Below are 115,343 nucleotides of genomic sequence, written 5' to 3'. Positions count from 1 at the left end.
ATGTCGCGTTATGACCAAACAACTCGTTTAGCGTGTAATTTGCATCAACCACATCTTGAGCTATAGCCGTGAGTTTATAAGCCGCTTTATTTAAATAGCGACATCCCCCGTCTAAATTCACAATAATAATTGGTTGGCCTATGCTATCGAGCAATAACTTGGTTTGTATCTCGTGTAGTTTTAAACTTTCTAGTGCGGTGTATTCACGCTTTACCGATAACCCTAACTTATTGTTAAACCAATATACTAAAAACAACATAGCGCCACTTAAGCCAATGGCTATGTATACATAAATAATCCACTCGGCTAAGTAATCTTTTACTGCTAAGCCGGTGACTAGATAAAGGGCGGTGTCGCCTATGCGCTTATAGTTATATAAACGGTTCTTTTTATCGTAGTAATCAGCACTTTTTAAGGTGCCTGAGTTTGACGTACTCACCATGCTATCTAAAAGCTTAGGGTAGTTTTGCTCAGAGCTAGGTAAAAGGCGTGGGTAATGGATTAAATCACTATATGTATTATCTAAACGTATAGCTAATATGCCATGCTTACCCACATCTATAGAGGCAAAAAGTGCAGTAATTGCATCCAGTGGCATTTGTGTAGAGACCCAGCCCGACAACTCGCCACTTCTTTGTGTAGGAATAATAAGATGCAGAGAGTTATTGCCTTGATCGGCGTATAACGTTTCACGCAAAGGCGGTTTTGCTTTAATAAAGCTTTCAAGCTCTACGTGCTCTGCCCCAAGGACAATATCGCCTAAAGAGTTGTATACGTTTATATTTGCCAGTGAGTATTGCAGCGACTGGTTATAAGCGAACACTTCTTGCTTTTGTAAAATCTCCTGCTGATTTATAAACTGATCTATTTTTCTTAGCGAGCTTAAACGCGGAAAAATAAGACCATCATAAATACGTGACTCTAATGCTAAATTAAGATTGTACTGTTGCGCTATGGTGTGCTTTTGAATTTGCGTATAACTCATGTACAAAAAGCAGCAAAGTAACAGTAATGTCCCGCCCCAAAAGCTTGCCCACTTAAAGGTTTTATTAACTAAAAACGACTTTATATTTAGCTTAGGTTTAGTTTTATCTAGCTCAACACCAATAATGCTATTCATGTATTTATAACCTTAACAGTTAAATTTTAAAGCTCATCACAGCATCATTAAGATCTGCCGCTAAATTATTAAGTTCCTGCGTAGCAACAAATGTCTGATTTGCGCCACTGGCCGTAGAGGTAGATAACTCTTTTACATTGTCTATATTTCGGTTGAGCTCTTTCGTTGCCATAGCTTGTTGTTCTGTGGCTGTAGCAATCACAATATTTTTACCGTTTATCTCACTAATTGCCCGCGTTACTTTATCAAGTGAGGTGCTTACTTGCTCAGATTGAGTGAGGGTATAGCCTGCTTTTTGCGAGCTCTCTTTTAAAGACTCCACGGTGTTTTTGGTATGGTGTTGAATGTTACTAATTAACGACTCAATCTCTTTAGTAGACTCTTGCGTACGATGAGCAAGCGATCTTACTTCTTCTGCAACAACAGAAAAACCGCGGCCATAGTCTCCTGCACGAGCAGCTTCAATAGCGGCATTAAGTGCAAGTAGGTTGGTTTGATCGGCAATACTTTGAATAACGACCAAAACACTGGCTATTTCATCTGTGCTTTTTTCGAGTGAGCTGGTGCTGCTAGATACGGCTAATACTTCATTTACTAACTCAGAAATTGCGCGCATTGACTCATCTAAATTAGCCTTTGCTTGCTGCGCATCTTGGTCGGATGATTGCGATAACGCCGAGGTGACACTGGCATTATGCGAAACTTCGTCAATCGCAATATTCATTTGCGAAATTGATTCTGAAGACTGATCTATTTGCTCACTTTGCGAGCGTAAATCATTATTACTTTGCGCCATCACTTCATTAATTTGAAATGCAGCTGAGGACAGGTTTTGTGAGCTTAAAGTAATTTTTTCAACCATGCTTGATAAGTTATGCTGCATTGTGCGCATACTATGAAAAAGCAAACTGGTTTCGTCATTATGTGCTTCGTTAATTTCAATTTGGTTGTTTAAATTGCCCTGTGAAATGCTATTTAACAGTATTACAGCCTGATTCAGTGGAGTAACAATACTGCGAATAAACAACATTCCCAGCAATATATTAATTATCACAGCGGCTAAAATAACAGCAACAAGAATTATGATTGCGTTATTGAATGTTTGATCCGCAGAGCGAGTTGCTTTGCTCACGCCCACTTCATTATATTTAATAAGTGCGCCTAAGTGGCGGTATAGCTCACTGCCTTTAACAGCCAGCTCTTTATTGAGCTCAATTGAGCGCTGCTGGCTTAGCGAGTTGTTTTCTATTTTGCCAATAAGCTCATTTAGGCTTTGAAAATAAGTATTAACCGCAGTACTGAGCTGATTAGCTATTGCGGTTTTTTCTGGATCATTATGTGCATTTTTTAAAGTAAATAAGGTGGTTGTAATATTTGCTTCGTTTTGCACAATAATTTGTTTACTCGTGGCAATCACTGAGGAGAGCTCTGTGGCACGAATGCGCTGACCTTCTAAGCGAATACTCGCAATATCATTACTTAGCTCTTGCGCTTGTATAAGGCCTGGCACCCAATACTCATTAATGGTGTTCGTTATAGAGTTAACTTTAGATAAAACAAAAAAAGCACCGCTACCAATTAGGCATGATACTAATGTTAAAAATGCGCAAAATAATACAGCTCGTTTTGCGATGCTTACTTTTCTAATATCCATTATATTTCACAGTAGTTTAAATTGTGCGCAATGCTACGCTGTAAACTTTATAATGAAAATTGTACTCAAATGTTACTGTATCTGTACGTGCGTATGTACTGCCTATACCTTGGTATAGGGTGATTGATCCTAAAGTTAATGAGGTGTTTTATTGGGTATTTACTCATTAACCATTCATCGAAGAAAGTAACATTTCGTTCATTCTTACTAATTCGGCAAATGAACTGGCTTGCATTTTTTTAGACGCATTCGCACGGTGAATTTTTACTGTTATTAGGCTTAAATTAAGCTCAGATGCAATTTGTTTATTAAGTAAACCACTTACAGCCATACTCATTACTTCTCTTTCTCGCATACTTAACTGCTTATATTTTTGTTGTAATTGCAGTAGCTTTAGATGCGATTGGCTTTTTTGTAGGCCTTGCATTATTGCATCAAGTAAGTCTTGCTCTCTAAAAGGCTTAGTTAAAAAGTCGATAGCACCGGCTTTCATTGCCTTAACCGACATAGCAATATCGCCATAACCCGTTATAAAAATAATGGGGATTTGTAAGCCTAATTGCTTTAAGTTATTTTGAAAATCTAGCCCATTATCCAAATTAACTCTCACATCTAATATTAGGCAACTAGGGCGAGTTTGATCTACAGTGGCATTAAAATCGTGAATAGAACCATAGCCGCAAAAGTCTAATCCTACAGAGCGCACAAGGCTGCCTATAGCCTCACGAATTGCTTGTTCATCATCAATCACTATTACTAAAGGCTTATTCATATACTTCTCCCCCATCACATTGAGCCTTTAGGCTTAATATGACACATGCTCCCCCTGTTGGATTGTTACTAATCTTAATGATCCCGTTATGATCTTTAATAATAGTGCTACAGATAGTAAGCCCCATTCCCATGCCATTTTTTTTGGTTGTGTAAAACGCATTAAAAAATTTTGACGCACTATCACTTTTAAAACCAGGCCCATTATCTTTCATTATTATCTCTATATTTGGGCCATTTATTTGTACCGTAATACTAATTTTTTTATCTGCTTGGTCATGTTTAAACGCCTGAATACTATTAAGTAAGAGGTTAATTATCACTTGCTGAAGAGCCACTTTATTAGCAAATAAAGTGCAATCAGCCGAGTTCCCTTGATAATCAATTGCCACATCTGTTTTATTAATTAAACCATCCATAAGGGCAAATGATTCGCTAAATATACTATTGATTGGCACTAAGGTTTTATCGATAGGTGATTTTTTAGCAAGTGCATAAATGCACTGAATAATGTCACTGGCCTTTTGAGCCCCTTTATTAATTCCAAGTAAATTTTGTTTTATTTCGTGCGTGTTTATCGGGCTTTGCGCAAGCCAGCGTCCTGCAGCTTCGCTATTTATAGTAATTGCTGAGAGCGGCTGATTAATATCATGGGCAAGCGTAGTCGTCAGCTCTCCAAGCACACTTACACGGTTTGCATGAGCCAGATCAGACTGAGCTTTGGTTTTAGCAAATTCATTTAACTTAAACTTTGTAATATCTTGAATTGCGCCAATGTATACAGCGCTTGTATCGCCAAGGGGTACCCTTTTTATCAGCATACAAACATATTTAATTTTATCATTTGAAAGCATTAGCCTAAATTGCACAGAAACAAGGGGCGACTCATCACTAAATTCAGTTAACGCTTCTTTTAAATTAACTATATCGGCACGATGTACTCGTCGATAAATACATGCCAAGGTTGGCTGTTTAGTTAAATCATAATCAAAAATACGGGCCGTTTCATGTGACCAAGTAACTTGTTTTGTTGGGGAATCGAAGCGAATACTGCCTGTTTTGCTCAGCTCTTGAGTTTGCGTTAAAAGCTCTTCGCTGTAGCGTAATTTTTCACTTTTTAATTTGTTTTTTCTGATCAAAAAGGTGGTGCTAATAATAGCAACTAGGTTAACAAAGCAGTGGGCGAATTCGATAGACCATATGTTGTTATAATGGCCAAGTAAGAAGGCTAAAACAGTTAGTAAAATGCAGGCTGCACTTAAGCCATATACTCGCTGTAACGACTCTTTATTAGAGTAAAAAATTATAACAACAATATAAAAGACAGGAATAGAGATATTAATTGAGCAAAATGTATCGAAAAAAATTATTGCCAAAATAACAGCAATCAATACTAAGGCTGTAATTACAGGTTTTACAGAGTTAATCCAATAAATATTAAAAATTGTATACACGAATAGGCCGCCAAAACATAGGTTAATAAATGCATAAAAATATCCCTATGATTCAAAAGCTAATGAGCATCACTTTAGAATAAAACACAGTCAAAATGTTATGAGTTTTAGTCTAACACCCAAGAGTAAATTACATTTGTTACAAGTATATGAATAATTATTATATATTAATACAAAAATATGCATTTAAGCGCATATTTCCTCAAGGGAGTTTTTTCGGTGTAAGGTTTTAAGGTCTGGAAGATAAATAATATTGAAGTGATTTGTAAAATGGCCCGCCCGAGAGGATTCGAACCTCTGGCCTCACCCTCCGGAGGGGTGCGCTCTATCCAGCTGAGCTACGGGCGGCCAATAATCATAACTACTAATGAGTTAGAGGATAATTACCTTAAGTTGTAATGTGAACTTACAAAAATGCATTATAAGCTCACTATTACTGCGCTTGTTTTATATAGCTCACCACAAGGTGGACCACGTGATATCCATTTCACCACAAGAGCACATTTGTTGCCAAAACACTAACTCGCGATATCAATGCTTTAGCACTGGCAATAATAAAGAGATCTTTAAATAAATACCAGCATCATTGAGTTATATGCCTATAAATCAAACTGTTTTTGATAAAACACTTCACAACTTGCCAAAAACAAGCTATTTATTGGTATTCGATAAAAAAATAGTAACCGTTTGGCAACATGTTCTGAATGCTTACGGATTATATAGAGGATGTAATTATGAGTTTAATGTCGACTGAGCAAGTGGCTGAGTTTTTAGGTGTAAAAGCCGAGCGGGTAAAACGCCTTGCTCGTGAGAGCTTGCTTATTGCCAAGTCTGAAGATGAAAACGGTGAGCCCCAATTTGATGCTGACGAAGTAGCGAAGTACAAAGAGCTTGCCGCGCGTTTTGGCGGGCTTTAATCTTTTATCTCGTTTAATAACTTATTTAGCTGCGCGCGTAATGTGCTTGCCTTATTATTTATGTCGCGCTGCTCATACCACCCTATACATAACACCAAAAACACCACTTTAAAGTAACGTAGCTTGTCATAAGTGCAATAAAACTCACTGGGTATTGCTTGCTGGGCGCTATATTGCTCAAGCAAAGTGTGCTCTGCGTGCGCATTTAGCTCTAAGCTAACCGCAAGTGCCGCTAAATCAAAATACACGTCGTTTGTTTGCGCATATTCAAAGTCAATCAAATACATGCCACTTGAATTTACTATTAGGTTATCTTTAACTAAATCGTTATGACAAAAGCCACTGTTGTAGGGCATGTCACTAATGGCGCTTAGCGTATCTTCAATTAAGCGGCTGTGCTGTTGATATATGTTGCTATTAGCGTAATACACAAGCTCTTTTGCAATATCCATTGGCTGTGTAGCTAGAGGGTAACTATGAACGCGTGCCAATTTTTCAACTAAGTCGATGCTGTAGCTATTAGTGGCAATATCGCCACAAATATAGCGAAATGCAGCTCGCCTGTTAGCCTTATCAAGCCAAATGGGTTTAGGGCAAACGTTATGCTGGCTAAGTGCAGTTTGGGCTTGTAGCCCTATTTTAGGCCAATGCGATTTGTAGCATTTTAATAAGTAGTTTTGCTGTGCGGTTTTTATTAGGTAATTGTCGTTACTTAAACCATTCACTAATTTAGTGGTTTGTAGCACGTGCTCAGGTGCCATAAACTCACTACATAACGCGGCAATATTTGGATTACGGTGCATGCGTTATAATTGCGCTAATGGCTTAGCTTGGCTTTGCTCGTACTCTTCGTACCAGGTTTTAAATCCCCACGCGGCCATAATAGTGTAAAAAATAAATAGCGCGAGCGTTGGGTAATAGCCTTTTTCGTAATACAAATACATAGAGGCCGCATCAATAACAATCCAATACAGCCAGTTTTCGAGTACTTTTTTAGCAACCAAATACGTGGTTACCACCGCAAAACAGGTTGTAAAGCTATCTAGGTAGGCAAAATCGGCGTGGGTGTAGTTTTGCATTACATAGCCAATAATAATGGCCGCTAAGCTCGTAGCGCCTATAAGAATGGCGTGGCGTTGTGTAGACCATGAGGTAATACTAATATTATCTGCTTTGCCTTTGCGCCATACCATCCAGCCAAATACAGCCATGTACATGTAATAAAAATTGAGTAGCGACTCCATAAGCAGCGCGCCATTCCAGTACATTATGGTGTAAATAAGCGTGCTAAAAAAAGCGGCTGGCCAGCACCATAGGCTCTCTTTTATTGCCAGTAATAAATAAGCAATAGACAACCCTACCGCAATATATTCCCAATGCGACATTGCAGTAAAACCACTTAAGGTTTGTGTTAAAAAATCCATGTGTGCGGTTACCGTTTTTAATACACGTTAAATAAAGGCGATTACTCTGGAGATAAATCGCCAGATAAAAACTTACAAACAAAAATAGCCTTACCAAACTCTTCGTACGAGCGTTTAATTTCAGTGTTTAGCACTTGCATTACTAAATCGTAATCACCAAAAATTTGCGTAGAAAGCGTGTTGGTGATCACTTTTAAGTTGTCGTATTCGTTTAAACGGTCAATAAAGCCCTTAATAAACGGGATGTAATCTTGATGAAGTGGGTATTTACTGATCTCTACTGATAATTTCATTTTAAACTCTACTTTTAATTATTTGATTTCAACAAATCGTTCAATGCCAGTTCAATACAGTGTAAAATTACACTCACACTCAATTAGCTGAGCTTATTATGGCACGCAGAATAACCTATACATTTAAAAACCAACCGCGCGAAATTAACTTCGCAAAAGACAAATACCACGACATGTATCAAGCTATTGCCGCTGCCGAAGGTATTGATTTAACCAACTACTTAAACATGGTACGCCAAATAGAAATGACCTCAAAAGGCTCTTCGGCTGTACGTAACTTTCGTGACCAAGAATTTGCCCGCATGGGCTTTAGTGATATTTACTTTATTAAAGAATAAATATCACTTATTAACTATCGCTGATACTCGTAACTTACGCGCGGTGTAATATTACACAGTAATTCGTAAGGGATAGTATCGGCGCAGTGGGCTATTTCTTCAACCGGAAGCTCCGGCCCCCACATTGTAACGCTGTCGCCTACTTTAACATTGTGCTCGTTTTCACCTATATCAATGCTTATCATATCCATAGACACACTGCCTACAATACCGTAACGCTGCCCTGCAATCATAACCGGTGTGCCTTCTTTGGCATGACGCGGATAGCCATCGCCATAACCCATAGCCACTACGGCTAATTGGGTTGGTTTGTCACTTTGCCAACGGCCTCCGTACCCTACTCGCTCATGGGCGGCAACATCACGCACTGCAATCACCTTTGTGGTTAAACGCATGACCGGCTTTAAATTGTGCTCTTGCCCTGTGCAGTTTGCCATTGGCGACACCCCATAAAGCATAAGTCCTGGGCGTATCCAATCACCGTGTCCTGCAGGCCACGCTATAATACCGGCCGAGTTTGATAAACAATGTGCTTGGTCTATGCCCTTTACAAGCGTATCAAATAAGCTAATTTGCTGTGCCGTTTTAGTATTGTGCGTATCATCGGCACACGAAAAATGGGTCATCAAATTAATGGTGCTTTTAGCATTGGGTGTGCGCTGCAAGCGGCTATAAAATGCGTCAAACTGCTCAGGTGCTATGCCTAATCGGTGCATGCCGGTGTTTATTTTTAGCCAGCAAGTAATTGGCGCATCTAAGGTGGCATTTTCTATTGCTGCAAGCTGGTTTTCGTCGTGCACAATAGTTTGAAAATTATTAGCCAATAAAATAGGTAAGTCGGCTTTATTAAAAAATCCCTCAAGCAGTACTATTGGCTTTGTTAAACCACCGGCGCGCAGTGCGAGGGCTTCATCAATTCGGGCAACAGCAAAAGCATCAGCACTATTTAAGTGCTGGGCAATTTTTACTAAACCATGCCCATACGCATTGGCTTTTAATACCGCCATTATTTTGCTATTTGGCGCAAAACGTTTTACCTGCGATAAGTTATGCGCAAGGGCGGTTAGGTTAATTTCGGCAGTGGCTAGGCGCATTAGTATTCATCATCAACTGCTGGCCCCGCGTAATTATCAAAGCGAGAAAATTGCCCTTGGAAGGTTAAGCGCACTTTACCAATTGGGCCGTTACGCTGTTTACCTATGATAATTTCGGCGATGCCTTTTTCTGTACTGTCTTCGTTGTATACCTCATCACGGTATATAAACATGATTAAATCGGCATCTTGCTCTATCGAACCCGACTCACGTAAATCTGAGTTAATTGGGCGTTTATCGGCACGTTGCTCTAGCGTACGGTTTAGCTGCGAAAGCGCAATAACCGGGCACTGTAACTCTTTAGCGAGCGCTTTTAATGAACGCGATATTTCGGCAATCTCTAAAGTACGATTATCTGATAAACTAGGTACGCGCATTAACTGAAGGTAATCGACCATGATCATACTAATACCACCGTGGTCGCGCGCTATACGTCTTGCACGTGAACGCACATCGGTAGGTGTAAGCCCCGATGCATCATCAACATACATTTTGCCTTTTTCCATCAACAGCCCCATAGTTGATGAAAGGCGTGCCCAATCGTCATCATCTAGCTGGCCAGTACGTACCTTAGTTTGGTTAATACGACCAAGTGATGCCAACATCCTCATCATAATTTGTTCAGAGGGCATCTCTAATGAGTAAATAAGCACAGGCTTGTCTTGCGTCATTGCGGCGTGCTCAGCAAGGTTCATCGCAAAGGTGGTTTTACCCATCGACGGACGTGCTGCAACAATAATTAAATCAGAAGGCTGCATACCTGCTGTCATTTTATCTAAATCAGCATACCCAGTGCTTACACCGGTTACACCGTCTTGCGGCGACTGGTATAGCTCTTCGATTTTATCGACGGTTTTTTCAAGAATGTTATGAATGCTTTGCGGGCCTTCGGTACTTTTTGTACGTTGCTCAGCAATTTTAAATACTTTACTCTCGGCAAAGTCTAATAAGTCGTGGCTGGTGCGCCCTTCTGGGTTAAAACCAGCTTCGGCTATTTCATTAGCTACGCCAATCATTTCGCGTACTACCGCGCGCTCACGCACAATATTGGCGTATGCATCGATATTCGCAGCACTTGGGGTGTTTTTAGCTATTTCGGCCAAATACGCAAAACCACCAATGCCTGCTAGTTGGTTATTTTTTTCAAGACTTTCTGAAATTGTGATTAAATCTATCGGATCGCCCACTTCAGCAAGCGCGGTCATGGCTTCAAAAATAAGCTTATGGGTGCGGGTATAAAAGTCCTGCGCAACAACCAGCTCTGCTACGCGGTCAAAAGCTTGGTTATCAAGCATTAAGCCACCTAAAACAGATTGTTCAGCTTCTATTGAATGGGGAGGAACTTTAAGGGTATCGACTTGCTTATCTGGTTTGGCCATAACTTCACAGTACTAAAATTGAATGGCTCTATTCTATCGACTTGGCGGGGCTGTGCAAATAGCAAAGCAGGAAATCTTTTCCTGCTTTTTGTAATCATTAACGCTAATTAGCTTATTTAGTTCGCAGCTCAATGCGCCCGCTTATAGTATCCATTTCAACACTTGCGCTGCCACCATTGGCACTAAACTCTAAATCACTAGAGGGGCCATATTTAGCTTTAGTCACTTTATCGCTGGTAACTTTATTAATAATTTTACCGTTGGCGTGCGCTTTAATCTCAAACTGAGCCGACACGCTTTGCGGGAAGTAAAAATCAGCATCACCACTTACCGACTCATAGCGAACATCAGCCCCTTTTAGCAGTTCGCTGATGTGTATTTCAGCTTCGCCGTTTACAGTATTAATACGTAAGCTTTTAATGCTCGATAATGTAAAATCGATATCGCCATTTACGTTTTCTAATCGTACGTCGTTTGCGGTTGTGCTTGATTTAATATCGCCATTTACGGCGCTAAAGCGCAGCTCTCCGCTTGATTGCTTATCGTTTATTTCACCGTTTACGGTTTCAAATTGAATATTGCCGCTTAAGTTCTGTGCGTTTACATCGCCATTTACGGTGCTTAATTTAACAGTGCCGCTAATGTCATTTACCGTAATTTCACCATTAACAACATCAACCTCAGCGCCTTTTTTAAGTGTTTTTGCAGTCACTGACACATTTACGCCAGCAAATTCTAAGCGACTGCTTTTTGGCATAAATACCGTTAAGTTAGAGCCATCTCCATTGTGACCCCATCCCAAATTGCGTGGCATTTTTACTATAAATTCGGTTTTATCGCCTGTCGTTTTAAGCTCAAACCCTTCGGCCTTGTCATCAAGCTCGCCGGAGACTTTAAATTCGTTTTTATCCCAGCCGGTTATGTTTACATCGCCACGTTGGTTTTCAATAAAAATAGTGCCGCCGCTTGGCACCTCTATTTGCTTATCTATTTTTTCGCCCGCTAAAACGCTCAGTGGTAATAGGCTCAGCCCAAGTAAAATTGCTTTCATATTATTCCCCTATATTTGCTGCCAACGCGGTGCATGCACCTTGTTAATTAAGTCGAGTTGTTGCTGGTAAACTTGCGCCAACATGGTCAGTAACGCCTGATTTTGTGGCTCGTTTTCAAGTGCCTGTTTAATTGCTTGCTCTGCTTCTTCAAGCTCTTGTAACTGTGCTTGCCAGTTATTGGTAAGTGCATCCTGGTTTTTGTACTGCACTAATAAACTTTGCTTTTGCGCTTTAAAATAATCGCTCATAGCAACCACTTGGCTTGGCTCGTTATTGCTCATAAATATATTTATTGCTAATAACGCCGCTGCACTGCACGCAGCAATAGCGCTTAATTTAGGCCATAGTGGCGCTTTAACAGCAGGTGGCTTAGCTGTCACTATGGCGTGCTCAATGCCCTGCCAAAGTGCTTTATTGGGCGCTATGTCTTTATTTAAATTGTTTAAAGACTCGTTTAAGTAGTCATCAAAATTTTGTTTACTCATACTCGTACCACTCTTGTAATAACTGCCTTGCACGATGATATTGCGACTTACTCGACCCCACTGCCATTCCCAATTGCTGGGCTATTTCTTCGTGGCGGTAGCCTTCAATAGCATATAAAACAAACACCATGCGGGCGCGCTCTGGTAGGCGAACAATTAATTTATCTAACCCGTTTAATCCCTTACAACTTTGCACGCTTTGCTCATCCATACCGCTTTGTTCTATGCTCACAACTTTGTTTAACCAGCTTTTGTGCTTGCGTACATAACTAATCGCAATGTTGCTTGCTACGCTATATAGCCAAGTAGAAAATTGTGAGCGCCCGTCAAACTGCGCTATTTTATGCCACACCTGCACAAACACCTCTTGGGCGGCATCTTCAGCGTGCGCTTCATCGGCCAATAAGCGCAAACATAAACCGTAAACACGCTTTATATGCAGCTCATATAATGCCTTATAGGCATTTTGATCCCCCGCTTTAACACGCTCAATGAGTGCAAGGTCGCATAGGGGCGTGTGCTCGGGTTTTGTGTGTAACATCCGTGATGTCGCCTTTTAATTATTTTTATTTAAAAACGTGTATTAATGAGTGTATTGATTACTAAGACGCAAAGACAGACAAGAAAGGTTTAAACTAATAATAAAAATAGTTAAATAATTTTATATAGAGCTATTAGATGGGTATTAAAGAGGAATTTTAGATACAAAAAAGCCGCGCTAAAAGCACGGCTTTTTGGGCTTAATTAAAAATTAAGCTTCAGCAATAACGATTACTTTAATAGTAGCTGTTACGTCTGAGTGTACTGCGATTGCAACGTCGAATTCGCCAGTTTCACGGATAGTACCGTGAGGTAAACGAACTTCTGATTTAGCAACTTCAACACCAACAGCTGAGATAGCGTCAGCGATGTCACGAGTACCGATTGAACCGAATAGCTTACCTTCGTCACCAGCTTTAGATACTAAAGTAACTTCTGCTAATGCTTCTAGTTTGTCAGCGCGTGCTTGTGCTGCAGTTAACTGTTCAGCGATTTTCGCTTCTAAGTCTGCGCGACGAGCATCAAACGTTTCAATGTTTGCTTTAGTTGCAGGAACTGCCTTACCTTGCGGGAAAAGGAAGTTACGTGCGAAGCCAGATTTAACAACAACCTGGTCACCTAGGCCACCTAGGTTAGCGATCTTATCTAGTAGAATAACTTGCATGTTTCTACACCTTTTAAAAACTGTTAATCCGCTGCTTACTTATGTAAGTCAGTGTATGGAAGAAGGGCTAAGTAGCGAGCACGCTTAATAGCAGTTGCTAGCTGGCGCTGGTATTTAGCGCTAGTACCTGTAATACGGCTAGGTACGATTTTGCCACTTTCTGTAACATAGTTTCTAAGAGTAGCTAGATCTTTGTAATCGATTTGTTGTACGCCTTCCGCTTTAAAGCGGCAGAACTTACGACGTCTGAAATAACGTGCCATGAGATTAATTCCTCAAATAATTCTTTCTATATGCTGAGCATGCAAAACCAATTGGCTAAGGCCGTTACGACCTTCGTGGCGATTTAAAAAACCACTCACTTGCAATGCCTGCCCAACGTGCAAATGTTGAGTCTGTTGTTGCATTTGCTTACCACTGGCAACAACCTGAAGCCTAACGTAACTATTACGGTTAAGATCTGCTTCGGTTTGCATCGATTTATGTTCTACAACAAAAATACAATGCGGTATGCCTGCAGGGCTTTGGCTAAACTTGGGTGTTTTACAAACAACCCCCGATATAACCAGCTGATTCATATATGGGCTAACCATTACATTAACTGCTGACTACGTGCCATGCTAGGACTCAAAACAATTAAGCAGCTGGTGCTTCTTTCTTCTCTTCTCTTGCAAGAGGAGACGCTTCAGTTACTGCATTTTTAGTACGCATAACTAAGTTACGAAGCACTGCATCGTTGTAGCGGAAAGTAGTTTCTAGCTCGCTGATTACTTCAGTAGGTGCTTCAACGTTCATAAGAACATAATGAGCTTTGTGAAGCTTGTTGATTGGGTAAGCCAGTTGACGACGGCCCCAGTCTTCAAGACGGTGGATAGTACCACCAGCTTCAGTGATAGAACCAGTATAACGTTCGATCATACCAGATACTTGCTCACTCTGATCAGGGTGAACCATGAATACGATTTCGTAATGACGCATGGATATTCCTTACGGTTAATAGAGCCTTCTACCGTTTCGGCCGGTCGGTTTAAGGCAAGGAATTAATAGTGTAAAAGCCGAAATGAGCGCGCATTTTACGCTTAGATGGATAATTAAGCAAGCAGGTTTTTTAAGCTTTGATAGATAAGTGTTAAAGCTATCAGCTATCAGCTATCAGCTATCAGCTATCAGCTATCAGCTATCAGCTATCAGCTATCAGCTATCAGCTATCAGCTATCAGCTATCAGCTATCAGGGGGATATTAATATGCGTTCGCTTTACATCAACAAGCAGAATTACGATAAGTGCGTTGGGTTTGTGTGTAGACGCAAAGCTTGCTTACGTAAAAAGCGCAGCTTTTAATTACTTACCCCTTCCACCTGCGCCTAAAATATAAACATTTACTCAAACCTAAAGCCGTGCAATTATTAAGCAACACATTATTTAATAAGGATATTTATGAAGCTCTTACTATTATTTGTATTTGCATTTGCTTTTAGTACCTCTTTTTTAAGCCTCGCAGACACCGCTACAACCGACATAACCGTTGGTAAAAAAGTCATTTTACAATCAAAAATACTTAACGAAGACAGGCCTATCAGAATTTTCATACCTGACACTGTAAAAGACGATCAGCCGCTTTATGTTATTTATTTACTAGATGGTGTTGAGCACTTTCATACGGCGTCAGGTGTTATAAAATCCTTAGTTGATTACGAACAAATACCTAATGCCATGCTTGTTGGTATTGATACAACTAACCGCGTGCGTGATTACTTACCTAAAGTAGATGGTGAGCCGAAAACTGAGTTTCAAACCTTTGTAAAAAATAAATGGCCTGATGCTGGGAAAACCGACAGCTTTTTAAAATTTGTGTCTGACGAGCTCATGCCCTATATAAACAGCAATTACTCAACTAACGGCTACAACACCTTAATTGGTCACTCTAACGCTGGTACATTAGCGCTTTATACTTTAGTTAATCAGCCGGAATTGTTTAACAACTACATAGCTATTAGCCCAAATAGTTGGTGGAGTGACGAAGAGTTAAAAAATAATATTATTAAATACACTAAAAACCCTAAAGGCACTCAAGAGTTATTTATTAGTGTAGCGAGTGAAGGCGCACGTTTTTATACAGGCGCATTAAATACGTTAGTAAATTTAGAACAACAAATGCCCACACAGCTAAAATGGGAATATAAGCATTACCCTACTTTTACTCATATGGGCACTATACTGCCAGCCCTTAGCGATAGCCTAATTCACTTATTTAGTGACCTAATTTTTAAAGTGACTGACGAGCACGGAAAATTTGCCGATGTATCACTTATTTCAGGTTACTACCAAGCACTGAGCGATAAGTATGGATTTGAGCTTAAAATTCCACAAGATGTGTACGTAGAGCTTGCCCACAGCCAGCAAAAGTTTGATAACACTAAAAAAGCGATAACTACACTTAAACACTTTACTCGTGATTACCCTAATGCTGCTTACTCCCACATGCGATTGTCGCAAGGCTACACGGCTGACAAACAGTTTAAAGAAGCTGTTGCCAGTATGAAACACGCACTAAAACTTGCTAAACAAAACTCGCGCGACCCACTGTTAATTGATGCACTACAAGATATGGTAATTGAAGCCCGAGCCAATTTGTAACTAATTTAACGCAAAGCGCTTTTTAACTGACGATAGTAATTACGAGCTATGCTCGTCGCGTCAGCAAACTAAACGCCTACAGATAAAATTAAGCTCAGTGTGAAACTTTGCAAGACGCAAAGCTTGCTCGCGTGAAAAGCGCAGTTTTTAATCTGTTTAAAGCCACTTAAAAACAAAAACCGATGTTTAACCTAAACATCGGTTTTTCTTTACTGAAAGCTGATAGCTAAAACTAACCACTTTACTTTATCTGTTGGGTTTCGCTTCGCTCTTCCCAACCTACGTTATTTGCCTATCGCTTCTTTGGCGAATAGGTGTTTGATTGGGCCTAGGTTATCAACGAGTGACAGCCCGACTCCACGTATCAGCTTTTTAACCGGGTTGGCACCTTCAAATAACTCTTTAAGCCCTTGCATCATGGCTATGTGCTTTTGCGCGTCGAGCTTGCGGGTGCGCTCGTAATCGCGAAGGGTACGGGTGCTCGCAAACTCTTTACTATCACTTGTCAGTAGCTCAATTAAATACGCGGCGTCTTTTAGGCCTAGGTTCATACCAAGCCCTGCAAGTGGGTGAATGGTGTGCGCTGCATCACCCATTAATACCACTTTGCCGCTTACCCATTGCTGGGCGTAGCGCATTTTAAGTGGAAATGCTGCGCGTTTACTTTGCACTTCACACAGCCCGCATTGGCCATCTATGGCTGCCATTACAGCTTTATTAAAAGTAGTGTCGTCCATTGCTAGCAATTCATCGCAATGGTTAGGGCTGGTAGACCACACAATAGAATGGGTGTTGTCATCGCTAAGTGGTAAAAATGCTAATGGTCCAGTTGGTAAAAACACTTGGCGTGCGGTGTTTGCGTGTGGCTCTTTGGTTTTAACCGTAGCAACCAATGCATGGTGGTCGTAATCTTTAAAGCTTAGCGCCATATTAAATTGTTTACGAATAGCCGAATTTGCGCCATCGGCCGCCACCAGCAGCTTAGCAATAATAGGCTCGCCGCTTTTAAGGGTTATAAATACATCAGACTCACTTTGGTGTACTTGTTGATACTCGGTATCAAACATCAGTGTGGCACTTGGTTGTTGCCCTAGCTCTTTTATAAGTGCAAAACGAATAATATCGTTTTCAACTATATGGCCTAAGTGCTCAAGCTCAAGTTGCTCGTTATTAAAGGCTATTTTACCAAAGCTGTCGGCATCGCGTACGTCCATATGCGTATATGCACACGTTCGCTCTGCCATTATGTGTGGCCATACGTTTAATTGCTCAAACAGGTTTTGGCTTGCAATACTCAGCGCACTTACCCGCAAGGCATATTCATCACTTGGCGGTAATTGCTTTGGTGCGGCGTCTAGCACCACAACACTTACATTGGCTTTAGCGAGTCCTAACGCGAGGGTTAAGCCTACGCAGCCACCACCCACTATACAAACCTGTGCTTGCTTCATAAACGTGTACCTTGTTTAACTTGCCCCATTAGCTGCTTGGCCAATGGTGCTTTTAATGCGGGAAATAAATCCATTGAGAAAAGCCCAATGCTGCGCCCAAGCGCTAATACCCGTGACGAGTTTGAAAAAAGCCTAACCAGTGCGTCGGTTAAACTCATTACGGTATTTATATCGCTGCTACGCTTTTGTGAATACTCACGGGTAAACGCATAACTGCCTAACTCGTATTTACTTGTTGCAATTAAATTACTAAGTACTTGTACATCACGCAGGCCTAAATTAAAGCCCTGCCCTGCAATGGGGTGAATAGCATGAGCAGCGTTACCAATGACTACCGTACGATGCGCCGTTAATGATTCAGCTTGGCCATATACTAGCGGGTAGCTTGTGCGTGTGCCCACTTTTGTAAATTGCCCTGCCCGGTAACCAAATGCACTTTGCAGTGCGTTTAAAAAATCATTTTCGTTTAAGGCTGTATGCTGCTCAACGTGCTGTTGCTTCATGCACCACACTAATGAATAACGGCTATTGCTCATTGGTAAAAGCGCCATAGGGCCGTGCTCGGTAAAGCGCTCATACGCATGGTTGTTATGCCCGCCTGCTACTTCAACATTGGCTATAATAGCGCCTTGCTCATAGGGCTGAGTATTAAAGCCTAAACCCAGTAAGTTACGGGTTGGAGATTGCGCACCATCGGCAATAACCAGTAGTTTAGTATTAAGTTGCTCGCCGCTTTGTAAAGTAACCTCATTACTGTTTAGGCTTTGCTTAATAGCGCTTACGCTATCGGGGCAATAAAGTGCAATGCTCGCTTGCGTTAAACGCTGATACAGTGCGCGGCCAAACGGGTTTACCTCAACCACGTAACCTAATGAAGGTTTAGCAAACTCGTCGCAACTAATATGTGCTTTACCAAAGTGACCGCGATCCGACACGCTTACTTTTTTTATTGCTGCTGTGTATGGCGCACTTGGCTCAAATAAATTTAACTGCTGTAAATACTCAACCGATTGCTGTGCAAGGGCAATACTTCTGTCGTCAAAACTTGGGTGGTAATCGCCCGTTACTTGGTTTGCTTCTACTACCGCAATAGTGAGTGAAGGGTTTGTTTTAGCAATGCTTAGCGCACAACTTACCCCTGCAAGCCCGCCCCCAATAACAACGACATCAAACTGCTTAGACACTTTATTTCTCCAAGCTTATGCGCTTTTTGCACTTTGCATAAGTGCTTCTATATCGTTTATGGTTTTAGGCACGCTCAGGGTGAGGTTTTCATGCCCTGACTCAGTAATAAGTAAATTATCTTCGATACGAATACCAATGCCTTTATATTGCTGCGGTGCGTTTGAATCTTCACTAATGTAAAGCCCAGGCTCTATGGTTAAAACCATGCCTGGCTCAAATGCGCGCTCAACGTTGTTTTGTTTGTAATCGCCTACATCGTGAACATCAAGGCCTAACCAGTGGCCAAGGCCGTGCATGTAATATTCTTTACAGGCACCTTTTGCCATTAACTCATCAAAGTCGCCGGTTAAAATACCTAAATCAAGTAAACCTTGAGTCATTACTTCCATTGCACGTTTATTGGCATGCGACATAAACCCGCCGGGTTTAACTTCTTCAAAAGCCACTTTTTGCGCTTTAAGTACAATGTTATAAAGCGCGGCTTGAGGTTCGCTAAACTTGCCATTAACCGGAAAAGTACGCGTAATATCGGCAGCGTAACCTTGTAACTCACACCCTGAGTCAATTAATACTAGATCGCCATCTTTTAGCACATCGCTATTTTGCGTGTAGTGCAAAATATTAGCGTTATCGCCACTGCCAACAATGGTGCCGTACGCAGGATGCGGCGCTCCGTTCATTGCATAATGATGATGCAGCTCTGCCTCTAGCTGAAACTCTGTAGCACCAGGGTGCGAATAACGCATTGCACGCATATGCCCACGGGCACTTATTTCGCAGCCTTCACGCATAATGTTTACTTCGCTTGGCGATTTAAACAAGCGCATTTCGTGAATAAGACCACGCACATCTTTTATCGTACTCGGTGCCTGATAGCCTTTTTTAGGCGCGCTGCGAAGTGTGTTTAACAAGGTAAATACTTTGGTATCAAAACTTGGGTAAGCGCCTTGTGCATAAAATAAAATCTGCTGACCGTTAACCAAATCTAATAATTGTTCAGTTAGCTCACTTAATGCGTAAGTTTCGTCGAATAAGTACTCATTTTTAGCTTTTTCGAAGCCAATTCTGCGGCCGTGCCAAATTTCGGCCAGTTTATCTTTATCAAGACAAAATAACGTACTTGGCGTATCGCTGTTATTACACAGCACTAAAACGGCATCAGGTTCGTTAAAGCCGGTTAAGTAAAAAAAGTCGCTGTCTTGTCTAAATGCATATTCAGTATCGCGACTACGCGTTACTTCACTGGCCGCAGGAATAATGGCCACACTGTTTGCATCCATTTTCGCAAGTAAACGCTCACGGCGTGCTTTAAATTCTGACTTTTGTATTTCAACCATGCTTTAACAACCCGTTTTATTTAGATTAATGTAGTGTTTTTTTAGGTGCTTTTTCTTTGCCAAGCTCGGCAAAACAAAGCAATGCCGATACACGTACATATTCAATCACTTCATGCAGGGCTTGGCTGTCTTCTTCGGTTTCGTCAAACATGGTATCTAGGCGTGTAATTTCGCTAAAATCGCTAATAACTTCTTTTACATCTGCCGATAACTTACCGTAATCTTTTTGTTTTAAACCAAATCCAAGCATAAACCCTGCAACCCATGATACGAGGCCATTGGCTTGATCGATGAGTGTTTCATCATCGCTTGGTAAAAATAAATCGAACGCAAAAGCTTCATCGTTAAAACTTGCTACCACTTGCTTATAAATGGTGCCAAAAAACTGCTTTAGGTCGTTGCTAAACGCTTGGCCATCATTAAATACATCGCTTAATAGGCCTAAGTATTCTTTGTCATCAATACTTAAACCACACGCTAGTAATCCACTAATTACGCCGTGCGCTTCTGCCGGTGAGACAAAAATTTCGTTTTTTTCTAAAAGCAGCTGGGCTTTTTGGTAATCTGGTAAGTCGCTCATGTTTATATCTTCGCTTTGCTAGTTAAGGCAATGCTACCACTCGATAAAAAGCAACTCCAATTAATTGTATGATCCTGCTCAAAAAGTAGCATGATAAGTAAATAGCGAGTTACCAGCGGGCAAAAACTGCTCGAACGGTTCAATTTTTTACGTTTGGGGTTTAAGGAATGGGTTATGTCTTATATACTGAACTTGTTCCCTGGGGTGCCGGAGTTTGGTTAAGTCCCTGAGCCGATAAATTTTATACCAGGATTTCTGTTCGTCTACTATTGTGCAAGCTCGGCATGTACCGAGAAGCCTACGGTAGACCGCAGCTTTCCGCCCTGAAACCTTCTGGTTTCAGGACTGACGCCGGACACCGCACGCTTGGGGAACACTTTTCTTATTTTTCTGTTTTTGCATTTTTTGCTACTCCCCTGTTTTTAAATACCCTTTATTACCTTTATAAATTTTTAGCAAAAAAAAGCTGCAATTGATATTAATCAACCACAGCTTAGTCCTAGAAAACATTTCGTTATTTATCTAAACCAGCTTTGAAAACGCTCCATCAGCATATAGTTTACTGGCACTAATATAAGCGTAATAAACGTAGCAAACACAATACCAAAGCCAAGGCTTACTGCCATTGGAATTAAAAACTGTGCTTGTGTCGCCTTTTCAAATAGTAGCGGCATTAAACCAATAAAGGTGGTTAAACTTGTGAGCATTACTGGGCGAAAACGTGCAGCCCCTGCAAGTTTAACCGCATCAATAATTTTGCCGCCTTCACTGCGTTTTTTATTAATAAAGTCGACCAACACAAGTGAATCGTTAACCACCACACCAATAAGTGCCAACATACCAAGTAAGCTCATAATGGTTAACTCCATCCCCATAACCCAGTGCCCTATTACAGCGCCTATCATGCCAAACGGAATAACGCTCATTACAATAATTGGCTGCATGTACGATTTAAGCGGTATCGCTAATAGTGAGTAAATAATAAAAAATACAAATAACAATGCCCAAGCAAGCGAGCCAAACGACTCTCTTTGCTCTTTAGCTTCACCTTCTAGCTTGTAATCAACACCTGGGTATTGCTGCATTAATTCATCTAAATACTCAGTTAGGTCGGCTTGTAGCGCGGTCATGTTGGTATTGCTTTTTTCTATGTCGGCGGTCACGTTAAGTGTGCGGTAGCGGTCTATTCGGTTAATCGTAGATGGGCTTTGCCCTGCAATTAATGTAGCTACATGCGAAAGTGGCACCGAGCCGCCCGTAGGCGTAGTAATAAGTATATTTTGTAAGTCGGCTACAGAGCGGCGCTCTTCAATAGGTAGGCGTACCATAACGCGTACATCGTCACGCCCGCGTTGAATACGCTGCACCTGCGAGCCAAAAAACGAGTTACGTACTTGGTTTGCTACATCAACTCGGTTTAAGCCTAAAGCAAAACCTTGCTCGGTAAGCTCTATTTGCAACTCTTCTTTACCATCAGACATGCTATCGGCAATATCAAATACGGTTGGGTAAGTACTTAAGCGCGCTTTAACGCTTTCGGCAATTTTTTGTAACGTATCGAGCGATGTACCACTTAACTGCACATCTATAGGGTCTGAGCTGCGTCCTATTTCGGCCCTAAAGGTTACGCTTTCGGCGCCAGGAATAATCCCTATTAAATCGCGCCACTCACTTACCAGCTCGCGTGAGCCAATGTCTGAGTCACGGCTCTCTGCAGGGGTTATTTCAAAGCGCACACTGCCTGAGTTAGACACGCCACCACGCCCACCTGTTGAGGCTAAAATATTTAATATAACGCTTTCGCCGGTATCTTCATCGCGGTATTTGTCTTGCAATAACTGCGCTTTTTGCGACATATCCATTACATACTTATTGGTAACTTCAAACGGCGTGCCTGTTGGCAAGGTTAATGTTACTCGTACGGTTTCGCTTGGGATACGCGGAAAAAATACAAACTTAGTCCAACCACTGGTTATTAAAGTTAAAATTATAAAAAACACACCAACAAACAAACTCACCGTCGCTAATTTATAGCGCAATGCTTTAGCTAAAATAGGCTGATAGTATTTTAAAATAGCGCTTTCAAATCCGTCTGCAAAACGCTGCTGAAGTACTTCAAGCTTTGATGATTTTGTTTTTTGATTACGTAGTTTTATGTACTTTAAATGAGCTGGCAGCACAAACTTAGACTCAATTAACGAGAACAGTAATACCGGAATAACCACCACCGGAATTTGTGCAAACAAGGCACCCCGCGCGCCTTCAATAAACGCTAAAGGTAAAAAGGCCGCTACGGTTGTTAGTACCCCAAAGGTAACTGGTGTTGCAACTTCTTGCGTGCCTAAAATGGCAGCTTGTTCGCCCGACTCTGCGGTTTTTAAATGAGTATAAACGTTCTCCCCCGTTACTATGGCGTCATCCACCACAATACCCAGTACTAAAATAAAGCCAAATAAGCTCATAATATTAAGGGTTACACCAAAAATAGGCATCGCAATAAATGCGCCCATAAACGAAACAGGAATACCAATAAACACCCAAAATGCAATGGCTGGGCGTAAAAATAGGGTTAGCAAAGCCAGTACTAAAATACCCCCTTGTAGGGCGCTGCTGGTTAGCGTAGCAATACGGCTTTTTACAACTTGAGAGTCGTCATCCCAGTAACTTAATTCAAAACCTTGTGGTAAGGAGCTTTGCTTAGACTCTATGTAGTTTTTTACATCATCTGCGACATCTATCGCACTTTGCGGCCCTATGCGGTATACATCTATAAAGGCGGCCTGTTTACCGTTAAAACGTGTACGTACAGGGGTCTCTTCAAAGTCATCATTAATGTTTGCTATATCACCTAAGCGTATTACTGTACCGTCGCTTTGATTTTTAACTACAATGTTTGCAAATTCATCTTTTCGGTAAGCTTGCCCTTTTGAGCTTATAAGTACATCGCCCCCTTCTGTTTTTAAATTACCAGCCGAAATATCAGAGCTCGACTTAGCCACAGCGGTAGATATTTGCGCAAGGGTTAAGTTGTATTGGCGAAGTGTATCTTGACTTACTTCTATGGCGAGCTCGTAATCGCGTACACCACTTAGCTCAACCTGCGTTACATTCGGAAGGCGTAAAATATCGTCGCGTACTTGCTCGGCGTATTCTAAGGTTTCTTTTTCACCGTAATCGCTCGCTACGGTAACAGCTATTACTTCGCGTTTTCGCTCGGCAAGCGCCACAATGGGCTTTTCAGCATCGGCCGGAAAAGTGTTTATAGCATCTACACGGCTTTTTATATCGGCTAATAACTCGCGCGGGTCGTAGCCACTTTCTACTTCTATGGTTACCGACGCAGAGCCCTCAGATGAGCGGCTAGATATTTGCTCTATACCTTCTAAATCTTGAACGGCTTCTTCTATTCGAATGGTAACCCCTTGCTCTACATCCTCAGGGGTTGAGCCGCGCAAAGTAACGCTTACACTTATGCGATCTGTTTCAAACGATGGAAACACCTCAAGCGGTATTTGACTCGATAAACTAAATAAACCCGATAGCAGTAACGTAATAAGCAATAAATTGGCTGCTACATGGTTTTTTGTAAACCAAGCAATCATGGCTTATCTCCTTGTGCAGCGCGGCGTTTTTGTATTAGCTCTTCAACACTAATTCCCATTTCTTGCGCTTTTTTTTCTAGCTGCTCACGCGATGGACGCTTACCTTTACCTGCGCCATCTGGGCCTTTTGCTCGCATATTTTGCGTATCGGTTTCGCCTAAAATGCTTACTGCTGTGCCTGAACTTACTTGCCCAAGCGGTGTAATTACTAACTTATCGCCTGCATTAAGGCCTGTTTTTACCATAGCTTGTGTAGCATTTTGCCATGCAAGTGTAATGTTTTTACGCTTTAACAGCCCCTTTTCAACCACATACACGTAGCTGCCTTGGTAAATAGTACTATTAGGGATTATTAACGCATCAGGCACTGTTTTACCGCTAATTTGCGCAGTAATGTATTGCCCAATTTTAATTGGGTATTGGTTATTAGCCGTGGCTTTGTAAGGGTCATTTATCTGCGCAACAATATACAATTGCTGTGCGCCTTCATCGATAGCGCCTTCAGTACGTATTATTTGCCCTTGCCATGTTTGCTCGCCCACTAAGTCAGATTTAAACTTAACGAGTGAGCCGGCTTGGTTTTTACTGCCATCTCTGTATTGCTCTGGCAAACTAATATACGAGAGGTCTTTATTTTTAATTGGTAAGCGCACTTCAACGCTGTCTATGGCATAAATAGTTGCAAGTTCTGTGTTTTCGCTTACCACTTGGCCAAGGTCTACATTACGACTAAGCACACGCCCAGCGTAAGGCGCAGTAATTTGGGTGCGCTCTAAATCAAGCTGTGCTTTTTCAAGTGCGGCTTGTGCTGAAAGTACTTGTGCTTGTGCAGCCGCTAGTTGGGGCTCGCGAAGTACTAAGCTGCTCGCTTGAGATGAGCCGCCTAAACGCTTCCAATCAGTAATTGCTTGTTGGCCGCGGGCTTTTTCTTCTAACAAACTTTGCTCTGCAGTAAGTAATGCTGCTTGCGCCGATTTAACCTCAGCCTGATGATCTCTATCGTCAAGCTGTAGCAGTACATCGCCTTTTTCAAAAAAACCGCCCTCTCTAAAATCATCACTTACTTTATTAATTTGCCCAGATGCTTGAGCAACTAACAAACTTTGAGTACGCGGCTTTACCGTGCCGTAGCTATCAATAAAAATTAAGTAATCTTGTGGCTCAATCTTTTTTACCGATACGCTCACCGTGGGTTTAGGAGGTGAGCCAAAACGTTTTGCTTCAGGTGGATTACCCTTAATAAACATAACAATTAAAATGGTGGCCACCACCACTACGGCTGGGATTAAAAGTTTTGCTGATTTAGTTTTCATCGTTATTGCTCTTAGGTTCGCTTGTTGGGGCGTTAAAATCGCCGCCAAGGGCAACGTATAGGTTTATTCGGTTAGCAATTAGCTGGTTTTTTGTTTCAATGAGTGAGCTTTGCGCATCAAAAGAGCGCGACTGGGCATCAAGCACTGTAGTGTAAGTTACTAAGCCGCTTTGGTACTGCTCAAACGACAGTTGCTCTGCTGCAAGGGCGTTTTCTTGCGCCTCTAGCGTGCTTTTATAACTGGCTTGCAAGGATTGCTGCTGAGTAATTGCGTTTTCAACATCGCTGAATGCATCGTACAAGGTATCTAAATATGCTTGTTCTTGTTTTTGTGCATTTAAGCGTGCTATTTCTTCATTTGCTTTTAGCTGGCCACCATTAAATATTGGCGCAGAAATACTGCCTAATAAAGACCACGCTAAGCTTGATGGCGAGAATAAATCGCTCACTCTATCGGTGCTATCACTCACACTTGCTGATAAGTTTAAACTAGGGAAACGCTGTTTATGTGCATAGGCTAGGCCTGCATCGCTTGCTAATAACTGGTACCAGCTTGCGCGCAATTGAGGCTTGCGTGTAATTAGCTCAGAGGGAATACCGGTATTAATCGGCGAAAGAAAAACAGGCAGTTCAACCTCTGCTGATATATCGCCTTTGGGGTAGCCGCCTAATAAGCGCTCTAAAGAACGCGACGCGCTTACAAGCGTGGCTTGTTGATTAGCAATACGAGTACGCTCGTTATTAAGCTCATTACGGGCTAAATATACATCGAGTGCTTCATTAATACCTTGGCGGTAGCCTGATTCAATAATATCTAAGTTTTGCTGTGCGTTTTCTTCTCGGCGTTTATATAAATCGAGTAACTGCTGGGCGGTTACTAAATCAAACCAGCCGGTGACAACATCGGCCACCAATTGCTGCTTAGCTTGCTCAAAACTAGCTTGTTGCGCTAAGTAGTTTAGGTTGGCTTGGCGTTTAGCATCAGATAACTTACCCCACACATCTACTTCATAGCTTAGCTCTAAAGTGACAGAGCTGGCATTATCATAACTTACAGGTCTATTGTCTTTACTGCGCCTAGTTTGCGCAGATAAATCAAGATCGGGCCAAAGCGCAGAGCCTGAAATTATTAATTGCTGCTTTTGTATTTGTACATCGTAGGCACTTTGCAGCAAAGCCTGATTATTATTAAGTGCTTTATTAACAAGGTCTTCAATGTAAGGGTTTTCTAACGTTTGCAGCCATTGCTGATCTACTGCAAGTGTATTTTGTGCTAAACCATGTTGCCATGTCGCTGCAATGTCGCTGGGTGCTTGCTCGCGCTGCTGAGGGTTTAGCGTACCCGCACAACCGCTCAACAATACCAAGCTAAGAGCCAATAAAGTTGGCTTAGTTTGCCAAATCATAGTTAACCTAAATTACTGCCATTTATGAATGTAATTCAAGCACTTTGGCAAATTTTGCTCAACTTACTTTACATAACATTACATACGTTGCGATGAATTAACATAATAGTCAGTTATTATAAAAAGCGGCAGGGAATTTGGAGGGTATTTATACAAAAAAGCAAATAGCGTGTCATACACTATTTGCTAAACGGGGTAAGTAATGCTGTTAAACACTAGCCTTTAAATTTCTTTAACGAAGCTCATATATTGCTGCATATCGCCAACAACTGCTTGCGCTAATAATTCGCTTGTTTTTACTGCGTACGGCTGTTTAAAATGAATATCCCACAACGCAGATTCACTGCGCCAATGTTCATAAACAACTAATGTATCGTCGTTATTTTCAATACTATATAAATCAAACACTAAGTTACCAGGCTCCTGGCTGCGCGTTTGCGTTACATGAGTTGCGAAACGCTCAATGACTTTATTTTTAAAACTTGGCTTAATCTTAAAAATAAAAAACACAATACATATATCATCTTCAGGGTTAACAACTTTTGTATTACGCTCATGCAGCGGAGCTGGCACTGTATTTTCTAATAACATGACCTGTGGCGCCGACTGGCTGATTTCAGGCAACGCATTTAATAACGTTTGTGTGTAATCTTGTGCGCCATGGTAATCAACTGCATTTTGATCTTCAAAACGCTCATAAGCAAAAAAGACGCCTGGCTCGTTTTTATCCTGATATATACGCATCTCTATAAGACCTGTTTCGGCTTTAGCGCCTTGCTTGTCTTCTTCTAGTAGCGCTTTAAATTGTGCGATGTACTCGTCTTTAATATCAAACTTAACAATTTGCGTGATCATAATTAGCTCCAGCTTTAAATTACTGATACCAATACGCTTAATTAAGTGATCTATTTTGAGGCTTGAAAAACGTGCTGATAGCTAGGCAAAAAATTCGCTATTTAGTTGTTTTAAATTAGAATTTTTAGCGCCGGTAGCGACACGTTTAGCCCCGCAAAATGATTAAGTATTACTGCGGATTGGCATTATTAAGGCTAAAGGTACCCTGCACTTTATTACTTAAATCAATCATATTGAGTGAGTAAATGGAGTGAGTAATAACAGCACCTAACCTTTTGATGAGGTAATTATGCGCATGCAAACAAGGGAGAAAAAGAGAGGATATACCCAATTAATATGGACTGTTTTGTCCATAATAAATTTTAAGCAAAAAAAAGCCCTGCATGTGTATGCAGGGCTTTAATATAAATGGTGCCTCGACCCGGAATCGAACCAGGGACACGAGGATTTTCAATCCTCTGCTCTACCAACTGAGCTATCGAGGCACTTAAGTAGTGCCAGCTAAAGGCTATATATTCAAACCTTTAACTAAAATAAATGGTGCCGACTAACCGAGTCGAACGGTTGACCTACTGATTACAAGTCAGTTGCTCTACCAGCTGAGCTAAGTCGGCACACTAAACTGTGTGCTAAGGCACGTTCAATTTTAAAGATTGAGAACTTAAAGTAAATGGTGCCTCGACCCGGAATCGAACCAGGGACACGAGGATTTTCAATCCTCTGCTCTACCAACTGAGCTATCGAGGCACAAAAACTGTGCAATTAAATATTTAAAACATTTAATTTGAATAAATGGTGCCGACTAACCGAGTCGAACGGTTGACCTACTGATTACAAGTCAGTTGCTCTACCAGCTGAGCTAAGTCGGCACACTAAACTGTGTGCTAAGGCACGCGTAATAACGTTTAAACTATTGATTAAACACCACTACTTTAATAAATGGTGCCTCGACCCGGAATCGAACCAGGGACACGAGGATTTTCAATCCTCTGCTCTACCAACTGAGCTATCGAGGCACTTTAACAGTGCTAATTAAAAATCATAAATGATTTTTAATGCAATTCCCACTCAGCGCTATCGACTGAGCCATCTGGGCGTGCGGCGTATTAAACGAGTTTTGCCCTTACAAGTCAACTTTTTTTTTACTCTTTATAACTGTTTGAACGGTTTTCACACAACAAAGCGTGTTTTTATATACTAATGTTTATTTATCCAACAAAAACTCACAAAAAACCTTAATTTAATCAATTAAACCAGACTAAAAACGTAGTGAATTATTTTACGTAAATGATACGATTACTGTGAAAATACGATAAGGGCTTATCGTACAAACAAATACCAATGGGAACAATCAATGCAGAGTAAATTCTCTTCGCCGGTGAAAGGCTTACTGCCGCTTTTTTTAATAATTAATATTGCAGTAACAGCGCTTGCTATTGTTGCCTTTGCGTTTTATTCGCAAAACACACAACCTGCACCAGCAGCCAAACAAAAAGTAAGTATTACGCAGCTAGCACAACAACTTGATTTACCAATGGTAGATGCACTTACTATGTATGGGCAAGGCAAGGTTCGCCAGCTACTTGAGCTTACTTCAGTATTAGATGATGAGTTTGAATATACGCTCTATCGCTTTAATGCCACCTCAGAAACCCAACTTGTATATAGCAGCACTAAACCCGCTATCGAATCTAAAAAAGTAGATGAGCATTTAACTGAGCAAGGTATATTGCACCATATATTGCTTTTGAACGACCAGCCTATTGGTGAGCTAATAATAAAACAACAGTTACCAGCACCGCCTTTAACGCAGCAAGACTCGCAAGTAATAGCCTATATTATTGCAATTGTAAGCGTGTTCGCCTTATTTGCATTAGCCCTACTATTTAATACCTATATAAATACTCGCTTACGTAAAAGTAGTCATTTATTAAATGAAGAACTTCAAGCGATTACCGAAAATGGCAATTACGACAGTAAAGTAAGTGAAAAACTAGACTTAGGCTTATCTGGCGTGGCTAAAAACATTAACTTGCTGCTAGATAAAGTTAACTCAGTAATGTCTGACAAAGAGGCTGCGCAAAAAGAGCTTCAAAAATTACAAACTGGCCTTGAGAGCGAAGTACAACAAAGAACAATTGCATTAGAGCAAGCGACATTAAAAGCACAACGCGCTAGCGAAACTAAAACGACCTTTTTAGCCACTATGAGCCATGAAATTCGCACGCCTATGAACGGCGTTATTGGCACTATAGATTTATTAAGACAAACAGAGCTTGATGGCGCGCAGCATCGTTTAAGCACTATTATCCGTGAGTCAGCGTTTTCACTATTAAGTATTTTGGATGATATTTTAGACTTCTCCAAAATTGAAGCGGGTAAGCTAAATATTGACCCTACGCCTTTTTCAGTTACTGATACGATTGAAGAAGTGGCTCGCGTGCTTTCATCTGTTGCTAAAAAGCGCAAATTAGATTTAGAGCTTTCTATTGCGCCAGATATTCCAACTAATTTAACTGGCGATACAATACGGGTTCGCCAAGTACTGTATAACCTATGTAGTAATGCAATTAAGTTCACCAGTACTGATGATAAACGCCAAGGGCACGTAAAAATATCGGTAGAAGTGGCCCATAATACGGCGGATCATTTTACGCTGCGTTTTTGCGTAACCGATAATGGCAAGGGCATGACCCAAGCGCAACTGCGAGAAATATTTAACCCGTTTGTGCAAGCCGAAAACTCAATTACCCGTGAATACGGCGGCACTGGTTTAGGGCTTTCTATTTGTAAAAGTTTAACCGAGCTTATGCTCGGTACTATTAATGTAACTAGCCATGCAGGCATTGGTAGCGAATTTACCGTTGAGCTTCCATTTGGGACCTCAGGAAAAATTAAGTACGCACATAAAAATGCGCTCAATGGCAAACATGTAGTGGTAGTGAGCAATCATTTAGAGCGCGAAAAAGCAATGTACCGCTATTTATCATTTATGGGCGCTAAAATTACCTACGTGCACAACCAGCAAGAAATAGAAGCTCAACAAGAGCAGCACGACATTATCTGGGTTGTCGATGGCATAGATGATATGGAAAAAGTTAACTCTTTACTGCGTCATCTTATTTACTCACTTGAAGATAACAATCAACAAGTGGTGGTATTAAGTAAGCTTGATGAAGCCGCTATAAACCATAAAAATGTATTTTATATTAATGCCTCACCACTTTGTAAATCTAACTTTATGATGTCGATATTGGTAGCAGCAGGCTTGCATCAACCTAAACAAATTAAAAAAACAAAAACACTCAACAATTATTTAAATGTTGAACAAGCACGCGATGCAAATAAACTCATTTTATTAGTAGAAGATAACTTACTAAACCAGCAAGTTTTAACCGACCAACTGCATATACTAGGCTATGGCGTTGAAGTAGCAAATAACGGTGAAGAAGGTTTAGATATGTGGCGTCAAAACAATTACTCGCTCATATTAACCGACTTACATATGCCAAAAATGTCAGGTTACGATATGGTTGAAAAAATTCGTGATGAAGCCGAGTTGTTAGATTCTATAGACGCTCAGCCTTATATTATTGCGGTTACTGCCAATGCGCTCAAAGGTGAAAAAGAGCGTTGCCTGGCGGTAGGTATTAATGACTTTATTACTAAGCCTATAGAGCTTAATGCCTTAGAAGATACCTTAAAGCGTTGGTATGATAAGCATAATAAAGACCAAACTGTTGTTATTCATCAAAAGCCAGCCATGCCTATTAATATGGACGCGGTATCTACTTATGTAAACGGCGACGAAGCCAAACAATTACGCTTTTTCAAAATGTTTTTAGAGCAAAGCCAAAGCCTAATTAAAAGTATTAATTCCGGCGTTATGGTTAATGACAGAGACGAGATAAGCAGTGCTTGTCATCAGCTAAAGGCTATCTCTAAAACTATTGGTGCAGAGGCCGTTGCGCAATGTGCAGAAGAGTTTGAAGAGAAGTGTCGAAATGCAGAGCTTGATACTGATGAGCTAATAGCGCAAAGAGATACCCTTGAAATTGAATACTCTAAAGCCGCACAGTTTTTAAAAGAGCAAGTGCGCTCAGCGAATACTGATGAAGAAACGCTATAAAATATAGCTATAAAAAAGGGCTATATAGCCCTTTTTTTTATGCCTAAAAATTACTTTTCAGGAGGTCGATAACCTTCAATTTCTACGTCTTTGTCTTCAAACAAAAAGCCAACCATTTGCTCTTCTAAAAACGTACGGTGCTCTGGGTCCATCATATTTAAATGCTTTTCGTTAATTAGCATAGTTTGCTTATGCTGCCACTGGCCCCATGCTTCTTTAGAAATATTATTAAAAATTTTCTCGCCTAGTTCACCAGGGTATAACTGAAATCCAAGCCCTTCGGCTTCTTTTTGTAACTTTTGACAAAATACTGTACGTGCCATAATTGACTCTCTTAAGCGCTAAATGCTAATAGTTTAACCTATTGGGCTCATTTGTTTAACCAACTTTTTAGTCGGTGCGGCTAAACCCACCTCTATAGATTGATCGAGTGGGTACCACACAAGTTGTTTATCGTTTACTACATCCGGTACGTTATTAATATTAAGCACATGTGGATTTATTGTCAGCTCAAAATGCGAAAACACATGAGTAAAAGGCGTTAGCTCTTCCAGCTCAGTTTTTAAGCCTTGCTGATTTAAAAATAACACCATTTCGCTGTATTCGTTGAACTCAAAAAAGCCAAACAGACCGCCCCAAATACCGCTGCTTGGGCGCTTTTCCATTAAAACTTTCTCGTTATGTTGAATTATTAACTGATGACAACTCTTTTTAGGAACCGCTTTTTTAGGTTTAGAATGAGGAAACTCTTTAACCTTACCGGCATTAAACGCACCGCAATCGCTATTAAGTGGGCACGCTTGGCAGTCAAAGCGACTGCGAGAGCAAAGGCTGGCGCCCAAGTCCATCATGGCTTGGTTAAACTCAGTCACATTGTTTTTAGGGGTTAACTGGGTAGACAAATGCCAAAGTTGGTTTTCTACTTTTTTTACCCCATACCACCCTTCAACCATAAAATAACGGGCAAGCACTCGCTTAACATTACCATCTAAAATAGGGTGGTGCTGGCCAAGCGACAGCGATAATACCGCACCTGCGGTAGAGCGCCCTATTCCGGGTAAATCCATGGCTTCTTCAAGTGTAGTTGGAAATTTACCTTGGTATTTATCTCGCACAATTTTGGCCGTTTTATGTAAGTTACGTGCCCGTGCGTAGTAACCTAAGCCAGTCCAATGATGCAGCACTAAATCTTCATCTGCATTTGCTAAAGCAATGATATCTGGGAAGCTTGCCATAAACTTTTCAAAGTATGGAATAACCGTAACAACTTGCGTTTGCTGTAACATTACTTCTGACACCCACACTTTATAAGGTGTTTTACCTAGTTGCCAAGGCAGTGTTTTACGCCCATGAAGGTGATACCACTGAACCACTTGGTTAGCAAATTTGTCTGACTGCTGTTTATTTAAATCCAACATATACTACTTTTACTCATGCTCAATAGCGGCTCAGTCTATTGCAGTTAATAAAAAGATCAAGCTATGAAGGCGCTATAACACGCTAATACTTGTGATTAGCTGCGTGGTCAGGGATAATACGCAACCATTTTTAAACACATTGTTTTTGTCAGGCCAATAATATGAGTGAATCAAGTAACAACAACCTTGAGCAAGCTAAGCAAGAAGGTAAGTATATCCGCACAATTCGCAGTTTTGTAAAACGCGAAGGCCGCTTAACTAAAGGCCAAGCTGCCGCAATTGAAAAATGCTGGCCAACTATGGGGCTTGAGCATAAAAACGGCCTACTCGACTTAGCTCAAGTATTTGGCAATAACAATGATGTAGTATTAGAAATTGGTTTTGGTATGGGCAAGTCATTAGTTGAAATGGCAAAAAATGCACCGCACCTAAACTTTATTGGTATTGAAGTACATCGCCCAGGCGTTGGCGCATGTTTAATGGATGCAGATGAAGCCGGTGTTACTAATTTACGTGTATTTGAGCACGATGCGGTAGAAGTGCTCGCTGACTGCCTTGCAGATGAAAGCTTAACAACGCTGCAATTATTCTTCCCTGATCCATGGCATAAAAAGCGTCATCATAAACGCCGTATAGTGCAAACAGAATTTGCTGAAAAACTGCGTAGCAAATTAAAAATTGGCGGTGTTTTTCATATGGCTACTGACTGGGAAAACTACGCCGAGCACATGCTAGAAGTTATGCAAGCAGCGCCAGGCTATAAAAATCAGTCATCTACCAATGACTACGTACCTCGCCCTGATTCGCGCCCACTAACTAAATTTGAACAGCGCGGCCACCGTTTAGGTCACGGCGTATGGGACTTAATGTTTGAGCGCACAAAATAATTACACCAATTTACTAATCAATAATTTGTAAGGCAAAGCCATTTATGAGCGTATTAACCAACCCAAGTTTACTGTTACTTCGTAATAGCGAAGAACTAGTGGGAAAATCTATCTTGGTGGTCAACTTTGTTCAAGATGGCTTTTTAGCAGAGCTAAAGCAGCTAAATCCTCAAAGTGCCATCACCGCATTTAGTTATAACCATGCTAATGGGGAATTTGCTAAAAAAATAAATGGCATAAACGTGTGTGTTAACCATGAAATGGCCGCCAACGATTACGATTTAGTCATTCTTTACTACCCAAAATCAAAGCCTGAAGTATTAATGGCACTTGATAATATTCGCGCCGTGATTAACGAAAAAGCACAGCTACTTGTGGTAGGCGAAAATAAAAGTGGCGTTAAATCGATAGAAAAACAGCTCGCGGGCAAAGCGCAGTACAGTAATAAAATTGACTCTGCTAAGCATTGTATTTTGTTTTCATTTGAGCAACTAGAGAACAGCCCAACCTTTGAGATTAGCCGCTACCATAAAACGTTTAGAGTAAATGTAGCCGGAGTAGAGTTTGATGCTATCAGTGTTCCGGGTGTATTTAACCACGGCGCTTTAGACGCTGGCACAAAAATGTTGCTAGAAAATGCCCCGACCACTAAACAAGGTAATGTACTGGATTTTGGCTGTGGTGCGGGCTTAATCGCCACTTTTTTAGGTATTAAAAACCCAGCACTGACTTTTACTTGCAGCGATGTGAGCGCACTTGCAACTTATGCTACTGAGCAAACATTAAAGCTTAATAATATTAAAGGCGGCACAATTTTAAGTGATGGCTTAAAAAGTATTAGCGGCAAGTTTGATTTAATAGTTAGTAACCCGCCTTTTCATACTGGCATAGCGACCGACTACACAATTGCAGAAGCATTTTTATCAAATGCTAAGCAGCACTTAACCAAGGTAGGAAAGCTAAGCATAGTGGCTAATAGCTTTTTAAAATACCCGCCAATTTTAGAGGCGCAGTTTGGTAGCTTCCACACTGTGTACAAAAATAACAAATTTGCCGTTTACAGTAGCTAACTAATTATACTTAATTAGGCTAAGTGTAATTAATACTTAGCCTAACTTTCGAATAAATATCAGAATTAATTTCACTATTTCCCTTCACTTTCTATGGTTTTTGCTAAACTAAGGTTCTAAATATAAATATTCATGCTTAGGCGATGCAGCAATAATGCCAAAAAAAGTACATCAAAAAAGTATTCGAAAAGCGCTGATCAACACCATCATGCTTATCACTGCTATTTGTTTAACTTTATCGGTTTCAATTTCCACTTATATGAGTGTAAAAGAACAAAAGGAACTGATCATAAACAAGCTCGTGATCCTTTCCGATATTGTTGCTTTTGATGCCGCAGGTTCATTGGTAAAAGACGACAGAAAAACAGAAGAAAAACGCCTAAAGTCGTTTGATAAAATCCCTCTTGTTAAAAACATTCATATTTACGCAATAGAAAAAACATCGAGTAAACCTGTATTTTTTATTAGCTTTAATGCTAAAAAAACCCCACCTGTTCCGCTGCGAGTAGACAGCATTAAAGAGCTTAACGAGCCAAGAGTGACCAACAACTACATTGAGCTAATAACACCTGTACTTAATAACGAGCAGGTGGTGGGTTACGTTTACATGCGTGGTAGTTTAGAAAGCCTAGATGAATTTATAAAACAAAAAATTATTATAGATATTTTCCTTACCCTGTTTATTTTGTTTTTTGTGTACTTTATAGCGATAAAAACACAAAAAAGTATCGCTAACCCTATTGAACACTTAAGTGTATTGCTACAAGACGTATCAAAAAATCATAACTATGACGTACGCGCACCCAGCACCAGCGTAAAAGAGGTTACAGCCTTATCAAACAGCTTAAATATCATGCTTACTCGCACCCGTAAGCAAATAGAACGTCATGAAAAAGACAAACTAGAGATAAAACAACTCAACCAAAGCTTAGAAGAAAAGGTAAGCCAAAGAACAATAGCCCTGCGCGAAGCAAACCAAGAACTGCTTTCTACCCTTGAGCGAATGCACCAATACCAAGAACAAATAGTAGAAAACGAAAAAATGGCCTCTTTAGGGCAAATGGTAGCCGGCGTAGCCCATGAGGTTAACACCCCAATTGGCCTAGGTATTACTGGCTCAACCTTGCTGCGCGATAAACTTGCCGATATTCAGCTTAGTTTTGATAATAAGTCTCTTACTTCTAACCAATTAAAACGCTTTATTGACGAAGGTATCGAAAACCTTGATTTAATTTATAGAAACCTAAATCGTGCGGCCGACCTTATCTCTAACTTTAAAAAGGTAGCTGTAATTCAAGATGATGGGATTAAAACCCATGTAAACATCCATAGGTTAATATCTGATGTGTTAATGTCGATTCAATCAGAGTTAATAAAGTCAAAGCCTAACGTTGTGATCAATTGTCCGAGTGATTTAACCATTGAAAGTAAATCTGAGCCACTACAACAAATATTCCAACAGCTTATTTTAAACTCTGCCATTCATGGTTTTAGCAATAGCGAAAATAACGAAATTAAGTTTGATATAGAAATAACAGGCCCACAAATAAAAATAATCTACACAGATAACGGCCAAGGCGTTGATAAAAATGTCAAAAACAGGATATTTGACCCATTTGTAACCTCTAAGCGAGGCCAAGGGGCAAGTGGTTTAGGCATGCACTTAGTGTACAACTTGGTAACCCAAGCGCTGGGTGGGCATATACTGTATGACCTAGATGCAAAACCCGGCGTACGCTTTGTTATTACAATTCCATAAAAAGTGTTTAAAAAAAGAGTATTTATTTACGCTTTTTACTTGAATTACCATTTAATGACCTTATAGAGAGAGCATGTGATATTTCATGTTTAATTATTTAACTTGATCTAATAATTAAGCGATACAATTTCTGAACTTTATTGCTTTTGCAGTATCACATACATTGATGAAAGGTTATAAAATGATATAATTCCGTTTTGAATTTGCGCGATTATTTTTAGTACCTTTAAGCGATTGGTGGATGTATCAATTATTAAAGGAAATGGCTTCGTTTTCATAATTCAAAAAGCTGCATCCGTTATATATCATTAAACAGTAGTTTTTGCACAATGCCTTTTGGTTAGTTTGGAACACCCCTACTGTTTTATTTTTATCCAACTTGTTTTTTCTTGTTAACATTTGGGTATAATCCTATAATCTCTAGTAATCGAATTATTTAGTTAAGATTCGATTTTTTGTAAATAAAATATTCCAAAAAGGTTAATTAATAATGCAAACGCCAGTCATTCTAATCGTAGAGGATGAAGACGTAACTCGACTAAACCTCGTGAGTTTATTTGAAGCTGAAGGTTACAAAGTTATTGAAGCCATTGATGGCGATGATATGCATGACAAGCTTACAAATAATGATGACGTCAATCTTGTAGTTATGGACATCAACCTACCGGGTAAAAACGGGCTAATTTTAGCACGTGAATTACGCCAAAAACGTAAAGTCGGTTTAATCTTTTTAACCGGCCGTGATAACGATGTAGACCGTATTTTAGGTTTAGAAATTGGTGCTGATGATTACATCACTAAACCTTTTAACCCTCGTGAATTGACTATACGCGCTCGCAACTTAATTACCCGTACAGCGCTAGGCGGCGAAGAGTCAGTGCTAGAAACCAACGGTGTAATTACATTTAATGGTTGGGAACTTGACGAAAACAGCCGTTGTTTAACGTCACCAAATGGTGATGCTAAGCGTTTACCTAAAGGTGAATACAGAGCGCTGCGTTTAATGCTTGATTCTCCAGGGCGTATTTTTAGCCGTGAGCAACTTATTAAGCATATGACTGGCCGTGAGCTTCGCGCTAATGACCGTACAGTAGATGTAACGATTCGTCGTATTCGTAAGCACTTCGAAAGTGATAATTCTACTTCTGAGCTAATCAGCACCATCCATGGTGAAGGTTACCGCTTTATTGGTAAAATCGACGCTTAATTAGAGTAAACCGCTTACTCTAATAATTGTAAAAACGAATGAAGGGCAATTTGTCCTTCATTTATTTTATCTGCCAATATACCTAACCATTCTTTTAGTACTTCATCTGATTCATCAAGCGCACCGTGTTCCATCTTTTTAGCATGTAACTGTACGTCGTTTAATCCTACAGAGCCCGCAGCACCTTTAAGCTTATGCGCCACCGATTTGTACTCTTCCCTGTCGTTTTCATTTAACGCGCTTTGCAGCTCTTGCTGATATTGCGGGTTTAGTTTTTCAAACAAACCACTGCTGCGCTTAAATACTTCAAGCCCCATAGAGTTTACAAAGTCTTCAATGGTTTCAACATCAAGCACACCTGCATTAATGCCCTCAAGCGCTTCTTTACTTACCGTTAGCAGCGGTTTGTCAGATCCACTTTGTTGAATATCAAACAGATCAGCCAGCATTTTATCAAGCTTTATTGTATTAATGGGTTTAGCAAGCGCCCCTTGCACCGAAATACCTTCTAAGTCTTCTTCGGCGCTACGTACATTCGCTGTAAGCGCAACGATAGGTAGTTTATCAAAATGGCTATCGGCACGTATTTGTCTTGCCACCTCATCACCATTTATATCAGGCAGTTGCATATCAAGTAGTACTAAATCTAGCTCGTCTTCGGTTTCTACAAACGAGAGTGCATCTTCACCTGTTTCGGCCCAAATCACTTCATGGCCGCGCTGCTCTAACAGGTTAGTCGCAATTTCAGCATTTAATGGCACATCCTCTACAAGTAAAATATATAAACCTCTACCTGCATAGCTTTGTTCGGTAGGCGCTACACATAAGCTAAGCGGTATGTGTACTGTAAAGCAGCTGCCTTCACCTTCTGTACTGGTTACCGAAATAGTGCCTTTCATTGCACTGACCAACGCTTTGGTTACGGCTAAACCAATGCCTGAGCCAATCGCGTTTTTACCGCTTAAATCTGGGGCTTTGTAGTACATATCAAATATGCGCGAGAGTTGATCCTCTGGGATCCCCTGCCCTGTATCTGATATTTTAAGTTCAAGCCACGGCCCGTCGTTACGCTCTTCTCGGCTACATGTGAGTTTTACCTCGCCATGCTGGGTAAACTTAACGGCATTATTAATTAAGTTCCATACCACTTGGCGTAAACGCGTTGGGTCTAGGAGTGCATAAACATCTAATGTGCCATTTCGCTCAATTGAAAATTCAAGCTCTTTTTGTTCAGCAATTAAGCCGGCAAAGTTCACTACATCGTTAATAAAGTCTGAAACGTTAATAGAGTCGGTTGCTATATCTAACTGCTCTCGGTCTATTTTATCTAAATCTATAATATCGTTAAAAATATTCCCTAAGGTTTCAGCACTCGAAAACACCGTATTACACCAACTGCGTTGCTGTTTATTAAGCTCTGTATCAAGCAGCATGCGGGTTAAGCCTACAATGCCATTTAATGGCGTGCGCAGCTCATGGCTAAGCGTTGCTATAAACTTACCTTTATCCTTATAGGCTGTTTCAAGCGCTTGTGCTGCTTCTTTACGACTGGTTATATCACGGCCAAATGCAAGCAAACCTATGTAGTCACCTTGATCGTTTATAAACGGTAATTTACGCAGCTCAAACCAACGGTTTTCGCCATTAACCATATATTCAACATCAATTGTCAGCGCTTGATGCGTTTGCTCGACTTGTTTATCGGTTCTGAGTACTTCTGCTAAAAAGTAGCTTGGGAAAATCTGCTCCACTGTTTTACCAATTAGTTCAGCGCTGGTTTTGCCCATAACCTCTTCAAACATTTTATTACAGCCGGCAAACACGCCGTTGTTATCTCGGTAATAAAATAAATCGGGGGAAGAGTCGACAATAGAGCGAAGGAGCATGCCTTGCTGAGCAAGTTCTTGTTGTGTTTTTTTACGCTCTGCTATTTCGCGGCGAAGCTCTTCAATGGCGCGATGCTTGGCATGAAAAGCCATTTTTCGCTCATCTATTTCAATGTTGAGGCGGTTGATATTATCTTTTAACGTTTGATTTAACAGCTTTTCTTGTTTTGTGGCGCTGTCTAAATAAGCGTATGAGGCATCTAATTGTCTAATCGAGTTGAGTAAAATACTGATCATAAAAGGAGATACAACCGCGGTAAAAAATACCACTGCTAAAATATCAACTAAATTAACCTCACCCAGTGCCACATAATAAAACATACTCGACAATATAAGCGACACGCCTAATAAAAGCGCGTAGCACATTGCCGCGGTTTTTAACTCACCAAAGCGAGTTATTAAACTAGAAAGTACTCGAGCCCAAGGGCTCAAAGAAGAATCGGTCATAGGTCAGTGTATCTCGTTACTAGGCATAAATAAAAAGTGCCTATTAATAGTCAAACGCATTTTGCAGCAGATTTTAGCATTTTTCTATTAGCTATATTCATGTTGTGCGACAAAAACAGAAAATTTTCATGTTTACTTTTGCCTACTTGTTAAACTCATCATTTCAGCAATAAATTATTTAGTGTAAAATGCTGCGCTTTATTATGACCAATAACGAGTAGCGCACATGCAAACCAACATGCCCGATATAGCTGATACGGCTCCCGCCTTACAAACAGGTAAGTTAGACTGGGTTGGTATGGGCGAAATAGAACTGCCATTTATTTTTGAATCGAAAGATTTAGCACCCGTTACCGTTAACGCAAAAGCGCGTGCCTTTGTTAATTTGCATAAAGAAGACGCTAAAGGCATTCATATGTCGCGTTTATTTTTAGCGCTTGATTTACTCTCAACAGAGCAACAAGTTAACCCACAAACTTTAGCTCAAGCACTCGATACCTTTATCACCAGCCACGAAGGATTAAGTGACAAAGCCCAAATAGAGTTTAAATTTGAGTTACCGCTGCGTCGTAAATCGTTATTAAGCGGTAAAGCAGGTTGGAAAAGCTACCCAATTACCCTAACCAGCACTATTGAAAATAGCGTAATTAGCTACGAGCTAAGCGTTGATGTTACTTATTCATCAACCTGTCCATGCTCTGCAGCACTTGCTCGCCAACTTATTCAAAATGCTTTTAGCGAAAAGTTTAATCAAGAAACACTTAATCAAAAAGATGTTTTAGCATGGCTAGGTACAACGCAGGGTATTGTGGCAACGCCTCACTCACAGCGCTCAATTGCAAACGTTAAAGTAAAGCTAGACAACACAATTAGTGAATTTGACGTTGTAAATTTAATTGATACATTAGAAGCTGAGCTAAAAACCCCCGTACAAGCGGCAGTAAAACGTGAAGATGAGCAAGAATTTGCCCGCCTTAACGGTCAAAATTTAATGTTTTGTGAAGACGCTGCACGTAAAATTAAAGCGGTTCTTGAAAACGATAACTTTAGTGATTACTGGCTGCAAATTAATCATTATGAATCGCTCCATGCGCATGATGCAGTCGCGATTGCCGTTAAAGGAATTGAGGGCGGTTACAAAGCCTAACAGCCCTGCCGCATCAATAATAAATACATACGGTAATTAGCCATAACAACCAATTTTTAGGCACGTAAATTGCTTTACTTGAGCAGTGTCAATTTGTTGTTATGGAGTTACCGTATGGAATTCGCTTTATTATCAATTTTAGTATTAGTGGTTGGGGCCTCTGTGGTTGCGTCAAAATTTAGTGATGATGGCGGCAATCCCTATCCTTTTACCCGCAAACAAACCGTGTTTACACAGGTTGAGGGTGCATTTTTAAATCTTTTAGAGCGTGCGGTAGGCGATCAATACAAAATTGTGAGCCGCGTCAAACTCATCGATGTAATCGACTGCAAGCAAGGCCTTTCTGCTAAATCAAAACGTGCAGCTTTAGCTAAAGCTAAAAATAAGCAACTCGATTTTGTGCTGGTAGATAAAGAAAAAATGACGATAGTGGCTGCGGTCGATTTAGTTAACAACGCCAATAAAGATGGCCACAAAGCCCAGCGCGACTGGTTTGTAAACGGCGCTTTAGAATCCGCTGGCATTCCACATATTCGTATGAAAGTAAAATCAGGCTACCGCCCTTCTGAGGTGCGCGATGCAATTATGTTTAAATTAGGCAAACCTGCAGCGGTGCAATCGGCTCGTCCAACACGTAATCGTGTAAGTAAACCTGCGGTATTGTCACCTTCTCAGGCTAAAGCGCAAACCACTGCGTTAGCCGAAATTTAAAATAGAATTAAATACTCTCCTAAAAGTATTTAAAGCGAGCCGTAAAACAGCTCGCTTTTTTGTTTTTTATTGCTAACTTCACGTATAATCTACGTATTCAAACTCAGGAATCAAACACTATGAATGTTGGTATTATTGGCGCAATGGAGCCAGAAGTTAAAATTTTACGTGAAGCAATGCAAAACCCACAAGTGCTAACTAAAGCAGGGTTTACCTTTTACACAGGCGAATTAGCAGGTAATACAGTAACACTTGTGCAATCGGGTATTGGTAAAGTGGCATCAACGATTGCAACCACGTTATTAATTGATAACTTTAATCCTGATTGTGTTATTAACACAGGTTCTGCCGGTGGCTTTGATCCCTCTCTAAGTGTTGGCGATGTTGTTATCTCTTCAGAAGTACGCCATCACGATGTAGATGTAACCGCTTTTGGCTACGAAATCGGCCAAGTTCCACAAATGCCAGCAGGCTTTGCCGCACACCCAAAACTAGTTGAAGCTGCCGAGCAAACCATTGCGCAAATTAGCGAAGTAAAAACCTTAGTAGGCTTAATTTGTACGGGTGATTCATTTATGTGTGACCCAGTGCGAATTGATAAAGCACGCAGCGACTTTCCTACAATGCTTGCAGTAGAAATGGAAGGCGCATCTATTGCACAAACGTGTTTTGCGCTTAATACGCCATTTGTGGTTATTCGCTCTATGTCTGACATTGCCGGTAAAGAGTCGCCGCAATCGTTTGAAGAATACTTAGAGACTGCATCAATCAACTCATCAAAAATGGTTGTTGCACTATTGGAAAAACTAACAAAAGTTACGCTGTAAATGCTAAGCAATATTGTTCAAAACCATTTGGACTTTATTGCCTTTTTTGTGGCGCTCATTGCTGAGCGCTTTTTCCCGTTAAAAAGCTGGTATCACCCTAATACAGTATTAACCGCTATATTTAGTGCTATAGGAAAACGGGTTTATAAACCAAGTGAGCCTAAAAGTTACCTTTATTTAGCCTCCACCCTTGCCTGTACGCTAGTTTTAAGCGTTATTCTTATTATTATTGTGTTACTGCTTGAATTTGCCTTTTATCCTGAGCTGCTCGCGGGCCTCATTTTATATTTGTGCCTAGAAAGCAAAGCGATTGAAAAAAAAGCCCTGCGTGTTGCAAAGTTAGTAAAACAAAACCAAAAATCTACCGCGCGTGAACTCGTAAAGCCACTGCTTGCCCGAGAGGTCAATAAGCTCTCAGCGCCAGGTATTATTAAAGCCTTAATTGAAAGCTTAATTTTACGAACTGCCCGTAATTACTTTACCGTTATATTTATATTTTTATTACTTGGGCCAATTGCCGCTTTAGCGTATCGGCTACTGACTTTAATGCAGCATGCTTGGCGCACCGATATTTCACCTAATAGCCACTTTTTAAAACCGCTTAAAATACTTTTGTTTATAATCGAATTTATCCCCGTACGCTCACTTGCATTAACCATTGCCGCAAGCAAAGCCAGTAAACAAAGTATGCATTACATAAAGCACTATGGCAGACACTTTTATCAAACAAATACAGGGTGGATTTTAAGTGTGTGCTCCGCCTCTATTGGCGTACAGCTAGGCGGCCCTGCGGTTTATTTTGGTAAGCGTTTTAATAAAATGCGTATTGGAACCGAGCGACTCCCAAAAGCCGAAGACGTACCCGTGATTATAAATAGATTAAATCAAGCGCGTGCATTTTGGCTGTTAGTTATTATCAGTATTGAGATATTAAAGCTGATTTAGTGGTTTTTTAGCAGCCAAAATACGCGCACAAAAAAACCAGCCTAAGCTGGTTTTTTAGTTTTAACTGCGCTTACGCTACAGTAATGTTGGCAAACTTACGTTTACCTACTTGGTAAATAGCGGTCGTGCCTTTTGCTACTTCAAGTTTTGTATCAGTGATTTTATCTTCACCGTTAAGTTTTACTGCACCTTGCTTAATCATGCGCATTGCTTCAGAAGTACTGGCTACTAAATTAGCTTCTTTAAGTAAGTTAGCAATTAAAATACCTTCTTCTGCAATCGTAATTGTCAGCTCAGGGATTTCATCAGGTAGCGCTTTTTTCTGAAAGCGTTTGATAAAGTCATCGTGTGCGGCTTGCGCAGCTTCTTCACTGTGAAAACGTGCAATTAACTCTTTCGCCAGCTCAATCTTAATATCACGCGGGTTAGTGCCCTGCTCTACGCGTTGTTTTTGCGCTGCAATTTCTTCGATTGATAAGCTACTTAGTAAGTCGTAGTAGCGCCACATAAGTACGTCGCTAATCGACATTACTTTACCAAACATATCGTTTGGCGCATCAGTAATACCAATGTAATTACCAAGCGACTTAGACATTTTTTGAACGCCGTCAGTACCTTCAAGTAATGGCATCATTAATACTGTTTGAGGCTTTTGACCTTCTACTTTTTGAAGCTCGCGGCCCATTAAAAGGTTAAAGCGCTGATCAGTACCACCAAGCTCTACGTCTGACTCAAGTGCAACCGAATCCCAACCTTGTACAAGTGGATATAAAAATTCGTGAATTGCAATAGGTTGTCCGTTGCCGTAACGCTTTTTAAAGTCGTCACGCTCTAGCATACGCGCTACAGTTTGATTAGCTGCAAGTTTGATCATGCCTGCGGCACCGAGGTTTTCCATCCACGAAGAGTTAAAGGCAACGGTGGTTTTAGCTGGGTCTAGAATCTTAAAAACCTGCTCTTTATAAGTATCAGCATTGGCAAGTACATCTTCACGGGTCAGTGGTTTACGTGTTACATTTTTGCCTGTTGGATCGCCAATCATGCCGGTAAAGTCACCAATTAAGAAAATAACCTCATGACCTAAATCTTGAAAGGTTTTCATTTTATTAATTAGTACAGTGTGACCTAAATGTAAGTCTGGCGCGGTAGGATCGAAACCGGCTTTAATTTTTAACTTTTTGCCCGACTTTAGTTTTTCAACTAATTCGTCTTCAATTAATATCTCTTCTGCACCGCGTTTTATCTCTGCTAGAGCGGTTTGTAAATCCACTGTGTATTACTCCAAAATTCTGCCAACGAAGGGGCAACTAGATGACTTGCTACATAAGGGTTTAAAACAGATTTAAACCAAAAGCACTTATGTTGCTAACATAACAAATTTCTACCTAATTAAAACAATTTTTTATGCGAATAATGCAACTAAACTCAATAAGCTTAGTCTCACTGTGTTAGGCAATTAGAAATGGTGTTTAAACGCCGATTTTAGCGCACTTTAGAATCAGTTTAAATCGATAAACTTAAACAACTATAAATTGTCATTTTACTAACATTTGCGGGGCTTTTAGCTTTATTTACTAGTATTCGTACCTTATTACGTATATCCTGCATTAATATATATTTTATTTTCACGACAGCAGAAAAGGCACGTTATGGTTCACGTGGTTAACACGCTTCCCAAAAAACACAAATTGCTTATTCTAGGTTTGGTTTCTGCTATTGTTGGCTTAGCCTTTCTTCCTTCAGAAAAAGCGACTGCATCCAAAGACAATAGTGCAAATGCACTAGAAATTGGTAAGCGTTACGAGTTACAAGTTAAAGTTGAAGACAACGAAAAATTAACTGAATTAAATTCGCCAGAAGCAGCAGAAAAGCTGCCAGAATACGACTTAGTCGATCATCAAGTTAAAAACGGCGATAATTTAGCAATTATCTTCAAGCGTGCTGGCTTTTCAGCGCAAACGCTTCACAAGCTAATTAACACCAATGCTGAAACACGCAAACTAACTAAAATTCACCCAGGTGAAATACTTAGTTTTGCAACAGCAGAAAACGGTGATTTAGCTCAGCTTCGTTATGTTATTTCAAAAACAGATACTTTGTTTGTTACCTTAAATGACGAAGGTAATTACGACACATCAATAGATAGCAAAGAAATAGAAACACTGAGTAAAACAGCCGGTGGCGAAATTTCTAGTAGCTTTTGGACCTCAGCAATTGCTGCAGGCTTAAGCGAGCGCCAAATAATGAACTTTGCTGATATATTTGGTTGGGATGTGGATTTTGCCAACGATATTCGTAAGGGCGATCAGTTTGGGCTAATTTACGAGTCGCATTATGTTGATGGCGAGTTTATTGGCACTGGTAAAATTATTGCGGCAGAATTTATAAACCAAGGCCAGCGTTATGCGGCTATTCGCCATACCGATGGCAGCTTTTATACGCCTGAAGGGCGCAGCATGAAAAAAGCATTTTTACGTGCGCCGGTAAACTTTAAGTATATTAGCTCGAGCTTTAACCCACGTCGCTTACATCCGGTAACAGGGCAAGTAAGAGCGCACCGTGGTATTGATTACGCAGCACGTACAGGCACACCGGTTGTTGCTTCGGGTAACGGTAAAGTAATTAAAGCAGGTTACAGTAAGTACAATGGTAACTACGTATTTATAAGCCATGGCACACAGTACGTAACTAAGTACTTACACCTTAACAAAAAGCTTGTTAAAACAGGCCAAAAGGTTAAACAAGGTGACAAAATTGGTACCGTGGGTTCTACCGGCCGTGTAACAGGCGCACACCTACACTACGAATTTTTAGTAAATGGTGTACACCGTAATCCTAAAACCGTTAAGTTACCTAAGTCTGAGCCATTACCACGCTCTGAACTTGCTAAGTTTAAACCTATTGCCGAAAACTTTATTGCACAGCTTGAACGCAATCGCGAACTACAGCTAGCACTTAAGTAACGTATAAGTTATAGATACTAAAAAAGCCTTTGCAGGGTTAACCTGCAAAGGCTTTTTTGTGTTTTTTATTAATTAGTTCATTAATACATAAATTAGCTGTACGACTAAAGAAACCATAACCAGCGGCCAAATATATTTACTGTATTTGGTTGCGCCATCCAACCCCATTTTACCTTGGTACTTTTCAAGCAAAGGTATCAGCACCGCTAGAGCGACAAACAAGCAAATTAAAATAACAAATATATTCATTCCTAAACCTTAATTATGGTAATTCATGGCCTTTGGCGCTTACATACAATGCATACCAATGTTCGCGACTTAACGTAACATTTAGCGCACCGCATGACGCTGCAATACGCTCAACGTTCGTTGTGCCAATAATTGGCTGTATTAATGCAGGATGGCGTAATAACCAAGCTAAAACAATTGCCTCAGGCGTTGTATCGTAAAGTGCAGCAAGCTTATTTACGAGTATGCTGGTATTTATATCGGCTTGCGATGCATTTGTTAAATCGCCCCCTGTGTATAGCCCTTGGCATAAACTTCCCCAGCTTTGTATTTGAATATCAAAGTGGCGGCAATACTCTACACTGCCCGGTGTAAAGTTAAGATCTTTTCCATCTGCATTACCTGCATAAACGCCTTCATCAACAAATTGGTGTTTTTGTAAACTTGCTTCAATTTGGTTAGCAACAATAGGCATATCTAGGGCATGTTGTAAAAAGTTCATTTGGTGCTGCTGCATGTTTGATACGGCAAAATTACGTACTTTGCCGCTTTCTTGAAGGCAGCTAAATACTTGTGCAATTTCTTCTACTTCCATTAGAGGATCAGGACGATGAAGCATAAGCACATCAAGGTAATCGGTGTTTAAACGTTTAAGTGAACCTTCAACTGATTCTTCAATCCACTTGGCCGAAAAGTCGTAACGCTTGGGGCCTTTATCATCTTCAAAGCGTATACCGCATTTAGATTGAATATACATGTGCTCGCGCAGCTCTGGTCGCTCAGCTAGTGCTTGGCCAAATACCTGCTCGGCTTTGCCAAAGGTATAAATATCGGCGTGATCAAAAAAGTTAATGCCGCCAGCTATGGCTGCATCAATACACTCGTGAGTTTGCTTTAAGTGAGCCTTAGTAATGGCGTCTTTATTCCAACCGCCGCCTAGGCCCATACAGCCAAAAACGAGTCTACTAACATGAGGTAAATATTTTGCCAAAGGGGTGTGAAGCATGATGACTATCCTTATTAGTGTGCATAGCCCTCACTGTAAACAAAAATACGTCTGCAAACAAACTTTAATACGTGCAGTTTTATAGGCATAAAAAAAGCGCAGTAAACTGCGCTAATCGGTTGGATTAAATCCTAAATACTAGCCAACAAGCGCCAGTAATATACCCGCGGCTACGGCACTTCCTAGTACTCCAGCTACGTTTGGCCCCATAGCATGCATAAGTAAAAAGTTATGTGGGTTATTTTCAAGCCCAACTTTATTAACTACACGCGCCGCCATTGGTACTGCTGATACACCCGCAGCACCAATTAAAGGGTTAATAGGTGTTTTAGAAAGCTTGTTAAGGCCTTTTGCCATAAACACACCCGACGCTGTACCAATAGCAAATGCCAGCGCACCGAGCACCAAAATACCAATGGTTTCTACAGTTAAAAACTGATCGGCCGCTAGTTTAGAGCCCACTGCCAAACCTAAAAATATCGTGGTTATATTAATAATTTCGTTTTGGGCACTGTTACTAAGCCTATCCACAACACCAGACTCACGCATTAAATTACCTAAACAGAACATACCTACTAAGGGAATAGCCGCTGGTAAAAACATAGCGGTTAAGCTCAGTACCATTAAAGGAAATACTATTTTCTCTTTTTTAGATACTTTGCGCAGCTCTGGCATTTTAATAGCACGCTCATCAGGTGTAGTTAATGCGCGCATAATTGGCGGCTGAATAATTGGCACTAACGCCATGTAAGAATAAGCAGCAACCGCAATGGCACCTAGTAAATCAGGGGCAAGCTTAGATGCTAAGAATATGGCTGTAGGGCCATCGGCACCGCCAATAATGGCAATGGCTGAGGCATCTTGTAAGCTAAATTCAAAGCCAGGTACATAGTTTAATAAAATTGCCCCAAACAAGGTGGCAAAAATACCAAACTGCGCGGCTGCACCCAGTAATAACATACGCGGGTTGGCAATAAGCGCACTAAAATCAGTCAGCGCCCCTACTCCCATAAAAATTAATAAAGGGAAGATCCCCGTATCAATACCTACGTAGTACACGTAATAAAGCAAACCACCTGGGTCAGAAAGCCCAGCAACCGGAATATTAGTCAGTATTGCGCCAAAGCCAATCGGCAGCAGTAATAGGGGTTCAAAGTTTTTAGCAATGGCTAAAAACAACAACAAACACCCTACAGCAATCATTATTAAGCCAGGAAACGTAAAGTTAGCAATGCCGGTAGCATGCCAAAGGTTTAAAAGACCTTCCATTAAAGCTACTCCTACGCCATCGCTATAATTGCATCGCCCGTTGTCACAGCATCACCTTCAGACACTAAGACCTCAGCCACAGTACCTGAGTGCATTGCACGAACCTCGGTTTCCATTTTCATCGCTTCCATAATAACAACCACATCGCCTTCGTTTACGGCTTGGCCTGCTTTTACTTTTACTTTAAAAATATTACCTGCCAGTGGCGCATTCAGTGTTTCACCTGATGCAACCGATGCTGATTGTGGTAAGTGCTCTGAATCTTTTAGCGTTACCTCTTTAAGCTCGCCACCTTGCGCAACCACTACATCGTAAACTTTACCGTCAACTTTAACGCTGTATTGCTCAGCGCTAACACCTTTGTTGCTTGCAGGTTTTGCTGCAGGCTTAGCGTTTGCATCATCAGCACTTGGCACTGCTTCAAAGGCATCTGGGTTGTTACGGTTTTTAATAAATTTAAGGCCAACCTGTGGGAATAATGCATAGGTAAGCACATCATCTATTTGCTCATCAGCAAGTATTAAACCTTGTTCTTCCGCTTCTTTTTGCAGCTCTGCTTCAAGCGATGCAAGCTCTGGGGCTATATTATCTGCAGGGCGACACGTAATAACCTCGCTGCCATCAAGCACTCGCTCTTGCAGCTCTTTGTTCATAGGTGCAGGTGTTAAACCATACTCGCCTTTTAAAACACCGGCGGTTTCTTTGGTAATTGTTTTATAACGCTCACCCGTAAGCACATTTAGTACTGCTTGTGTGCCTACAATTTGCGATGTTGGAGTAACTAGCGGAATAAAACCTAAATCTTCACGCACGCGTGGGATCTCAAGTAATACTTCATTTAGCTTATCTGCTGCGCCTTGCTCTTTCAGTTGGTTTTCCATGTTGGTTAACATGCCACCAGGTACTTGCGCGAGTAAAATACGGCCATCAACACCTTTAAGGCTCCCCTCAAAGGCAGCGTACTTTTTACGTACATCTCTAAAGTAAGCCGCTATTTCTTCTAGCTGGTTTAAATCTAATTCGGTATCGCGGGGCGTTCCTTCAACAATCGCTACAATGGTTTCTGTAGCTGAATGACCGTAAGTCATACTCATTGAAGAAATAGCGGTATCAAGCATATCAATGCCTGCATCAATGGCTTTTTGATATGTAGCAGTACTTAAACCTGTGGTTGCATGGCACTGCATAGCAATAGGGATAGAAACGGTTTCTTTTAGCCCTTTAATAAGTTGCTCTGCATCGTATGGTTTTAATAAGCCTGCCATATCTTTAATACAAATAGAGTGACAACCTAAATCCTCTAGCTGTTTTGCAAGGGTTAACCACATATCAAGGGTATGCACTGGGCTTACAGTATAAGAAATAGTGCCTTGCGCGTGTGCTCCTACTTTTACAGCCGCTTTAATTGCCGTTTCTAAGTTACGTACATCGTTCATGGCGTCAAAAATACGAAATACATCTACACCATTTTTGTGGGCACGCTCTACAAACTTTTCTACCACGTCATCGGCATAGTGGCGGTAACCCAATAAATTTTGCCCGCGCAATAGCATTTGCTGTTTAGTATTCGGCATTGCTTTTTTAAGGGCACGAATACGCTCCCACGGGTCTTCACCTAAATAACGAATACACGAGTCAAACGTAGCGCCGCCCCATGACTCAATAGACCAATAACCGGCATCATCAAGTTTGCTAGCAATAGGGAGCATGTCATCTAAGCGCATACGGGTTGCAAGTAAAGACTGATGAGCATCGCGTAAAACAAGTTCTGTTAATTTTAATTTAGCCATGTGTGCCTCTTATTTATTATTTGATTTGTACTGAGCAATGGCAGCACTAATAGCAGCGATGTGCTCGTTTGGCACACCTTGAGATTTTAAAGATGGTGATTTAACCGGTATTGCAACTTCAGCCTCGTCAAAACGAGCAACCAAGTTAGACATGAGTGACACAGCACCAATCAATATTGAAAGAAATACAAACACGCCCACCATGCCCGTAAGCATCAAGCTACCTGCGGTTGTGAGTACAGCTCCTATATCCATTTTTCTCCCCCTGCACTATATAGCGATATAAAAAACCGCTTTATTTAAATAATTATTCACCGAATGATAACAAAACTTTTAACTTTGTCCACCACCTGTCAATTGGTAAAACCAATTAAAATTAAACTAACATACAGTCACAATAGTTAACATAGCTAATACAGGGTTAAATTAGCTTAGATATAGATGATAAAAATAACCGTTATAGGCAAAGGTTATATGGTTAAACCCAAAAAAACTTAAAAACTATAAAAAATAGTAAGTTAAACGGCAGGTAAAAAATCAGTTTGGGCTAAAATGTAAATTGGTCTTACCAAGATTAGTTAAGCAGCGCGCAAAAAATATTTATTTTTTTACTCTCTTTACAATAGTGTGAATAAGTTACATCGTTAAACGTAAAACTTACCAATCCTAAATTTACAATCTTCGCTCAAAAAACCATAACACACTGAAAAATAATAAAATTAAACTCTGGCACGCAACTGGCATTATTACTTTCGAACGAATTTGATAACCAAGGAGAAAACAATGTTACGCTGGACAATTACATTTTTAGTTATTGCTTTAATCGCTGCAGTGTTAGGTTTTGGTGGTATCGCAGGTGCCGCAGCTGGTATAGCAAAAATTATATTCTTTATCTTTTTAGTACTTTTAGTGATTTCTTTAGTTTCAGGTGCGCTGCGCGGTAAATCGCCCAGGTAGCTACTAACATACTTAAAACACTAAACAATCAACATATACAAGGAATTACATTATGAACTCAACAACTTTAAAAGCAGCACTAATCGCCGTATTTGCAGGTTTCTTTATGATGGGTTGTGAAGACAACCACGCAGAAGAAGCAGGTGAGCGTATTGATGAAGCAGTAACTGACGTGCAAAACTCTGTTGAAGATGCATGTGAAAATGTAAAAGAAGGCGTTAATGCAGAAGAAACTAACTGTTAATCTGTTTGGTAACGTAAAAAACGGCTTTTAATAAGCCGTTTTTTGTGCGCTAATAAAAAGGGGCTTCTAACTCTTATAATGCATAGCCTACATTAACGGGTGTGATTTTTACGCTAGCTTGTTAAAATAGCGAAAACTATTACTTATTAGCAATTATGGCACTGACCACCACTTACACACTCGATAAACCCTACTACTACGAATGCTTTGACGAGTCCCACTCTTATAGTAAAGCAGCCAAGCCAAAGTATTTTTTGCTGGCATTACTGGTGTGCTTAGGTTTAATTAGTATTTACGCTATGGACGATCATTACCTAGGTACATTTTTAATAATGCTAGGTGTATTAGAATGCGTTGCCTTTTATTACCGCAGGCCTTGGTGGGTTACGCGCCAAATGTTTAGTCGTGCTTCGGGCTCAACGGTTACTCTTTCGTTTACTGATGACGCTATTAGCACCGAAAACCATTATAAAAGCCATACATTTAAGTGGGCAGAAATAACCCATATTATTAAAACTAACCACGGCTACTTAGTGCACCATAATAAAGGTATGCAATATATTTCTAGCAGTGTATTAACCGATGAAATGCGCGATTTTATAAACAAAAAAGCCACTCAGTGAGTGGCTTTTGGTATAGCTAAGTGCATTACTCAGCTAAGTATACGTGTTGATTAAGCATTGCCCGGATTAGGGTTAGACTTTTCAGCTTGTATACGCATGTAAATCTCTTCACGATGCACTGAAACGTCTTTAGGTGCGTTAACACCAATTCGAACTTGATTTCCTTTAACACCTAATACAGTAACAGTTACTTCGTCACCAATCATTAGGGTTTCACCTACTCTACGAGTTAGTATTAGCATTCTCTTGCTCCCATGTTCCAATAAATTATAAGATTCCGCTTGACCATTTTAATGAAAAATTGATTGAAAAGTAAGTAAAAACTCCCAAACTATCCATTTTCTGTTAAAAATTCTGAGTGTAACGCTCTTACTGCTAGTTCTAAATACTTCTCGTCAATTAAAACCGATACCTTGATTTCAGACGTCGATACTAAAACTATGTGTATGCCTTCTTGCGCCAATGCATCAAAAAATTGATGCGCTACACCACTGTGAGACTTCATTCCTATGCCAACAGCCGACACTTTTGCAACTGTTGTATCACTAGAAATGCTATCAGCCTGCAGATTTACCTGTTGTTGAGTTAGTAAATCGTGTGCTTGCAAATAGTCATTTGAATGCACAGTAAAAGCATAGTCTATTTTTTCAAAGTTATGATTAACTTGACTAATCATATCTATTTCGATGCCATTTTCTGCAAAAAGTTTCAAAATTTTTGTAAGAGAATGAACACAGTATGGTACGCCATGTACCTTTATCAAGCATTCGTCACGATTAAACGCAATCCCCGACACAACCTTAGTTGGCATATCGCTCTCCTCAAAACTTATTAGCGTTCCTTCATCGGGCTCAAAACTCGAAAGCACCCTTAGCGGCATTTTATGATTACCAGCCGACTCAACAGCACGAATATGCAATACTTTTGCGCCTAAGCTTGCCAGCTCTAGCATTTCGGCAAACGTTACATGGCGCATTCGCTGTGCGTTTGGTTCTACACGAGGATCAGTAGTGTATACGCCATCAACGTCGGTATAGATCTGACATTCATCGGCTTTTATTGCCGCGGCTATCTCTACCGCAGAGGTATCGGTGCCGCCACGTCCAAGGGTTGTAATATTGCCCTCTACATCGCGCCCCTGAAAACCGGCAATAATCGCAACCCGATTATGCTCAAGCTCATGCTTTAAACGCGTCGCAGCAACCTCTTCAATACGGGCTTTACCAAACATGTTATCGGTTTGAATATTAACCTGATCGGCTAGTAGGCTTACAGCCGAATGGCCACGTTTTATAATAGCCATAGCAAGGAGCGAAACAGAAACCTGTTCTCCAGTGCTAATAAGTACGTCTAATTCTCGGCTACTCGGGCGAGTATCTATTTGCTTGGCGAGGTTAATTAAGCGGTTGGTTTCTCCCGACATGGCCGAAAGAACCACAACCACTTGATGACCTTGCTGCTTAGTTTTAACAACAAGGTCGGCGACCGCTTCTATTCGCTCAATAGAGCCAACCGAAGTGCCGCCAAACTTTTGGACAATAAGTGCCACGTAAGCTTAAACTTTCTCACTTACCCAGGCTGTCACGCTTTCAAGCGCGGCGTTTAGGTTTTCAGGCTGTGAACCACCCGCTTGTGCCATATCAGGACGACCGCCCCCTTTACCGCCTACTTGGCCTGCCATGTGGTTTACAAGCTCACCAGCTTTAACTTTACCGGTTAAATCTTTCGTTACACCGGCAATTAGGCTTACTTTTTCGCCGCTGGCAACACCCAGTGCAATAACACCTGAGCCAATCTTGTTTTTAAGGTCGTCAACCATACCACGAAGCGCTTTAGATTCAGTTCCTTCAACGTTTGCCACTAATAGCTTAACGCCATTAATTTCAACAATCGAATCAAGTAAAGACGCACCCGCTGCACTGGCTAGCTTATCGTTAAGCTGTGCAATTTGCTTTTCAAGGCCTTTAGACTTTTCAAGAAGCGCAGTTACTTTTTCAAGTACCGATGCGCTATCACCTTTTACCAGCGCCGCTACATCGTTTAGCTGTTTTTCTTGCTCGCTTACATACGCCACTGCATCTGCGCCTGTTACAGCTTCAATACGGCGTACGCCTGCAGCAATACCGCTTTCAGATACAATTTTAAATAAGCCAATATCACCCGCGCGCTCTACGTGCGTACCGCCACACAGTTCAATTGAGTAATCGCCAATAGTTACTACGCGTACTTCATCGTCGTACTTTTCGCCAAACAGCGCCATTGCCCCTTTTGCTTTAGCGTCATCAATCGCCATAAGCTCAGTGTTTAGGGCAAAGTTACGACGAATTTCATCGTTAACTACACGCTCAATTTCACGTAGCTCGTCTTTAGTAACCGCTTCAAAGTGTGAGAAGTCAAAACGTAAACGCTCAGGCTCAACCAGCGAGCCTTTTTGGCTTACGTGTTCACCTAATAGTTGGCGCAGTGCTTCGTGTAAAATATGCGTAGCTGTGTGATTTTTCTTAATACGTTCACGGCGTGCATCATCAATAGTGGCATCTACTTTATCGTTAACCGCAATGCGCCCTTGTACGCTACCGTGGTGTGCAAACGCATTACCCAGTTTAGTAGTGTTAGTCACAGTAAACTCGCCACCTGCAACAGTAATGGTACCGGTATCGCCTGTTTGGCCACCAGATTCTGCATAAAATGGCGTATGGTTAAGTACAACAATGCCTTGTTGGCCGTCTTCTAAAATAGAAACCGACTCACCATTTGCAAACACTTCTACTACTGTAGCGCTATGATGTGTGCTGTCGTAGCCTTTAAACTCAGTGTGTTTTTCTGACTTTAATTGCTCGTTGTAATCGGCACCAAATTTACCAGCTTGCTGCGCTGTTTTACGCTGTACAGCCATGCACTCTTCAAAGCCTGCATGGTCTATTGTCATTTGGCGTTCACGGGCTACATCGGCCGTTAAATCAGCAGGGAAACCATAGGTGTCGTATAATTTAAATACTAAGTCACCAGGAATAACATCGCCTTTAAGCTCGCTTAGGCTCTCTTCTAAAATAGCTAAGCCACGCTCAAGGGTTTTACCAAATTGTTCTTCTTCAATGCGCAGTACTTTTTCGATAATTTCTTGCTGCTTTGCAAGCTCTGGGTAGGCTTGGCCCATTTGTTCAATAAGCGCTGCAACCAGTTTATAGAAAAACGCACCTTGTGCACCAAGCTTGTTACCATGGCGCACTGCACGACGAATAATACGACGCAATACATAACCGCGGCCTTCGTTTGATGGCATAACACCATCAGAAATTAAAAACGCACACGAGCGAATATGATCCGCCACTACGCGTAGCGATTTATCGTTTAAATCTTGTGCGTTAGTTACACTTGCCGCAGCTGCAATTAAGCCTTGGAACAAGTCGATTTCGTAGTTTGAATGCACGCCTTGTAAAATAGCAGCAATACGCTCAAGGCCCATACCTGTATCAACAGATTGTTTAGGCAGCGGCTCCATAGTACCGTCGCTTTGACGGTTGTACTGCATAAATACAAGGTTCCAAATTTCTATAAAGCGGTCGCCATCTTCTTCAGGCGAGCCCGGAGGACCACCCCAAATGTGCTCACCGTGATCGTAAAATATTTCAGAACACGGGCCACACGGGCCAGTATCGCCCATTGACCAAAAGTTATCTGAGGTAGCAATACGAATAATACGATCTTCGCTTAGGCCAATATCATTGTGCCAAAAGCCAAATGCATCTTCATCGTCGTGGTAAATAGTAACAAGTAGTTTTTCTTGTGGTAATTTAACAACCTCAGTTAAAAACTCCCACGCAAACTTAATAGCGTCTTGTTTAAAGTAATCGCCAAAACTAAAGTTACCTAGCATTTCAAAAAATGTATGGTGACGCGCTGTGTAACCTACGTTTTCTAAATCGTTATGTTTACCACCAGCACGCACACAACGCTGTGCACTTGTAGCACGCGTGTAAGGGCGAGTTTCGGCGCCTAAAAACACATCCTTAAAAGGAACCATACCGGCATTGTTAAATAACAACGTGGCATCGTTACCCGGAATAAGTGAAGCCGATTGGACAATTTGGTGCTGTTTGCTGGCAAAAAAGTCTAAAAACTGTTGCCTAAGTTGTGCCGTAGTCATGTGCTGCATGTGAAAATCTCACCTGTATTTACTGTGCTTGCATTGCAAAATCAATTTGTTCGTAGCTAAATCCTCGGTACATTAAGTAGCGCACGCGCTTAGCTTTATCTTTGTACTCGAGGTTGGCCGGTGTAGTTGAATACTTTTTGTTGTACGCTTCCTGCGCAAGCTCAAACCAGTCTATTTCAAGCTCTTCAACCACTCTTTCAAGTAGTGAACGGTCAATCCCTTTGCCTATGGCTTCGCTTTGAATGCGCTTTAAGCCATGGCCTTTAAAAATGTGTTTTCTGACAAACCCTTCGCAATAACGTTGCTCGTTAATAAAATTGTGCTCTTCGCACCAATTAAGCAGGGTTTCTATAAACTCGTCGCTGGCTTCTTTTTGCTGAAGCTTAAAGGTTAACTCACGGCGCGAATACTCTTGGCGCCCAAGTAACCACAGTACATAGTTTTTAAGTTTTTGTTTTAACTTATCATCCATTAAGCGTCAAAGCGCCCGCTTTGTTCACTGCTAAGTGGTTTAACATTGCTATCGTCACTTGGCGGTACAACTGGCATAAAAATAGCCTGATAAGATACAAAGAAACTAATGTAGCAAATTGGCATTAAAATCAACAGCGGTAAGAACGATAAGAACATAGAAAGCGCCATAAATAACACACAAATAATGCCAAAAACACTCAATGCGAACAGGTTATGATAAAAAACCAATAGCGAATTTTTAAGCGCCGTTAAAATGCGTTTTTCTTTACTAAAATAAATAAGCGGTACCGCGTAAGCAAACGCCATTAAATACACCGCCATTGCCACTAAAAATAGCACCACACTGGCGCCCGAAATACTATTTAAGGTCTGCTCAAGCGCAATGTTAGGATCAAGCCCCTCTTGGCTCATAATAGCCACCGCATCGGCAAATAGGCCATTAGCTAACAAGGCCATTAAAATACCCGCCCCCATTTGGTAAAGCGCTAAACGTAGTAGCCCTAAACGGTTACCTTTTGCGCTAAAGGGTTTGAGTATGTCTGCTAGCATAATTTTACCGCCCTGCTGCTTGCTAAGCACCGCTTGGTAAAAACCGGCGGTTAAAAAAGGCGTAGCAAGTGCCGCAACAACTTGCAGCAAAGGTAAAAATAACGACAGTATGCCCACTATACCTATTAATAAGTGCATAACTACAAAGGTAAATGGCTGGGTTTTAAAAATATGCCAACCGGCTTTAAACCACTTTAGCCCGGCATCGGCTTTAAAAATTCGTAATTCGTTAGACATACTGGCTCTTAAATTAAACAAAACACGCCAAGTATAACTTGGCGTGAGGGGGGATTAACAGACACTACATGATTAAATAGTTAAGGTTTTTTAATTTTTTTAATATCTAACATATGTGCGCCGTGTTTTATTTTGGTTTCTAGGTAAGCTTTGTTACCTGTAAGGCCTGCTTTAATGTGCGCATGGGTACCAATAACGGTGTCTACTTCAATGCCGGCATCTTTTAATGCATTAAGCTTTTTAGGGTTATTGGTCATTAATTTAACGTGGCTTAAATTAAGTGCGTTGAGCATTAATACCGCGTCCGAAAAATCACGTAAGTCATCGGCAAAGCCTAAGTGGTTATTAGCCTCGTAAGTGTTCATACCTTGAGATTGCAGCACGTAAGCATCAATTTTATTATATAAACCAATACCTCGGCCCTCTTGGCGTAAATACAATAATACCCCGCCTTGCTCGTGCATCATTTCAATACACTCATTTAACTGCTCGCCACAATCGCAGCGCGATGAATGAAACACATCACCGGTTAAACACTCAGAGTGCATGCGAATAAGCGGCACATTTTGATTTACATCAGCATTGTTAAATACAAACGCAACGTGTTCTTGGCCGTCTTTTAAGCCACTAAAAGACACTATTTCTGCGGGAATATCACTATTTTTGCCAACATTAAGCTGGGCTCTTGCTCTTACTTGCGCCACGACAAATCCAAATAATTAAATAACTACGACACCATAAGGTGATAATATCACAAATGTTTAAAGTTAGATCGTAGTACACTAGGTTTATGGCAAATATATGGCGATTACACAGCCTATTTTCAATCTTAATATGCAATAAACTCCCACTACCTAGGGCTATTTCCCCAAAACAATGACAAACTTGTACGCATTTGCTATTTTAATTTTATTACTTTTACCACGCTGCTTATACATTAAGTTAATACACCGCACCTATAAAAAGCTAAAACGGTGTTACCTAGTTATCTCTGCAGGCACTATTAGTACAGTTTAATGACGAAAGTTAGTTACAGCTTAGTGCACATGGGTATTAGGTAATTAGTTAGTTTTATAAGCAAGCGCCCACACAAAGAGTAATGAAAACTATTATCACTTGTGGTATTTTGTTTCTAGATTGAACACTAATAGGGATTATTATGAAAGCACAACACCTCGCCTTAGTTATCGGATTAACCTTTACGCCTTTTGCAAGCCAGGCCAATGCAAGCCAAGTAAGCGATGATAAAGCCGCCTTTTCTGATGCATACCAAAGTTATTTAACGGCTGTTAAAAAAGACAAAAACATAGAGCAAGCGGCTAAACATGCCTATACTACAGGCCTTGCGCTTTATGGTGATAAAAGTGATAACACCGCAAGCCTTGCTATTAATTACGCCAAAGCAATTACAGCGCCGCGCTCTACCAACGACAAAAAAAATGTATCAGAGCAACGCTTCGAACTTTACTCGCAAGCCTATACAATACTGGCAAATAACCACGGTAAAAATGCAATAGAAACAATCGATGCCCTAATAGGCAAAGCGGAAAACACCAGCTCGGCCTATCAAGCCGATAACGATTACGAGCGTATAATTGAGATTGCTAAAACACAAAACAACCCTAAATTTGTTGCCGACATGCAGTTTGAAGCAGCCTCGCTGTTAGCCAAAAAATTTGCTCATAAAAAGTACCATAAAGCTAAAACGCTGCTTAACCAAGCCGATGACTACTACCGTAATAACCTAGACGACAATACCGTAGAGCGCATTAAAGCCGACTTTTTAATGGCGTCGTTTGCTCAAGGTAAGAAAAAATACAATGAAGCCATTGAACGACTAAACCATGTTGTATCGGTATTTGATAACAACTTAAGCTTTGATCACAGCGCTGAGCTTACTGCGCACTCAAAGCTTGTTAACCTTTACGAAAAAACAGGCCAAAGCGAACAAGCCACTAAGCATTGTTTAGCAATTGCTAAAATGGTGCCGTGGAAAAAAACACAAGAGCAAACACCTATATACCGCAAAAATCCTGAGTACCCACAAAACAAAGCACGCCAAATGCGAGACGGTATTGTCGTTGTTGAATTTGACGTAGATACCGCAGGCTTTGTTAAAAACCCAGAGGTAGTTAGCTCACAAGGGGGGAAAGAGTTTGAAAGGTCGGCACTTACGGCACTTAAAAAGTGGCGTTATGCACCAAAATTTGAAAACGGCCAACCCGTTGTTGCAAGTACGCAAGTACAGCTCGACTTTAAAATAGCCAGATAACACGCAAGGTATTATAGCGTCTTTTTTGTTCAGGTAGTTTTATTCAAAGCTTTGCGAGTATTTTATCGCTCGCGGCTTCAATTAAATCGAGCACATTTTCAAAGCCATCATCGCCGCCGTAGTATGGGTCGGGTATGGCGCTTTGGCTTTGCTCGCCGTATTCTAAAAACAATGCCAGCTTGTAATGTAAATGGGTGGGGCATTGCGCTTTTAAGTCAGCTAAGTTTTGTGTGTCGGCCGCTAAAATTAAATCAAACTCAGTAAAATCGCTGCTGCGCACTGGGCGCGAAAATATACCTTTAAAGCTATAACCGCGTTTTTCACCCGCAGCCATTGAGCGGCTATCTGGCGTTTTACCTTCGTGGTAGCCAATAGTCCCTGCCGAGTCGACTTTTACCTCAACGCCTAATTTTTTAGCACGCGCTTTTAACACCGCCTCTGCTGTGGGCGAGCGGCAAATATTACCTAAACACACTATCAGTACTTTTTTCATTAAGGCTCCTTTAGCTAATTTAACCACCTAGGCTTTAAAACTGTTTTAATATAGCCTCGTTATAGTCATCGGCATTTAAAGTCAGGTTATACTTGGCGGCCACACTATCAAGCTCGGCTTGTTTTATAGCTAACTCGTCCATAGTAATGGTGTTATCGTCAAGCTGCCATAAAAGCCGTGAGCCCGCATAACTATAATGAATCGCTAATAATGCATCGGCATTACCCTCGCGCCCTGCCGCTTTTAGCTTTGGCATTTTGCGGGTTATTTTATTAAGCGCTTGTTTTAGCTCCCACACGTACACCACCTCGGTCATAAAACTATGGGTACGGTATTTATTTAACAGCCAGCCAATGGCCAAACTTGTTATAACAACACCGGTTAAATTCCAATGAAAATGGCTCCCGCTTTCATCAGGAAACAACGCAATTAACGTTTGCGATATAGCCAAGCTGCCAACAGCTAAACCCGCCGCACACCCTGCAATTACACTATTTAAATGTTTGCGGTAACGTGCTTTATCTATTTGTATGAGTTGCATAACAGCCTAAAAAATTAATAAGTAAAAATATAGCGAACGCTATTGTAACTAAACCCCGCAATTTTTATAAAATTATTTAACCCCTTTTTGATTTGCCCCCCGTTATAACTTTTAAACAACCCAATAAGTTTACTCGGAGCGGCTTATGCACACACTTGAAGTACCCAATAATTCAGCATTTATTAAAACATCAACCGCCGTTATTGGCGGCGCAGTAATGACCTTTGCCGCCTTTGCATTTATGCAACACCTAATTAGTGGCGAGCAGCGCGCACCTATAAAACTCGGCGACGATATTATTGTAGAGATTTTTCAGGCACCAGAGGATTCACAAGTTAGGCATATACAAAAAATACAGCCACCACCGCCTGTGCCAAAAACGCCGCCTAAAGCGCCACCAATCGATACCTCAAACGACCCTGTAATAGCGATTAACGAATTAACACCAATCACTATTGATGATTTTGGAGATGATATAAATAGCACGATTAACCGCCCAACAGGCGATGCAACCCCCATAGTGCGCATAAATCCAAAATACCCAACATCTGCTGCGCGCAATGGCATAGAAGGCTGGGTACAACTCAGCTTTAGTATTTCGCCCACCGGCGAAGTAATAAACCCAGTGGTAATAAACGCCGAGCCCAAACGCACCTTTGACCGCGAAGCAATAAGAGCCATAAAACGCTGGAAATATCGCCCCAAAGTAATAGAAGGTGTGGCACAATTACAAACAGATCAAACCGTACAGCTCGATTTTAAATTAGATAACTCTATTTAACGGACTAAACGCCTATGCTACTCAGTATTAAGTCATGGTTATTTGAAACGCCAAGCAAGGATTGCATGGCAAGTTACGCAAAAAGTGGCGACAACCGCCACTTAGAGCAGCTTATTTCCCTATACAGTAACGATTTATATCACTACCTAGTGACGCAATCTAATACGCATTTAGCATACGACGTAAGCCAACAAACCTGGCTAAAAGTAATCGAAAAACGCCACCTTTACCAAGCGCAAACCACGCCAAAAGCGTGGTTATTTAAACTCGCGCGCAACACATTAGTAGACGAATACCGCAAACAGCAGCGCTTTGTAGAGCTTGACGAAAACACCCACCTACCTGCGCAGCAAAATGAGCAAGGTAATAACAATAGTATTAGCAATATAAATTACCAAGCGTTCGATAGCGCACTCAAGCAACTGAGCTTTGTACAACGCGAAGCCATTACCTTACAACAAGAAGGCTTTAGCCTTGCCGACATAGAGCTTATAACGCAAAGCAACCATGAGAGCGTAAAAACAAGGCTGCGCTATGCCAAGCAAAACCTTAAACGTTTATTAGGAGCAAACAATGAACAAGCCTGATGAGCAGTTTGACCAAAAGCTCACTCAACACTACAAAGAGCGAAAAGCACGCACTACACTCAGCGCTTCCCAACAAAAAGCGTTACTTAATAATGCCAGCCATAAAAAGCCCTCAAGGCTTAGTTTTACGCTACAGTTAACCAGCCTTGCCTGCGCACTGGGCGTATTCGCCTTTATTGTGTTTGATAGTAACGAGGGCATTAACCACGCACCTAAAACGGTGCTTAACAGCTCATTTAAAACTATAGACATTCACGACTACTCAATTATTAAAACCCACGAAATAAACCCATCGGGCAGTTACACAAGCGCCATTACCGAGCAAAAACACGCACTCGATACTCAGCACGCTAATAGCTTGCGCTTACACCAACAACGCCACATAGAATACGGCACGCTCGTAAAGGTTGATAACGACTGGTACATAGCCAGCTGTAATGACGAGGTACTGGTACAAATTAAGCAGTCGCTCTTAAGTGATTTAAAGGGAAGGCACGCAGTGGAAAGTAATATAAATACCGGTGATATGCTCGCTATGGCGCATAACGGTAAAGGGCAAATAGTAGCGCTTAAACATGCTGGAGTTGGGGTTAGGCAGTGTGGGGTTTAGGTGGTTTGTCTCAGTTAAGGTTGGTGGTAATTTAGATAAATATTACCACCGAGAACACAGAGGCGCTTCGCGCTGCACAGAGGTAGTTAACTATCGCCCATGTAGTCTAGTGGTGAGGAAAGCTCTATAAAATCACGATATTGCTCTTTGGTAATTTTGTTGTATTCATCTTTGATATAGATATAGTTAAGCCATAATAAAGTAACTTCTGGAGAAATTCGTATTGAATGCTGAGCTAGGTTCTTTTCTGCGTTTTGCAACTCAGTTAAACCGTCATCGCTATCAGGAATCCAAACATCATAAGGGTTTAATTCTGAGACAAAAACACGAAAAAAAATATTCTTAATAAATTTTGATAGTGAAATAGGATAATTCCCCGTGGAATAGCTATTTTCTTTTGGACCAAAATTGTCATTATAAAATGTACTTATATATCTCTGTGGCTCAATAAAATAGATTATCTCGGCTGATAAATACTCTTTTGATATATCCTTTTGTAAGAAGTCAGCTAGGCTAATATCTATGATCTTATTTTCATCACCTCGTTCTGTTCTTTTGAACCTACCATTTATTATCTCCTCATAAAGTGGGTGGTCTTTTTCATGGATACAAAACAAAATAGCGAGCACAAGAACATCTACTTTTTTGCCACTTGGTAAATTAATAATAATGGCAGTAATACGTTCAGTAATTTGAATAGCTGTTCTTGCTGACACCTGAAAAGCATCTAATACAACAGAGATATTAGCTAAAGCAGTTTCGGGGTTTTCTGTGCGGGGGAGTAGCTCAATATTTTTACTTTCTAAATACGCAGTTTCAAATTTAGTTGTATCACTATGTACTGATAAAAAATCCTTCAAAGCAGGACGCTTTAAACTGTAACGACTATTAAAAAAACGGCCTAAATAAACCTTAGCGTCAAACCCTTCACCGTATATTGATTTTATTGTATGTTGGAGTTGTTCTGTATCTGTTGCCACAACAAACACGATACCTTTTACATCAAAAATATGTTTAATAGTCTCAAGCATTTCTACTGCATAATTTGGGCGACAACGGTCTAATTCATCAATAAAAATAAATATGGGTAACGATTTACCTTCCTGCTCTTCAAACTTATTTACCCAATCAGCTAACTTAGATTTTATTACTTCAATACTTTTGTTCTTAGCTTCATGATCTTTAATTAAGTTTTGCGCAAGCGCCTTTACAGCAGGCGAAAAGTCGCTGCCAGTTAACTTGTTAGAATTTTGCTTTTGATCATCTTCAATTTCTTCATCAGAGAATAGTAATGTGTGTAACTCATCTAAATCTATGCCTGATATTTTTTTAGTTAGGCCTTGTGCAATAGCAGGTGCAACGGCCTTAAACATAGAAACTGCACTCTTAGGAATAGTTATATTAAACTTAGCCTGACGTTGAAGCTGCTTGATGATACCTGCAATTACAGTTAAAAATGGGTCGTCTGAATAGTCTTGCTGCCATGCATCAATATATACAACAGGAAAATCTACTATTAATTCTCGTGACCAACGCTTAAGAAAATAGGTTTTACCTGCCCCCCATTCAGCATTGAGATTTAATACATAGTTTTTCTTTTGCTCAGCATCAGGCCTACTTTCGTCATAACCTTCTTGAGCCAATAGCCTTGATAAGAAAGTGGCGTAGCGAGCACGATCTAATTTATCGGCAGGAAAATATTCTTCTAATGGTGGCTTAGTTGCTTTACTCCAATTGAATTCTTTCATTTAATTCCCTTTAAATAGTCTTTTTTACATAGTGCAATATAAAACGCTCTATCGCTGAGTTCTCCGAGCTAACGCCCGACGCGCCAGCAAGCTGTACGCCTACAACAAACACTACATATAATTAGCTTTGGGTGTGCTCATTGCATCGGTGATACGTTGGGTTTCGTGTCACTCAACCCAACCTACGTCGCTAATATCTTGTAAATCATCGGTAATGGCTACTGCTTTAAAAGTCGTTGTTCTGGATTTTGTAAGTATTTTAAGCCGATGGTCACTATACGTGTATGTACCATTGTTATAACGCGTAGTTGAACATTACCAATAACCACAATTGAGCCTTTACTGATTTCTCCTGAGAGCTTTTGGTTGATCACCTCTTCCAAGCTTATACCCTCTGGCGCGTCTATTTTCATGTGATATGAGTAAAATATATCGCCTACTAGCGTAACCCCTTTCACTTTAAGTTCGTTGCGCGCTAAGTGACTGTCTTGGTGGTTTGTTTTATCGGTTGCTGTAAAAACTAAATCAACAAAAGGTCTGTTAGCAGGTTTTAAAACAACAAATAAATGATCGTTTGGTTTTAACTTAGTAGAGCCGCGTGGCGGTATGATTGAAGGCCCTCGTGTGATCATGGCTACAACTACACTTTCTGGCAGTGCAGCATGTGACAAACTGCGCCCAGAAACCCGAGAAACCTCACTTAACGTATACTCTACAATTTCTATATCAATATCGTTTAGGGCGGTAATTTCGAGCGTTGCAGCTGCTAAATCGGGTGGCGGCTCTATTAAACTTAACTTTTTAGCCATCCAAGGCATAGTTGAGCCTTGCAACGTGGCCGAGATTAACACCACGAAAAAAACCACATTAAAAATAAGCTCCGCCCCTGAAAGGCCAAACAACAGTGGGAATATAGCTAAAATAATCGGCACTGAGCCTCTTAGCCCCACCCAAGATACAAATAATGTTTCACGATTATTAAAGCCAAATAATTTTAAAATTGGCGCTACCGCTAGTGGGCGAGCAACAAAAATAAGTGCCAGTGCAATTAACAACCCTTCTAGCCATACATCAACCAACGACGAGGGATTAATTAAAAGCCCTAACACAACAAACATGGTTATTTGCCCAAGCCACGCTAAACCATCGTGAAAAAGAAAAATGCCGCGTTTATATACAAATTTACTGTTACCTAAAATAACGCCGGTTATAAATACAGCTAAAAAGCCACTGCCGCCAAGCGTTGCAGAAAGGCCAAAAGAAAGCAGCCCAAATGCGGTTACCATAACCAAATACAAACCTGATGCGTTTAATTTTATTCGATTAATAAACCACACCGACACCTTACCAATTAAAAACCCACAAACGGCGCCTACGCCCATTTGCTGGGCAAATAACTGCAGTAAACCCAGCCCTATTGGCATGTCGTTAACGAGCATTTCGAGCAAACCAACCGTTAAAAAAATAGCCATTGGGTCGTTCGAGGCACTTTCTATTTCAAGGGTTGATTTAAGCTTTTTATTTAAGTGAATACCGGCGCTACGTAAAAGTGCAAATACGGCAGCGGCATCTGTAGAGCCCACAATAGCGCCCAGCAAAACGCCTTGTAGTACGGGTAAGTCTAAAATATAAGTGGCGACAAGGCCGGTAATTACAGCCGTTAAAAGCACCCCGACCGTTGCTAAAGCCGAAGCCGGTTTCCACACTTGTTTAATTGAACTAGTTGGCGTTTGTAGCCCACCATCAAATAGAATAATAGCCAGTGCTAGGGTGCCCAGAGCATGCGCAGCCTCTGCGTTATCGAATGATATGCCGGCAATACCGTCTTCACCTGCAAGCATGCCCACCAGTAAAAATAGCACCAGCACGGGTAAGCCAACGCGCGCAGATAGCTTGCTCGAGATAACCCCTAGTAAAATTAAAATGGCACTAACAAGAATGATATTATCTATTACAAACATAGTGTGGGTTTACAGCCTTGTATAAATTAAAAAGTAAGAATTTATAGCTATTAAAAAGCTTAAAGCTCATGCCATACAATAACCTAAAAAATATAAATACGGGTACTTAACTGCATATTTAAAACAAAAAAGCCTGCGATTAAGCAGGCCTTTGAGTATTTAAACGAGCAAATTTTATAACACAATTATGCTTGTTACTAAATACGCTATAAACGTCAGTGCGCCGCCAAATAACGCATACGGTAGCTGCGTTTTAACGTGGGTGAGTAAGTCACACCCTGAGGCGAGTGCCGATACAGCGCTGGTGTCGGATATAGGGGAGCAGTGATCGCCAAATATACCGCCACCTAAAATAGCGCCTACCACCAGTGAAGGTGGCAAACCGAGCGCTTGAATAAGCGGTACGCCAATAGGAATTAGTATGGCAAATGTGCCCCACGAAGTACCTGTAGTAAACGACATAACCGCGCCGGTTAAAAACAGCACTGGTACAATTAAGTAAATAGGTAGGTAATCGCCCACTAGTGATGCGACAAATACGCCCGTGCCTAGCTCTTTTAAGCTTGCGCCCAGTGTAAGTGAAAGCAATACAATGCTCACCAGCGGTAATAACTCGCCCATGCCTTTAAAGCCGGTATCGACTAATTGATGGTGAGTAAATTGGCGCGAGCTAATCATTAAAACATATGCAACCACAATGGCTAATACCGTTGCGTATAAAACTGATTTAGAGCCGCTGCCTTCTGCAAGTACGCCGTTGCCGGTGTAAAACATAAAGCCTACCATGCTCACAATTAAGGTAAGTAATGGCACGAGCATGTAACGCGCTTTAGAGCCTTTTACTTCTTCTTTTAGGTCGGTTTTTTGTAGCTCTAGTTTTTGCTCGGCTTCTTTCATTGGGCCGTGTACTTTATCAAACGCGATAGTGTAAAACACAATGACTAGCGTGATAATGGCGTAAAAGTTGTACCCTACGCTGCCCCATAAAATAGAAACCGCCGATTCGCTTAGCTCGTAATTGCCAAGTAAACCCAGTACAAATGCGCCCCAACCGTTAAGTAATATTAAAATACACACCGGTGCACTGGTGCTATCAATAATATAAGCAAGGCGGGCTCGGCTCATTTTAAATTTGTCGAACAGGCCACGCGATACAATACCTGAGGTTAATACGCTGAGGTTTGACTCTATAAATACCGCGATGCCGGTAAACATGGTTAAAAAGCCAACTTGGCGCTTACTTTTTGCAATGCCTTTATTCATAAGCATATTAACGGTGGCTGCTACGCCGCCAGATTCGCGTATGTAGGCAAGCAAGGCACCAATCATAATACTGAATATTAAAATGCGAGTGTTACCCGGCGAGCTGGCTACCGATATTATGCGCTCAACGGTATTTAAAAATGTAGCAAATAAGGTATTACCCTCGCCTTGTATAGCGAGTAAAAATTCTGACGAAGCCACGGCCACCAAAAGTGCCATTATTACTTCTTTTCGCCAAAATACGATAGCGATAGCAATGAGCGGCGGTAATATAGAATACCAAGACATAAATTAACCTTTATTAATAGCGAAGTGCGTTCGCTTTATTCACGTTGAAACGCTTATTTTACAGGCCGTTTTAAAAATGTGGCCTGAATTTGTAAACCGCTTAGCTTAATGGATTGGCTTAGTTAAGTCACCTGCAAATAAATCACTTAAGGCACTGCACTTAGGCCGTTTTAGCCTAAACGATAATTTATTGATTTAGTAGTGCTTCGTAAATAAGCGATACCACCGAGCCATATTGCGCGGTCTCGTATTGTTTGCCCAAAAACTGGTAATGTTTTTGGCTTCCTTTTATTTTTGTGTGCCGCGCATTGGTCAATAAAATAATGGCTAAGTCGTAGGTTGGATCAATAACCGTTACTGTGCCCGTCCAGCCGGTGTGCCCATACGCTTGTGCGCTTGCGTAAGGGCCAAAATGCCAACGCCTAGCTTGGTTGTTACCTGCAAGCCTAAAGCCTAGGCCATAGGTTTCGTTGTTTAGTTGTGGCGTTACAAACTGCGTTAAGGTTGATGCGCTAAATAATTGGGTATTGCCAAAGCCACCTTGGTTTAATAGTACTTGGCAAAGCACAGCTAAATCGGGTGCGTTACTAAATAAACCGGCATGCCCTGCTACGCCATCAAACGAATAAAATGCTCGCTCGTCGTGCACTTCGCCTTGCAAAACATTGGTACGAATATTATCAAAGGCAATACGGCCATCACGGGTATTGCCGCTAAGCTCGGTTGCTGCAAATTCAGCGCGTTTAAAGCCCTTTTTAAGTGGGTTAAATACCGTATTGGTCAGTTTAAGTGGGGCGTAAATGTGTTGCTCTAAGTAGTCATCAAGTGGTTGCCCGGTTATACGCTCAACTAGTACGCCTAAAATCATGTAATCAATATCGGAATAAACGGCTTGTGCGGGGTATTTATTGCTCAGCGGTACTTGCGTAAGTAACAACTGCTTTGTGGTTTGGCTATTTTGCGAAAAATACGCATCGCCAGTTTTAGCACCTTTACGATGAAAATCAAACACAGGTGGGTAACCCGCTGTATGCGTGAGTAAATCTTTAACTGTGCGCAGCTCGCGGCCATCACCTTTGTATTCGGGTAAGTAACTTTGTACGGGCTTGTTTATATTTAAAAGCCCTTCGCTTAGAAGTTTCATAAGGGCAAAGTTAGTGGCAAATATTTTGGTGTTAGAGGCTAAATCAAACAGAGTATGTGTTTGCATTGGCTCTGGGCGTAGTAGCATTAAATCACTTTGCTGGTACTGTTTGGCATCGCCATAGGCACTAAGCTTTATTAGTTCACCACTTTTAATAACGGCTAATACCGCCCCCGGAAAACCAGCTTGTATGTCTTTTTCAATAAGGGCATCGACCTGGCTAAAGTCTATATTACTTTGCGCAGCGGTACTTAAGGTTGGAAACTCAAAGCGCAAGGTAAGGCTTGCGCCTTTAGGTTTAATATTTTCAACCTTAAACGTATTTACCCCGTTGTGGGTGCGCCTTGCTAGCGAATACTCATATAAAGTATTGGCGGCTAATTGGTTGGTAATATTAAGCTTTTGGTTATTTATAAAAATATCGGCGCTTATCGCGTTATTATTTTGAATTAATAACTGCCCTCGCCCTTTATACGCTTTAAATGTGCCACGGTTATTTACGTACTCACGGCTACTTGGGTTAGCCTCAGGAAAAGTGACAATAACTTGGGCGTTTGGAAGCGTTACTAATTTGCTTTGCTTAAGTTCACTTGCTGTAAACTCATTTGGCTTATTTGCCGTACTGCACGCTACAAGAGTCGCGCTAACAAGTGCCAATAAAGCCTTTTTAAAACAGCTGCTTAACGTTTTTTTTATTACTAAAGCCATTTGCACCCCTTACTTGTACAGCAAATACGGCGCTCGTTGCTTTTTAAATGCTGCAAGCCCTTGCTGCCAACTTTGTTTTATTTGCCGCTCTGATTGCCCTGCTTCAATAGCTAACCGTAGTTTGTTGGTACCAGCCAATTTATCCATAAAATCAGCGCGTTCAAAAAAGGTAATATTGTTTTTAGATAATTTATTATAAGCCGTAATTAAATAACTTAAATCAAGCCCGCGCGTGTTTGCTGTGCGTAGATCGAGCCCTTTTACCGTTATATTTTTAAATTTAGGGTTTGCTGCCGCCCCTTTTATCGAGCGCGGTGTAAAACTAAAACCCCCAAGCGCAACGGGAGAGTAGCCAATTACTTGAAACGCAAAGTCGGTGCCTCTGCCAATACTTACAGGGGTTGCTTCAAAAAAGCACAGCGACGGATACAGCGCAATTGATTGATCGTTCGGTAAATTAGGGCTGGGTTTTGCAGGTAAACTGTAGGATGTTGAGCGCGTGTAATGATCAACTGGGATCACCGTAAGCTTTAAATCAGCCGCTTTATTGATCCAGCTTTCGCCTTTGATCATTTTTGCAAGCTCGCCTACCGTCATGCCGTGCAGCACGGGGATTGGGTGCATACCTACAAACGATTTAAATTGGCGCTCAAGTATTGGCCCATCAACGTAGGCAATATTGGGGTTTGGCCTATCAAGCACAATAAACTCAATACCTTGTTCGGCTGCGGCCTCCATCATGTAATGCATAGAGCTTATGTAGGTATAAAAGCGCACGCCCACATCTTGTATATCAAAAATAATAGCATCTACTTCGTTTAGAGCCTCAGCGCTTGGTTTTTTGTTTTTGCCATAAATAGAAATAAGCGGGATACCGGTTTTACTATCAACCGCATTTTTAACATGGGCTCCAGCGTCGTGATCGCCTCTAAAACCATGCTCAGGTGCAAAAATTTTGGTTATGGTTATATTTTTAGTGAGTAAAGCATCAACTAAATGAGTATTTTCAACAAGCGATGTTTGATTTACCACAAGGCCAAGACGTTTATTTTGTAGCTGTGGCAAATAATGTTTGTATTGAGCAGCGCCAACAATTGGCGTTGTTTGAGCTGTGTGAGCGTGCGCGCCCACATTAAAAATAGTGATAAATAGTAAAAAAAAGGTGATGAATACAGCTTTAAACATACAGCAAGTTCCTTTTAAACAAGGTGTTTAAAATACCACAGCTTAAGTTAAAGAGCAGTGAATGGTTTTGAGCTGTACATAAGTAACTAGAAGCTGCGCTTCTAACGTGAGCACGCTTTACGTCTACGACGATTAAACTCAGGGTTTAAAGTTTTCCCGTAGGCGCTAAGCTTGCTAGCGCGACGAGCATAGCTCGTAAATGGGTTAAATACTAATGTTGGTTTTGAGCTTCTCATTTATTCCTCTTTCACTTCTCTTTGTAATGTTTCTTAAAACAAATTATTCACAAAGAGGTTAAGAGGCGCTGCGCTTTTAGAGAAGTGACTGAATAGAAGATTTGGCACTATGTAAAATTGGATTTTACTAATACCTGATAGCTGATAGCTTTCTCAAAATTCAGATACAAAAAAACCGACTTAATGTCGGCTTATGTATGAAAGTGGTGGGCGCAGGAGGATTCGAACCTCCGACCGCCTGGTTCGTAGCCAGGTACTCTATCCAGCTGAGCTATGCGCCCACTTTCATTTTTTCTTATTTATACTCTAAGTGGAGTTTCTGAAACAATAAATATAAGTACACATTGTAAAATATGCGCTTAACTTTTATGTTATTTCAGACACAAAAAAACCGACTTTTGTCGGCTTATTTATGAAAGTGGTGGGCGCAGGACGTATCTTCTAAGAGTGAACCTCCGACCGCTTGGCTTTAAGCCAACACTTTACTTATTTATACTCTAAGCAGAGTCTATGAAAGTGGTGGGCGCAGGAGGATTCGAACCTCCGACCGCCTGGTTCGTAGCCAGGTACTCTATCCAGCTGAGCTATGCGCCCACTTTCATTTTTTCTTATTTATACTCTAAGTGGAGTTTCTGAAACAATAAATATAAGTACACATTGTAAAATATGCGCTTAACTTTTATGTTATTTCAGACACAAAAAAACCGACTTTTGTCGGCTTATTTATGAAAGTGGTGGGCGCAGGAGGATTCGAACCTCCGACCGCCTGGTTCGTAGCCAGGTACTCTATCCAGCTGAGCTATGCGCCCACTTTCATTAGTTACTTGTTTATACTCTAAGTTAGAGTCTGTAAAAGTGGTGGGCGCAGGAGGATTCGAACCTCCGACCGCCTGGTTCGTAGCCAGGTACTCTATCCAGCTGAGCTATGCGCCCACTTTTACTGTTTGCTTATTTATACTCTAAGCAGAGTGTGTAAAAAGTGCTGGAAGCAGGACGTATCTTGTAAGAATGAACCTCCAACCGATTTGGTTTTAAACCAAACACTTTAACTTATTTATACTCTAAGCAGAGTGTGTAAAGAGTGGTGGGCGCAGGAGGATTCGAACCTCCGACCGCCTGGTTCGTAGCCAGGTACTCTATCCAGCTGAGCTATGCGCCCAATCTTTACTTTACAAGACTGCCATTAAAAGAAATGGTGGAGAAGGAGGGATTCGAACCCTCGATAGAGCTACAAACTCTATACTCCCTTAGCAGGGGAGCTCCTTCGGCCACTCGGACACCTCTCCGTCTTGTGGGGCGTATAATAAAGATTTCAGAAAATATGTCAAACACTTTTATGCCAAAAATGACTATCTGGTTACAGAACGCACATAAGTCAGCTTTAATTGTATAATTGGTTTGAAAAGTAAACGATTTAAATGTTTTTGTCTTGTGGGTTAACGCCCATTAAAGGCACTAAATCATCTTTGAGCTGCGCTAAATATTGCTCTTGGTAACCTAATTGCTGAAACTCAGCAATACAGGCTCGGTAATAAGCTTGTCGCTTTTGCTCTGTGGTGTCAGTTTCTGGCGATTCTTCAACTCGGTTGTCTTTCATATTATATTCTAAGTCCATTTGAGAATTCATATTTAGAGTGCTATTTTAACCCAGCTCAAAATTTTGGCGTATTTTAGCTAAGTTTTTTACATAAATACAACATAATGTTTAAAAAACAGTCATAAAATTACGTTATAGCACTGTTATTAAGGTTATTTAAAACAAGGCTACATTAAATAACCCAATCTGAATTAACTATTAATAAGTACTAATAACTAGCTTTAAAATTTAGCTTAGTACTAATTAATTAAAAAGCGAACAATCTTATCCTCTCTTTCGTCTGTTTTTATAAAGCAATTTACTCTCCAACTTTTCCTGCATTGGCGCTTATTTTTGTACTCACACAAAAACGCCGCTAAAATTCAGCGGCGTTTATCACATTTATTTTGTTAAAGCTTAGTCAGCTTGTGGGCGCATATGCGGGAACAAAATAACATCTTTAATGGTTGGTGAATCAGTAAATAACATTACTAAGCGGTCAATACCAATACCTTCACCGGCAGTAGGCGGTAAGCCGTACTCTAGTGCGCGTATGTAGTCTTCATCGTAATGCATTGCTTCATCATCGCCGGCGTCTTTTTCTTCAACTTGGCGAGTAAAGCGCTCTGCTTGATCTTGTGCATCGTTAAGCTCCGAGAAGCCATTTGCAAGCTCACGTCCGCCAACAAAAAACTCAAAGCGGTCGGTAACAAATGGGTTTTCGTCGTTACGGCGCGCAAGTGGCGATACTTCCCACGGGTAGCCTGTAATAAATGTAGGTTGGATAAGCATGTGCTCAGCCGTCTCTTCAAATATTTCACATAAAAACTTACCTGGGCCCCATACACAATTTTCAGGAATTTTAACGTGCACTTGTTTAGCGTACGCTTTTAATTCTTCAAAGTGGTTTTCTGGGTCATTAAATACCGCAGCATCAAACTCAGGGTTATATTTTAAGATAGCATCAGCCATGCTTAGGCGCTCAAACGGTTTGCCAAAGTCGTACTCTACTGAGTCGATAACTTCGCCGTTTTCATCTTTAGTGGTATTAACTACAATTGGGCTACCTAAAACATTTGTTGCAACTGTACGTAGCATGTCTTCGGTAATGTTCATCAGGTCGATGTAATCAGCGTATGCTTGGTAAAATTCAATCATAGTGAATTCTGGGTTGTGACGCGTTGATAACCCTTCGTTACGGAAGTTACGGTTAATTTCAAATACGCGGTCAAAACCACCTACTACTAAACGCTTAAGGTAAAGCTCAGGCGCTATACGTAAGTACATGTCTATATCAAGTGCGTTATGGTGAGTCACAAATGGACGCGCAGACGCACCGCCAGGAATAACCTGTAGCATTGGCGTTTCTACTTCCATAAAGTCGCGCTCTGCTAAAAAGCGGCGAATACCTTCAACTACTTGTGAGCGAATGCGGAATGTTTCGCGCGTTGCTTCGTTAGTAATTAAATCAACATAACGTTGACGGTACTTGGTTTCTTGATCTGATAAACCATGAAACTTCTCTGGTAATGGGCGTAGTGACTTAGTAAGTAGTTCGTACTCGGTCATTTCTACGTATAAATCGCCTTTACCTGATTTATTAAGCGCACCTTTAACACCAATAATATCGCCAATATCTAGTTGGCCATATTTTGCTTTTAAGTCTTTTTGCACATCTTTAGATGCGTAAGCTTGTACACGGCCTTTCATGTCTTGAATGGCCATAAAAGGACCACGCTTAGCTAAAATACGGCCAGCAATTGATACAACGTGCTTAAGCTCTACTAATTCTTCTTTACTCTTATCACCAAACTCAGCCTGTAAATCAGCCGTGTAATGTTCACGACGGAACTGATTAGGATGACCGTTGGCTGGGCAATTTTCGCGGATAGCGTCTAATTTGCCGCGACGCTCAGCGATTAACTTATTTTCGTCTTGGATTTGATCAGTCATTTTTTAGCTCTTTTTTAGCTTGGTGGTTATAGGCCAGATTTTAGGCTGGCTTCAATAAATTTGTCTAGGTTGCCGTCAAGTACCGATTGCGTATTACGGTTTTCAACGCCAGTTCGTAAATCTTTAATACGTGCATCATCAAGTACGTAAGAACGAATTTGGCTTCCCCAGCCAATATCCGATTTTGCGTCTTCTTGCGATTGCTTTTCAGCATTTTGCTGCTGAAGTTCAAGCTCAAATAATTTTGCTTTTAACTGCTTCATTGCTTGGGCTTTATTTTTGTGTTGTGAACGCTCGTTTTGACACTGAACAACCGTGTTGGTAGGTACGTGAGTAATACGTACTGCCGATTCGGTGGTATTTACGTGCTGACCACCCGCGCCCGATGCACGGTAAACGTCTATACGTAAGTCAGCCGGATTAATATCAATTTCAATATTGTCATCTACTTCTGGGTAAACAAACGCAGAGGCAAACGAGGTATGACGACGACCACTTGAATCAAATGGGCTTTTACGTACTAAGCGGTGTACACCTGTTTCTGTGCGCAGCCAACCATATGCGTATTCGCCTACAAAGCGCACTGTTGCACCTTTAATACCGGCCACATCGCCATCGGTTGCTTCTACTAGCTCAACTTTAAAGCCTTTAGCTTCGCCCCAGCGTAAATACATGCGTAATAACATGTTACACCAGTCTTGTGCTTCAGTACCGCCAGACCCAGACTGTAAATCAAGGTAAGCATCGTTTGCATCGTGAGAGCCCGAAAACATACGGCGAAACTCTAAACCCTCAAGCTGTTTATTTAAGCCTTCAAGTTCAGTTTGCGCTTCAACAAACGTGTCTTCGTCTTCTGCTTCTACTGCAAGCTCTAATAAACCTTCTACGTCGTCAGCACCCGCTACTAAGTTGTCGATTGTTTCAACAACCGCTTCTAAGGCTGATTTTTCACGACCAAGTGCTTGTGCGCGCTCAGGTTCATTCCATACGGCTGAATCTTCAAGTTCGGCGTTTACTTCTTCTAGGCGCTCTTGTTTGTGAGCGTAGTCAAAGGTACCCCCGAAGCAGTTCAGTACGTTCGCGAATTTCCTTGATTTGATTAATCACAGGATTCACTTCAAACATGTACATTACTCCAAAATGGCTAGATTATTGCGCGCTAAAATTAGCACTAAACGCAATAAATTATCGTCAAATGATAAAAACGCCCGATTTTAACAAAAAACCGCGCGCTTTATTAGCCTTTTATGCATGCATTGTGCATATTTTTTAATGCACTTTTTCAAGCTCGCGAACAATTAATTGCAGGCTAAACTTGCCTCTAAATTCGTTTATGTCGAGCTGATAAGCCACTTTGACATAACGGGCCTCGGTGTCGGGCCATGCTTTTACATCTATTCCAAATGCAATGGCGTCAACTAAGCGCCCAGATTGATGTTTAAGCACCAGCTTTAAGTGTTTTTCGCCTACTATACGCTGCTGAATAACTTCAAAGGTGTGCTCAAATACCGGCTCAGGAAATTGCTGCCCCCATGGGCCTGATTGCTTTAATAGCTGAGCAAAGTCCATTGTAAAGCACTCGTTTGGCAGCTCGCCATCGGTAAATACAATGCAGCGTTTACTTTCTTCGCTTAACTGCGCGCTTACAGCTGCATCAAACGCGTTTTTAAAGTCATTAAAATTTTGCTCATCAATACTTAGCCCTGCCGCCATGGCATGGCCGCCAAATTTATTAATTAAGTGCGGGTCGGCGGTATTTAGCCCTTCGAGTAAATCGCGCATGTGCAGCCCTTCAATAGAGCGGCACGAGCCTTTTATTTCACCGTTTTCGCCACCGGCAAAAATAACGGTTGGGCGGTGGTATTTTTCTTTTAAGCGACCCGCCAAAATACCAATAACACCTTGGTGCCAATCTTCTTGGTATAAACAAATGGCATCGGGAATGGTGTCGTCACTAAACGCAAGCCTATCAAGCACTGCTTGCGCCTCGGCTTGCATGCCCTGCTCTATTTCGCGCCGTGCATGGTTTAAGCTATCTAACTCGCTGGCAATACGCCTTGCTTGGTTTATATCGGTACTTAATAAGCACGCTATACCCAAACTCATGTCATCTAGTCGCCCTGCTGCGTTTAAACGCGGGGCCAACGAAAAACCAAAATCACTGGCGCTTAAACGCGCGGCATTACGATTAGCCACTTCGATAAGCGCAGTAATACCTGGGCGTGTTTTACCGCTGCGAATACGCGCCAACCCTTGGTGTACTAAAGTGCGGTTATTTGCATCAAGCGCGACTACATCGGCCACGGTGCCTAGGGCAACTATATCAAGCAAGTCGGCTAAATTTGGCATAGCATGGCGTTCAAAATAACCTTGCTCTCGTAACGTGCTTCTAAGGGCTATAAGCAAGTAAAAGGCAACGCCGACACCCGCAATTGATTTTGAAGGAAAACGGCAATCATGACGGTTTGGGTTAACAATTGCATCGGCATTAGGGAGCTGCTCCCCTTGCAAGTGGTGATCAGTAACCAGTACTTTAATGCCCACTTTTTTTAGTATGTCTATGCCTGCAATACATGAAATACCGTTATCTACCGTAATAACCAGCTCTGGTTTTATATCAACAATTTGCTCAGCAAGCGCTGGGCTTAAACCATAGCCTAAGCTAAACCTGTCCGGCACAAGGTAGTCTAAGTTATTAAAGCCAAACATTGCCAAGCCTTGCATTAAGGTGGCTGTACTGGTTGCGCCATCGGCATCGAAGTCGCCAACAATTAAAATGCGGCTTTGCGCATTCAGCGCATAAATTAATAGCTCGGTGGCTTTGTCGATGTCTTTAAACAGTTTAAAGTCGATTAGCGTGGCTGCACTATTATTTAGCTCGTGTGCATTTTGCACGTTACGCGTGGCATAAATTTGCTTAATAACAGGGTGCAGATCGCTTGGCAGGTAAGAATCGTCTACATTTTCGCGCGCAATGATCAGTTTTTTCATGCTGGTTTTTAACTTATGGTGTTCATAATAAAAAGACAAAAAAAGGCCATAAAGGCCTTTTTAAACCAATTCGCTTAATTAAGTGGTCTATTTTGAGGCTGAAAAAACGTGTTGATAGCTAAGCAATAAATCCGCTATTTAGTTGTTCTCGGCAATAGCTCCTGCATTGCTCTATCTTCTGCATCCATGCAGTCGTAAATAAGCATTTTTTAACGCCAGTAAAACACGTTTAGCCCCGCAAAATGATTAAGTATTATCGCGGATTGGTATTAAACAGGTACTCAGGTTTTTAATTAACCTGCTTTGTTCGCCTCAAGCGCTGCACTTAATGCGGCGGCTGGCTGGTAGCCAGGGATCATTGTACCGTCTTCTAAAATAATGGCTGGCGTACCGCTAATACCAAAGCTTTGGCCTAGCTGGTAATGCTCAGCTACTGGTGCGCTACAACCGGCAACTACTTTAGTGTCTTCGCCTGATTTAGCTTCTGTTAGTGCCTCTTGTTGGTCGCGTGCACACCATACATTCATTAAATCGGCGTAGCCCGAACCTTGCAGTCCACCACGCGGAAACGCTAAATAACGAACAGTAATGCCTGCATCAAGCAAGTCGTCTAGTTCGCGGTGTAATTTACGACAATAGCCACAACTAATATCGGTAAATACCGTAATTTGGTGTTTTTCGTTAGGCGCTTTATAAACAATCATTGAATCTTGGTATTCTTTAATACCTTCAACACGGACACCATTTAACGCTTGCTCGGTTAAGTTGCTGCGGTTGTTTAAATCAATTAGCGTGCCTTGCATTAAAAACTGGCCGTCTGGGCTGGCGTAAAGTACACCTTTATTTGTAATAAGCTCTTTTAAACCGGCAACGGGGCTTGGGTTTATTTGCTTAACTGTTACACCTAACGTGGCAAATTTAGTAACAATAGGATCATTAGCATCTGGCGTTGTGGCTACGCCATTTGCAAATGCACTAATACTTGTGCACAACATTGCACCTGCTAACATTAATTTTTTCATAATTTTCTCTATCTAATAATACGTACTAAATTGACCGCTAAGCTGATATTAAATTTCATATTACGCGCGCGGATGATGCTCTGAGTGTACCGATTTTAATCGCTCATTGGCAACATGGGTATAAATTTGTGTAGTCGATAAGTCGCTGTGCCCTAACATCATCTGCACCACTCTTAAGTCGGCACCATGATTAAGTAAATGTGTTGCAAAGGCATGACGCAATGTATGCGGCGATAAATCTGACTCAATAGACGCCAAAATAGCATAGTGTTTAATACGATGCCAAAAGGTTTGTCGGGTCATACCTACACCGCGTTTTGAAGGAAACACAAAATCGGTGGCGTGTTTTATCATTTGCCCACGCCCCCCTTTTAAAAACTGCTCAAGCCAGTACATGGCTTCTTCGCCTAAGGGTACTAAGCGCTCTTTGTTGCCTTTACCTTTTACAAACACAACCGACTGGCGCAAGTTAATTTGCTCCATACGCAGCCCCACCAACTCAGTTACACGTAAACCAGTTGCATAAAGTAGCTCTAGCATGGCTTTATCGCGCAGCCCCATTGGCTCTTCAATATCGGGTGCGCTTAATAATGCCTCTACTTCGGCTTCTGAGAGCGTTTTAGGTAACGATTGGCCCGCTTTTGGTTGCGCAATGTTTTCAAGCGGTGAGCTTGCGATACGTTTTTCACGTACAAAATACTGATAAAACCGCTTTAACGCACTTATGCTGCGTGCCGTGCTACGTGGTTTCAACCCTAAATCTACGCGATACGCTAGGTAGCTTTCTATATCTAAGCTGGTTACCGTCATTAAGCTTTCGCCTTTTAAAAACTGACAAAACTTATCTAGGTCACTGCGATACGCGCTAAGGGTGTTTTCGCTTACACCTTGCTCTAAGTACAAGCTATCTAAAAAGGTTTCTAAAAAGTCGCTGTTGCTGTTTAGCTCGGTATTTGGTTCAGGTAAATCGTCAGGTAGCGTTGTCACGTTGTGATCTCATGTTGGTAATACCCACGGTAGAAGGTATCAATTAAAAATACCTTACGGTAAACTGCGCCCTATCATAACAGGCAATTACACAGTGATAAATACGATGCAGATTGGTTTATTTTTTGGCTCTACTACATGCTACACAGAGATGGCAGCAGAAAAAATTCGCGACCTTATTGGCGCCGATGTAGTGACCTTACACAATATTAAAGACGAACCACTTAAAAATGCAGAGCAGTACGACTTTATCATCTTTGGTATTTCAACATGGGATTTTGGAGAAATACAAGAAGACTGGGAGTCTAAGTGGGACGACATTAAAGATGTAAACCTAAATGGTAAAACCATTGCTTTATTTGGCATGGGCGACCAACAAGGTTACGGACAATGGTTTCAAGACGCCCTTGGTATGCTTCACGATGAAATAAATACCCAGTCGTTTACGCAACTTGGTTTTTGGCCAAACGATGAAAACTACGAGTTTGAAGCGTCAAAAGCACTTACCCCCGATGGCAAACACTTTGTTGGCCTAGCGCTTGATGAAGACAGCCAATACGAGCTAAGCGATGAGCGCATAGCCAGCTGGGTTGAACAAATAATGACAGAGTATAGCGAAACGCTATAACGAGTTTGGCCTAAACCATGTTTAGGCCAATACATTACAAATAACTAAGTTTTTTAGCGCACTTTTTTTCACGTATTTTTGCTTGCCTTTGCAATAACCAATTAGGCGCAAAGGTATTAATAATACATGCCAGTACAATAAGCGCTGAGCCTATTACTTGCGATAAACTTAATGTTGTATCGTAAAAAATTAGCTGAAATAACAACGCAAATAATAAGTTAGAATAAATAAGCGGTGCTAGCTGCGAGTTAGAACTGGCTAATCGGTACGCCTTTCCTCTAAAAAACTGCGTTGCAGCGGTCGAAAACCCAATTAATGCCACCATCAGTAATAAACTGTAATTGCTTATATCGATTGCAAAACCTTGATAAAATAGCTCACCTTCGCTGGTAAACATTAATACTGGCACCATAAAAATGGCAGCCAGCGTAAAACTCCAACCGTTAATAACCATCATCGGAAGGTTAATTTTACTGGCTCGAAACAAGGTGATTTGCGAGCAGGCATTAAAAATACCAGCCCCTAAACCAATTAATAAGCTCCAGCGCCATTGTATGCCGTCGCTATGAATATTTTGAATAATCACACCCGCAAACATCAGCGCCATTGTAGGTAGCAATAACCAATTTAATTTAGTTTTAAAAAGCACCCGTTCTATTAGCGGTATAAATAACGGCCCAGTGCTAAATAAAATAACCGCTTCCACCAGCGTTAAAGTATTTAGCGCCACTAAAAAGCAATTTTGGCACAGCACTATAAAAATTGCGCGAATAGCAAAGGTTCGCCATGCTGATTTATTAGGCAGCTGCCATTTAATACCTGCCGCCAATGCCAGCATAATAATCGCGGGTAAAAACACCCGTAAAAAAACCACTTCGCTGGTGCTAAAGTAATCGGTAAGTAACTTGGCTATAAAGCTATTTAACGCCAAGGTAAATGTAGAGAGCAGCATAAACATACTAGCACGAGAATTTAACGTCACCGCAGTTATCCTTTGAATAAAAAATGAATGTAAAAAGCAAAATTAAAGGCTTAATTTTTTTAATCTATTTATTATTTTTCAAAAAATTGGCATTGGCTTTTATGGCGCTAATTTTACGTGTACTTTATAAATTTAAAAGCGAATAATATTAAACTAACCTGTAAGTAAAACTTAACTGTTAATAAATAACCTATGATCAAATCAGCGCCGTTAAAATCTCTCTATACGTTTATAGCTGTTGCCGAAACTGGCAGCATGGTGCTCGCGGCTGAGCAGCTAAGTATTAGTCACTCGGCGGTAAGTCAGTCTATTAAAGCGTTAGAGTTACAACTTAATACACCGCTTTTTAATCGCATTGGTCGCCGCGTTGAGCTCAACCTTGTGGGTGAGCGCTATTACAAACGCATAGCCCCAGCCATGGCTGAAATTTTAGCAGCCAGCCAAGAGGCAAGTAACACAGCGAATGAGCCAACTTATTTAACACTCAATATGGTTAACTCACTAGCTCTGCACTGGTGGATCCCTAGGGTGGCTGATTTTCAGCGCATTTCGCCAAATAGTGACATTCGTATTTCTAACTTGGTGGGAGAATTTGATTTAGAGCGCGAAGGGATTGATGCAGCGATTATTCATGGCCAGCCCGATAAGTGGCAAAAATATCACTGTGAAAAACTAGCCGACGATCAGTTAATTTTAGTCTGTAACCCACAGCTTTTAGTTGGCTTAAATAAAGATGAGTTAACCGCGCAAAATTTGCTGCAGCGTTTTAAAGCAATCTACGTTACCAACCCACGTAGGCAAAACGATTGGCAAGCGTGGTGCGAGGCTAATAATTTAGCGCAGCCTAAGCAGCATAATAACTTAACCTTTAATATTTCAGTGCAAGCAACGCAAGCCGCGATGCGCCAGCTTGGCGTTTTGGTCACCCACAAACAGTTTGTACGCGACGATATAAAGCACGGCATGCTCACGCAAATTGGCCAAAGCATTGTAAATCCGCATCAGCAGTTTTATTTTGCAACGAGCCACGCCATGCTTAATCACCCACAGGTAAGCGCATTACGAGCGTGGCTAAAGCGCGAATTTTTAAAAACAGCAAACGAGTAGTGCTACTCCACACGTTGCCAATATTGGTTACGGTAAAAAAAGCCTATATAGCCACGTACTTCTAATGTTTTACCGTCGTTTTGTGGCGTTAGTTGCACGGTATAAGTTTTACCATTTGTAGGGTCAAGTATTTCACCATCGCCCCACACGCCATCATCTTCTGGTTTTACATCAGTGATTATGGTCATCCCTAAAATAGGCTGATTTTTTAATGCCCCATCACACTCTTTACAAATACCGGTTTGTTTAGCTGGGTCTAAAATAGCCTCAACTTTACCACTGAGCACCTTATCGTTTTGAGTAATGCGTACGTACGATTTAGCCTCGTTGGTGTCTTCATCTATGGTTTTCCAAAGCCCAACAGGAGTCATGTTTGCAAGCGCACCTTGGCTTATAAATAAAGCCGCAGCGAGTGTTGTTAGTAACGGTAATTTGTTTAACTTTTTCATTGTGTTGCCTAAATTAAAAATGGCGAATAAAACGATAATACCAGCTGATTTATAAACGCACTATGAAATTAAACTGCTATTTAGGTACTTATAAAAGTAAAAAACCAAGTACGCGTTAACCCACTTGGTTTTAAATTGGCTGATAGTTTTTTAACGTACGCGTTTTAAAGTACGTATTTAAAAGTTACGTACCTCTACATTTGAGCTGTTAAATTCAAACATATTAATTTTGCCACACTGTGCCATATGGTTAGTACTTGTATAGGGGGTATTTGCTTGGCTTATATCGCCTTCCCACTCTTGGCCATTTTTTATAAATGCTTTTAATTCAAACCATCCGTTAACAGCTTTACTGCAATCCATATCAACATCCAGCATCCAATAGTGTTCGCCCCATATATTAAGGGGTGTAACACCAAAGCCATCTACTGTTACCGATTTTTGGGCGCCATATTCACTTGGCCAAACATTTGTAGTCCAATCCATGGCAGTACCTTGCGCTTCACTGTTTTGGCCTTGTTCAATTCCATACCAATCTAGGTAGTTATCGTTTGCTTTCCAAGGTGTTGTGGTGTTGTTTTTTAGATTGTTATGGCGAATTGGCATAGCACATTCAACATTTGTTGTTTGGCAGTTTCTAGCAAGGTTTGTATTTGCATAGTTGTGATCTATACCACCGCGTACAAACATGTCTTGTCCGATTTGTGTTTGAGCATTAATAAAAATAACGGTTCTTTGCCAGTCGCTATTATTAGGCACTGTTCCTTGAGTTAATTTAGCATTTTTATGAATTGCTATTGCATCCCATGGCGCTACATTTAAATTTATGGTGCCGTTGCTATTAACTGTTATTACTTCACCGCTACAACTAGTAGCATTACCCAAAAGCTCGCCTTTTAACACATTACAGTACTGTCCAGGCGCCATATCTGTTTGAATTGTTGTATTAAGAGTTGAGTCTTCTTTATTAATTGCCATATGACCAGAGCTACCACGTCCAAATGCAATCTGGTTATGGGTGTTATCCCACCAATTTGTTACTACCCAGTTGTCAGCTGTGTTATTTCTAAAATCGACACCACCCGCAATATAAGACCAGCGATGCTCGCACTTCCAGTTACTTGCAAAACATTCTAAATTGCCATTATTGTGCACCGGTACACTTGGCCCACCCGCATCTGTATCGCCGTGAAAATCATAACTCGACATTACTTTTGGATACCCATACGGGTATGCCAACATAAATACGTTGGCTAGGTCGTATAAACGGCCATCTTCAAAGGTAATTACATTACCCGCGCCACCATGGCCGCGTTGATTATCGTGGTTATCTACAAATACCACAGCTGATGAACTTGGCATAAAGCCCCAGCCTTCACCAAAATTACTTAACCATGCAAGCGAGCCATTTCTAAAGGTATTACCAAGCTGCGTACTGTATTTAAACTCGGTAACTAGCCCTGTACTTAAATACTCTGAGGCTGCAACCGCTTCAGTACCTTGGTCTATCACCTCATGAAACACCACTGGCGAGCCATTTATTTTTGCCATTAAACTTTGAATATCACTTGCAGCAACATGCTTAGCAGCATCAAACCTAAAACCTTTAACACCCATAGCTTGAAGGTCATTAATATATGCCGCTAATGTATTTTGCACATAATTTGAAGAAGTGTTTAAATCGGCCAGCCCTACTAGCTCACAGTTTTGCACGCGATAACGGTTATTACCGTAATCTTCTGGGTTAATAGAGCAACTTTCGTGAAAATCTTGTGGGCTATAAATAGGGTATTGTTTATTACCAAAAGTGTTACCAGCAGTGCCCGTACCACTGCCGGCTGCCATATGGTTTATTAATGTATCAACATATATATCAACGCCTGCGGCGTTACAGCGATTAACCATATCTATAAATTGCGAACGGTTACCGCCTCGGCTTTGTAGTTGGTAGCTCACAGGTTGATAGCGAGTCCACCATTGGCTACCTGTAATATGCTCGTTAGGCGGAGACACCTGTACAGCAGCGTACCCTTTTGGTCCTAAAAACTGCTCACATTCTTGGGCTACATCTTGCCAATTCCATTCAAATAAATGCACAAATGTTGTAGGCGCAGCCGATACTAAACTTGGTAAGGTTAAACCTAAGCTAAAACCTGCAGTGGTGATCATTTTATTCAGTTTCATAGTGTGTGTTTCCAGTGTTGGGCGAGTTAAACAACATACTCGACGTTATTTACAAGTAGTTAACACTAGTTTGAGAGTTGCTCAAATAAAAACTGAATACGTATGCATAATGGGTAAACTATCCTTTATTACTAGATAATTACCTACCTAAAAAATTACATTTTCAAGTAAAACGCTTTACATAACGCAATATAATCATCGCTGTAGCGGTTGTTGTCATCTTTTATGCATAGGGAGGTAAGCTCTGGCAAAGTGTTTACTAAGCTAAAGCGCATTAAACTGCGGCTAAATGCTTTACTTGGTGTGGTTTTTACTTGGCAATGCGCGTTTAAATAAAGCCCGTTTTGTTTTGCCAGTTCAATGAATAAGCCCGCCTCTGTGGTGGGTAAAATTACGTTAAAGCACGAATGCTCATGACTTAAACGCATATAGGCGTGTATTAGTTCGTCAAAACTTAAACCATCGGTATGGCGTGCGGTGTTACGGGCATCGCTTAGCCCTTTTAAACTGCGGTTAAAATAAGGAGGGTTAGAAATCACAACATCAAATGGCGCCGCCTGTTTAAACGCTTGTATAGTGGTGTGCTTTACTGTGATATTTGGCCACGGGCTAGAGGCTATATTTTGCTGCGCTTGCTTGTAAGCAGCTTCATCAATTTCAACAGCGGTTATGCTAAGTGCTGGTTGGCGCTGTTTACACATAAGCGCAAGTAAACCGGTACCTGTGCCTATATCGAGTAATGTGTTGGCGCCTTTTAAATACGCCCATGCGCCAAGTAAAATGCCGTCGGTTGAGACCTTCATAGCACAGCTATCGTGCTCAACCTTAAATTGTTTAAACGTAAACCCTGACATTTTTTCACCTTTTCATTCACCAACTGGCGTATAGCGCGTATAATTGCAGGTAATTGTCCCTTATTTTAGACACTCTATGCAATTTTCTGAATTTGATCTTGATACTAAACTACTCAACGCCATTGATAAAATGGGCTACGAGACACCAACCAGCATTCAACAACAAGCTATTCCTGAAGCGCTGCAAGGTCGCGATATTTTAGCATCAGCACCTACTGGCACAGGTAAAACGGCGGCATTTTTAATTCCGGCTATTCAATACTTAATGGATTTTCCGCGTCGCGACCCAGGTTTTGCACGTGTGTTAATAATGACCCCAACCCGTGAACTGGCTTATCAAATTCATGAGCAATGCGAACTACTTGCTAAAGGCACTCACCTTAAAATTGGTGTAGTAACAGGTGGTATAAACTACGGCACCCATAAAGAAATTTTTGAAAACAATAACGATATTTTAATCGCCACACCAGGGCGTTTAATGGAATATCTTGAAACCGAAAATTTCCATGCTGAAAACGTAGAAATGCTTATTCTTGATGAAGCCGACCGCATGTTAGACATGGGCTTTAGAAAAGAAATGCTGCGCATATGTGACGAAGCTAAAAACCGTCGTCAGTGCTTTTTATTCTCTGCAACGTTAGAAGGCGATAGCGTTGAGTTATTTGCAGAGCGTATTTTAAACGACCCTGCTTTACTTGAAGCCGAATCGTCACGCAAAGAAAAAGCAAAAATTCATCAATGGGTTCACCTTGCTGATGACTACCACCACAAGCTTGAGCTGTTGGTTAATACCTTAAACGGCCCAGATGTAAGTAAAGCCATTGTGTTTGTAAAAACCCGTGAGCGCCTAGAGACGCTAATTGGTGAGCTAACTAACAATGGCGTAAAAGCCGCGTGGCTGCGTGGCGAAATGCCGCAAGATAAGCGCATGAAAGCGATGGAAAATTTCCACAGTGGCAAAACGCGCATATTAATAGCAACCGATGTTGCGGCCCGCGGTATTGATGTTTCTGACATTAGCCACGTAATTAATTTTGATATGCCGCGCACTGCCGATGTCTATGTACACCGTATTGGCCGTACTGGCCGTGCAGGTAAAAAAGGGATTGCTATATCATTAGTTGAAGCGCACGACATTGGCATTTTATACAAGGTTGAGCGATACACAGAGCAAAAGCTTAAGCGCCGTATAATTAAAGGGCTTGAGCCACAGCATAAAGAAGCTAAGCCACCCGCTAAAAAGCGTAAAGACCCTGTAAAAATGAAAGCTAAGAAAAAAGCCAAAGCTAAAAATAAAAAGAAATAGCACACCATAAATAAACAAGCCGGCAGTTGCCGGCTTTTTTGTACCCGTTACAAATGTAACCCAAGCATGTAACTCATTCCCATTAAAATGTAATTATTGCCCACCTGAATTCCCACTTAATAAAATAACCTTATATTTCAAGAAATTAAAACTGGCATCGAAATTGTAACTGAGAAAGTAACTCAGCTAAGAATAGCTGCACGATTAACCGTAATGTAAGGATGAAGTTATGAACCGCTTTAAGTTAACTATCGCTTTAGTATCATTTTGTTGTTTATTTTTATTAGCTTGCGCTACAAAAGTAAGTGCAGCAACTAACTTAGCCGTAGTAAGCAGTGTGGCTACTCAACCTAACTTACAACAAACAATCACCAATACGTTACGTACTAACCCAAACTTAGCATTAAGCGATATTCGCGTGCAGGTTGAAGACGGCGAAGTTGACCTATACGGTGAAGCGCAAACAGGTTTTCAGCGTGCACTTGCACAAAAGTTTTTAGAAAATATGGATGGCGTTAAAATTATCCGTAATAAAATTAGTGTTATCTGATACAGCATTACAATATTTGTTTATATAACTTATTCCTCTGCGTGGCTTGTTTCTCCAACACAAGCCGCGCTTTTTTATGCTTAACAGCACACTTTAGTATCTAAACTTCTAGCTTTAGCTCCCCTATGGAAAGCAGAGCAAACACTTAGCCGTCCTTTCCCACTCTTTTAAATTAGTGACTTACTACAGCTTTGATAAAAGAATGCTATAACAAGGCTGTAAAGTTCATATAATCAGCGCATTTTTAATACCGTTGGCAATCTACAAGTGTTTGCTAATCAACCTCACCATAAATAACAGATAATATATGACTTAATGCATGCAAATGCCCCATCACTTAAACAAGGAAGCTAATACATGAAACGATTTATTCACTACTGCTAATCCCTCTTATTGGCCATGCAGAGGAAGCTATATTTGGCTTTGCTGCAGATGTGTCTGTATCCGGCTTTTTAGCCCAGAAATTAGTGAAATAGATATTATAAAAGTCTTTGCTGATTTGGCAGGATTAAAAGTAGGCGACAAGGTAATAGAGTTAGATAGCTGCGCTATTTCAGATTGCCCTGCTGAGGTTACAAAAAATGATGACAAAAAACAGTGGTGAAACGCTTTTACTACTAATAAAAAAAACTCGATGGCAGCGAAAAGCAAATAAGTATTAACTTAAAATAAATTGATTAAAAGTATAGTTAAATTTAACCCGACTTAGCGCTTTGAAATTACTAGCAGCGCACTTTTTATGTAAAAATGCGCTGCTAGTGGGTAACTATTACTGGGCTAGTTTAAACCAGTATTAGTCGCTCATTCGCTTTGATTTGAACCCGTATTACTCCCGCCTTGTTGTTTGGGTGACTGTTGGTTTATTTTATCGCTTATCATGGCATCGAGCTTTTCACCGCCTTTAATGCCAAAATCTAACGTACGTATTGGGAATGGAATACTTATATCTGCAGCATCAAGCGCTTGTTTAACAGCGACTACGCCTTTATGGCGTACTGTCATAAAGTCTGGCTCGCCTGGGTATTTTATCCAAAACCACACCAGTAAATTAATACTACTGTCGCCAAAACCTTCTGCGTACACAGCGGTTTCATCTTTACGTATTACAAAGTCAAACTCGTTAATTTTATCAACGATAACTTCTTTGGCTTTTTCAATGTCGTCGCCGTATGAAATACCCACCGGTACCTCTATGCGCCTAACGCCTAACGTGGTGTAATTTTTTAACACATTTCTAAATAATACCTTGTTAGGTACCAGTATTAACTGCCCGTAAAAGCTCTCTATTAGCGTGTTACGCAGGTTTATAGAATGTACAGAGCCAAATACGTCGTCGGTTTCAATTACATCACCCGCTTTAAATGGCTTGCGTATTCCCATAGCAATACCGGCAATTAAGTTCTCGGTCATGTCTTGAAAAGCAAAGCCAATGGCTAAACCCACAATACCCGCACCCGCTAGTAACGATGTGATAGTGCCTTTTAACCCCATAAAATCTAAAGCGATAAATAGGCCCACACATAACACAATAACCTTAAAAATAGACGCCATTAAATCAGCAATTTGCTTAGAGTCGAGTGAGCGCCTTAATAGGTTTTTCATTAGCTGGCCGGCAAAGCGCGCTATTATTGAAAATACAATGGCTATCACCACTGCCACAATAAAGTTTGGGATGTGGCTTATTACTACATCAAACCACCCTCCGAGTTTTTCTTCGATGAGTTTTTCGGCTTCGGCTACTGAAGGTATGCTGATCATATTTTTACACCTATCTATTTTTTATCTCATTAATAGTAGGTGAAGTTAGCAAGTTTAGCGCCAGCATAAAAAAAGCCATGCAATGCATGGCTTTTTAACTCATTGTTTGCTGAGTACAAACGCTTAGTTTTGCTCGTCGCGCATAAATACAGGCTCAAGATCTTTAGTGGTTGCTTCAGGGCTAAAGTAATAACCCGCCACAGTAAACTCTTTTAATTGGCTAAGCTGTGTTACCTGGTTCTCTATAATGTAACGGGCCATCATGCCGCGCGCTTTTTTAGCGTAAAAGCTAATTACCTTATATTGGCCATTTTTGCAGTCTTTAAAATGCGGGGTAATAATTTGCGCATTGAGTGCTTTTTTATCTACTGCTTTAAAGTACTCGTTTGAAGCAAGATTAACGAGGTATTGTGCGTCTTGCGCTTTTAATTCCTCGTTTAATTTATTAGCAATAATGCTACCCCAAAATTCATACAAATTTTTCCCGCGAGGGTTATCAAGCTTAGTACCCATTTCTAGGCGGTAGGCTTGCATTAAATCAAGCGGCTTTAATAAGCCGTATAAACCTGAAAGTATTCGTAAATGGCTTTGCGCATAATCGAGGTTAGCGGCAGTGAGTGTTGCGGCATCTAAACCACCGTACACATCGCCGTTAAAGGCTAGTACCGCTTGTTTAGCATTACTTGGTGTAAATGGTTGCGACCATTCGCTAAAGCGCGCAGCGTTAAGCCCTGCAAGCTTATCGCTAATTTTCATTAGGCTGCCAATTTGCGCTGGAGTTAGTTCACGGCATACTTTCATGAGCTCTTCGCTGTGCTCTAGTAATTCAGGTTGAGTGAACTTATCTGTTGCGGGTGGCGTTTCGTAATCAAGATTTTTTGCTGGTGAAATAACAGTGATCATAGTTAGCTATTGACTTGTAATTTATTTAATGTCAATTTCAACATTAAATGAGACGAAAAGCACGTTTTGTTTATAAAATACCATTGAAAATTAATCGCAATGGCCTAAATCCTACCTTAATAAATCATGCATCGTCGTTTTTCTATTGATAAGGACATAAGACCTATCAAGCATTGTCACACTGTTGCAGTATTGAATACTTATATTAAGGTAGTTTAGATTTTCTTTTAACTTGCTTGGAATGAGGAAGGCAAATGACTAGCGCTCTACAAAGGCTAAAACAACATTCATCTATCGTAGCCGACACTGGCGATATTGAAGCGATCAAAAAGCATCAACCAGAAGATGCGACCACAAACCCGTCGCTTTTATTAAAAGCGAGCGAGATTGAAGCTTACAAGCCTTATTTAGATAAAGCTTGGAGCTATGCAAAAGAAACAGAGCAAGATGCAGCTAAACAGCTTGAACTTGCATGTGACTACTTTGCCGTATTACTTGGTAAAGAAATTAGCGAAATTGTACCTGGTTATATTTCTACTGAAGTAGATGCTCGTTTATCATTCGACACCCAAGCAACTATTAATAAAGCACATACCCTGCTTAGCCTTTATGAAAAAGAAGGTGTAAGCAAAGACAAAATTTTAATTAAAGTTGCGTCTACATGGGAAGGCATTAAAGCGGCCGAACAGCTAGAAAAAGAAGGGACTAAATGTAACCTAACTTTATTATTTAGCGATGCTCAAGCGCGTGCATGTGCCGATGCAAATGTATTTTTGATCTCGCCATTTGTTGGCCGTATTTTAGATTGGCACGTAGCAAATGGTATGGAAAAACCAACCGATCCGCTACAAGATCCAGGTGTTCAATCTGTACGTAGCATTTTTGAGTTTTATAAACGCCATGATTACAAAACCGTTGTTATGGGCGCAAGCTTCCGTAACACTGGTGAAATTATTGCGCTTACAGGTTGTGACAAGCTAACGATTAGCCCTAACCTACTAGAAGACTTAGGCAATTTAGAAGGCGCAGAAGAATACTTACTACAAAGTGATATTCCTAAAGAGCCAAAGCCTGCTCCACTTACTGAGTCACAGTTCCGTTGGTTACATAACCAAGATGCAATGGCAACTGAAAAACTAGCTGAAGGTATCCGCTCATTCGCAGATGCACAAGAGCAGTTAGAAGCACGTTTTAAAGCAATGTAATACGCGCTAATTATGTATTAAACGCCGCACCTGCGGCGTTTTTTTATGCCCTTAGTATAATCCGCACTGCTTTATACTAACCTGCCACAGCATGTACCATTGCCTACACAGCTAAATAACTCACTTTTAGTATTTTTTTATTTATTTTTTCTATCTAAAAATAGCGCGTTCAATAAAGCTAGTTAGTATTAAACTTCATCAATGCATCACATACTTGTAACAAATTCGTCACTTTTTTATTCTATTTTAGCCAGGCCTGTGGTATAGGTATTCTCGAGGTTCACTAAAATCAATAGGAGATAGTCATGGATAGCCTAAACGATATATTAGAGATATTAGAAGGTCCTGATACAACAAGAAAAACCTCTCAAAAGAATAAAAAAAGAAAGTGGCGCGAGATTGAGGCCATAAAAGACAAACAACGGTTACGTAAAGAACTACAGGAGTTAGACTTTTTTACAGACAGCATTGAAATTGATGAGCTAGATTTTTAATTTCAAACTCATTGCACTCAATTAGGCAATTTATTTTGCGGCAGGAAAACCGTATCGATAGTAAAGCTAACGCCAGGTTTTACCCCTTCAAAATAATTGATAATTATTGCGCATGGGCATTAATACACAATAACTAAGCAAAAGGCTTTCATAATACGAAAGCCTTTTTTAATATATCAATTAAACCTGCCAGTTAATGGGCATATCGCCTTGGGCTTGTAATAACTTATTTGTTTGTGAAAAGTGCTTACAGCCAAAAAAACCACGATGCGCAGAAAGCGGCGATGGGTGAGGCCCTTTTAAAATATGATGGCGAGCGCTGTTAATATTTTTACCTTTTTTTTGCGCATGAGCGCCCCATAAGATAAACACGACACCTTTGCAGTGTGCATTTATATGAGCTATCACGTTATCGGTAAATTGCTCCCACCCTAAATGCTTATGCGAGTGCGCTTGGCCTTGCTCAACCGTGAGTACTGTATTGAGTAAAAACACGCCCTGCTCTGCCCAGCTTTGTAAGTAGCCATGTTGTGGTATTTCAAAACCGGGAATATCCGTTGCCAATTCTTTGTACATATTTTTTAACGACGGCGGTAACTTTTTAACCTCTGGCAACACAGAAAAACATAAGCCATGGGCTTGGCCTTCTCCGTGATATGGGTCTTGGCCTAAAATAACCACGCGAATATTGTTAAGGGCTGTCGCTTCAAAGGCGCTAAATACTTGCTCTTTGGGTGGGTACACAGCAACACCTTCGACACGGCGTTTTGCTACATAATCTAATGTTTGCTGCATATAGGGTTGCTGTAATTCATATTCTAAAAAGGCTGGCCAATCGCTCATTGTATACTCTTAATTTGTTTGCGTGATGCGTCTATTTTATCACACATATTTGCCAGTCCATCTAGCATGCGCGGTGTAAAACGATGTAATAAATCGGCATTTACACGTATAAATTGATTATGTTTTACAGCGGGGACTTCTGGCCACTTTTGCCAATTAATTTTAGGTTTTGGCTTATCGGCTTGTTCATCAGGAATAATAATAATCTGTGGTTTTTTAATCACCACGTTTTCAATACTTATTTGCGGGTAGTCGGTTGGGCTGTGTGCAAATACATTGCTTACATGACATGTTTCAATAAGCTGGTTTATCCATGTATTTTCACTTACCGTCATCATTGGCTCTGGCCATAATTGATAAAAACCAGTTAATATTTTTTTGCTTTGCTGCTGCTTTTTAATTTTTTTGAGCTTAGTAATAAATGCGTTTGCTACTTGCTTGCTTTGCTCAATACGCCCTGTAAATTTTCCAAAAGCAATCAGCTCGTTTGCAACTTCTTCTATTTTTTTGGGATCACTTAAATGTATTTTTATACCAAGGCGTTTAATTTGTTCTAAATCTTCACTTTGATTACCGCTTTTCCAACCAATCACTAAATCGGGTTTTAGCGCTAATAATTTTTCAAGAGAAATACCATAGTAACCACCAATGCGTTCAATACTTTTAGCTTCATTTGGGTAATCAGCGTAATCAACAGTGCCAACAATATTACTTCCCGCACCTATAGCAAATAGGTTTTCTACTATATGCGGTGCAAGTGCTACAACGCGCAGTTTATCTGGCGCAGCTGTATCACTGGCCACGGCACTGCCCCCAGAACACAATAACAGCAGTGCAGTAAAAAACGCTTTATACATTAGTAATCAAACCCTTCTAGTGCTTTTATACCCGAGTCGAAGGCGTGTTTAACATTGCGCACTTCGCTTACTGTATCGGCAAGGTCTGTTAATGTGCGGTGCGCTGCGCGACCTGTAATAATAACCGATTGCATGGGAGGGCGATTATTTAGCGCGTTTACTACCTCATCTAAATCAATATAACCGTAAGTCACCATGTAGGTAAGCTCATCTAGTAATACTAAATCAATACTGCTATCTGCAAGCATACGCTTTGACTCTTGCCACGTTGCTTGCGCGGCTGCGGTGTCGGCTTCTTTGTTTTGCGTATCCCATGTAAAACCGGTATTCATAACGGCAAATTCAACCCCTGCGCCTTGTAATAAGTTACGCTCTCCACACTCCCATGTGCCTTTAATGAACTGACAAACAGCGGCTTTTTTACCATGCCCTACGCAGCGAGCAACCACACCAAAGCCTGAGGTAGATTTACCTTTACCATTACCCGTAATTACCTGAAATATCCCTTTAACATCTTGCGCAGCAGCCACGCGTGCATCTACCTGCTCTTTTACTTTTTGTTGGCGCTGCTGGTGCTTATCGTTATTTGTATCCGTCATTATTATCTCCTTCATAAATCGATATAATCTGTTGCATGTTCAAATGCGCCTCGCACATAGTGGCCAAGCGCTCTAGTTGTTGCTCGCGGTGCGCTACAATACTCACAGGTTGTATAGTTGCATCGCTTTTTACCCACTTTAAAATTTGCAGTGTGGCAGCGGGTTCATCAAACAAGCCATGTAAATAAGTACCAGCAATGGCATTGTCGTCACTAATAAAGCCATCGTTTTCAAACCCATGAGGGTGCGCATTAAACGTTAAAAATGGCTTATTAAGTGCTGCGCCTTCACTAATGCCGGCATGAATTTCGTAGACGCTACACGGTGTTTGCAAATCATTTAACTGCATAGCCGCCGTTACTTTAGTGAGTACTTTTTGCGTGCTTAGAGTGGTTTCAAAGTCACTTAATGCAAGGCCTTTAACACGTTTTAATGACGATTCAACCCCCATCGGATCAGCAATGCTATTTCCCAACATTTGCATACCACCACAGATACCCAATACTTTGCCACCATAGCGTAAGTGGCGCTTTATTTGCGTATCCCAGCCTTCATTTTTTACAAAACTTAAATCGCCCAGCACGTTTTTACTGCCAGGAATAATAATCAGATCAACCGGTGGGATCGCGTGTGTGTGGCGTACATAATTTATATTAATATTTGGGTGCAGCCGCAATGCATCAAAATCGGTATGGTTACTAATATGCGGCAATAAAAGCACGGCTATATTAATGGTGGCAGTCGTCACCGTGTTATCTATTGCTACAACATCTTCGGCATCAAGTGCTAAATCATGCAAATAAGGCAGCACTCCAAGCACTGGTTTTTTTGTGTAGCGCTCAAGCCAATCTAGCCCACTTTGTAGCAAGCTTATATCGCCTCTAAAGCGGTTTATAACAAAGCCTTTTACGCGCGCTTGCTCGGATTCGCTTAATAACGCAAGTGTGCCCACTAAATGCGCAAACACACCGCCCTTGTCTATATCGGCAATAATAATGACAGGGCAATCTACCGCTTCTGCGTAACCCATATTGGCAATGTCGTTCTCGCGTAGGTTTATTTCTGCGGGGCTGCCTGCGCCCTCAACCAATAATAAATCAAACTGCTTTGCTAGACGTGTATGCGAGGCAAGCACTGCATCCATCGCAACCTGTTTATAGTTATGATACGCCCCTGCCTCCATATTACTAATGGCTTTTCCATGTATAATGACTTGTGCCCCAGTATCACTATTTAGTTTGATCAATATGGGGTTAAAGTCGTTTTGAGGCTCTACTTTAGCGGCTATGGCTTGCAAAGCTTGCGCACGGCCTATTTCGCCCCCCTCTTTTGTAACCGCGCTATTAAGCGCCATATTTTGCGGTTTAAAAGGCGCGACCTTTATACCTCGCTTTACAAACACTCTGCAAAGCGCAGCGACTAAGGTGCTTTTTCCGGCATCTGACGTAGTGCCTTGAATCATTAAGGTTTTCATCAGCACTATGCCTTTGTTTTTCTAAAAAAGAGTAAGCTTAAAAAAAATACGCTACCCATGGCTGCTGTGATCACCCCTACAGGGAGCTCTTGGTTTTTAAGTAATGAGCGCGAAAGCACATCGACCCACACCATAAACGTGCCGCCCACTAAGCTAGTAATTAGTAAGCCAGCAGTACTGCCCTGAGATATAAAAAAGCGCACTATGTGCGGCACCATTAAACCTACAAAACCAATACCGCCACATAGGGCCACCAGCACGGCCGTTATTAACGAGCTCAATACCAACATTAAAATTCTAAAACGGTGCACACGGACCCCAAGCGTTATCGCGCTTTCATCGCCAAGAAGCAGCGCATTTAACTGCCTTTTAAAGCTCAACATAAAGCTAATACACACCACTATAACCACGCATGGCAACCATAACGTGGCCCATTGTGCGCGGGCAAAGCTGCCTAACGTCCAAAACAAAATACCAGCCACTGCTTGCGGGTCACTCCAATACAGCAATAAACTTGTAAATGCGCTAAATAAAAATGACAGCGCCACCCCCGCTAGCAACATAGACTCTACTTGCGACCTTTTTTGCCGCCCAGCAATAAGTATCAATAAGCCCATTGCTAAAAAGCTCCCTAATAAGGCAGCAGCCGATAACATAAACCCTGCACTAATACCCGCAACAGCCATAAGCAGTACTACCCCAAACGACGCGCCTGACGATATGCCAAATAAATACGGGTCAGCGAGCGGGTTACGAGTAACCGTTTGTAAAATAAGCCCTGCAATAGCCAAACCTGCACCCGCCATAAAGGCAAGTAAGGTACGAGGTAACCTAAGCTCATAAATAATACGCGCGTTAAACGAGCCCTCCCCTGCTGATAAAACCCCTGTGAGCACATCACTTAACGGCGTATCTGCGGCGCCAAAACTCAGTGCGCTAAAAAGGCTACCCAGTGCAATTAACACGGCTGCTATAAATATTGTCCACTGGTTTATTTTTGTTATATCCATTTAATTAATAGCCATAAAAGTAAGTAATATGAGGAATAGTTTGACCATTTTCTGTGCGTTGAGGGTGGCTAGTTACGCGCGCACATACCCCAAAAACATCCGCTAGCATGTCCTCACTAAGTACCTGCGCAGGCGAGCCTGTATGTGTTATTTTACCTTTATTAATAACCACCAGCTCATCGCACATAGCGGCTGCTAAATTTAAATCATGAAATGAGGCAAACACAGTAACCCCTAGCGATTTTGCCAATTCCATCACTTGTATTTGGTATTTAACATCTAAATGGCTGGTTGGCTCATCCATGATGAGCAATTGCGGTTGCTGCACTATAGCGCGGGCAATCAATGCACGTTGCTTTTCGCCCCCCGAAAGCGATTCAAAATTTTGCTTACACTGTTGCTCAAGCCCTACGGTTTTTATTGCCTGTGTAATTTTTTGTTTGTCGCTGTGGGTGGTGGCGCTAAATAATGATTTATGAGGTGTAAGCCCAAGGGCAACCACATCAAATAATGTTAGGTTAAATTGCGCGGGCGTTTCTTGTAGAACTACAGCAACATATTTTGCGTAGTCTTCACTTTTAAGCTGCCAAATATCCTGCTGATTAAAGGTAACGTTACCAGCGGTCGGTTTATTAAAGCGATACAAACAGCGCAGTAAGCTCGACTTACCCGCCCCATTTGGGCCAATTAACCCAATAAACTTACCCTTAGCTATGTGTAAATTAATATTGTTTAAAATGGCGTGTTCATCGACTTCCCACGACACATTTTGAACGTTTAAAAAGGGTGTATTTGGCGCTAATGTAGTTTGCAAAAGTGAGTCCTTGGAAAGCGTGCACTCACTAACACACAGCTAAAAGACTAGTGCATCAATAAAAATGAGTTTACCCGCTCGTTAAAAAAGTATACCAATCTAGAACTTCTCATGCTGATTGATATGTCTCATTTGTATCTGACTTAAAGCGTGATGCTAATTACAGTTACGGGAATAGTTGAGGAATTTCACCTCATTCCAAATGAGGGTCTATTATGGGCGGGTAAGTAAATAATTTAAAGCAAAAAAACCGCGCTCATTAGAGCGCGGTCAATAAAGGGAGTGTTTAAGCAACGCTTAAAACTTGTATTCCATACCTAGGCCAACGTAGTCTTGGTCAACATTGTTGTCCATATCAAAGCTTGAGTAAAAACCAAATACTTTAATGTTTTTATTAAACTTATGATCAACACCTACAGAAACTGCCGTTTTGTCGTCGCTGTCATCAAAGTCCATTGCTTGGTATTGCACTTTAAACGTGTTTTTACCCATGCTGTAGGCTGCGTTTAATAAATAGCCGTCAGCTTCTGCGCTACCGTCTACTTTTTCTTGAGTTTGGTACATAGCGCCTAATTTAAAGCTATCTACTTTACCTTGAATTGACGCACGTACTACATCGTAGCCATTTACTTCGCTATCGGCTGCAACCGAGGCGTATACCGCACTCTTTTTAAGTGCAGAGTCACCGTAGGTAACCGCCATTGAATAACCATTATCTGCATCTACGTCATCTTCGGCAACAAATGTAGCAAGTACTTTAAAGCCTTCGTAGCTTTTAGATGTATAAGTGATTGAATCACCTAAGCGGTTTTCACCTTTAAAGACATTTTTAATATCGCCTTCAAGGTCATTAAATAAATCTAACTTACCTTGCGATTGTTTAAGCGCTGTATCGTTACGACCCACAACAACTTGACCATATGCACCTTTTAAACCTACATACTGGTTACGTGCAGAAATATTGTCGTCGTTATCACCTTTAGAGTCAGCATCAGATACATCAACTTGAAACTCAAACTTATAAACCGCTTCTAATCCATCAGTAATCTTTTCAGACCCTTTTAGTCCAAAGCGAGATGCATTACTTTTAATTTCAGTGAAAGACCCTTCGCCATCATCAGACGATTGCACAGTAACATTCGCTTTACCGTATACATCAACGTCTGCAAAAGCGCTAAAAGATAAACCACTTACTAGTGCAACACATAAGCTCGATTTTACAAAATTCATGTTATTTCCTCGATAATCACAAGACTAATTTTTAAAACAGCTGCAGTTTGTCACCGTTAAATGACAGATATATTACAAAGGAAACATTTTTGTCTTTTTATTTTAATAAAAGTGTCTAAATTCTGAAAACAAACCGACATGAATATTTAATAAACAAAATTGTACCTATTCAACCTCATTAAAAATCATAGTCGGTATTTAGTGTTCATCAACAGGCTGATAAGCATTTATTTTAGGTAATAAGTTAATCAGGGTTTCTATTAACTCTTTTTGTTCGTTGTCTCTGTGGTAAGCCACAAAAATATCACGCGAAGTATGTTCTACGTCTTTTACATGAAACAGCTCACCCTTTTCTAGGTGAGACTCAACAAGTACCTCAGGAATAAACGCGCTACCACCACACTGAAGAATTAAATCAAGGGCAATACGTCCCGTACTGGTTCTAAAATAAGGCGGCGTTTTACCGGTAAATTGGCGCGCATGCCATAGTGAAAACGTAGTACCCCAATCAACGTATACATATTGGTTATCAAAAAAGTTCTCGTTAGTGGCCGTGTCATAGCCACTAACCGGAATAATTGGCAGCTCGCAAATTCGCTCAACCACAAGCTCGTCTACTTTAGGGGGGTCAAATAAAATGGCTAAATCAAGCGTACGCTCTAATAATAACCGCGTGCTTTCTTGTTGGGCTTTAACCTCTGCGACCAACGACACCCCAGGCATAGCCGACACAATATTAGTAATGCCAAATTGTAAAAACGCATCCCATATATTAGGCGTACCCGCTAAACTTATTTGCTTGTGCATGTTATCGGCAAGTGCCACATCGACTTTGGCACGCTGCATGCCGGTGATGATCATTTTAGCGTGCGGAAGCAATCGCTCTCCTGGCGCCGTTAATTGAATATTGTTACGCTGGCGAATAAACAAGTTTACACCCAACCCCTGCTCTAACTGGCGAATTCGAAAGCTTACTGCCGATTGAGTGATATACAGGTTTTCAGCCGCTTTACCAAAGTGACGCGTGCGCACAACCTCTACAAATGTTTTTAATAAATCTATATCCAATTTTTTATCCTCACGATAAAAATAACTTGTTTAATAAATTGTCAAACTTGCATCATACTCCAGCAATAAACAGGGTATGAGGATACAGTTATGAGCAACGATATTTCACTACTTCGCCAAGCGTTTGTTAGCCAACGTCAATTTTATGATGATCAAAACTTTCCTCGCGGGTTTAGCCGCAGCGGAAACTTCACCTTATTAGAAGCCAGCATATTAGAGCAACACGGCGTTGTACTAAAAGGCCTTTATAATAAAACTTTAGCCCCCCAAAATACGCTACAAGAGCAATTTGTTGACGTAGTTTGTGGCAGTAAAGAACCTACAAACCCAATCGAAAAAGCCTGGGTTAAATATTTAAAACTAACAACCTGTAAAACCAAGTTTCATACACTTTTTGGCCGTTCAAAAATGTCAGGGCCGGTACCAATAAGCCAAGACGATTATAGCGAATCAGATAGCGTATAAGCCTCTAAGATATTTGCTTTTTTGCGTTTTAACAGTTACAACTTGTATAAGCAAATACTTTTGCAAAATATCAAACAAGGTTGTTACGTGACGCGAAAAATACTCATAGTTGAAGATACGCCTACTATAGCGCGTGTGCAAAAGCATATCGCGCTTAAAGCAGGTTACGAAGTAGATATAGCCGAATCTTTAGCGGCAACAAAAGAGCTAATAAAACACAATAGCTACTTTTGCGCTGTTGTTGATTTTATCCTTCCCGATGCTCCTGCGGGTGAGGCGGTTCCGTATACTATTAATGCCGACATTCCCACCATAGTAATGACAGGCAATATAGATAAACAAACTCGCGACACGGTAGAAAAATACCCAATAATTGATTACATAATCAAAGAAAACAAACAAGCTTACCAATACCTAGAAAAACAACTAAGCCGTTTACCACGTAACGAGAACGTAAAAGTGTTGGTCGTCGACGACTCAACCTCTACCCGTAGATACATTTGTAGTTTACTAAAGCGCCATAAGTATCAAATACTCGAAGCTAAGGACGGCAAAGACGCGCTAGAAGTACTTGAAAGCCAAAAAGACGTGTCTGTCATTATTACCGATAACGAAATGCCAAACATGAATGGTGATGAGCTATGCGCCGAAATTCGCCGGCTTTACAGTAATGATGAAAAAGCCATTATCGGTATTTCAGGTGCTGACTCGTCAGCATTATCGAGCCTATTTTTAAAAAATGGTGCCAACGACTACCTCCATAAACCCTTTAACAGCGAAGAGTTTTACTGCCGACTAAGTCAAAACGTCGACATGCTTGAGCAAATAGCAACAATCAAACGCCAAGCAAATACTGACTACTTAACGAATCTGCCTAATCGACGCTACTTTTTTGAAGAGTCGAGCAAATCACTCAAGTATTTAAAAAAATCGAATCTAGATGGTGCACTCGCCATGCTTGATATAGACCATTTTAAATCGATTAACGATACATACGGTCACGATTCAGGCGATGAGGTTCTCAAAGGGTTGGCGGTGTGTTTTAAAAAGTACTTTGAAAAGCAGCTAGTCGCTCGCTTAGGCGGTGAAGAATTTGCCGTTTACTTTACTGATGCAACCACAGCGCAAGCGCTAAAACGCCTTGAAGGATTTAGGCAATTTATAGAGCTTAATAGCCAAGAGTTTAGCCAAGAAAAAATTAAATTTACAATTTCTATTGGTTTTGCAAGCGCCCCTATTTACCAAATAGATGAGTTACTTAAACAGGCCGATTTAAAGCTATATGATGCAAAAGAAACCGGCCGTAATAAAGTAATAAGCTAAACCTTAACGCTGCTTTATAGCAACTTGCTTAAACTATTATTGCGCATAGGTATTAAACTTCGGCGGCGGTAACAGCCGCTTTTTTACGCTTACGCGATTGATGATAAGAGTCCCAGGTAAATATAGCCAGCGCACTCCAAATACAGGCAAACGTAATCACCCGCTCTGCATCAAATACTTCATCGTAAAACACCACAGCAAGCATAAACATTAAACTTGGCCCTATGTACTGAAAAAAGCCCAATGTTGTGTACTGCAAACGCTTGGCCGCTCCGGTAAAGCAAAGCAGCGGCAACGTAGTAATAATACCGGCACTAATTAACAGCGCATTGGTATGCCAATCGTTTAGGGCTAAGTCGGAAGTAGGCGTTGGTGCCATTACCCACCAGTAAATTAATGCAACCGGCAGTAAAATTAGGGCTTCGAGTAAAATGCCTGGCAGCGCTTCAACAGGTAACTTTTTACGCAGTAAGCCATAAATAGCAAAAGACGTGGCAAGCGAAAACGCCACCACCGGAAACGAGCCAAAACTGACCAATTGCAATACTACGCCCGCAAAGGCTAAAAACACTGCAAACCCTTGTAACTTTCGCAGCCGCTCGCCTAAAAATAGCATGCCCAACAGCACATTAAGTAATGGATTTATGTAATACCCTAAACTGGCATCGAGCATATGGTTATTATTAACCGCCCAAATAAATAACCCCCAGTTAAAGCCCAATATAGAAGAGGTAAGTACTAACATTAAAATAATTTTTGGCTGGGCAACAATGCGCTTAACCTTATCCCAGTATTTAAGCACACTGACCACAAGCACTAAAAAAACCACAGACCAGACAACACGGTGAGTTAAAATTTCAAAAGCAGAAACATGCTGTATTTGTTTGAAATAAATAGGCGCTAAGCCCCACATTAAAAAAGCTAAACAGGCAAAAATACCGCCTTTACGCTGCTCGTTTGCAATCGACATACATACTACTTATTCATACTAAAAGGCCGACAGTTTATACCAATTTGTGTTATTAAGTGATTTATTTTGCGGTAACTAAAGCTCAGCGCAAGGCAAAGCTTTTTATTTTAGCCGTACGTAATTAGCAGCTTTAACCTACTAAATACGTACCTGTACCAAAGGCGATTTGGATTGCCTTTTCATTGTGTAGCTCCATTCTACATACACACACTTTATTACCAGAGCGGATCAAAGTAGCACTGGCTGTAAATGTCTCCCCTTTGCCAGGGCGCAAATAATCTGTGCGCAAATCAATAGTGCCTAAGGTAGCCAGCTTTTGCTGTACGCTAGGGATATCGAGCTCGGTTAATTTATCAATAACACTGGCTGCTGCAAGCATGCCGCCCACATTATCGAGCACCGCCGATATAATACCGCCGTGAAGAATTTTTTGCGCAGGATTGCCTATAAATACATCCTGCCAGGGAAAGGTAATTTTAGCTTGCTCAGGGCTGAGCGACTCTACCGAGATATTTAAAAACTGATTAAATGGCATGCCATTTACAAACAGTGCGCCAACTTGTTCAATTAACATTTCTTTATTCATTATTATTCTCTATGTTTAAATTAACACTGGTACGATGAGTTAAGCATACCTGAAGCAAAACCACGAGGCACTAATTAAATCATTTACCTCTAAGCTAAAGACATCCTATAAAAAAACCACTAAAATAGCCGCCGATGAATACTCTAACCCCTACACCTAGCACATTGGTCCGCAAGCCCGACACGGTTCTTAAACAAGTGTTTGGCTACAGCGAGTTTCGTGATGGCCAAAAAGCGGTGATCGACGCGGCCATTAATGGCCAAGACTCTTTGGTACTACTGCCTACAGGCGGCGGTAAATCAGTGTGTTACCAAGTACCAGCGTTAGTGCTCGAAGGGGTTACTGTGGTAATTTCACCGCTTATCTCGCTCATGCAAGACCAAGTAACGCAACTGCAAGCATTAGGTGTTAAAGCCGCTTACATTAATAATAGCCTGGCTCGCGAAGAGCAACAATTAGTGTACCAACAATTGCACCAAGGGCTAATAAAATTACTGTATGTAGCCCCTGAAAAAGTGCTTCAGCATGAATTTACCGAGCGACTCAGCCACTTAAATATCAGCTTATTTGCAATTGACGAAGCACATTGTGTATCGCATTGGGGGCATGACTTTAGACCTCATTACTTTAGATTAAATGAGCTTAAGCAGCGCTTTTTCCATGTACCTATGATGGCACTGACCGCCACGGCCGATAAAGCGACCCGCTTTGATATAGTTGAGCAATTAAAATTACAACAGCCCTATATACATACCGGCAGCTTCGACAGACCGAATATTCGTTACACCATCGAAGAAAAGTTCAAGCCCATGGCGCAACTACTGCGCTATTTAAAAGAGCAAAAAAATCAAAGTGGTATTATTTACTGCACTAGCCGTAAGCGCGTTGATGACATTGCCGAAAAACTCGCTGATGCAGGTTTAAATGCCGCCGCGTACCATGCCGGCATGAGCAACGAACAGCGCCAATTTGTGCAAACCGGATTTGCCCGCGATGACATTCAAATAGTCGTTGCGACCGTTGCCTTTGGTATGGGCATAAATAAACCAAATGTGCGTTTTGTTCTGCATTACGATATTCCAAAAAGTATTGAAGCCTACTATCAAGAAACTGGCCGCGCTGGGCGTGATGGCTTAGCCGCAGAAGCCATTATGTATTTTGATCCCGCCGATATAGGCCGCGTTAGGCGCTTTTTTGAAGACATAGACGATGAACAACGTCGCCGCGTAGAAGAACAACGCTTTAATGCCATGGCCAGTTTTGCCGAGGCGCAAACATGCCGCCGGCAAATACTATTAAACTACTTTAGCGAGTATAAACGCGAGCAATGTGGCAACTGCGATATTTGCATTAACCCGCCAAAAAGCTTTGATGGCACATTAGTAGCGCAACAAGCGCTTTCGTGTGTGTACCGAGCTGGGCAGCGTTTTGGCTTAGGCTATATTGTAGAATTATTACGCGGGGCTAATACCAGCCGCATACGCGACAACAACCACCACGAACTCAGCACCTATGGCATAGGCAAAGACAAAAGCAGTGAATTTTGGCTCAGTATATTACGCCAACTTATACACCAAGGCTTGTTAAGCCAAGATATTACCCAAGGTGCCTCGCTGCGCTTAACCGAAGCAGCACGCGCTGTACTTAAAAGTGAATACGCTCTACAGCTTGCCGAGCCGCGCTTACAAGCTAAACACGTATACCAAGATAAACTGGCGCAGTTTAACTACGACAAAAAACTATTTGCCCGCTTACGGGCTCTGCGTAAAGAACTCGCTGATGCCGACGATGTACCGCCGTACGTTGTATTTAACGATAAAACCTTAGCCGAAATGGCGCAATTAATGCCCACCAACGACAGCGAATTTTTAAAGGTGTCGGGCGTTGGCTTTACCAAACTCAATAAATATGGCGGCGAATTTTTAACGGCCATTCGTAATTACCTTGCTAGCAATTAAGTAAACTATGACCCAAATTGAATACAATCACGCCCATAAATGCATTGTTATAAGCCCGGTAGAAGCCCCACACGATGAAGACTTTGAGCTGTGGAGCACGCTGTTTTTACACGCAGATGAAATAACAATTATTGACTACGCAGGGGGTGCTGACCGTCATCAATTGCGCTTTAGCTATCAACAGCAAACCTTTAATTTAAATTTTGAACACTACAGCGAAAGTATTTGGATTAATGGCGAAGGCCAAGAAGCCGAGCACTTATTAGCGGCCCTTGCTTTTTACTTAAGCTAAAACGCCTCGCATATGCACTAATTAACAAAGGTGCATAACGGTAACAATTAATTAGTTTCAAAATCCATACCTTTTACTTACATTGTAATAACAATGATGTAAGCTGATATTACGACTCATATTTGCAGTAGTATTGAAGAGGTTGAATGGTGAATAGAAAATGGATTGCACACTGTTGTATAAGCTTAGCCCTTGTAAGCTTTAGTGCGCCTAAGGCCTTTGCACAACAACCACCCAATAAAACTAACACCTGCTCCGCTGTGCAAACTCACTCAGACAAAAGCAATAATTTACGCCGTGAGGTTGAAGATAAAACCACACTGATTAATAGTCGCAGCGACGCCCAAATAACCTCAATTACCCTTAAACAACTTAACGTTTTTAATACCGAGCTGGAGGAGGAAAATAACGCGCTTTTTCGTTTTGCCAACCGCGCGCATATTCAAACCGAGCCAGACGTTATTAGTAATATTTTATTATTTAAACAAGGCGATAATTACAATGCCAGAAAGCTCGCTGAGTCAGAGCGTTTATTACGCCAACAAAACTATTTATATGATGCGCAAATAAGCGCGGTTGAAAACTGCGACGGCAACGTAGATGTAACGGTGGTAACTCGCGATTTATGGACCTTACTACCCGAAATAAGCTTTAGTCGCAGCGGTGGCGAAAATAAATCGAGTATTGGTTTTCGCGAGTCCAATTTACTGGGTTGGGGCAAGCGCTTGTCGTTTTCACGCACTACCGACAGCGATCGTAATGGTTATTTATTTGTTTATGACGATCCTAATATATTATCTAGCCGGTATCGCGGGCGCTTAGAGTATGCCGACAACAGTGACGGAAAACGCCACTTATTAGAGCTAACCTATCCGTTTTACGCCATAGATACACCTTATAGCTATGGTATTAAAAGCTTTTCTGAACAGCGAGAAGAGTCGTTGTATCGCCGTGGTGATGAATACAGTGAGTTTGATCAAACAACCGATTTTTTTAGCGCTTTTTTAGGCCACTCTAAAGCATTATCTGATAGCTGGACACAGCGCTTAACGCTTGGCTATGTAAACCAAGAAGACAGCTTTGCAGAAATAGAAACAACCTTTGCTCCCTTGGCCAAAAACAGACAACTAAGTTACCCCTATGTGAGTGGTCATTGGTTTGAAGACAGTTATATAAAAGTGCGTAATTTTGACAGTATTTCGCGCACCGAAGATTTAAATTTAGGGTGGAATATTAAAGCCCTATTAGGCTACTCAGATGAATCACTAAGTAATGATGACAGCAGAGCCGTGTATTCGTTAAAAGCTAAAAAAGCGCACTTTACTACCGACAGAACGCTGTGGCGTTTTAGTGCTCAAGTGGATGGTTATTGGAATAAAGAGCAAAAACAACTAGAAAACTTTTTAGCCACCAGCGAAGTGCAGTACTACTTAAATACCAGCGAAAACCAATCTTGGTTTGTTAAAGCCCGTGCCCAGTATGCTAAAAACCTAACCGCCGATAAGCAGCTAACACTTGGCGGCGAAACGGGCCTTCGTGGCTATCCTATGGATTACCAGCATGGCGACCGAAGCTTTTTAGTCAGCTTAGAAAAACGCTATTACTGGGAGTACGATTTACTGCAGCTATTTAAAGTAGGTGCAGCGGGCTTTGTTGATGTTGGCCGCGCTTGGTTTAACGATGAAGACAACGGCGAGAACGATCATGTTTTAAAAAATGTTGGGGTGGGTTTGCGTTTAGCACCTAGCAGAGCAAACTCTGGCACCATGATCCACCTTGATATTGCCGCCCCGCTTGATAGCTACGACGATGTTGATTCGGTGCAGTGGCTCGTAAGTGTTAAAAACACCTTTTAAATAGCGAGCAATAAACGAAAGCGTTACACTAGCGCTTTAAATTTTCCTAAAAACAGTACGGGATCACACTTTGGAATTGTTTGCGCTTTTAGAGCTAATGGGTACGCAATATAAATTGATTGTTACCCTTATCGCCATTTTACTTTTTCCTCTTTTATTAAAAATCACTAAAAAGTTGCTCGAAAAAGCCATAAAAGGAAAAGTAGATGTTCATCGTAAATTTAGAGCTGAGCTGTTATTAAAAATAATACTCGCGTTTGTCGTGCTGTGCTTAGTGCTTATATTTTGGGGTATAGAGCTGCGCGGGCTATTAGTTTTGGGCTCATCATTATTTGCTATGCTCGGGGTCGCTTTATTTGCCGCTTGGTCGCTGCTTAGTAACCTTACCGCTTTTTTACTCATGTTTATTCAAAATGGTTTTCATGTGGGAAATTGGGTGCGTATTGTTGATGGCGCAAACCATATAGAAGGGCGCATTGTCGAATTAGGTTTAATGAACGTGCTACTTGAGCATGTGGATGGGCACCGAGTTGTTTACCCTAATAACCTGTTTGTGACACGCCCGGTTATGGTATTAAATAAAGAACCTAAGCCTACAAAGGCACCGGTAATAAAACGGATTATTGGCCCTAAAAAGACATAGTTTTAAAAGTCATATCCGCAAAAAAGCCGCAGTAAGGCAAACCTCACTGCGGCTTTTTACTAGCTAACATAATGCTAATTATTTAGCTCAGCTGTTTTAAGCTCTTCATCTAAATCATTTATTTCGTCAATAAAATGCTCTAATTGCTGCTCTACTAAGCTGTTATCATTTGCAAAGTAAGCAAGGTGGAATACCGCATCCCCTTCGTTTACTAATGGCATAGTTTGCTGGCCTATCACAATACCGCCTTTAGGCGCTAAAAGCTCAAGTTCGGCATCACCTAATGGGCTACTTATGTACGCCAGCACTTGACCTTTTTCTACGTGTTCACCTAGCGATACTTGCGCACGTACAATGCCATCTACCTCAGCGCGTATCCAACTTGTAGACCCTGCAATAATAGGATCGGGCAGCTTTTTAGGGCGCTTGCCGCGGATCATTTTTAAATGCCGCATCACATAATCCACACCCTGCACACCTGCTGCAATAGCAATAGGGTCAAAGCGTAAGGCTTCACCAGCTTCGTAAGTAATAACCGGTATACCTAAATTAGCGGCTTCACTACGTAATGAGCCATTACGAAGGGATGCATTTATAACCGCTGGTGTGCCGAATGCTTTAGCCATATCAGCGGTTGCTTCATCATCTAAGTTAGCGCGTATTTGCGGCAAGTTAGTTCGGTGAATAGCCCCCGTATGTAAATCAATAATGTGGGTACAATGTACCGCCACCTGATTAAAAAACATATGTGCCATACGCCCAGCAAGCGATCCGCGCTCAGAGCCCGGAAAGCTGCGGTTCATATCACGTCTATCGGGTAAATAACGTGATTTATGAATAAAGCCAAACACATTAACAATTGGCACAGCAATTATGGTTCCGCGCAGTTGGCTTGCATCTATTTTTGAGAGCAGCTGGCGTACAACTTCTACACCATTTAGCTCATCACCATGAATAGCGGCACACACCATCAGCACTGGGCCTTCCATTACACCATTAACCACTTCAATAGGAATATTAAGCGGTGAATGGGTGTAAAGTTTAGCAGCCTCTAAAGCAAGGGTTTTACGCTCGCCCACGCCAACACTTTCACCTAATAAGGTAAAAGGACGATTAATTTTAACCTTTGCCACGGGTTGCGGTTCCTTTTATAGCAGCATTTTTTTCGATGAAATCAATCACCATACCGGCAATATCTTTACCTGTTGCCACTTCAATCCCTTCAAGGCCTGGAGAAGAGTTTACTTCCATTACTAACGGCCCACGAGATGAGCGAAGTAAATCAACGCCCGCTACATTTAAGCCCATTGCTTTTGCTGCAGCAACGGCGGTTTTACGCTCTTCTGGGGTAATGCGTACTAATGTAGCGCTACCACCACGGTGAAGGTTTGAGCGAAACTCACCTTCTTGCGCTTGGCGCTTCATGGCCGCTATTACTTTATCGCCTAATACAAAACAACGAATGTCCGCCCCGCCAGCTTCTTTAATGTATTCTTGAACCATAATATTGGCTTTTAAACCCATAAACGCTTCAATAACACTTTCAGCCGCTTTACGTGTTTCAGCAAGTACAACACCAATGCCTTGTGTGCCTTCAAGTAATTTAATAACCACCGGAGCACCGCCTACCATTTCTAGTAAGTCTTTAACGTCATCTGGTTTGCTGGCAAAACCGGTTACCGGCATGCCTACGCCTTTACGTGATAACAGCTGAAGTGAGCGTAATTTATCGCGCGAACGAGAAATAGCCACCGATTCGTTAACAGGATAAACCCCCATCATTTCGAACTGACGTAAAACAGAGCAACCATAAAATGTCACCGATGCACCAATACGCGGAACAATGGCGTCAAAATCTTTTAAATTTTCACCACGGTAGTGAATTTCTGGCTGTTCTGAGTTTATATTCATATAGCAACGAAGCGCATCAATCACCTTTACCTCATGACCGCGTGCCTCTGCCGCTTCAATTAAGCGGCGCGTTGAATACAAATTTCTGTTGCGAGATAAAATACCAATTTTCATAGTTAAAACCTTAACTATCTAATAAATGAGATAAAGCCGGATCAACGACTATACGATTTTCCATGGCTGTACGCCCTAATAACATTCTAAACTTCATTGTTGCTCTACTCGTTAAAGTAACTTCTATTGGCCAGCTGTGCTGCCCTGCATGCAATGTTGTTTCTATAAAGTAGCGTAACTCTTTTTGCCCACTTGAGCTGGTTACCGCCTTAATTTTTTTAACCTTTGCAGTGCACGCAACCTGAGTGTGTTCGTCATCTTGCAATGGTTGGACTATAAATTTTACCCACTTTTCTTCGCCTTCTTCGTACTCTTCAATGTTAATTGCATGAATACATGAAGTGCGGGCGCCAGTATCAACTTTTGCTTTTATCTTTTCGATGCCAAGCTCGGGTAAACTTAACCACTCACGCCAACCAACAGTTAACTTTGCTGTCATAAATGTGCCCTTAATAAAAAAGTGACTTATACGCTACGGCGCAAAAAACACCAGCGAAATAAATTTATCTAGTCGATGAGTAAATTAAATTGATCTTTTATAGGAACTAATCACACAATGCGCGCCTTGCTGTTTAGTGCCTTATTTAGCGATTCAAGCCTGCATATAGGTTTTACCTTAACGCTAACTAATTAAAAGTTAAGGTAAGTTTGTAAAGCACTATGCAGATACACTATAGTTAACTGTATTAAAAATACACTATTATATGAGTTTAAAATATGATTAATGGTTTACTGCATGCACTGGTGCTTGATGAAAAAGGCGGCGCGCACGCCATAGAAAGCATCCGCGATTTAAATAACTGGCACCCTAGCCAAGGTAAACTGTGGATACATATGGACTACAGCCAAAGCGAGGCAGTAACGTGGCTTAAAAGCCAGGCTCACCTTACCGACTTTGAGCTTGATTCGCTTATTGCTGATGAAACTCGCCCTCGCTTAACACCTAGTACCAATGGCCATATGCTGTTTTTGCGTGGTGTAAATTTAAACCCAGCGCAAAGCCCTGAGGACATGGTGTCAATTCGTTTATTTATTAGCGAATCTGTGGTTATCACAACGCGCAAACGTCGCTTACTTTCGATTCAAGATATATTAGCAGAGCTTAATGCTGGCCACGGCCCATGCTCAATATCAGAGTTGGTCGGCTCTATTACGCAGAAACTGACATCACGCATGCAAAGTGTCATTGATACGCTTGATGAAACCCTGGATGAATTTGAAGAAGAAATAGACGAGCCAAGTAAAAAGTTTGATAACCAAGGTTTATCTCAACTGCGCCGTCAAACTATTGCCTTAAAGCGTTACTTAAAGCCGCAAAAGGAAGCGTTAAGTTTAATGGTAAATAACCATTACCCCTGGCTTTTAGATGAAGATAAAGCAAAGCTAAACGAAACCACTAACTTACTTATTCGTTATTTAGAAGAGCTAGATAGCGCCATAGAGCGTGCGCAAATTATTCAGCAAACCATTACTAACCAGGTGTCTGAGCAATTAAATCAACGCATGTATGTAATGTCGGTTGTGGCTGCGCTTTTTTTACCACTGGGCTTTTTAACGGGCCTTTTAGGGGTAAATGTAGGTGGCATACCTGGTACCGAAAACCCTTATGCATTTAGTGCATTTGTGATTTTTTTAATTGTGCTTACTGGCGGTATTGGCGTGTACTTTAAAAATAAAAAATGGTTATAAGATAAAGTTTTTTATTATGGCCACTCAATTGAGTGGCCATAATAAGTCACTAATTAATTAGTTTCGCGCGTATAACTCACATTGGTCATCGTCACTTTTGACTCTGTAATGCCTAAATCCTCAAAACAGTTTTTAAACGAGTTAGAGTTTCCGGCCTCACCACATTTATCTAATGTGTATGGGTCTTGCGATTGCAGGTAGTTACCAAACTTAAAGTATGACTGCGAATCATCCTCTACTGGTATACCGAACGAGTTACCGAATGCCGTAACCTCTACATCGCCGTAGTTATTAACTACCCGCAAGTTAAATGTCTCACCGCTGGTCATTGTACCCAAAGCAAATTTTTCTTCATTACCGCTGGTATTACGTAAACGTACGTACACATCAAAAATTCCGTTGTTCGCTACGCTATCATTAAAGCCCGATTCATCAGTATCCGACACATACACTTTAGATATAGTGCCGGTATCACTAGCATGGTGCTGCGATATAATTGTTTTTCCGCCATCAGACATCTCAACTTTTACCGTAGCTTCGAACACTTCATAGGTTTGAGTCATAGCAACGCGTAAACTTTCTTTAACCTTATACTCATGACGCCAGCCATTACCATTAGGCGTAATATGTTGTGCCTCTAACGGCACAAACACTAAGGTGCTATCGTCAACGAGAGGATTTGGGTTATCCCCTTCTAAATCAAAAATGCTACCACTGGTTATGCTGCTAGGAATTGTTGAACCATTTGAGTTATCGCTGCCGCCATCTGAGCCACCATCATTACTGCCGCTGCCCTCAACCAAGGCAAAATTATCAAACCTTACATCGCTGGTGTTGTTGTAATGTTTAGCAAAAACCTGAAGTGAATTGGTGTTTGCTGAGGTAAATGTTTTTGTTACTTTAGTCCACGAAGAAACATTAAAGGTTTGGTTTTTAAATAAACCATTTAAATCGTTTACACCAATTTGCCCTTTACCCAGCACATAAGCACTTAGGGTGTATTCAGTGTTAGGCTGTATATCTACCACTTGATAAACCCGTGCTGGACTGCCCTGAATTTTTAACGATTTTGAGCCACTGTAAGCATCTGAAGAAATAGCGGCTGGGTCGGTTTCGTTCCAATTACTAAAGCCACTTTCAAAGCCTGCATTATTAATTGTTGCAGCATGAGATAGCGCTGAACTTGTCGCAATTGCGCTGTAAAAAAACAGTTTTTTATGGTTAATCATTATCTTTATTCCTTTAAACCTGAATATAAAAATAACCTAACTACCTAGTTTTGTGTCAGTCACTAAAACTTAGATCACCCTGTGTAAACAGGTTTCTATTTTTGTGTATGAATAGATTTGGCAAGAACACTCGGGTTACAAAAATCAATCTAAAACCCTTAAATTGGCCTTACCAATATTAATGCCATATGGCGAGCTAAAGGCTATATTTTTTGTTACCAATATGTCAACAGAAGATGTAATAGCAAATAAGTATTAGTTTTATTAAATATTGCATTTATAACTTGTAAATAGTTATAACTATTCAACAGGTTATATATTAGGGACAGGTTAGCAATAAATAAAAATATTTTTTCAATTTAATGAATAAGTAGTACGTCGAAATAAGCCCTATTACCAATAGGAATATGAACAAGCTTAACTTTTAATGAATATATTAAGGAGAATTAAGTTTTTTATATGAAAGATAATAATTGGTTATAACAAAAATAAAATTGGTAACACTGAAAGTATTAAATTTTTGCCGTTAAATAAGGCAAAATAAAGGGGGGGTATTAATGCGCCATTACACTAAAAATGAATTAATATCTGAAAATAGGCTGCGGTTTAAAGAGTCATGTTTACTCTGTGCACAAAAAAAGCGAGCATATATAAATGCTCGCCTTTATCAACTAGCTAACGCCTTACTCTTGAAAGTAAGTGCCCCAACCGTCGTATTCAACGTCACACTCAACAGCTAGCGCTGCAAGTTTATCAACGTCTTCCATTATAACTTCAACGTCTAGCTCAGCTTCGACTACAATATCAAAGCTCCAAATTTTGCTGCCATCTTCTAGCTCAAGCTCTGCCGGTTCTTCAACATCGTAGCCTAATTTAAAGGCAGCCAGTGCCGCTTGCTCTAATTTGCTAAAATCTTCGCATACAAAATGATGCTCAACTTCATAAAGTATTTCAGGATCAGAGCCATCTTCAAGTAGTGAACTTACGATGTCTTCACTTATTTCACGCCAGTTTTCCATTATTTATCTCTCGCTTGAGCATCTAATTCAGTTATTTTAGCAGCCATAATACTATGCACTTGGGTGGCCTGTTCACGGGCACTCACTTTTTTATCAAGTGATATAGGCGCTAACATTTCAATGTAAATTGTACCATTATCCCAGCGGT

Annotated in this window: 107 protein-coding genes, 12 tRNA genes, 1 other RNA gene and 1 riboswitch (2 of these 121 cut by a window edge); of the genes, 34 read left to right on the top strand and 86 right to left on the bottom strand. The window is 41.0% G+C overall.

The window, feature by feature from the left end:
• The 5 genes from PSH50_RS11885 to PSH50_RS11865 form a co-directional block, all read right to left on the bottom strand.
• Positions 1-1,120: the beginning of an EAL domain-containing protein gene (locus tag PSH50_RS11885; protein WP_273587946.1), read on the bottom strand. The gene continues 1,487 nt to the left of window position 1, outside the view; the window shows 1,120 of its 2,607 coding nt (coding positions 1-1,120); it begins with the start codon at positions 1,118-1,120; the stop codon falls past the left edge of the window.
• Positions 1,121-1,139: 19 nt separating this feature from the next.
• Positions 1,140-2,774, bottom strand: a complete 1,635-nt coding sequence (locus PSH50_RS11880) for a methyl-accepting chemotaxis protein (RefSeq protein WP_273587947.1) — start codon at positions 2,772-2,774, stop codon at positions 1,140-1,142.
• A 166-nt stretch (positions 2,775-2,940) separates the two neighbouring features.
• The gene (locus PSH50_RS11875; RefSeq protein WP_201780875.1) at positions 2,941-3,546 is read right to left on the bottom strand and encodes a response regulator transcription factor; all 606 of its coding nucleotides are present in this window, start codon (positions 3,544-3,546) and stop codon (positions 2,941-2,943) included.
• Positions 3,539-4,999: an ATP-binding protein gene (locus tag PSH50_RS11870; RefSeq protein WP_273587948.1), complete on the bottom strand. Its 1,461-nt coding sequence runs from the start codon at positions 4,997-4,999 to the stop codon at positions 3,539-3,541. The genes PSH50_RS11875 and PSH50_RS11870 overlap by 8 nt, the downstream gene beginning before the upstream one ends.
• Before the next feature lie 271 nt (positions 5,000-5,270).
• A tRNA-Arg gene (locus tag PSH50_RS11865) sits at positions 5,271-5,347 on the bottom strand.
• A gap of 386 nt (positions 5,348-5,733) precedes the next feature.
• Here PSH50_RS11865 and PSH50_RS11860 point away from each other — a divergent pair.
• Entirely contained in the window at positions 5,734-5,916 is a 183-nt protein-coding gene (locus PSH50_RS11860) for a hypothetical protein (protein ID WP_024031630.1), read from the top strand.
• Here PSH50_RS11860 and PSH50_RS11855 read toward each other — a convergent pair.
• Genes PSH50_RS11855 through PSH50_RS11845 form a run of 3 tightly spaced genes read right to left on the bottom strand, consistent with a single transcriptional unit; the run spans position 5,913 to position 7,633 of the window.
• Entirely contained in the window at positions 5,913-6,719 is an 807-nt protein-coding gene (locus tag PSH50_RS11855; protein ID WP_273587949.1) for a phosphotransferase, read from the bottom strand. The two genes, PSH50_RS11860 and PSH50_RS11855, sit on opposite strands and share 4 nt — an antisense overlap.
• A gap of 3 nt (positions 6,720-6,722) precedes the next feature.
• The gene (pnuC, locus tag PSH50_RS11850) at positions 6,723-7,340 is read right to left on the bottom strand and encodes a nicotinamide riboside transporter PnuC (RefSeq protein WP_004588465.1); all 618 of its coding nucleotides are present in this window, start codon (positions 7,338-7,340) and stop codon (positions 6,723-6,725) included.
• Between the two features lie 41 nt (positions 7,341-7,381).
• The gene (locus PSH50_RS11845; RefSeq protein WP_004588464.1) at positions 7,382-7,633 is read right to left on the bottom strand and encodes a hypothetical protein; all 252 of its coding nucleotides are present in this window, start codon (positions 7,631-7,633) and stop codon (positions 7,382-7,384) included.
• 98 nt (positions 7,634-7,731) lie between these two features.
• On the opposite strand from PSH50_RS11845, the gene PSH50_RS11840 reads away from it, so the two are divergent.
• Complete coding sequence (locus tag PSH50_RS11840) at positions 7,732-7,971, top strand: DUF2960 domain-containing protein (protein WP_004588463.1); 240 nt, start codon at positions 7,732-7,734, stop codon at positions 7,969-7,971.
• A gap of 14 nt (positions 7,972-7,985) precedes the next feature.
• Here PSH50_RS11840 and alr read toward each other — a convergent pair whose 3' ends face one another.
• From alr to rpsF, 9 genes are all read right to left on the bottom strand, one after another.
• A complete protein-coding gene (gene alr, locus PSH50_RS11835) occupies positions 7,986-9,065 on the bottom strand; it encodes an alanine racemase (protein WP_024031627.1) in 1,080 nt (359 codons plus the stop codon).
• Positions 9,065-10,444, bottom strand: a complete 1,380-nt coding sequence (gene dnaB, locus PSH50_RS11830) for a replicative DNA helicase (protein WP_004588461.1) — start codon at positions 10,442-10,444, stop codon at positions 9,065-9,067. The genes alr and dnaB overlap by 1 nt, the downstream gene beginning before the upstream one ends.
• 112 nt (positions 10,445-10,556) lie before the next feature.
• Positions 10,557-11,495: a DUF4097 family beta strand repeat-containing protein gene (locus tag PSH50_RS11825; protein WP_273609645.1), complete on the bottom strand. Its 939-nt coding sequence runs from the start codon at positions 11,493-11,495 to the stop codon at positions 10,557-10,559.
• Positions 11,496-11,504: 9 nt separating this feature from the next.
• Positions 11,505-11,981: a hypothetical protein gene (locus PSH50_RS11820; RefSeq protein WP_004588459.1), complete on the bottom strand. Its 477-nt coding sequence runs from the start codon at positions 11,979-11,981 to the stop codon at positions 11,505-11,507.
• Positions 11,974-12,522, bottom strand: a complete 549-nt coding sequence (locus PSH50_RS11815) for an RNA polymerase sigma factor (protein ID WP_248463212.1) — start codon at positions 12,520-12,522, stop codon at positions 11,974-11,976. Before PSH50_RS11815 ends, PSH50_RS11820 begins: the two co-directional genes overlap by 8 nt.
• Before the next feature lie 210 nt (positions 12,523-12,732).
• Positions 12,733-13,185 carry a 50S ribosomal protein L9 gene (gene rplI / locus PSH50_RS11810; protein WP_004588457.1) on the bottom strand — a complete coding sequence of 151 codons (453 nt, stop codon included), beginning with the start codon at positions 13,183-13,185 and terminating at the stop codon, positions 12,733-12,735.
• 35 nt (positions 13,186-13,220) lie between these two features.
• Complete coding sequence (gene rpsR, locus PSH50_RS11805) at positions 13,221-13,448, bottom strand: 30S ribosomal protein S18 (RefSeq protein ID WP_002962753.1); 228 nt, start codon at positions 13,446-13,448, stop codon at positions 13,221-13,223.
• 12 nt (positions 13,449-13,460) lie between these two features.
• The gene (gene priB / locus PSH50_RS11800) at positions 13,461-13,778 is read right to left on the bottom strand and encodes a primosomal replication protein N (protein WP_004588456.1); all 318 of its coding nucleotides are present in this window, start codon (positions 13,776-13,778) and stop codon (positions 13,461-13,463) included.
• A gap of 43 nt (positions 13,779-13,821) precedes the next feature.
• Positions 13,822-14,163, bottom strand: a complete 342-nt coding sequence (gene rpsF, locus PSH50_RS11795) for a 30S ribosomal protein S6 (protein ID WP_004588455.1) — start codon at positions 14,161-14,163, stop codon at positions 13,822-13,824.
• A gap of 459 nt (positions 14,164-14,622) precedes the next feature.
• Here rpsF and PSH50_RS11790 point away from each other — a divergent pair, with 459 nt between their 5' ends.
• Positions 14,623-15,822 carry an alpha/beta hydrolase-fold protein gene (locus PSH50_RS11790; RefSeq protein ID WP_273609644.1) on the top strand — a complete coding sequence of 400 codons (1,200 nt, stop codon included), beginning with the start codon at positions 14,623-14,625 and terminating at the stop codon, positions 15,820-15,822.
• Positions 15,823-16,106: 284 nt separating this feature from the next.
• On the opposite strand, the gene PSH50_RS11785 is transcribed toward PSH50_RS11790, so the two are convergent.
• Genes PSH50_RS11785 through PSH50_RS11770 form a run of 4 tightly spaced genes read right to left on the bottom strand, consistent with a single transcriptional unit; the run spans position 16,107 to position 20,375 of the window.
• A complete protein-coding gene (locus PSH50_RS11785) occupies positions 16,107-17,273 on the bottom strand; it encodes an FAD-dependent monooxygenase (protein ID WP_273609643.1) in 1,167 nt (388 codons plus the stop codon).
• Positions 17,270-18,457, bottom strand: a complete 1,188-nt coding sequence (ubiH, locus tag PSH50_RS11780) for a 2-octaprenyl-6-methoxyphenyl hydroxylase (RefSeq protein WP_273609642.1) — start codon at positions 18,455-18,457, stop codon at positions 17,270-17,272. Before ubiH ends, PSH50_RS11785 begins: the two co-directional genes overlap by 4 nt.
• 15 nt (positions 18,458-18,472) lie before the next feature.
• Positions 18,473-19,795, bottom strand: a complete 1,323-nt coding sequence (pepP, locus tag PSH50_RS11775) for a Xaa-Pro aminopeptidase (RefSeq protein ID WP_273609641.1) — start codon at positions 19,793-19,795, stop codon at positions 18,473-18,475.
• Between the two features lie 25 nt (positions 19,796-19,820).
• Complete coding sequence (locus PSH50_RS11770; RefSeq protein WP_004589599.1) at positions 19,821-20,375, bottom strand: UPF0149 family protein; 555 nt, start codon at positions 20,373-20,375, stop codon at positions 19,821-19,823.
• Positions 20,376-20,568: 193 nt separating this feature from the next.
• On the opposite strand from PSH50_RS11770, the gene ssrS reads away from it, so the two are divergent.
• Positions 20,569-20,752, top strand: a non-coding RNA gene (ssrS, locus tag PSH50_RS11765) — 6S RNA.
• A 141-nt stretch (positions 20,753-20,893) separates the two neighbouring features.
• Here ssrS and PSH50_RS11760 read toward each other — a convergent pair.
• From PSH50_RS11760 to PSH50_RS11720, 9 genes are all read right to left on the bottom strand, one after another.
• A complete protein-coding gene (locus PSH50_RS11760) occupies positions 20,894-23,977 on the bottom strand; it encodes an efflux RND transporter permease subunit (RefSeq protein ID WP_004589597.1) in 3,084 nt (1,027 codons plus the stop codon).
• Positions 23,974-25,290, bottom strand: coding sequence for an efflux RND transporter periplasmic adaptor subunit (locus PSH50_RS11755; RefSeq protein ID WP_273609640.1), 1,317 nt, complete (start codon positions 25,288-25,290; stop codon positions 23,974-23,976). Before PSH50_RS11755 ends, PSH50_RS11760 begins: the two co-directional genes overlap by 4 nt.
• A complete protein-coding gene (locus PSH50_RS11750; protein ID WP_273587726.1) occupies positions 25,280-26,695 on the bottom strand; it encodes a TolC family protein in 1,416 nt (471 codons plus the stop codon). The genes PSH50_RS11755 and PSH50_RS11750 overlap by 11 nt, the downstream gene beginning before the upstream one ends.
• Positions 26,696-26,917: 222 nt before the next feature.
• On the bottom strand, positions 26,918-27,550 hold the full coding sequence (locus tag PSH50_RS11745; protein WP_273587727.1) for a putative quinol monooxygenase: 633 nt from the start codon (positions 27,548-27,550) through the stop codon (positions 26,918-26,920).
• A gap of 409 nt (positions 27,551-27,959) precedes the next feature.
• Positions 27,960-28,035: transfer RNA gene (locus tag PSH50_RS11740), tRNA-Phe, on the bottom strand.
• A 53-nt stretch (positions 28,036-28,088) separates the two neighbouring features.
• Positions 28,089-28,164, bottom strand: a tRNA-Thr gene (locus PSH50_RS11735).
• Between the two features lie 57 nt (positions 28,165-28,221).
• Positions 28,222-28,297: transfer RNA gene (locus tag PSH50_RS11730), tRNA-Phe, on the bottom strand.
• A gap of 46 nt (positions 28,298-28,343) precedes the next feature.
• A tRNA-Thr gene (locus PSH50_RS11725) sits at positions 28,344-28,419 on the bottom strand.
• A gap of 71 nt (positions 28,420-28,490) precedes the next feature.
• Positions 28,491-28,566: transfer RNA gene (locus PSH50_RS11720), tRNA-Phe, on the bottom strand.
• 338 nt (positions 28,567-28,904) lie between these two features.
• Here PSH50_RS11720 and PSH50_RS11715 point away from each other — a divergent pair.
• Positions 28,905-31,679, top strand: coding sequence for a hybrid sensor histidine kinase/response regulator (locus tag PSH50_RS11715; protein ID WP_273587728.1), 2,775 nt, complete (start codon positions 28,905-28,907; stop codon positions 31,677-31,679).
• A gap of 50 nt (positions 31,680-31,729) precedes the next feature.
• Here the strand turns inward: PSH50_RS11715 and PSH50_RS11710 are convergent, their stop codons facing one another.
• Both PSH50_RS11710 and mutY read right to left on the bottom strand, forming a co-directional pair.
• On the bottom strand, positions 31,730-32,002 hold the full coding sequence (locus PSH50_RS11710; protein ID WP_004587535.1) for an oxidative damage protection protein: 273 nt from the start codon (positions 32,000-32,002) through the stop codon (positions 31,730-31,732).
• Positions 32,003-32,035: 33 nt separating this feature from the next.
• Positions 32,036-33,097, bottom strand: coding sequence for an A/G-specific adenine glycosylase (gene mutY / locus PSH50_RS11705; protein WP_273609639.1), 1,062 nt, complete (start codon positions 33,095-33,097; stop codon positions 32,036-32,038).
• A gap of 161 nt (positions 33,098-33,258) precedes the next feature.
• Between mutY and trmB the strand changes: the two genes are divergently transcribed.
• The 4 genes from trmB to arcA all read left to right on the top strand — a co-directional run bounded on the left by trmB (position 33,259) and on the right by arcA (position 38,020).
• The gene (trmB, locus tag PSH50_RS11700) at positions 33,259-33,984 is read left to right on the top strand and encodes a tRNA (guanosine(46)-N7)-methyltransferase TrmB (RefSeq protein WP_096042234.1); all 726 of its coding nucleotides are present in this window, start codon (positions 33,259-33,261) and stop codon (positions 33,982-33,984) included.
• A gap of 44 nt (positions 33,985-34,028) precedes the next feature.
• Positions 34,029-35,054, top strand: a complete 1,026-nt coding sequence (locus PSH50_RS11695; RefSeq protein WP_273587729.1) for a methyltransferase — start codon at positions 34,029-34,031, stop codon at positions 35,052-35,054.
• 154 nt (positions 35,055-35,208) lie between these two features.
• Complete coding sequence (locus tag PSH50_RS11690; RefSeq protein ID WP_138578541.1) at positions 35,209-36,813, top strand: HAMP domain-containing sensor histidine kinase; 1,605 nt, start codon at positions 35,209-35,211, stop codon at positions 36,811-36,813.
• Positions 36,814-37,303: 490 nt separating this feature from the next.
• Positions 37,304-38,020: a two-component system response regulator ArcA gene (gene arcA / locus PSH50_RS11685; RefSeq protein WP_004587530.1), complete on the top strand. Its 717-nt coding sequence runs from the start codon at positions 37,304-37,306 to the stop codon at positions 38,018-38,020.
• Between the two features lie 14 nt (positions 38,021-38,034).
• On the opposite strand, the gene arcB is transcribed toward arcA, so the two are convergent.
• Positions 38,035-40,353, bottom strand: a complete 2,319-nt coding sequence (arcB, locus tag PSH50_RS11680; RefSeq protein ID WP_273587730.1) for an aerobic respiration two-component sensor histidine kinase ArcB — start codon at positions 40,351-40,353, stop codon at positions 38,035-38,037.
• 226 nt (positions 40,354-40,579) lie between these two features.
• On the opposite strand from arcB, the gene folE2 reads away from it, so the two are divergent.
• The 4 genes from folE2 to PSH50_RS11660 all read left to right on the top strand — a co-directional run bounded on the left by folE2 (position 40,580) and on the right by PSH50_RS11660 (position 43,983).
• Positions 40,580-41,500 carry a GTP cyclohydrolase FolE2 gene (gene folE2 / locus PSH50_RS11675; RefSeq protein ID WP_055254809.1) on the top strand — a complete coding sequence of 307 codons (921 nt, stop codon included), beginning with the start codon at positions 40,580-40,582 and terminating at the stop codon, positions 41,498-41,500.
• Positions 41,501-41,614: 114 nt separating this feature from the next.
• Positions 41,615-42,211 (top strand): DUF2726 domain-containing protein, encoded by a 597-nt coding sequence (locus PSH50_RS11670; protein ID WP_024031608.1) that lies wholly within the window; start codon positions 41,615-41,617, stop codon positions 42,209-42,211.
• A 119-nt stretch (positions 42,212-42,330) separates the two neighbouring features.
• On the top strand, positions 42,331-43,038 hold the full coding sequence (gene mtnN / locus PSH50_RS11665) for a 5'-methylthioadenosine/S-adenosylhomocysteine nucleosidase (RefSeq protein WP_004587526.1): 708 nt from the start codon (positions 42,331-42,333) through the stop codon (positions 43,036-43,038).
• The gene (locus PSH50_RS11660; protein WP_273587731.1) at positions 43,039-43,983 is read left to right on the top strand and encodes a regulatory signaling modulator protein AmpE; all 945 of its coding nucleotides are present in this window, start codon (positions 43,039-43,041) and stop codon (positions 43,981-43,983) included. It begins immediately after the preceding gene.
• 70 nt (positions 43,984-44,053) lie between these two features.
• Here PSH50_RS11660 and tyrS read toward each other — a convergent pair whose 3' ends face one another.
• The gene (gene tyrS, locus PSH50_RS11655) at positions 44,054-45,253 is read right to left on the bottom strand and encodes a tyrosine--tRNA ligase (RefSeq protein ID WP_273587732.1); all 1,200 of its coding nucleotides are present in this window, start codon (positions 45,251-45,253) and stop codon (positions 44,054-44,056) included.
• Positions 45,254-45,632: 379 nt separating this feature from the next.
• Here tyrS and PSH50_RS11650 point away from each other — a divergent pair, with 379 nt between their 5' ends.
• A complete protein-coding gene (locus PSH50_RS11650) occupies positions 45,633-46,946 on the top strand; it encodes a peptidoglycan DD-metalloendopeptidase family protein (RefSeq protein ID WP_004587523.1) in 1,314 nt (437 codons plus the stop codon).
• A 72-nt stretch (positions 46,947-47,018) separates the two neighbouring features.
• Here PSH50_RS11650 and PSH50_RS11645 read toward each other — a convergent pair whose 3' ends face one another.
• The 5 genes from PSH50_RS11645 to PSH50_RS11625 all read right to left on the bottom strand — a co-directional run bounded on the left by PSH50_RS11645 (position 47,019) and on the right by PSH50_RS11625 (position 51,494).
• A complete protein-coding gene (locus tag PSH50_RS11645; protein WP_004587522.1) occupies positions 47,019-47,195 on the bottom strand; it encodes a hypothetical protein in 177 nt (58 codons plus the stop codon).
• 13 nt (positions 47,196-47,208) lie between these two features.
• Positions 47,209-48,180 (bottom strand): aldo/keto reductase family oxidoreductase, encoded by a 972-nt coding sequence (locus PSH50_RS11640; protein WP_004587521.1) that lies wholly within the window; start codon positions 48,178-48,180, stop codon positions 47,209-47,211.
• Between the two features lie 138 nt (positions 48,181-48,318).
• Complete coding sequence (locus PSH50_RS11635) at positions 48,319-49,449, bottom strand: sodium ion-translocating decarboxylase subunit beta (RefSeq protein ID WP_004587520.1); 1,131 nt, start codon at positions 49,447-49,449, stop codon at positions 48,319-48,321.
• Between the two features lie 11 nt (positions 49,450-49,460).
• Positions 49,461-51,239: a sodium-extruding oxaloacetate decarboxylase subunit alpha gene (oadA, locus tag PSH50_RS11630; RefSeq protein WP_273587733.1), complete on the bottom strand. Its 1,779-nt coding sequence runs from the start codon at positions 51,237-51,239 to the stop codon at positions 49,461-49,463.
• A gap of 9 nt (positions 51,240-51,248) precedes the next feature.
• A complete protein-coding gene (locus PSH50_RS11625; RefSeq protein WP_024031602.1) occupies positions 51,249-51,494 on the bottom strand; it encodes an OadG family protein in 246 nt (81 codons plus the stop codon).
• 528 nt (positions 51,495-52,022) lie between these two features.
• Between PSH50_RS11625 and PSH50_RS11620 the strand changes: the two genes are divergently transcribed.
• The 3 genes from PSH50_RS11620 to PSH50_RS11610 all read left to right on the top strand — a co-directional run bounded on the left by PSH50_RS11620 (position 52,023) and on the right by PSH50_RS11610 (position 53,063).
• Positions 52,023-52,196 carry a DUF1328 domain-containing protein gene (locus PSH50_RS11620; protein WP_002961939.1) on the top strand — a complete coding sequence of 58 codons (174 nt, stop codon included), beginning with the start codon at positions 52,023-52,025 and terminating at the stop codon, positions 52,194-52,196.
• Between the two features lie 52 nt (positions 52,197-52,248).
• Entirely contained in the window at positions 52,249-52,440 is a 192-nt protein-coding gene (locus PSH50_RS11615; protein ID WP_004587517.1) for a hypothetical protein, read from the top strand.
• A gap of 155 nt (positions 52,441-52,595) precedes the next feature.
• The gene (locus PSH50_RS11610) at positions 52,596-53,063 is read left to right on the top strand and encodes a YcxB family protein (RefSeq protein ID WP_004587516.1); all 468 of its coding nucleotides are present in this window, start codon (positions 52,596-52,598) and stop codon (positions 53,061-53,063) included.
• Between the two features lie 50 nt (positions 53,064-53,113).
• Here the strand turns inward: PSH50_RS11610 and csrA are convergent, their stop codons facing one another.
• From csrA to ribA, 6 genes are all read right to left on the bottom strand, one after another.
• Positions 53,114-53,305, bottom strand: coding sequence for a carbon storage regulator CsrA (gene csrA / locus PSH50_RS11605; protein ID WP_004587515.1), 192 nt, complete (start codon positions 53,303-53,305; stop codon positions 53,114-53,116).
• Between the two features lie 89 nt (positions 53,306-53,394).
• Complete coding sequence (locus PSH50_RS11600) at positions 53,395-54,612, bottom strand: aspartate kinase (protein ID WP_024031600.1); 1,218 nt, start codon at positions 54,610-54,612, stop codon at positions 53,395-53,397.
• A gap of 6 nt (positions 54,613-54,618) precedes the next feature.
• Positions 54,619-57,219, bottom strand: a complete 2,601-nt coding sequence (gene alaS, locus PSH50_RS11595) for an alanine--tRNA ligase (protein WP_055254821.1) — start codon at positions 57,217-57,219, stop codon at positions 54,619-54,621.
• A gap of 19 nt (positions 57,220-57,238) precedes the next feature.
• Positions 57,239-57,691 carry a regulatory protein RecX gene (locus tag PSH50_RS11590; protein ID WP_004587512.1) on the bottom strand — a complete coding sequence of 151 codons (453 nt, stop codon included), beginning with the start codon at positions 57,689-57,691 and terminating at the stop codon, positions 57,239-57,241.
• The gene (locus PSH50_RS11585) at positions 57,691-58,479 is read right to left on the bottom strand and encodes a BPSS1780 family membrane protein (protein WP_004587511.1); all 789 of its coding nucleotides are present in this window, start codon (positions 58,477-58,479) and stop codon (positions 57,691-57,693) included. The genes PSH50_RS11590 and PSH50_RS11585 overlap by 1 nt, the downstream gene beginning before the upstream one ends.
• Before the next feature lie 80 nt (positions 58,480-58,559).
• Positions 58,560-59,183, bottom strand: a complete 624-nt coding sequence (gene ribA / locus PSH50_RS11580; protein ID WP_024031598.1) for a GTP cyclohydrolase II — start codon at positions 59,181-59,183, stop codon at positions 58,560-58,562.
• Between the two features lie 455 nt (positions 59,184-59,638).
• Between ribA and PSH50_RS11575 the strand changes: the two genes are divergently transcribed.
• Positions 59,639-60,751 (top strand): energy transducer TonB, encoded by a 1,113-nt coding sequence (locus PSH50_RS11575; RefSeq protein ID WP_273587734.1) that lies wholly within the window; start codon positions 59,639-59,641, stop codon positions 60,749-60,751.
• Positions 60,752-60,794: 43 nt separating this feature from the next.
• On the opposite strand, the gene PSH50_RS11570 is transcribed toward PSH50_RS11575, so the two are convergent.
• Together PSH50_RS11570 and PSH50_RS11565 are read right to left on the bottom strand one after the other, a co-directional pair.
• A complete protein-coding gene (locus PSH50_RS11570) occupies positions 60,795-61,244 on the bottom strand; it encodes a low molecular weight protein-tyrosine-phosphatase (RefSeq protein ID WP_024031596.1) in 450 nt (149 codons plus the stop codon).
• Between the two features lie 34 nt (positions 61,245-61,278).
• Complete coding sequence (locus tag PSH50_RS11565; RefSeq protein ID WP_273587735.1) at positions 61,279-61,785, bottom strand: DUF3087 domain-containing protein; 507 nt, start codon at positions 61,783-61,785, stop codon at positions 61,279-61,281.
• A 145-nt stretch (positions 61,786-61,930) separates the two neighbouring features.
• Here PSH50_RS11565 and PSH50_RS11560 point away from each other — a divergent pair, with 145 nt between their 5' ends.
• The 3 genes from PSH50_RS11560 to PSH50_RS11550 are packed head-to-tail and all read left to right on the top strand — an operon-like array spanning position 61,931 to position 63,763.
• Positions 61,931-62,566, top strand: coding sequence for an energy transducer TonB (locus tag PSH50_RS11560; protein ID WP_273587736.1), 636 nt, complete (start codon positions 61,931-61,933; stop codon positions 62,564-62,566).
• Positions 62,567-62,580: 14 nt separating this feature from the next.
• Complete coding sequence (locus PSH50_RS11555; protein ID WP_083901806.1) at positions 62,581-63,153, top strand: sigma-70 family RNA polymerase sigma factor; 573 nt, start codon at positions 62,581-62,583, stop codon at positions 63,151-63,153.
• Positions 63,140-63,763 (top strand): hypothetical protein, encoded by a 624-nt coding sequence (locus tag PSH50_RS11550; RefSeq protein ID WP_273609638.1) that lies wholly within the window; start codon positions 63,140-63,142, stop codon positions 63,761-63,763. Before PSH50_RS11555 ends, PSH50_RS11550 begins: the two co-directional genes overlap by 14 nt.
• 86 nt (positions 63,764-63,849) lie before the next feature.
• Here the strand turns inward: PSH50_RS11550 and PSH50_RS11545 are convergent, their stop codons facing one another.
• From PSH50_RS11545 to xerD, 17 genes are all read right to left on the bottom strand, one after another.
• The gene (locus tag PSH50_RS11545) at positions 63,850-65,511 is read right to left on the bottom strand and encodes a P-loop NTPase fold protein (protein WP_273609637.1); all 1,662 of its coding nucleotides are present in this window, start codon (positions 65,509-65,511) and stop codon (positions 63,850-63,852) included.
• Positions 65,512-65,729: 218 nt separating this feature from the next.
• Positions 65,730-67,472 (bottom strand): potassium/proton antiporter, encoded by a 1,743-nt coding sequence (locus PSH50_RS11540; RefSeq protein ID WP_273587738.1) that lies wholly within the window; start codon positions 67,470-67,472, stop codon positions 65,730-65,732.
• 174 nt (positions 67,473-67,646) lie between these two features.
• Positions 67,647-69,023, bottom strand: coding sequence for a Na+/H+ antiporter NhaC family protein (locus tag PSH50_RS11535; protein ID WP_273587739.1), 1,377 nt, complete (start codon positions 69,021-69,023; stop codon positions 67,647-67,649).
• A gap of 187 nt (positions 69,024-69,210) precedes the next feature.
• Positions 69,211-70,875: a penicillin binding protein PBP4B gene (gene pbp4b, locus PSH50_RS11530; protein ID WP_273587740.1), complete on the bottom strand. Its 1,665-nt coding sequence runs from the start codon at positions 70,873-70,875 to the stop codon at positions 69,211-69,213.
• 9 nt (positions 70,876-70,884) lie between these two features.
• Positions 70,885-72,060, bottom strand: coding sequence for a DUF1343 domain-containing protein (locus PSH50_RS11525; protein ID WP_273587741.1), 1,176 nt, complete (start codon positions 72,058-72,060; stop codon positions 70,885-70,887).
• Between the two features lie 440 nt (positions 72,061-72,500).
• Positions 72,501-72,577, bottom strand: a tRNA-Arg gene (locus tag PSH50_RS11520).
• A 236-nt stretch (positions 72,578-72,813) separates the two neighbouring features.
• A tRNA-Arg gene (locus PSH50_RS11515) sits at positions 72,814-72,890 on the bottom strand.
• A gap of 138 nt (positions 72,891-73,028) precedes the next feature.
• A tRNA-Arg gene (locus PSH50_RS11510) sits at positions 73,029-73,105 on the bottom strand.
• A 47-nt stretch (positions 73,106-73,152) separates the two neighbouring features.
• A tRNA-Arg gene (locus PSH50_RS11505) sits at positions 73,153-73,229 on the bottom strand.
• Between the two features lie 149 nt (positions 73,230-73,378).
• A tRNA-Arg gene (locus PSH50_RS11500) sits at positions 73,379-73,455 on the bottom strand.
• A gap of 34 nt (positions 73,456-73,489) precedes the next feature.
• Positions 73,490-73,582: transfer RNA gene (locus PSH50_RS11495), tRNA-Ser, on the bottom strand.
• Positions 73,583-73,710: 128 nt separating this feature from the next.
• Positions 73,711-73,893: a hypothetical protein gene (locus tag PSH50_RS11490; protein ID WP_024031585.1), complete on the bottom strand. Its 183-nt coding sequence runs from the start codon at positions 73,891-73,893 to the stop codon at positions 73,711-73,713.
• A 396-nt stretch (positions 73,894-74,289) separates the two neighbouring features.
• Positions 74,290-75,825, bottom strand: coding sequence for a lysine--tRNA ligase (gene lysS / locus PSH50_RS11485; protein ID WP_096739134.1), 1,536 nt, complete (start codon positions 75,823-75,825; stop codon positions 74,290-74,292).
• A 26-nt stretch (positions 75,826-75,851) separates the two neighbouring features.
• Positions 75,852-76,950 (bottom strand): peptide chain release factor 2 gene (gene prfB, locus PSH50_RS11480; protein WP_096041210.1). Its coding sequence is split into 2 segments (ribosomal slippage): positions 75,852-76,874 and positions 76,876-76,950, totalling 1,098 coding nucleotides; the frame shifts between segments, so codons are not numbered across the junction.
• 144 nt (positions 76,951-77,094) lie between these two features.
• Positions 77,095-78,816, bottom strand: a complete 1,722-nt coding sequence (gene recJ, locus PSH50_RS11475) for a single-stranded-DNA-specific exonuclease RecJ (protein ID WP_273587742.1) — start codon at positions 78,814-78,816, stop codon at positions 77,095-77,097.
• 293 nt (positions 78,817-79,109) lie between these two features.
• A complete protein-coding gene (dsbC, locus tag PSH50_RS11470) occupies positions 79,110-79,838 on the bottom strand; it encodes a bifunctional protein-disulfide isomerase/oxidoreductase DsbC (protein WP_004588004.1) in 729 nt (242 codons plus the stop codon).
• Positions 79,839-79,898: 60 nt separating this feature from the next.
• Positions 79,899-80,825 carry a site-specific tyrosine recombinase XerD gene (gene xerD / locus PSH50_RS11465; protein WP_273587743.1) on the bottom strand — a complete coding sequence of 309 codons (927 nt, stop codon included), beginning with the start codon at positions 80,823-80,825 and terminating at the stop codon, positions 79,899-79,901.
• Between the two features lie 106 nt (positions 80,826-80,931).
• On the opposite strand from xerD, the gene fldB reads away from it, so the two are divergent.
• Positions 80,932-81,453 carry a flavodoxin FldB gene (fldB, locus tag PSH50_RS11460; RefSeq protein ID WP_004588002.1) on the top strand — a complete coding sequence of 174 codons (522 nt, stop codon included), beginning with the start codon at positions 80,932-80,934 and terminating at the stop codon, positions 81,451-81,453.
• A gap of 34 nt (positions 81,454-81,487) precedes the next feature.
• Here the strand turns inward: fldB and PSH50_RS11455 are convergent, their stop codons facing one another.
• Positions 81,488-82,435, bottom strand: coding sequence for a DMT family transporter (locus PSH50_RS11455; RefSeq protein ID WP_273587744.1), 948 nt, complete (start codon positions 82,433-82,435; stop codon positions 81,488-81,490).
• Positions 82,436-82,627: 192 nt separating this feature from the next.
• On the opposite strand from PSH50_RS11455, the gene PSH50_RS11450 reads away from it, so the two are divergent.
• A complete protein-coding gene (locus PSH50_RS11450) occupies positions 82,628-83,542 on the top strand; it encodes a LysR substrate-binding domain-containing protein (RefSeq protein ID WP_273609636.1) in 915 nt (304 codons plus the stop codon).
• 2 nt (positions 83,543-83,544) lie between these two features.
• Here PSH50_RS11450 and PSH50_RS11445 read toward each other — a convergent pair whose 3' ends face one another.
• From PSH50_RS11445 to PSH50_RS11435, 3 genes are all read right to left on the bottom strand, one after another.
• Positions 83,545-83,991 (bottom strand): DUF2147 domain-containing protein, encoded by a 447-nt coding sequence (locus tag PSH50_RS11445; protein WP_054983747.1) that lies wholly within the window; start codon positions 83,989-83,991, stop codon positions 83,545-83,547.
• A 177-nt stretch (positions 83,992-84,168) separates the two neighbouring features.
• On the bottom strand, positions 84,169-86,175 hold the full coding sequence (locus tag PSH50_RS11440; protein WP_273587746.1) for an alpha-amylase family protein: 2,007 nt from the start codon (positions 86,173-86,175) through the stop codon (positions 84,169-84,171).
• 155 nt (positions 86,176-86,330) lie between these two features.
• Positions 86,331-87,029 (bottom strand): tRNA1(Val) (adenine(37)-N6)-methyltransferase, encoded by a 699-nt coding sequence (locus tag PSH50_RS11435; RefSeq protein ID WP_096041205.1) that lies wholly within the window; start codon positions 87,027-87,029, stop codon positions 86,331-86,333.
• A 76-nt stretch (positions 87,030-87,105) separates the two neighbouring features.
• Here PSH50_RS11435 and srmB point away from each other — a divergent pair, with 76 nt between their 5' ends.
• Both srmB and PSH50_RS11425 read left to right on the top strand, forming a co-directional pair.
• A complete protein-coding gene (gene srmB, locus PSH50_RS11430; protein WP_055016341.1) occupies positions 87,106-88,335 on the top strand; it encodes an ATP-dependent RNA helicase SrmB in 1,230 nt (409 codons plus the stop codon).
• A 229-nt stretch (positions 88,336-88,564) separates the two neighbouring features.
• Positions 88,565-88,885, top strand: a complete 321-nt coding sequence (locus PSH50_RS11425; RefSeq protein WP_004587996.1) for a BON domain-containing protein — start codon at positions 88,565-88,567, stop codon at positions 88,883-88,885.
• A gap of 801 nt (positions 88,886-89,686) precedes the next feature.
• Here the strand turns inward: PSH50_RS11425 and PSH50_RS11420 are convergent.
• Together PSH50_RS11420 and yaaA are read right to left on the bottom strand one after the other, a co-directional pair.
• Positions 89,687-90,643: a mechanosensitive ion channel family protein gene (locus tag PSH50_RS11420; protein WP_273587747.1), complete on the bottom strand. Its 957-nt coding sequence runs from the start codon at positions 90,641-90,643 to the stop codon at positions 89,687-89,689.
• 123 nt (positions 90,644-90,766) lie between these two features.
• Positions 90,767-91,546, bottom strand: a complete 780-nt coding sequence (gene yaaA, locus PSH50_RS11415) for a peroxide stress protein YaaA (protein WP_273609635.1) — start codon at positions 91,544-91,546, stop codon at positions 90,767-90,769.
• 254 nt (positions 91,547-91,800) lie between these two features.
• Here yaaA and tal point away from each other — a divergent pair, with 254 nt between their 5' ends.
• Together tal and PSH50_RS11405 are read left to right on the top strand one after the other, a co-directional pair.
• Positions 91,801-92,751, top strand: a complete 951-nt coding sequence (tal, locus tag PSH50_RS11410; protein WP_273609634.1) for a transaldolase — start codon at positions 91,801-91,803, stop codon at positions 92,749-92,751.
• A gap of 305 nt (positions 92,752-93,056) precedes the next feature.
• Positions 93,057-93,245 carry a DUF3545 family protein gene (locus PSH50_RS11405; protein ID WP_004587992.1) on the top strand — a complete coding sequence of 63 codons (189 nt, stop codon included), beginning with the start codon at positions 93,057-93,059 and terminating at the stop codon, positions 93,243-93,245.
• Positions 93,246-93,425: 180 nt separating this feature from the next.
• Here PSH50_RS11405 and ung read toward each other — a convergent pair whose 3' ends face one another.
• The 8 genes from ung to PSH50_RS11365 form a co-directional block, all read right to left on the bottom strand.
• Positions 93,426-94,088 (bottom strand): uracil-DNA glycosylase, encoded by a 663-nt coding sequence (gene ung, locus PSH50_RS11400; RefSeq protein ID WP_273609633.1) that lies wholly within the window; start codon positions 94,086-94,088, stop codon positions 93,426-93,428.
• Positions 94,085-94,945 carry a cobalamin-binding protein gene (locus PSH50_RS11395; protein WP_273609632.1) on the bottom strand — a complete coding sequence of 287 codons (861 nt, stop codon included), beginning with the start codon at positions 94,943-94,945 and terminating at the stop codon, positions 94,085-94,087. The genes ung and PSH50_RS11395 overlap by 4 nt, the downstream gene beginning before the upstream one ends.
• A complete protein-coding gene (cobO, locus tag PSH50_RS11390) occupies positions 94,945-95,544 on the bottom strand; it encodes a cob(I)yrinic acid a,c-diamide adenosyltransferase (protein WP_004587989.1) in 600 nt (199 codons plus the stop codon). The genes PSH50_RS11395 and cobO overlap by 1 nt, the downstream gene beginning before the upstream one ends.
• Positions 95,528-97,018 (bottom strand): cobyric acid synthase, encoded by a 1,491-nt coding sequence (locus PSH50_RS11385; RefSeq protein WP_273609631.1) that lies wholly within the window; start codon positions 97,016-97,018, stop codon positions 95,528-95,530. The genes cobO and PSH50_RS11385 overlap by 17 nt, the downstream gene beginning before the upstream one ends.
• Positions 97,019-97,023: 5 nt before the next feature.
• The gene (locus PSH50_RS11380; RefSeq protein WP_273587752.1) at positions 97,024-98,028 is read right to left on the bottom strand and encodes an iron ABC transporter permease; all 1,005 of its coding nucleotides are present in this window, start codon (positions 98,026-98,028) and stop codon (positions 97,024-97,026) included.
• Between the two features lie 4 nt (positions 98,029-98,032).
• Positions 98,033-98,842, bottom strand: coding sequence for an ABC transporter ATP-binding protein (locus tag PSH50_RS11375; RefSeq protein WP_273587753.1), 810 nt, complete (start codon positions 98,840-98,842; stop codon positions 98,033-98,035).
• Positions 98,843-98,976: 134 nt separating this feature from the next.
• A riboswitch (cobalamin riboswitch) is annotated at positions 98,977-99,042 on the bottom strand.
• A gap of 97 nt (positions 99,043-99,139) precedes the next feature.
• Positions 99,140-100,072, bottom strand: coding sequence for a porin (locus PSH50_RS11370; RefSeq protein ID WP_138611328.1), 933 nt, complete (start codon positions 100,070-100,072; stop codon positions 99,140-99,142).
• A gap of 198 nt (positions 100,073-100,270) precedes the next feature.
• Positions 100,271-101,140: a LysR family transcriptional regulator gene (locus PSH50_RS11365; RefSeq protein WP_004587984.1), complete on the bottom strand. Its 870-nt coding sequence runs from the start codon at positions 101,138-101,140 to the stop codon at positions 100,271-100,273.
• 90 nt (positions 101,141-101,230) lie between these two features.
• Between PSH50_RS11365 and PSH50_RS11360 the strand changes: the two genes are divergently transcribed.
• Together PSH50_RS11360 and PSH50_RS11355 are read left to right on the top strand one after the other, a co-directional pair.
• Positions 101,231-101,605: a DUF413 domain-containing protein gene (locus tag PSH50_RS11360; protein ID WP_004587983.1), complete on the top strand. Its 375-nt coding sequence runs from the start codon at positions 101,231-101,233 to the stop codon at positions 101,603-101,605.
• A gap of 87 nt (positions 101,606-101,692) precedes the next feature.
• Entirely contained in the window at positions 101,693-102,928 is a 1,236-nt protein-coding gene (locus tag PSH50_RS11355) for a response regulator (protein WP_273587754.1), read from the top strand.
• A gap of 52 nt (positions 102,929-102,980) precedes the next feature.
• On the opposite strand, the gene rarD is transcribed toward PSH50_RS11355, so the two are convergent.
• Positions 102,981-103,898: an EamA family transporter RarD gene (rarD, locus tag PSH50_RS11350; protein WP_004587981.1), complete on the bottom strand. Its 918-nt coding sequence runs from the start codon at positions 103,896-103,898 to the stop codon at positions 102,981-102,983.
• A 130-nt stretch (positions 103,899-104,028) separates the two neighbouring features.
• On the bottom strand, positions 104,029-104,484 hold the full coding sequence (locus tag PSH50_RS11345; protein ID WP_004587980.1) for a thioesterase family protein: 456 nt from the start codon (positions 104,482-104,484) through the stop codon (positions 104,029-104,031).
• Between the two features lie 134 nt (positions 104,485-104,618).
• On the opposite strand from PSH50_RS11345, the gene recQ reads away from it, so the two are divergent.
• The 4 genes from recQ to PSH50_RS11325 all read left to right on the top strand — a co-directional run bounded on the left by recQ (position 104,619) and on the right by PSH50_RS11325 (position 109,233).
• A complete protein-coding gene (recQ, locus tag PSH50_RS11340; RefSeq protein WP_273587755.1) occupies positions 104,619-106,442 on the top strand; it encodes a DNA helicase RecQ in 1,824 nt (607 codons plus the stop codon).
• Positions 106,443-106,449: 7 nt separating this feature from the next.
• A complete protein-coding gene (locus PSH50_RS11335) occupies positions 106,450-106,734 on the top strand; it encodes a DUF3630 family protein (protein ID WP_029772370.1) in 285 nt (94 codons plus the stop codon).
• A 146-nt stretch (positions 106,735-106,880) separates the two neighbouring features.
• Entirely contained in the window at positions 106,881-108,590 is a 1,710-nt protein-coding gene (locus tag PSH50_RS11330) for a POTRA domain-containing protein (protein WP_029772371.1), read from the top strand.
• Between the two features lie 70 nt (positions 108,591-108,660).
• Positions 108,661-109,233 carry a mechanosensitive ion channel domain-containing protein gene (locus tag PSH50_RS11325; RefSeq protein ID WP_273587756.1) on the top strand — a complete coding sequence of 191 codons (573 nt, stop codon included), beginning with the start codon at positions 108,661-108,663 and terminating at the stop codon, positions 109,231-109,233.
• A 74-nt stretch (positions 109,234-109,307) separates the two neighbouring features.
• Here the strand turns inward: PSH50_RS11325 and PSH50_RS11320 are convergent, their stop codons facing one another.
• The 3 genes from PSH50_RS11320 to PSH50_RS11310 are packed head-to-tail and all read right to left on the bottom strand — an operon-like array spanning position 109,308 to position 111,697.
• Positions 109,308-110,366, bottom strand: coding sequence for a succinylglutamate desuccinylase/aspartoacylase family protein (locus tag PSH50_RS11320; protein WP_024031557.1), 1,059 nt, complete (start codon positions 110,364-110,366; stop codon positions 109,308-109,310).
• Positions 110,353-111,258, bottom strand: coding sequence for a 30S ribosomal protein S6--L-glutamate ligase (gene rimK, locus PSH50_RS11315; protein ID WP_004587974.1), 906 nt, complete (start codon positions 111,256-111,258; stop codon positions 110,353-110,355). Before rimK ends, PSH50_RS11320 begins: the two co-directional genes overlap by 14 nt.
• A gap of 10 nt (positions 111,259-111,268) precedes the next feature.
• Positions 111,269-111,697, bottom strand: coding sequence for a RimK/LysX family protein (locus tag PSH50_RS11310; RefSeq protein ID WP_029772373.1), 429 nt, complete (start codon positions 111,695-111,697; stop codon positions 111,269-111,271).
• A gap of 278 nt (positions 111,698-111,975) precedes the next feature.
• On the opposite strand from PSH50_RS11310, the gene PSH50_RS11305 reads away from it, so the two are divergent.
• Positions 111,976-112,947, top strand: coding sequence for a zinc transporter ZntB (locus tag PSH50_RS11305; RefSeq protein ID WP_273587757.1), 972 nt, complete (start codon positions 111,976-111,978; stop codon positions 112,945-112,947).
• A 53-nt stretch (positions 112,948-113,000) separates the two neighbouring features.
• Here the strand turns inward: PSH50_RS11305 and PSH50_RS11300 are convergent, their stop codons facing one another.
• From PSH50_RS11300 to PSH50_RS11290, 3 genes are all read right to left on the bottom strand, one after another.
• Positions 113,001-114,176, bottom strand: a complete 1,176-nt coding sequence (locus PSH50_RS11300) for a polysaccharide lyase family 7 protein (protein WP_004587971.1) — start codon at positions 114,174-114,176, stop codon at positions 113,001-113,003.
• A 683-nt stretch (positions 114,177-114,859) separates the two neighbouring features.
• Positions 114,860-115,195, bottom strand: coding sequence for a ribonuclease E inhibitor RraB (gene rraB, locus PSH50_RS11295; RefSeq protein ID WP_004587970.1), 336 nt, complete (start codon positions 115,193-115,195; stop codon positions 114,860-114,862).
• Positions 115,195-115,343 carry the 3' portion of a 1-acylglycerol-3-phosphate O-acyltransferase gene (locus tag PSH50_RS11290; RefSeq protein WP_273587758.1) on the bottom strand. 565 nt of this gene lie beyond the right edge of the window, so only the last 149 of its 714 coding nucleotides appear in the window; its start codon lies beyond the right edge, outside the window; it ends in the stop codon at positions 115,195-115,197. Before PSH50_RS11290 ends, rraB begins: the two co-directional genes overlap by 1 nt.

Source organism: Pseudoalteromonas sp. Angola-7 (assembly GCF_028599255.1).
GTDB classification, from domain to species: Bacteria; Pseudomonadota; Gammaproteobacteria; order Enterobacterales; family Alteromonadaceae; genus Pseudoalteromonas; species Pseudoalteromonas atlantica.
The sequence above is the reverse complement of the archived record's forward strand: the minus strand, read 5'-3'. Positions and strand labels throughout refer to the sequence as shown.

What these genes read in the sequence shown, in the direction of transcription:
- alr (WP_024031627.1), bottom strand. Translation starts at nt 9,065, where the DNA reads ATGCGCCTAGCCACTGCCGAAATTAACCTAACCGCCCTTGCGCATAAC.
- PSH50_RS11310 (WP_029772373.1), bottom strand. Translation starts at nt 111,697, where the DNA reads ATGACAGCAAAGTTAACTGTTGGTTGGCGTGAGTGGTTAAGTTTACCC.
- recJ (WP_273587742.1), bottom strand. Translation starts at nt 78,816, where the DNA reads ATGAAAAAACTGATCATTGCGCGCGAAAATGTAGACGATTCTTACCTG.
- dnaB (WP_004588461.1), bottom strand. Translation starts at nt 10,444, where the DNA reads ATGGCCAAACCAGATAAGCAAGTCGATACCCTTAAAGTTCCTCCCCAT.
- PSH50_RS11745 (WP_273587727.1), bottom strand. Translation starts at nt 27,550, where the DNA reads ATGATCACGCAAATTGTTAAGTTTGATATTAAAGACGAGTACATCGCA.
- PSH50_RS11440 (WP_273587746.1), bottom strand. Translation starts at nt 86,175, where the DNA reads ATGAAACTGAATAAAATGATCACCACTGCAGGTTTTAGCTTAGGTTTA.
- PSH50_RS11755 (WP_273609640.1), bottom strand. Translation starts at nt 25,290, where the DNA reads ATGAAAACTAAATCAGCAAAACTTTTAATCCCAGCCGTAGTGGTGGTG.
- PSH50_RS11360 (WP_004587983.1), top strand. Translation starts at nt 101,231, where the DNA reads ATGAGCAACGATATTTCACTACTTCGCCAAGCGTTTGTTAGCCAACGT.
- PSH50_RS11615 (WP_004587517.1), top strand. Translation starts at nt 52,249, where the DNA reads ATGAACTCAACAACTTTAAAAGCAGCACTAATCGCCGTATTTGCAGGT.
- PSH50_RS11345 (WP_004587980.1), bottom strand. Translation starts at nt 104,484, where the DNA reads ATGAATAAAGAAATGTTAATTGAACAAGTTGGCGCACTGTTTGTAAAT.
- recQ (WP_273587755.1), top strand. Translation starts at nt 104,619, where the DNA reads ATGAATACTCTAACCCCTACACCTAGCACATTGGTCCGCAAGCCCGAC.
- rpsF (WP_004588455.1), bottom strand. Translation starts at nt 14,163, where the DNA reads ATGCGTCATTACGAAATCGTATTCATGGTTCACCCTGATCAGAGTGAG.
- PSH50_RS11535 (WP_273587739.1), bottom strand. Translation starts at nt 69,023, where the DNA reads ATGTCTTGGTATTCTATATTACCGCCGCTCATTGCTATCGCTATCGTA.
- PSH50_RS11560 (WP_273587736.1), top strand. Translation starts at nt 61,931, where the DNA reads ATGCACACACTTGAAGTACCCAATAATTCAGCATTTATTAAAACATCA.
- arcB (WP_273587730.1), bottom strand. Translation starts at nt 40,353, where the DNA reads ATGACCGATTCTTCTTTGAGCCCTTGGGCTCGAGTACTTTCTAGTTTA.
- PSH50_RS11770 (WP_004589599.1), bottom strand. Translation starts at nt 20,375, where the DNA reads ATGAGCGACTTACCAGATTACCAAAAAGCCCAGCTGCTTTTAGAAAAA.
- PSH50_RS11640 (WP_004587521.1), bottom strand. Translation starts at nt 48,180, where the DNA reads ATGCTTCACACCCCTTTGGCAAAATATTTACCTCATGTTAGTAGACTC.
- PSH50_RS11545 (WP_273609637.1), bottom strand. Translation starts at nt 65,511, where the DNA reads ATGAAAGAATTCAATTGGAGTAAAGCAACTAAGCCACCATTAGAAGAA.
- trmB (WP_096042234.1), top strand. Translation starts at nt 33,259, where the DNA reads ATGAGTGAATCAAGTAACAACAACCTTGAGCAAGCTAAGCAAGAAGGT.
- PSH50_RS11370 (WP_138611328.1), bottom strand. Translation starts at nt 100,072, where the DNA reads ATGAATTTTGTAAAATCGAGCTTATGTGTTGCACTAGTAAGTGGTTTA.
- PSH50_RS11710 (WP_004587535.1), bottom strand. Translation starts at nt 32,002, where the DNA reads ATGGCACGTACAGTATTTTGTCAAAAGTTACAAAAAGAAGCCGAAGGG.
- PSH50_RS11540 (WP_273587738.1), bottom strand. Translation starts at nt 67,472, where the DNA reads ATGTTTGTAATAGATAATATCATTCTTGTTAGTGCCATTTTAATTTTA.
- PSH50_RS11450 (WP_273609636.1), top strand. Translation starts at nt 82,628, where the DNA reads ATGATCAAATCAGCGCCGTTAAAATCTCTCTATACGTTTATAGCTGTT.
- PSH50_RS11555 (WP_083901806.1), top strand. Translation starts at nt 62,581, where the DNA reads ATGCTACTCAGTATTAAGTCATGGTTATTTGAAACGCCAAGCAAGGAT.
- PSH50_RS11625 (WP_024031602.1), bottom strand. Translation starts at nt 51,494, where the DNA reads ATGGATATAGGAGCTGTACTCACAACCGCAGGTAGCTTGATGCTTACG.
- pepP (WP_273609641.1), bottom strand. Translation starts at nt 19,795, where the DNA reads ATGGTTGAAATACAAAAGTCAGAATTTAAAGCACGCCGTGAGCGTTTA.
- PSH50_RS11840 (WP_004588463.1), top strand. Translation starts at nt 7,732, where the DNA reads ATGGCACGCAGAATAACCTATACATTTAAAAACCAACCGCGCGAAATT.
- PSH50_RS11425 (WP_004587996.1), top strand. Translation starts at nt 88,565, where the DNA reads ATGAACCGCTTTAAGTTAACTATCGCTTTAGTATCATTTTGTTGTTTA.
- srmB (WP_055016341.1), top strand. Translation starts at nt 87,106, where the DNA reads ATGCAATTTTCTGAATTTGATCTTGATACTAAACTACTCAACGCCATT.
- PSH50_RS11420 (WP_273587747.1), bottom strand. Translation starts at nt 90,643, where the DNA reads ATGATCAGCATACCTTCAGTAGCCGAAGCCGAAAAACTCATCGAAGAA.
- PSH50_RS11620 (WP_002961939.1), top strand. Translation starts at nt 52,023, where the DNA reads ATGTTACGCTGGACAATTACATTTTTAGTTATTGCTTTAATCGCTGCA.
- csrA (WP_004587515.1), bottom strand. Translation starts at nt 53,305, where the DNA reads ATGCTAATACTAACTCGTAGAGTAGGTGAAACCCTAATGATTGGTGAC.
- PSH50_RS11875 (WP_201780875.1), bottom strand. Translation starts at nt 3,546, where the DNA reads ATGAATAAGCCTTTAGTAATAGTGATTGATGATGAACAAGCAATTCGT.
- mutY (WP_273609639.1), bottom strand. Translation starts at nt 33,097, where the DNA reads ATGTTGGATTTAAATAAACAGCAGTCAGACAAATTTGCTAACCAAGTG.
- PSH50_RS11395 (WP_273609632.1), bottom strand. Translation starts at nt 94,945, where the DNA reads ATGTATAAAGCGTTTTTTACTGCACTGCTGTTATTGTGTTCTGGGGGC.
- PSH50_RS11760 (WP_004589597.1), bottom strand. Translation starts at nt 23,977, where the DNA reads ATGATTGCTTGGTTTACAAAAAACCATGTAGCAGCCAATTTATTGCTT.
- PSH50_RS11445 (WP_054983747.1), bottom strand. Translation starts at nt 83,991, where the DNA reads ATGAAAAAGTTAAACAAATTACCGTTACTAACAACACTCGCTGCGGCT.
- PSH50_RS11610 (WP_004587516.1), top strand. Translation starts at nt 52,596, where the DNA reads ATGGCACTGACCACCACTTACACACTCGATAAACCCTACTACTACGAA.
- pnuC (WP_004588465.1), bottom strand. Translation starts at nt 7,340, where the DNA reads ATGGATTTTTTAACACAAACCTTAAGTGGTTTTACTGCAATGTCGCAT.
- ung (WP_273609633.1), bottom strand. Translation starts at nt 94,088, where the DNA reads ATGAGCGATTGGCCAGCCTTTTTAGAATATGAATTACAGCAACCCTAT.
- mtnN (WP_004587526.1), top strand. Translation starts at nt 42,331, where the DNA reads ATGAATGTTGGTATTATTGGCGCAATGGAGCCAGAAGTTAAAATTTTA.
- PSH50_RS11435 (WP_096041205.1), bottom strand. Translation starts at nt 87,029, where the DNA reads ATGTCAGGGTTTACGTTTAAACAATTTAAGGTTGAGCACGATAGCTGT.
- PSH50_RS11405 (WP_004587992.1), top strand. Translation starts at nt 93,057, where the DNA reads ATGGATAGCCTAAACGATATATTAGAGATATTAGAAGGTCCTGATACA.
- lysS (WP_096739134.1), bottom strand. Translation starts at nt 75,825, where the DNA reads ATGACTGATCAAATCCAAGACGAAAATAAGTTAATCGCTGAGCGTCGC.
- PSH50_RS11335 (WP_029772370.1), top strand. Translation starts at nt 106,450, where the DNA reads ATGACCCAAATTGAATACAATCACGCCCATAAATGCATTGTTATAAGC.
- PSH50_RS11635 (WP_004587520.1), bottom strand. Translation starts at nt 49,449, where the DNA reads ATGGAAGGTCTTTTAAACCTTTGGCATGCTACCGGCATTGCTAACTTT.
- tal (WP_273609634.1), top strand. Translation starts at nt 91,801, where the DNA reads ATGACTAGCGCTCTACAAAGGCTAAAACAACATTCATCTATCGTAGCC.
- dsbC (WP_004588004.1), bottom strand. Translation starts at nt 79,838, where the DNA reads ATGAAAAAATTAATGTTAGCAGGTGCAATGTTGTGCACAAGTATTAGT.
- PSH50_RS11750 (WP_273587726.1), bottom strand. Translation starts at nt 26,695, where the DNA reads ATGATTTGGCAAACTAAGCCAACTTTATTGGCTCTTAGCTTGGTATTG.
- rarD (WP_004587981.1), bottom strand. Translation starts at nt 103,898, where the DNA reads ATGTCGATTGCAAACGAGCAGCGTAAAGGCGGTATTTTTGCCTGTTTA.
- PSH50_RS11590 (WP_004587512.1), bottom strand. Translation starts at nt 57,691, where the DNA reads ATGGATGATAAGTTAAAACAAAAACTTAAAAACTATGTACTGTGGTTA.
- PSH50_RS11880 (WP_273587947.1), bottom strand. Translation starts at nt 2,774, where the DNA reads ATGGATATTAGAAAAGTAAGCATCGCAAAACGAGCTGTATTATTTTGC.
- PSH50_RS11330 (WP_029772371.1), top strand. Translation starts at nt 106,881, where the DNA reads ATGGTGAATAGAAAATGGATTGCACACTGTTGTATAAGCTTAGCCCTT.
- yaaA (WP_273609635.1), bottom strand. Translation starts at nt 91,546, where the DNA reads ATGATCACTGTTATTTCACCAGCAAAAAATCTTGATTACGAAACGCCA.
- PSH50_RS11385 (WP_273609631.1), bottom strand. Translation starts at nt 97,018, where the DNA reads ATGAAAACCTTAATGATTCAAGGCACTACGTCAGATGCCGGAAAAAGC.
- PSH50_RS11815 (WP_248463212.1), bottom strand. Translation starts at nt 12,522, where the DNA reads ATGTTACACACAAAACCCGAGCACACGCCCCTATGCGACCTTGCACTC.
- fldB (WP_004588002.1), top strand. Translation starts at nt 80,932, where the DNA reads ATGCAGATTGGTTTATTTTTTGGCTCTACTACATGCTACACAGAGATG.
- PSH50_RS11855 (WP_273587949.1), bottom strand. Translation starts at nt 6,719, where the DNA reads ATGCACCGTAATCCAAATATTGCCGCGTTATGTAGTGAGTTTATGGCA.
- oadA (WP_273587733.1), bottom strand. Translation starts at nt 51,239, where the DNA reads ATGGCTAAATTAAAATTAACAGAACTTGTTTTACGCGATGCTCATCAG.
- PSH50_RS11825 (WP_273609645.1), bottom strand. Translation starts at nt 11,495, where the DNA reads ATGAAAGCAATTTTACTTGGGCTGAGCCTATTACCACTGAGCGTTTTA.
- PSH50_RS11380 (WP_273587752.1), bottom strand. Translation starts at nt 98,028, where the DNA reads ATGGATATAACAAAAATAAACCAGTGGACAATATTTATAGCAGCCGTG.
- PSH50_RS11565 (WP_273587735.1), bottom strand. Translation starts at nt 61,785, where the DNA reads ATGCAACTCATACAAATAGATAAAGCACGTTACCGCAAACATTTAAAT.
- priB (WP_004588456.1), bottom strand. Translation starts at nt 13,778, where the DNA reads ATGGTTAGCCCATATATGAATCAGCTGGTTATATCGGGGGTTGTTTGT.
- PSH50_RS11785 (WP_273609643.1), bottom strand. Translation starts at nt 17,273, where the DNA reads ATGAAGCAAGCACAGGTTTGTATAGTGGGTGGTGGCTGCGTAGGCTTA.
- PSH50_RS11490 (WP_024031585.1), bottom strand. Translation starts at nt 73,893, where the DNA reads ATGAAAGACAACCGAGTTGAAGAATCGCCAGAAACTGACACCACAGAG.
- rpsR (WP_002962753.1), bottom strand. Translation starts at nt 13,448, where the DNA reads ATGGCACGTTATTTCAGACGTCGTAAGTTCTGCCGCTTTAAAGCGGAA.
- PSH50_RS11585 (WP_004587511.1), bottom strand. Translation starts at nt 58,479, where the DNA reads ATGTCTAACGAATTACGAATTTTTAAAGCCGATGCCGGGCTAAAGTGG.
- cobO (WP_004587989.1), bottom strand. Translation starts at nt 95,544, where the DNA reads ATGACGGATACAAATAACGATAAGCACCAGCAGCGCCAACAAAAAGTA.
- PSH50_RS11845 (WP_004588464.1), bottom strand. Translation starts at nt 7,633, where the DNA reads ATGAAATTATCAGTAGAGATCAGTAAATACCCACTTCATCAAGATTAC.
- alaS (WP_055254821.1), bottom strand. Translation starts at nt 57,219, where the DNA reads ATGCAGCACATGACTACGGCACAACTTAGGCAACAGTTTTTAGACTTT.
- arcA (WP_004587530.1), top strand. Translation starts at nt 37,304, where the DNA reads ATGCAAACGCCAGTCATTCTAATCGTAGAGGATGAAGACGTAACTCGA.
- PSH50_RS11645 (WP_004587522.1), bottom strand. Translation starts at nt 47,195, where the DNA reads ATGAATATATTTGTTATTTTAATTTGCTTGTTTGTCGCTCTAGCGGTG.
- PSH50_RS11305 (WP_273587757.1), top strand. Translation starts at nt 111,976, where the DNA reads ATGATTAATGGTTTACTGCATGCACTGGTGCTTGATGAAAAAGGCGGC.
- PSH50_RS11860 (WP_024031630.1), top strand. Translation starts at nt 5,734, where the DNA reads ATGAGTTTAATGTCGACTGAGCAAGTGGCTGAGTTTTTAGGTGTAAAA.
- PSH50_RS11570 (WP_024031596.1), bottom strand. Translation starts at nt 61,244, where the DNA reads ATGAAAAAAGTACTGATAGTGTGTTTAGGTAATATTTGCCGCTCGCCC.
- rplI (WP_004588457.1), bottom strand. Translation starts at nt 13,185, where the DNA reads ATGCAAGTTATTCTACTAGATAAGATCGCTAACCTAGGTGGCCTAGGT.
- PSH50_RS11660 (WP_273587731.1), top strand. Translation starts at nt 43,039, where the DNA reads ATGCTAAGCAATATTGTTCAAAACCATTTGGACTTTATTGCCTTTTTT.
- rimK (WP_004587974.1), bottom strand. Translation starts at nt 111,258, where the DNA reads ATGAAAATTGGTATTTTATCTCGCAACAGAAATTTGTATTCAACGCGC.
- PSH50_RS11790 (WP_273609644.1), top strand. Translation starts at nt 14,623, where the DNA reads ATGAAGCTCTTACTATTATTTGTATTTGCATTTGCTTTTAGTACCTCT.
- folE2 (WP_055254809.1), top strand. Translation starts at nt 40,580, where the DNA reads ATGCAAACCAACATGCCCGATATAGCTGATACGGCTCCCGCCTTACAA.
- PSH50_RS11300 (WP_004587971.1), bottom strand. Translation starts at nt 114,176, where the DNA reads ATGATTAACCATAAAAAACTGTTTTTTTACAGCGCAATTGCGACAAGT.
- PSH50_RS11670 (WP_024031608.1), top strand. Translation starts at nt 41,615, where the DNA reads ATGGAATTCGCTTTATTATCAATTTTAGTATTAGTGGTTGGGGCCTCT.
- PSH50_RS11820 (WP_004588459.1), bottom strand. Translation starts at nt 11,981, where the DNA reads ATGAGTAAACAAAATTTTGATGACTACTTAAACGAGTCTTTAAACAAT.
- PSH50_RS11525 (WP_273587741.1), bottom strand. Translation starts at nt 72,060, where the DNA reads ATGTTTAAAGCTGTATTCATCACCTTTTTTTTACTATTTATCACTATT.
- PSH50_RS11575 (WP_273587734.1), top strand. Translation starts at nt 59,639, where the DNA reads ATGAAAGCACAACACCTCGCCTTAGTTATCGGATTAACCTTTACGCCT.
- PSH50_RS11550 (WP_273609638.1), top strand. Translation starts at nt 63,140, where the DNA reads ATGAACAAGCCTGATGAGCAGTTTGACCAAAAGCTCACTCAACACTAC.
- PSH50_RS11715 (WP_273587728.1), top strand. Translation starts at nt 28,905, where the DNA reads ATGCAGAGTAAATTCTCTTCGCCGGTGAAAGGCTTACTGCCGCTTTTT.
- PSH50_RS11690 (WP_138578541.1), top strand. Translation starts at nt 35,209, where the DNA reads ATGCCAAAAAAAGTACATCAAAAAAGTATTCGAAAAGCGCTGATCAAC.
- PSH50_RS11650 (WP_004587523.1), top strand. Translation starts at nt 45,633, where the DNA reads ATGGTTCACGTGGTTAACACGCTTCCCAAAAAACACAAATTGCTTATT.
- rraB (WP_004587970.1), bottom strand. Translation starts at nt 115,195, where the DNA reads ATGGAAAACTGGCGTGAAATAAGTGAAGACATCGTAAGTTCACTACTT.
- pbp4b (WP_273587740.1), bottom strand. Translation starts at nt 70,875, where the DNA reads ATGGCTTTAGTAATAAAAAAAACGTTAAGCAGCTGTTTTAAAAAGGCT.
- PSH50_RS11695 (WP_273587729.1), top strand. Translation starts at nt 34,029, where the DNA reads ATGAGCGTATTAACCAACCCAAGTTTACTGTTACTTCGTAATAGCGAA.